At 37.9% G+C, this 100,988-nt stretch carries 97 protein-coding genes; 42 read left to right on the top strand and 55 right to left on the bottom strand.

The window, feature by feature from the left end:
* Positions 1-212 precede the first annotated feature (212 nt).
* The 5 genes from VIM94_RS10345 to VIM94_RS10325 all read left to right on the top strand — a co-directional run bounded on the left by VIM94_RS10345 (position 213) and on the right by VIM94_RS10325 (position 3,385).
* A complete protein-coding gene (locus VIM94_RS10345; RefSeq protein ID WP_081211162.1) occupies positions 213-374 on the top strand; it encodes a DUF1328 domain-containing protein in 162 nt (53 codons plus the stop codon).
* 90 nt (positions 375-464) lie between these two features.
* Positions 465-944 carry a lipocalin family protein gene (locus VIM94_RS10340; RefSeq protein WP_332039221.1) on the top strand — a complete coding sequence of 160 codons (480 nt, stop codon included), beginning with the start codon at positions 465-467 and terminating at the stop codon, positions 942-944.
* 16 nt (positions 945-960) lie between these two features.
* A complete protein-coding gene (locus VIM94_RS10335) occupies positions 961-1,659 on the top strand; it encodes an OmpA family protein (protein WP_081211166.1) in 699 nt (232 codons plus the stop codon).
* A 105-nt stretch (positions 1,660-1,764) separates the two neighbouring features.
* Complete coding sequence (locus tag VIM94_RS10330; protein ID WP_332039220.1) at positions 1,765-2,559, top strand: SDR family NAD(P)-dependent oxidoreductase; 795 nt, start codon at positions 1,765-1,767, stop codon at positions 2,557-2,559.
* Between the two features lie 106 nt (positions 2,560-2,665).
* Entirely contained in the window at positions 2,666-3,385 is a 720-nt protein-coding gene (locus tag VIM94_RS10325) for a hypothetical protein (RefSeq protein WP_332039219.1), read from the top strand.
* Between the two features lie 104 nt (positions 3,386-3,489).
* Here the strand turns inward: VIM94_RS10325 and VIM94_RS10320 are convergent, their stop codons facing one another.
* On the bottom strand, positions 3,490-4,026 hold the full coding sequence (locus VIM94_RS10320; protein WP_081211170.1) for a hypothetical protein: 537 nt from the start codon (positions 4,024-4,026) through the stop codon (positions 3,490-3,492).
* Between the two features lie 124 nt (positions 4,027-4,150).
* Between VIM94_RS10320 and VIM94_RS10315 the strand changes: the two genes are divergently transcribed.
* On the top strand, positions 4,151-6,175 hold the full coding sequence (locus tag VIM94_RS10315) for an aconitate hydratase (protein ID WP_081211172.1): 2,025 nt from the start codon (positions 4,151-4,153) through the stop codon (positions 6,173-6,175).
* Positions 6,176-6,236: 61 nt separating this feature from the next.
* On the opposite strand, the gene hpf is transcribed toward VIM94_RS10315, so the two are convergent.
* The 7 genes from hpf to VIM94_RS10280 form a co-directional block, all read right to left on the bottom strand.
* Positions 6,237-6,536 (bottom strand): ribosome hibernation-promoting factor, HPF/YfiA family, encoded by a 300-nt coding sequence (gene hpf / locus VIM94_RS10310; RefSeq protein ID WP_081211174.1) that lies wholly within the window; start codon positions 6,534-6,536, stop codon positions 6,237-6,239.
* 125 nt (positions 6,537-6,661) lie between these two features.
* Positions 6,662-7,576, bottom strand: coding sequence for a cation diffusion facilitator family transporter (locus tag VIM94_RS10305; protein ID WP_332039218.1), 915 nt, complete (start codon positions 7,574-7,576; stop codon positions 6,662-6,664).
* Between the two features lie 263 nt (positions 7,577-7,839).
* Entirely contained in the window at positions 7,840-8,301 is a 462-nt protein-coding gene (locus VIM94_RS10300; protein WP_332039217.1) for a cupin domain-containing protein, read from the bottom strand.
* 200 nt (positions 8,302-8,501) lie between these two features.
* Positions 8,502-8,717 (bottom strand): VF530 family protein, encoded by a 216-nt coding sequence (locus VIM94_RS10295; RefSeq protein ID WP_332039216.1) that lies wholly within the window; start codon positions 8,715-8,717, stop codon positions 8,502-8,504.
* Positions 8,718-8,749: 32 nt separating this feature from the next.
* A complete protein-coding gene (locus VIM94_RS10290; protein WP_332039215.1) occupies positions 8,750-10,072 on the bottom strand; it encodes a DEAD/DEAH box helicase in 1,323 nt (440 codons plus the stop codon).
* A 126-nt stretch (positions 10,073-10,198) separates the two neighbouring features.
* Positions 10,199-10,639 carry a cold shock domain-containing protein gene (locus tag VIM94_RS10285; RefSeq protein WP_332039214.1) on the bottom strand — a complete coding sequence of 147 codons (441 nt, stop codon included), beginning with the start codon at positions 10,637-10,639 and terminating at the stop codon, positions 10,199-10,201.
* Positions 10,640-10,921: 282 nt separating this feature from the next.
* Positions 10,922-11,380 carry a universal stress protein gene (locus VIM94_RS10280; protein ID WP_332039213.1) on the bottom strand — a complete coding sequence of 153 codons (459 nt, stop codon included), beginning with the start codon at positions 11,378-11,380 and terminating at the stop codon, positions 10,922-10,924.
* Between the two features lie 143 nt (positions 11,381-11,523).
* Here VIM94_RS10280 and VIM94_RS10275 point away from each other — a divergent pair, with 143 nt between their 5' ends.
* Positions 11,524-12,000 (top strand): PA2169 family four-helix-bundle protein, encoded by a 477-nt coding sequence (locus VIM94_RS10275; protein ID WP_332039212.1) that lies wholly within the window; start codon positions 11,524-11,526, stop codon positions 11,998-12,000.
* A 6-nt stretch (positions 12,001-12,006) separates the two neighbouring features.
* Here the strand turns inward: VIM94_RS10275 and VIM94_RS10270 are convergent, their stop codons facing one another.
* Positions 12,007-13,035, bottom strand: a complete 1,029-nt coding sequence (locus VIM94_RS10270) for a c-type cytochrome (protein WP_332039211.1) — start codon at positions 13,033-13,035, stop codon at positions 12,007-12,009.
* A 142-nt stretch (positions 13,036-13,177) separates the two neighbouring features.
* Complete coding sequence (locus VIM94_RS10265) at positions 13,178-13,795, bottom strand: hypothetical protein (protein WP_332039210.1); 618 nt, start codon at positions 13,793-13,795, stop codon at positions 13,178-13,180.
* A gap of 128 nt (positions 13,796-13,923) precedes the next feature.
* Here VIM94_RS10265 and upp point away from each other — a divergent pair, with 128 nt between their 5' ends.
* Positions 13,924-14,583: a uracil phosphoribosyltransferase gene (gene upp, locus VIM94_RS10260; RefSeq protein WP_332039209.1), complete on the top strand. Its 660-nt coding sequence runs from the start codon at positions 13,924-13,926 to the stop codon at positions 14,581-14,583.
* On the opposite strand, the gene VIM94_RS10255 is transcribed toward upp, so the two are convergent.
* Together VIM94_RS10255 and VIM94_RS10250 are read right to left on the bottom strand one after the other, a co-directional pair.
* Positions 14,580-16,862, bottom strand: a complete 2,283-nt coding sequence (locus VIM94_RS10255) for a BamA/TamA family outer membrane protein (protein ID WP_332039208.1) — start codon at positions 16,860-16,862, stop codon at positions 14,580-14,582. The two genes, upp and VIM94_RS10255, sit on opposite strands and share 4 nt — an antisense overlap.
* Positions 16,863-16,864: 2 nt before the next feature.
* A complete protein-coding gene (locus tag VIM94_RS10250) occupies positions 16,865-21,814 on the bottom strand; it encodes a translocation/assembly module TamB domain-containing protein (RefSeq protein WP_332039207.1) in 4,950 nt (1,649 codons plus the stop codon).
* A 424-nt stretch (positions 21,815-22,238) separates the two neighbouring features.
* Here VIM94_RS10250 and VIM94_RS10245 point away from each other — a divergent pair, with 424 nt between their 5' ends.
* A complete protein-coding gene (locus VIM94_RS10245; protein ID WP_332039206.1) occupies positions 22,239-23,069 on the top strand; it encodes an OmpA/MotB family protein in 831 nt (276 codons plus the stop codon).
* A 49-nt stretch (positions 23,070-23,118) separates the two neighbouring features.
* Here VIM94_RS10245 and VIM94_RS10240 read toward each other — a convergent pair whose 3' ends face one another.
* Both VIM94_RS10240 and VIM94_RS10235 read right to left on the bottom strand, forming a co-directional pair.
* Positions 23,119-23,541 (bottom strand): DoxX family protein, encoded by a 423-nt coding sequence (locus VIM94_RS10240; RefSeq protein WP_332039205.1) that lies wholly within the window; start codon positions 23,539-23,541, stop codon positions 23,119-23,121.
* A gap of 41 nt (positions 23,542-23,582) precedes the next feature.
* Entirely contained in the window at positions 23,583-24,083 is a 501-nt protein-coding gene (locus tag VIM94_RS10235) for a GreA/GreB family elongation factor (protein ID WP_332039204.1), read from the bottom strand.
* Positions 24,084-24,227: 144 nt separating this feature from the next.
* Here VIM94_RS10235 and VIM94_RS10230 point away from each other — a divergent pair, with 144 nt between their 5' ends.
* Complete coding sequence (locus VIM94_RS10230) at positions 24,228-26,033, top strand: SLC13 family permease (protein WP_332039203.1); 1,806 nt, start codon at positions 24,228-24,230, stop codon at positions 26,031-26,033.
* Positions 26,034-26,064: 31 nt separating this feature from the next.
* The gene (locus VIM94_RS10225) at positions 26,065-27,300 is read left to right on the top strand and encodes a glycosyltransferase (protein WP_332039202.1); all 1,236 of its coding nucleotides are present in this window, start codon (positions 26,065-26,067) and stop codon (positions 27,298-27,300) included.
* A 66-nt stretch (positions 27,301-27,366) separates the two neighbouring features.
* Here the strand turns inward: VIM94_RS10225 and VIM94_RS10220 are convergent, their stop codons facing one another.
* The gene (locus VIM94_RS10220) at positions 27,367-28,704 is read right to left on the bottom strand and encodes an aspartate kinase (protein ID WP_332039201.1); all 1,338 of its coding nucleotides are present in this window, start codon (positions 28,702-28,704) and stop codon (positions 27,367-27,369) included.
* A 100-nt stretch (positions 28,705-28,804) separates the two neighbouring features.
* Between VIM94_RS10220 and VIM94_RS10215 the strand changes: the two genes are divergently transcribed.
* On the top strand, positions 28,805-29,449 hold the full coding sequence (locus VIM94_RS10215) for a hypothetical protein (RefSeq protein WP_332039200.1): 645 nt from the start codon (positions 28,805-28,807) through the stop codon (positions 29,447-29,449).
* A 1-nt stretch (position 29,450) separates the two neighbouring features.
* On the opposite strand, the gene VIM94_RS10210 is transcribed toward VIM94_RS10215, so the two are convergent.
* Together VIM94_RS10210 and VIM94_RS10205 are read right to left on the bottom strand one after the other, a co-directional pair.
* Positions 29,451-29,603, bottom strand: a complete 153-nt coding sequence (locus tag VIM94_RS10210) for a hypothetical protein (protein WP_332039199.1) — start codon at positions 29,601-29,603, stop codon at positions 29,451-29,453.
* A gap of 16 nt (positions 29,604-29,619) precedes the next feature.
* Positions 29,620-30,459 (bottom strand): SMP-30/gluconolactonase/LRE family protein, encoded by an 840-nt coding sequence (locus tag VIM94_RS10205; protein ID WP_332039198.1) that lies wholly within the window; start codon positions 30,457-30,459, stop codon positions 29,620-29,622.
* 160 nt (positions 30,460-30,619) lie between these two features.
* Between VIM94_RS10205 and VIM94_RS10200 the strand changes: the two genes are divergently transcribed.
* Complete coding sequence (locus VIM94_RS10200; protein ID WP_332039197.1) at positions 30,620-30,778, top strand: hypothetical protein; 159 nt, start codon at positions 30,620-30,622, stop codon at positions 30,776-30,778.
* On the opposite strand, the gene VIM94_RS10195 is transcribed toward VIM94_RS10200, so the two are convergent.
* From VIM94_RS10195 to VIM94_RS10175, 5 genes are all read right to left on the bottom strand, one after another.
* The gene (locus VIM94_RS10195; RefSeq protein WP_332039196.1) at positions 30,758-31,390 is read right to left on the bottom strand and encodes a type II CAAX prenyl endopeptidase Rce1 family protein; all 633 of its coding nucleotides are present in this window, start codon (positions 31,388-31,390) and stop codon (positions 30,758-30,760) included. The genes VIM94_RS10200 and VIM94_RS10195 overlap by 21 nt on opposite strands.
* Before the next feature lie 84 nt (positions 31,391-31,474).
* Positions 31,475-32,230, bottom strand: a complete 756-nt coding sequence (locus VIM94_RS10190; protein WP_332039195.1) for a phosphatase PAP2 family protein — start codon at positions 32,228-32,230, stop codon at positions 31,475-31,477.
* A gap of 10 nt (positions 32,231-32,240) precedes the next feature.
* A complete protein-coding gene (locus VIM94_RS10185) occupies positions 32,241-32,639 on the bottom strand; it encodes a hypothetical protein (RefSeq protein WP_332039194.1) in 399 nt (132 codons plus the stop codon).
* A 109-nt stretch (positions 32,640-32,748) separates the two neighbouring features.
* Positions 32,749-33,177 carry a hypothetical protein gene (locus VIM94_RS10180; RefSeq protein WP_332039193.1) on the bottom strand — a complete coding sequence of 143 codons (429 nt, stop codon included), beginning with the start codon at positions 33,175-33,177 and terminating at the stop codon, positions 32,749-32,751.
* Positions 33,140-33,700, bottom strand: a complete 561-nt coding sequence (locus VIM94_RS10175; RefSeq protein WP_332039192.1) for a hypothetical protein — start codon at positions 33,698-33,700, stop codon at positions 33,140-33,142. Before VIM94_RS10175 ends, VIM94_RS10180 begins: the two co-directional genes overlap by 38 nt.
* Before the next feature lie 308 nt (positions 33,701-34,008).
* Here VIM94_RS10175 and VIM94_RS10170 point away from each other — a divergent pair, with 308 nt between their 5' ends.
* On the top strand, positions 34,009-34,440 hold the full coding sequence (locus VIM94_RS10170) for a peptidylprolyl isomerase (RefSeq protein WP_332039191.1): 432 nt from the start codon (positions 34,009-34,011) through the stop codon (positions 34,438-34,440).
* A gap of 66 nt (positions 34,441-34,506) precedes the next feature.
* Here the strand turns inward: VIM94_RS10170 and VIM94_RS10165 are convergent, their stop codons facing one another.
* The 4 genes from VIM94_RS10165 to VIM94_RS10150 all read right to left on the bottom strand — a co-directional run bounded on the left by VIM94_RS10165 (position 34,507) and on the right by VIM94_RS10150 (position 38,115).
* Positions 34,507-34,680, bottom strand: a complete 174-nt coding sequence (locus tag VIM94_RS10165) for a hypothetical protein (protein WP_332039190.1) — start codon at positions 34,678-34,680, stop codon at positions 34,507-34,509.
* Between the two features lie 80 nt (positions 34,681-34,760).
* Positions 34,761-35,441, bottom strand: coding sequence for an N-formylglutamate amidohydrolase (locus tag VIM94_RS10160; protein ID WP_332039222.1), 681 nt, complete (start codon positions 35,439-35,441; stop codon positions 34,761-34,763).
* Positions 35,441-36,661, bottom strand: a complete 1,221-nt coding sequence (locus tag VIM94_RS10155; protein WP_332039189.1) for a glutamate-cysteine ligase family protein — start codon at positions 36,659-36,661, stop codon at positions 35,441-35,443. Before VIM94_RS10155 ends, VIM94_RS10160 begins: the two co-directional genes overlap by 1 nt.
* A 2-nt stretch (positions 36,662-36,663) precedes the next feature.
* Complete coding sequence (locus VIM94_RS10150; RefSeq protein WP_332039188.1) at positions 36,664-38,115, bottom strand: RimK family protein; 1,452 nt, start codon at positions 38,113-38,115, stop codon at positions 36,664-36,666.
* 190 nt (positions 38,116-38,305) lie between these two features.
* Between VIM94_RS10150 and VIM94_RS10145 the strand changes: the two genes are divergently transcribed.
* The 4 genes from VIM94_RS10145 (at position 38,306) to VIM94_RS10130 (ending at position 43,532) form a co-directional block, all read left to right on the top strand.
* Positions 38,306-39,592: a dipeptidase gene (locus VIM94_RS10145; protein WP_332039187.1), complete on the top strand. Its 1,287-nt coding sequence runs from the start codon at positions 38,306-38,308 to the stop codon at positions 39,590-39,592.
* Positions 39,593-40,039: 447 nt separating this feature from the next.
* Complete coding sequence (locus VIM94_RS10140) at positions 40,040-40,183, top strand: hypothetical protein (protein ID WP_332039186.1); 144 nt, start codon at positions 40,040-40,042, stop codon at positions 40,181-40,183.
* Positions 40,184-40,335: 152 nt separating this feature from the next.
* Positions 40,336-42,651 (top strand): penicillin-binding protein 1A, encoded by a 2,316-nt coding sequence (locus VIM94_RS10135; RefSeq protein WP_332039185.1) that lies wholly within the window; start codon positions 40,336-40,338, stop codon positions 42,649-42,651.
* A 392-nt stretch (positions 42,652-43,043) separates the two neighbouring features.
* Positions 43,044-43,532 (top strand): hypothetical protein, encoded by a 489-nt coding sequence (locus VIM94_RS10130; RefSeq protein ID WP_332039184.1) that lies wholly within the window; start codon positions 43,044-43,046, stop codon positions 43,530-43,532.
* Positions 43,533-43,582: 50 nt separating this feature from the next.
* On the opposite strand, the gene VIM94_RS10125 is transcribed toward VIM94_RS10130, so the two are convergent.
* Positions 43,583-45,097, bottom strand: a complete 1,515-nt coding sequence (locus tag VIM94_RS10125) for a DEAD/DEAH box helicase (RefSeq protein ID WP_332039183.1) — start codon at positions 45,095-45,097, stop codon at positions 43,583-43,585.
* Positions 45,098-45,288: 191 nt separating this feature from the next.
* Between VIM94_RS10125 and VIM94_RS10120 the strand changes: the two genes are divergently transcribed.
* Both VIM94_RS10120 and VIM94_RS10115 read left to right on the top strand, forming a co-directional pair.
* Positions 45,289-45,987, top strand: a complete 699-nt coding sequence (locus VIM94_RS10120) for a Crp/Fnr family transcriptional regulator (RefSeq protein ID WP_332039182.1) — start codon at positions 45,289-45,291, stop codon at positions 45,985-45,987.
* Positions 45,988-46,094: 107 nt separating this feature from the next.
* On the top strand, positions 46,095-46,652 hold the full coding sequence (locus VIM94_RS10115) for a hypothetical protein (RefSeq protein ID WP_332039181.1): 558 nt from the start codon (positions 46,095-46,097) through the stop codon (positions 46,650-46,652).
* 48 nt (positions 46,653-46,700) lie between these two features.
* Here the strand turns inward: VIM94_RS10115 and cysM are convergent, their stop codons facing one another.
* The gene (gene cysM, locus VIM94_RS10110; RefSeq protein WP_332039180.1) at positions 46,701-47,588 is read right to left on the bottom strand and encodes a cysteine synthase CysM; all 888 of its coding nucleotides are present in this window, start codon (positions 47,586-47,588) and stop codon (positions 46,701-46,703) included.
* A 1-nt stretch (position 47,589) separates the two neighbouring features.
* Positions 47,590-48,378, bottom strand: coding sequence for a serine O-acetyltransferase EpsC (gene epsC / locus VIM94_RS10105; RefSeq protein WP_332039179.1), 789 nt, complete (start codon positions 48,376-48,378; stop codon positions 47,590-47,592).
* 180 nt (positions 48,379-48,558) lie between these two features.
* Here epsC and VIM94_RS10100 point away from each other — a divergent pair, with 180 nt between their 5' ends.
* Positions 48,559-49,758, top strand: a complete 1,200-nt coding sequence (locus tag VIM94_RS10100; RefSeq protein ID WP_332039178.1) for an MFS transporter — start codon at positions 48,559-48,561, stop codon at positions 49,756-49,758.
* Here the strand turns inward: VIM94_RS10100 and VIM94_RS10095 are convergent.
* Together VIM94_RS10095 and VIM94_RS10090 are read right to left on the bottom strand one after the other, a co-directional pair.
* Positions 49,748-51,607, bottom strand: coding sequence for a T9SS type B sorting domain-containing protein (locus VIM94_RS10095; RefSeq protein ID WP_332039177.1), 1,860 nt, complete (start codon positions 51,605-51,607; stop codon positions 49,748-49,750). The genes VIM94_RS10100 and VIM94_RS10095 overlap by 11 nt on opposite strands.
* 41 nt (positions 51,608-51,648) lie before the next feature.
* A complete protein-coding gene (locus VIM94_RS10090) occupies positions 51,649-53,892 on the bottom strand; it encodes an FUSC family membrane protein (protein WP_332039176.1) in 2,244 nt (747 codons plus the stop codon).
* A gap of 167 nt (positions 53,893-54,059) precedes the next feature.
* Between VIM94_RS10090 and VIM94_RS10085 the strand changes: the two genes are divergently transcribed.
* Positions 54,060-55,055 carry an NADP-dependent oxidoreductase gene (locus VIM94_RS10085; RefSeq protein WP_332039175.1) on the top strand — a complete coding sequence of 332 codons (996 nt, stop codon included), beginning with the start codon at positions 54,060-54,062 and terminating at the stop codon, positions 55,053-55,055.
* Here VIM94_RS10085 and VIM94_RS10080 read toward each other — a convergent pair.
* Entirely contained in the window at positions 55,052-55,459 is a 408-nt protein-coding gene (locus VIM94_RS10080) for a hypothetical protein (protein ID WP_332039174.1), read from the bottom strand. The two genes, VIM94_RS10085 and VIM94_RS10080, sit on opposite strands and share 4 nt — an antisense overlap.
* A 149-nt stretch (positions 55,460-55,608) precedes the next feature.
* Positions 55,609-56,322: an SDR family oxidoreductase gene (locus tag VIM94_RS10075; protein WP_332039173.1), complete on the bottom strand. Its 714-nt coding sequence runs from the start codon at positions 56,320-56,322 to the stop codon at positions 55,609-55,611.
* 212 nt (positions 56,323-56,534) lie between these two features.
* Between VIM94_RS10075 and VIM94_RS10070 the strand changes: the two genes are divergently transcribed.
* The 4 genes from VIM94_RS10070 to VIM94_RS10055 all read left to right on the top strand — a co-directional run bounded on the left by VIM94_RS10070 (position 56,535) and on the right by VIM94_RS10055 (position 58,776).
* Positions 56,535-56,912 (top strand): hypothetical protein, encoded by a 378-nt coding sequence (locus VIM94_RS10070; RefSeq protein ID WP_332039172.1) that lies wholly within the window; start codon positions 56,535-56,537, stop codon positions 56,910-56,912.
* An 89-nt stretch (positions 56,913-57,001) separates the two neighbouring features.
* Positions 57,002-57,622, top strand: coding sequence for a YqaA family protein (locus tag VIM94_RS10065; protein WP_332039171.1), 621 nt, complete (start codon positions 57,002-57,004; stop codon positions 57,620-57,622).
* A 104-nt stretch (positions 57,623-57,726) separates the two neighbouring features.
* Entirely contained in the window at positions 57,727-58,521 is a 795-nt protein-coding gene (locus VIM94_RS10060) for a DUF1206 domain-containing protein (RefSeq protein ID WP_332039170.1), read from the top strand.
* 96 nt (positions 58,522-58,617) lie between these two features.
* Positions 58,618-58,776 (top strand): YqaE/Pmp3 family membrane protein, encoded by a 159-nt coding sequence (locus tag VIM94_RS10055; RefSeq protein WP_332039169.1) that lies wholly within the window; start codon positions 58,618-58,620, stop codon positions 58,774-58,776.
* 75 nt (positions 58,777-58,851) lie between these two features.
* On the opposite strand, the gene galE is transcribed toward VIM94_RS10055, so the two are convergent.
* A complete protein-coding gene (galE, locus tag VIM94_RS10050) occupies positions 58,852-59,892 on the bottom strand; it encodes a UDP-glucose 4-epimerase GalE (protein ID WP_332039168.1) in 1,041 nt (346 codons plus the stop codon).
* A gap of 166 nt (positions 59,893-60,058) precedes the next feature.
* Here galE and VIM94_RS10045 point away from each other — a divergent pair, with 166 nt between their 5' ends.
* The 3 genes from VIM94_RS10045 to VIM94_RS10035 are packed head-to-tail and all read left to right on the top strand — an operon-like array spanning position 60,059 to position 62,766.
* Entirely contained in the window at positions 60,059-60,337 is a 279-nt protein-coding gene (locus VIM94_RS10045; RefSeq protein WP_332039167.1) for a DUF3817 domain-containing protein, read from the top strand.
* 2 nt (positions 60,338-60,339) lie between these two features.
* Entirely contained in the window at positions 60,340-61,635 is a 1,296-nt protein-coding gene (locus tag VIM94_RS10040; RefSeq protein WP_332039166.1) for a mechanosensitive ion channel family protein, read from the top strand.
* Between the two features lie 33 nt (positions 61,636-61,668).
* Positions 61,669-62,766 (top strand): endonuclease/exonuclease/phosphatase family protein, encoded by a 1,098-nt coding sequence (locus VIM94_RS10035; protein WP_332039165.1) that lies wholly within the window; start codon positions 61,669-61,671, stop codon positions 62,764-62,766.
* On the opposite strand, the gene VIM94_RS10030 is transcribed toward VIM94_RS10035, so the two are convergent.
* From VIM94_RS10030 to VIM94_RS10020, 3 genes are all read right to left on the bottom strand, one after another.
* Entirely contained in the window at positions 62,763-63,158 is a 396-nt protein-coding gene (locus VIM94_RS10030; protein ID WP_332039164.1) for an acyl-CoA thioesterase, read from the bottom strand. The two genes, VIM94_RS10035 and VIM94_RS10030, sit on opposite strands and share 4 nt — an antisense overlap.
* Before the next feature lie 129 nt (positions 63,159-63,287).
* Positions 63,288-63,698 carry an NUDIX hydrolase gene (locus tag VIM94_RS10025; RefSeq protein ID WP_332039163.1) on the bottom strand — a complete coding sequence of 137 codons (411 nt, stop codon included), beginning with the start codon at positions 63,696-63,698 and terminating at the stop codon, positions 63,288-63,290.
* Positions 63,699-63,703: 5 nt separating this feature from the next.
* Positions 63,704-65,056, bottom strand: a complete 1,353-nt coding sequence (locus tag VIM94_RS10020; protein WP_332039162.1) for an NAD-dependent succinate-semialdehyde dehydrogenase — start codon at positions 65,054-65,056, stop codon at positions 63,704-63,706.
* 180 nt (positions 65,057-65,236) lie between these two features.
* Between VIM94_RS10020 and VIM94_RS10015 the strand changes: the two genes are divergently transcribed.
* On the top strand, positions 65,237-65,644 hold the full coding sequence (locus tag VIM94_RS10015) for a glyoxalase (RefSeq protein WP_332039161.1): 408 nt from the start codon (positions 65,237-65,239) through the stop codon (positions 65,642-65,644).
* On the opposite strand, the gene VIM94_RS10010 is transcribed toward VIM94_RS10015, so the two are convergent.
* Together VIM94_RS10010 and VIM94_RS10005 are read right to left on the bottom strand one after the other, a co-directional pair.
* Entirely contained in the window at positions 65,621-66,352 is a 732-nt protein-coding gene (locus VIM94_RS10010; RefSeq protein ID WP_332039160.1) for a DUF3307 domain-containing protein, read from the bottom strand. The genes VIM94_RS10015 and VIM94_RS10010 overlap by 24 nt on opposite strands.
* Positions 66,352-66,999, bottom strand: a complete 648-nt coding sequence (locus tag VIM94_RS10005) for a hypothetical protein (RefSeq protein WP_332039159.1) — start codon at positions 66,997-66,999, stop codon at positions 66,352-66,354. The genes VIM94_RS10010 and VIM94_RS10005 overlap by 1 nt, the downstream gene beginning before the upstream one ends.
* 196 nt (positions 67,000-67,195) lie before the next feature.
* Here VIM94_RS10005 and VIM94_RS10000 point away from each other — a divergent pair, with 196 nt between their 5' ends.
* Positions 67,196-67,645 (top strand): transcription elongation factor, encoded by a 450-nt coding sequence (locus tag VIM94_RS10000; protein WP_332039158.1) that lies wholly within the window; start codon positions 67,196-67,198, stop codon positions 67,643-67,645.
* Between the two features lie 11 nt (positions 67,646-67,656).
* Here VIM94_RS10000 and VIM94_RS09995 read toward each other — a convergent pair whose 3' ends face one another.
* A complete protein-coding gene (locus tag VIM94_RS09995) occupies positions 67,657-69,702 on the bottom strand; it encodes an HDIG domain-containing metalloprotein (RefSeq protein WP_332039157.1) in 2,046 nt (681 codons plus the stop codon).
* Positions 69,703-69,821: 119 nt separating this feature from the next.
* On the opposite strand from VIM94_RS09995, the gene VIM94_RS09990 reads away from it, so the two are divergent.
* On the top strand, positions 69,822-71,000 hold the full coding sequence (locus VIM94_RS09990) for an acetyl-CoA C-acyltransferase (RefSeq protein WP_332039156.1): 1,179 nt from the start codon (positions 69,822-69,824) through the stop codon (positions 70,998-71,000).
* A gap of 20 nt (positions 71,001-71,020) precedes the next feature.
* Positions 71,021-71,770, top strand: a complete 750-nt coding sequence (locus VIM94_RS09985) for a C40 family peptidase (protein ID WP_332039155.1) — start codon at positions 71,021-71,023, stop codon at positions 71,768-71,770.
* A gap of 59 nt (positions 71,771-71,829) precedes the next feature.
* Here VIM94_RS09985 and VIM94_RS09980 read toward each other — a convergent pair whose 3' ends face one another.
* Together VIM94_RS09980 and gyrA are read right to left on the bottom strand one after the other, a co-directional pair.
* Positions 71,830-73,077: a tetratricopeptide repeat protein gene (locus VIM94_RS09980; RefSeq protein WP_332039154.1), complete on the bottom strand. Its 1,248-nt coding sequence runs from the start codon at positions 73,075-73,077 to the stop codon at positions 71,830-71,832.
* Positions 73,078-73,100: 23 nt separating this feature from the next.
* Positions 73,101-75,632: a DNA gyrase subunit A gene (gene gyrA, locus VIM94_RS09975; protein ID WP_332039153.1), complete on the bottom strand. Its 2,532-nt coding sequence runs from the start codon at positions 75,630-75,632 to the stop codon at positions 73,101-73,103.
* Between the two features lie 244 nt (positions 75,633-75,876).
* On the opposite strand from gyrA, the gene VIM94_RS09970 reads away from it, so the two are divergent.
* Positions 75,877-78,438 carry an ATP-dependent Clp protease ATP-binding subunit gene (locus VIM94_RS09970; protein WP_332039152.1) on the top strand — a complete coding sequence of 854 codons (2,562 nt, stop codon included), beginning with the start codon at positions 75,877-75,879 and terminating at the stop codon, positions 78,436-78,438.
* A gap of 82 nt (positions 78,439-78,520) precedes the next feature.
* Here the strand turns inward: VIM94_RS09970 and hutH are convergent, their stop codons facing one another.
* Together hutH and VIM94_RS09960 are read right to left on the bottom strand one after the other, a co-directional pair.
* Complete coding sequence (hutH, locus tag VIM94_RS09965) at positions 78,521-80,032, bottom strand: histidine ammonia-lyase (RefSeq protein ID WP_332039151.1); 1,512 nt, start codon at positions 80,030-80,032, stop codon at positions 78,521-78,523.
* Between the two features lie 122 nt (positions 80,033-80,154).
* Entirely contained in the window at positions 80,155-81,681 is a 1,527-nt protein-coding gene (locus tag VIM94_RS09960) for an NAD(P)H-hydrate dehydratase (RefSeq protein WP_332039150.1), read from the bottom strand.
* Positions 81,682-81,806: 125 nt separating this feature from the next.
* Here VIM94_RS09960 and gcvT point away from each other — a divergent pair, with 125 nt between their 5' ends.
* The 4 genes from gcvT to VIM94_RS09940 all read left to right on the top strand — a co-directional run bounded on the left by gcvT (position 81,807) and on the right by VIM94_RS09940 (position 84,889).
* Positions 81,807-82,889, top strand: coding sequence for a glycine cleavage system aminomethyltransferase GcvT (gene gcvT / locus VIM94_RS09955; protein WP_332039149.1), 1,083 nt, complete (start codon positions 81,807-81,809; stop codon positions 82,887-82,889).
* A gap of 3 nt (positions 82,890-82,892) precedes the next feature.
* Positions 82,893-83,708 (top strand): sugar nucleotide-binding protein, encoded by an 816-nt coding sequence (locus tag VIM94_RS09950; RefSeq protein WP_332039148.1) that lies wholly within the window; start codon positions 82,893-82,895, stop codon positions 83,706-83,708.
* A gap of 79 nt (positions 83,709-83,787) precedes the next feature.
* The gene (locus VIM94_RS09945) at positions 83,788-84,075 is read left to right on the top strand and encodes a 4a-hydroxytetrahydrobiopterin dehydratase (RefSeq protein WP_332039147.1); all 288 of its coding nucleotides are present in this window, start codon (positions 83,788-83,790) and stop codon (positions 84,073-84,075) included.
* 94 nt (positions 84,076-84,169) lie between these two features.
* Positions 84,170-84,889 carry a YebC/PmpR family DNA-binding transcriptional regulator gene (locus VIM94_RS09940; RefSeq protein WP_332039146.1) on the top strand — a complete coding sequence of 240 codons (720 nt, stop codon included), beginning with the start codon at positions 84,170-84,172 and terminating at the stop codon, positions 84,887-84,889.
* A 78-nt stretch (positions 84,890-84,967) separates the two neighbouring features.
* Here the strand turns inward: VIM94_RS09940 and VIM94_RS09935 are convergent, their stop codons facing one another.
* A complete protein-coding gene (locus VIM94_RS09935) occupies positions 84,968-86,170 on the bottom strand; it encodes a proline dehydrogenase family protein (RefSeq protein ID WP_332039145.1) in 1,203 nt (400 codons plus the stop codon).
* Positions 86,171-86,275: 105 nt separating this feature from the next.
* On the opposite strand from VIM94_RS09935, the gene aroB reads away from it, so the two are divergent.
* Together aroB and VIM94_RS09925 are read left to right on the top strand one after the other, a co-directional pair.
* Positions 86,276-87,343: a 3-dehydroquinate synthase gene (gene aroB / locus VIM94_RS09930; RefSeq protein ID WP_332039144.1), complete on the top strand. Its 1,068-nt coding sequence runs from the start codon at positions 86,276-86,278 to the stop codon at positions 87,341-87,343.
* Positions 87,344-87,422: 79 nt separating this feature from the next.
* Positions 87,423-87,734 carry a hypothetical protein gene (locus tag VIM94_RS09925; RefSeq protein WP_332039143.1) on the top strand — a complete coding sequence of 104 codons (312 nt, stop codon included), beginning with the start codon at positions 87,423-87,425 and terminating at the stop codon, positions 87,732-87,734.
* An 80-nt stretch (positions 87,735-87,814) separates the two neighbouring features.
* Here VIM94_RS09925 and VIM94_RS09920 read toward each other — a convergent pair whose 3' ends face one another.
* From VIM94_RS09920 to VIM94_RS09895, 6 genes are all read right to left on the bottom strand, one after another.
* A complete protein-coding gene (locus VIM94_RS09920) occupies positions 87,815-88,363 on the bottom strand; it encodes a type 1 glutamine amidotransferase domain-containing protein (RefSeq protein ID WP_332039142.1) in 549 nt (182 codons plus the stop codon).
* A gap of 113 nt (positions 88,364-88,476) precedes the next feature.
* Entirely contained in the window at positions 88,477-89,499 is a 1,023-nt protein-coding gene (locus VIM94_RS09915; protein ID WP_332039141.1) for a YihY/virulence factor BrkB family protein, read from the bottom strand.
* Complete coding sequence (locus VIM94_RS09910) at positions 89,496-90,017, bottom strand: DinB family protein (protein ID WP_332039140.1); 522 nt, start codon at positions 90,015-90,017, stop codon at positions 89,496-89,498. The genes VIM94_RS09915 and VIM94_RS09910 overlap by 4 nt, the downstream gene beginning before the upstream one ends.
* Positions 90,017-92,590 carry a phosphoenolpyruvate carboxylase gene (locus tag VIM94_RS09905; protein WP_332039139.1) on the bottom strand — a complete coding sequence of 858 codons (2,574 nt, stop codon included), beginning with the start codon at positions 92,588-92,590 and terminating at the stop codon, positions 90,017-90,019. Before VIM94_RS09905 ends, VIM94_RS09910 begins: the two co-directional genes overlap by 1 nt.
* Before the next feature lie 84 nt (positions 92,591-92,674).
* Positions 92,675-93,154 carry an Lrp/AsnC family transcriptional regulator gene (locus tag VIM94_RS09900; protein ID WP_081211670.1) on the bottom strand — a complete coding sequence of 160 codons (480 nt, stop codon included), beginning with the start codon at positions 93,152-93,154 and terminating at the stop codon, positions 92,675-92,677.
* A gap of 73 nt (positions 93,155-93,227) precedes the next feature.
* Positions 93,228-94,391 carry a M14 family zinc carboxypeptidase gene (locus tag VIM94_RS09895; protein WP_332039138.1) on the bottom strand — a complete coding sequence of 388 codons (1,164 nt, stop codon included), beginning with the start codon at positions 94,389-94,391 and terminating at the stop codon, positions 93,228-93,230.
* 278 nt (positions 94,392-94,669) lie between these two features.
* Between VIM94_RS09895 and VIM94_RS09890 the strand changes: the two genes are divergently transcribed.
* Positions 94,670-95,083 carry a helix-turn-helix transcriptional regulator gene (locus VIM94_RS09890; protein ID WP_332039137.1) on the top strand — a complete coding sequence of 138 codons (414 nt, stop codon included), beginning with the start codon at positions 94,670-94,672 and terminating at the stop codon, positions 95,081-95,083.
* 31 nt (positions 95,084-95,114) lie between these two features.
* Entirely contained in the window at positions 95,115-95,492 is a 378-nt protein-coding gene (locus VIM94_RS09885) for a DNA topoisomerase IV (RefSeq protein WP_332039136.1), read from the top strand.
* Here VIM94_RS09885 and mscL read toward each other — a convergent pair.
* From mscL to VIM94_RS09865, 4 genes are read right to left on the bottom strand one after another with little or no spacing between them, the layout of a single operon-like run.
* On the bottom strand, positions 95,489-95,938 hold the full coding sequence (gene mscL, locus VIM94_RS09880; protein ID WP_332039135.1) for a large-conductance mechanosensitive channel protein MscL: 450 nt from the start codon (positions 95,936-95,938) through the stop codon (positions 95,489-95,491). The two genes, VIM94_RS09885 and mscL, sit on opposite strands and share 4 nt — an antisense overlap.
* The gene (locus tag VIM94_RS09875; protein WP_332039134.1) at positions 95,938-98,589 is read right to left on the bottom strand and encodes a DNA gyrase/topoisomerase IV subunit A; all 2,652 of its coding nucleotides are present in this window, start codon (positions 98,587-98,589) and stop codon (positions 95,938-95,940) included. Before VIM94_RS09875 ends, mscL begins: the two co-directional genes overlap by 1 nt.
* Positions 98,589-99,071, bottom strand: a complete 483-nt coding sequence (locus tag VIM94_RS09870; RefSeq protein WP_332039133.1) for a hypothetical protein — start codon at positions 99,069-99,071, stop codon at positions 98,589-98,591. Before VIM94_RS09870 ends, VIM94_RS09875 begins: the two co-directional genes overlap by 1 nt.
* Positions 99,068-100,930: a DNA topoisomerase IV subunit B gene (locus VIM94_RS09865; protein WP_332039132.1), complete on the bottom strand. Its 1,863-nt coding sequence runs from the start codon at positions 100,928-100,930 to the stop codon at positions 99,068-99,070. Before VIM94_RS09865 ends, VIM94_RS09870 begins: the two co-directional genes overlap by 4 nt.
* Between the last annotated feature and the right edge of the window lie 58 nt (positions 100,931-100,988).

Raw genomic sequence — 100,988 nt, 5'->3', positions numbered from 1 at the left:
ACCCTTTGCTCCTCAACTGGAAAAACAATATCTCCCGAAGGAAAGACTAAAAGATAAGCTTCAGGAATTAATTGAATATTAGCATTAATTAAACAGTTTTTCAATCATATTAAGAAACCTTAACGGGCTTACTGTTAAATTAGTAATAATCTTTTGTGGACCTTAGGCTCCTACTGTAATTTAGACTTTAACTAATCAAAAAATCTAATATTATGGTACGTTTAATCGTTATTTTTTTAATCATTGCTTTGGTCGCTGCAATCTTTGGATTTGGTGGCATAGCAGAAGGTTTCGCTGATATTGCAAAGATCATTTTCTATATATTTCTAGTGCTACTGGTCATATCATTAATTAGTCGATTATTCAGAAGATAATTTAATCTATTATAGTCTTAAATCCAATGTGGTTTTTTGGTTTTTTCCAGGGCTTGCATTGGGTTTTTATATTTAATTAAATCCAAAACCATGAAAAAACTTTTAATATTATTATCTATAACATTACTGGTCGCGGCCTGTGGCCCCAGTAAAACTGCCAGAGAGGCCCGAAAAACTTTTAATGGAGACTGGACACTTAGCAGTGTAACCTATCCGAACAACGCCGGGGAGTTTAATGTAACCTTATTGAATGATGTCTCTGCCGATTGCTTTGAAGGAAGTACCTGGAATTTTATATCAAATAATAACCATGGAACCTACCGGGTACAGGGAATTAATTGCGACGGAGGTGAACGTCATTTTATGTGGTCTATAGATGAGGAAAATACCCCGGAAGGCCTGTATGATTTCCTGCTGAAACCAACCGATGAAAATTACAAATCTACTACCGGAAATCAAGGCTTCAGATTAAACCTTAGATCCTTAAGTGAAACACAAATGGTTTGGGAACAAACAGTTAGTCTGGATGGATCTCCATTTGTTATTCGAATGAACTTTTCTAAAAACTAATTTAAATTTTACTGATATGAAGATGCAATTGAATAAAATGTTCGCTTTACTTTTTGCCGCGACTATGTTGTTTGGCTGTGAAGCAACCAAGAATGCTAATAATAAACAAAAAGGTGCTGTAATCGGATCTGCCGGTGGTGCTGTTATTGGAGGTGTTATTGGTAACAATACCGGAGATGGAAACACCGCTCTTGGAGCTATTATTGGTGGAGTAGTAGGTGGAGCCGCTGGTGCCTATATTGGAGATCGTATGGATAAGCAGGCTCAAAGAATTGAAGAAGAGATCCCTGGAGCAGAAGTGGAAAGAGTAGGAGAAGGTATTAATGTTACTTTTGATGAATCCAGTGGGGTTTATTTTGATACCGACAAATACAATATCAACTCCAGATCTCGCGAAACACTTGATAAGCTTGCCGATATCTTTAGAGAATATCCCAATTCCAATATTCTTGTGGAGGGACATACCGATAATACAGGTAGCGAGAGTTATAATCTTACCCTTTCCAAGAACAGAGCACAAGCTGTTACAAATTATTTATTGGGAGAAGGTCTCGCCAGTGGAAGGTTTGAGACGAAATGGTATGGAGAACTCCAGCCAAAATATGATAACAGTACTGTGGAAGGCAGAGCCAAAAACCGTAGGGTAGAGCTGGCCATTGTAGCCAATGAAGAACTAAAAGAAGAAGCCAAAAGACAGGCAGAAGAACAGGAATAAATTAAACTATACTTATTAATATAAAATCCCGGCCAGAAGCCGGGATTTTTATTTTTAATCCATTGATTTTTGGTAACTTAGAAGAACTAATCAATCTACATTCGTATGGAAGCTGAATTTAAAGACTCTCATTACTGGGCATTAATTCTTGGAGGAAGCACCGGATTGGGCCTGGCTTCGGCCCGCAAACTTGCCAAACACGGAATGAACATAATTATTATCCACCGGGATATTGAAGGTGAAATTCCGGAAATTGAGGAAACCTTCGACGAAATAAGAGCCCATGGCGTAGAGCTAAAAAGCTTTAATGTAGATGCCACCGATGCCGATAAAAGGAGTCATCTTATTTCTGAAATTGTAAAAATTCTAAACGAAAAAGGGAAAATCAGAAGTTTGATTCACAGTATTTCCAAAGCCAGATTAAGGCCAATGACCGGAAAAGACCAAACTTTGAGTAATCAGGATTTTCAGCTAACCATAGATGCTATGGCTATTAGTCTTTATGATTGGACCAAAGACTGTTTTGAAAATAAACTTTTTGCCAAAGATGCGCGTATAATTTCCTTTACCAGTGAAGGCCATAAAAAAGCCTGGGCAAATTACGCAGCAGTTTCGGCGGCAAAAGCTGCCCTCGAAGCAATAACGCGCAATATCGCCCTCGAATTTGCGCCCCATGGGATAAGAGCAAACTGCATTCAGGCAGGAGTAACGGTAACCAGATCGCTTCAAATGATTCCCGGTAATGAAACCCTACGGGTTCACGCCCTAAAACATAATCCTTTTAAAAGACTCACTGTACCTGCCGATGTAGGCAATGTGGTTTACCTGATGAGCAAAGATGAGGCTGGCTGGATTAATGGAAGTATTATCCCGGTAAATGGCGGGGAGCATCTAAAATAATTTGTAGTTAATTAAGTCCTAAAACGCGTTAAACAGTCTAAAGGAGATTGTGAGGGCTCAAGTGAATTTGTATCTTAATACCACTAATATAAAATCCAAAGAATTTATGAAGACAGTTGATAAAATGGAGGTGCTTCACAGCCAGTCTGCCGAATTTATCGAAAAGGCCGAACCTGGGAAATTCCATAAGTTAATACCGGATACCTTTATTATTAAAGGAGATAAAAACAACGGAAGCCACAATCAGGGGTATGCTATAAGGCATATAAATCGCCAGGATATAATTCTGATCGATGTCGTTGAAAAATCTACAAAAGACGCAGTAAAAAAACTGGTTTCTGATGGCTATCGCATTAAAGGGATTCTCATCACCTGTGATGAAATAATGAAAAGCGCTTATGCCAATCTAAAAACAATTTCGGAAGACGCGGGTGGCGCTGCAATTTTTGCTCATCCCAGAAAAAATTTCAGAGATGACTTTAGAACAAAGGATATAACCGCCAAGGAAAATGTCCTGAAGGATTTTGGTCTAAAGGTATTTGATCTTCCCGGCAATGGGGGAGCATCTGTGATTCTTTATTCTGAAATAAACGACGGAATGTTATTTACCGGGGATGATGCCGAGGGTTCCCCTTACGATTCTGATCTTAATACTTTCAAGCGTCCTGAGATGAAGAAAAAGAATGACGATTTTGGACTTGCTGAAAGCTGGAGTGCATTCAGAGAAGAATTCAGTTATTTATTTCCGAGGAAAGGAAAACCAGGTTTTAACCTGGAAGAAGGCCAGCAAACCGATATTTTAAACGCATTAAGCCGAAGTCATTAAATTTAGTTTCCCGGGGCTGCTATAAAAATAAAACGATACCTTTCCCAATTTCTAACAGGATTCAGTCTGGTATTGGTTTTATTTTTCAGGCAGTCCCTTTTTCTTTATTCCTCACTTGTTTCCTCATCCTGATTATCTTCAACCAAAGGGTGATCGGTAACTCCCAGGCCAACGATTAAAATAATATTTGCTATTGTTCCATAAAGCATAGTCACAACAGCGATCAAACCACCTCCAAGCAAAGCTGCGACACCTAGGGTTATATAATAAATTGTGGTATACCAACTACCAGGTACTTCCTGGCTTTCTGTAATTGGAATATTCAGGAATAAAAAAGCTATCACTGCTGAAATAATCAGGATGGTATCATATTTAGCAATACTCAATACCTGCCGGTAATGTGCCTTATTTAAACTGGAATTGGCAGCCCGACTTAGGCTTAATAGGGTTAACATTAAAGCCAGAATGGTTGACGATCCCAAAATCACGGTATTACAAAGCATATTTATACCTGAAACCGAAGATTCCAATAAAGCCTTTGCCTCATAACCCGAAAGCCTGCCCAGCACAAATGTACCGGAAGCCATAACGAGAGTAGCCACAGCTCCTCCAAAAAGCGCCCGTTTAATAATTACACTCATAATCCAAAAATTAGTTAGCAATCGGAAAATAAAGGAATAAGACTAAATCATGCTATAAGATATTGTTAAATGCTAGGTAATTCAAATGAAAAAATGATATTTTAAAAAATAAAATTAACCAACTATGTCACAATTGAATGTAACCCAGAAACTTATTAAAGAGCATCTCCTCAAAGGGGAAATGAAACCAGGAACCGAAATCGGTTTGAAAATAGATCAGGCCCTGCTTCAGGATGCAACCGGAACCCTCGTGCAGTTAGAACTCGAAGCTATGGGACTTAAAAAAGCGCAAACCGAAGTAGCGGTACAATATGTAGATCATAACCTTTTACAAACCGATTTTAAAAATGCTGATGACCACGTTTTCCTCCAGTCAGCAGCGCAAAAATTCGGGCTTTGGTATAGCCGTCCCGGAAACGGCGTAAGTCATCCGGTACATATGGAGCGCTTTGGAAAACCCGGAAAGACCATGGTAGGTTCAGATAGCCATACCCCGGCTGCAGGTGCTCTGGGTATGCTTGCCATTGGTACAGGAGGCCTGGATGTAGCTGCTGCAATTGCAGGACAACCGTATTTTGTAAAAATGCCACAGGTTTGGGGGGTAAAGTTAACCGGTAAACTGCCAGATTGGGTTAGTGCAAAAGATATCATTCTTGAAATGCTGCGTCGTCACGATGTAAAAGGTGGAGTAGGAAAGATCGTGGAATATTATGGAGAAGGACTTAAAAACTTAAGTGCAATGGACCGCCACGTGATTGCCAATATGGGAGCCGAATTAGGTGCTACCACCACGGTATTCCCGAGCGATGAAGAAACCCGGAGGTTTTTAAAATCACAGAACAGAGAGGAAGACTGGAAAGAATTAATAGCCGATGAGGGATGTGAATATGACCTTCATGAAGAAATTATCCTGGATGAACTTGTTCCGCTAATAGCAAAACCTACAAGTCCGGGAAATGTGGTTCCGGTACGCGAAGTAGAAGGGAAGGAGATAAGCCAGGTGGTTATAGGCTCTTCGGCCAACCCGGGCTTAAGAGATTTCTGGATAGCAGGTGCTATTGTGGATGGGAAAACTGTTAGTGGCGATGTATCCTTCGATATCAACCCAACATCAAGACAGATAATTCAGAATATGATAGATAACCGGGCGTTTGCCAACCTCATTAAAGCGGGAGCAAGGTTTCACCAGTCTGGTTGTATGGGATGTATAGGGATGGGACAGGCCCCGGCATCTAAAACTATAAGTTTGAGAACTATGCCTAGAAATTTCCCTGACAGATCTGGAACAAAAGATGATCAGGTGTACCTATGTAGTCCTGAAACTGCTGCAGCTTCAGCCTTAACTGGAAAAATCACCGATCCAAGGGATTTGGAAAAGCTTTATAACATGAGCTATCCACAATTTAAATATCCCGATCTGGAGATCATTAATACTGAAATGCTCGTGGCACCGCCAGAAGACAGTTCTGATATTGAGCTTGAAAAGGGGCCCAATATTAAATCGCTTCCATATATTGAACCCATGCAGGATCATTATAGTGTGCCTGTTCTGTTAAAGATGGGTGATAATATTTCTACCGATGAGATTTTAAAAGCAGGAGCCGAGGTTTTACCCTTTAGGAGTAATCTTCCTGAGATCAGTAAATTTTCTTATACCGTCATTGATGAAACTTTTTATGACCGTGCCATGAAATCCAAAGACGAACACGGGGGGCACATTGTTGTTGCAAAAGATAATTATGCACAGGGTTCCAGTAGAGAACACGCCGCCATCGCACCAAAATATTTGGGACAAATAGCGGTGATAGCTAATTCTTACGCAAGAATCGCCTGGCAAAACCTGGTTAATTTTGGAATTCTACCTTTGGAGTTTTTAGATATTAATGATTACGATAAAATAGAGCAGGGGGATATCATAACCTTTCGAGATCTGCGTAATGATGTTATAAACAGAAATAATATCAGGGTAATTGTTCGTAAACCCAATGGGGATAAAGTAAGATTTGAAACAAAACATAGTATGAGTGATCGCCAGATAAACATCTTGCTGAAAGGCGGAATCATTAATGAATTTAAAGAAAGAATTGAAGAACAGGAACTGGGAGAAGACGAAGCTTTAGACCATACTTATAAGGACAAAATGGAATAAAATCTAATTAAAAAAGGGTCTGAATTTTCAGACCCTTTTTATTAGATTTAAACGACCACTCTTAATGAGTGCTCATTTTTGCTTTTCTTTTCTGAAGCTGACGATCGATATCTTTAATAGACTCTACCACAGCGGCTTCAAATGAAGTTTCGTTGGATTCTGCAAAGATTTTAGGGCCAGGCATACTGATATTTATATTGCAGATATATCCCTTAGGGTCTTCAACTTCATGTTTTTTAAAATGCACTTCAGCACTTATAATAAAATCATATTTTTCTTCTAACTTATCAAGCTTTTTCTGGCTGAATTCCTCCAAACCTTCGCTTTTATCCATCTTTACATATTGAAATCTTGCGTCCATAGTTCTATTTTTTATTTAGGTTCAAGAAAAATAAATTTCACTAACAATACAAGCATCACAAACACATTTGGCAAAGTTTTATGATTGGTAATTATCGCAAACTAATTATTTAGTTTGAAAACACATTATTCATCAATATCATTACTGGTTTGAATCACCACCTGGCGAATTTGCGGAATTTTATTTTTAATTTCCAAACGCAGACTTTCCATTGTTTGTTCTGCCTGAAGAAGTTTGAGATCATCTGCCAGGTCTATCTCGATAACTGCAAAAATGTTTTCGGGACCAAAATGCATAGTTTGGGGAACAGCCCAATCTTTTATATTAATATTTCTTTTGAGGATTTTTTCCAGAGAAACCATAACATCGGCGCTGGCACTTTCACCAAGGAGAAGACCTTTGCTTTCGCGGGCAAGAAAAGTGGCTACTAATAGGAGAATAAGTCCAATGAGAATGGAGGAGGCTCCGTCAAGATAAGGATTCTGAAGCTGTTGAGATAAAAATATACCAAACAAGGCTACAAGAAGTCCTGCCAGGGCGGCAGTGTCTTCAATGATTACCGCAAAAGTAGCAGAATCCTTACTTTTTACAATGCTATTGATAAGATTGGTTTTCTTAGTTCGTGATTTATTAAAAGTTTTAAGGGCAAGATACAGCGCCGTGCCTTCAAAAATAATTGCTGCGCCAAGGACCACATAATTCCAGGTAGGGTCTTCTATAACGTGAGGGTCCTGTAGCGCGTGGATACCTTCGTAAATGGCAAATCCACCACCAAGAGCAAAAATAAGGATGCTCACTACAAAACTCCAGAAATATACTTCCTTACCATAACCAAATGGATGCATTTCGTCTGGTTCCTGTTTAGAACGTTTTATACCCAGGAGAAGAAGAAGACCATTCCCGGTATCTACCAGGGAGTGAATTCCTTCGGCCATCATTGCAGAACTACCTGTGAAAAACGATGCTGTAAATTTGCTGATTGCTATAAGTGTATTGGCGCCAATGGCACCATAGATTGCGATTTTCGATCCGCCTGCCATAAAGATCAGATTTAATTTATTTGTGTATTAATTTCAGTGAAAAAAGGAAATTACAATAATTAAATAGCGCTTATAGGCATTAGGCTCAAATTTTAGAAAACTTTAGACTTATAGGAGAAGATCAAAAATTAAGAAGGAATACAAAAGTAGTGACTCTAATTATTCTATTTTACATAATATAAATTATAGGTCAATATGTCGATTATTCAATTTAAAAAAGAGGTATACAATTATTATCACCTGTCTTATGGAAATCTTTTTTCTTACCGATCACTGGCAAAGACATCAACTGCTTCTTCAAAGGCAATAAATAAAACACAGGGCGAATCCCCACATTTTGCCTTGTGAGCTTTTTGAGCCGGCCCGTAAGCATAAGTTCCTTCTTTTAAAATTCGTGATTCTTCAGCTTCATAAGTTACTTCCAATTCTCCGGAGACCAATACCATACGTTCGGCCGAAGTATGTGTATGCATAGGTATTTCAGCATTTGCCGGCACTTTAAAAAAGATATCAGCATTCTTTTTACCGGGATCTCCGTGTAAAACAGCCATTCCGCAGCCAGCAGGCATAAATTCAGGACAAGGCCTCCATTGTAGACTCTTATCGGTTTTAGTGATTACAACCGATTTTTCAAATGGTTCCTGAGCAAAAAGCGATGCCGTGGCAAGAAAAATTAAAGAGAAGAGTAAATTTTTAGTTTTAGGTACTCGCATTAATTTTTTCATGTTTACAGGTTTTTAGGAATTAAAATTATCAAAGTAACTTTTCTTAAGACACTACAAGTTAGCTCCATCCTAATTATTACTTTATACGTATTTCCCTGTATTTTAAGTTATTACTGTACACCTGGAATAAAATGATATTCCGGGTGATTTTCCTGCACCATGATTTAACCTAGGATTTTTATTGAATTTTCGTGATATATCTAATGTGAATCGAGAAATAATTTCTCCACTTTGGTTCTTGCCCAAGGCGTTTTTCGTAGAAATTTTAGACTGGATCTTATTGAAGGATCTTGTGTAAAGCATTTTATATTTATCCTTTTTCCCAGTTCTTCCCAGCCGTATTGGTTTACCAGAAATTCCATGATTTCAGCAAGCTTAAGCCCGTGAAGCGGATTATTTGGCTGGTGATTTTCCATAATTCAATTAAGAAAAATTTGAGATAAGTCTTTTAAACTTTACGTATTCTTACTTTTTTCTTTTTAAGTTTTGAGTTATTAAGAGAGGCAATAAGGGCTTCAGCCTTTTGCTCAGGTACAGCAACAAAAGCGCAATCCTGCTTTAGTTCAATAAGGCCAAGTTCATCTTTTTCAAGCAATCCCTGCTTCAGGAACAAACCAGCTATATCACCTTTTGAAATCTTATCTTTTCTCCCTCCGGAAATGAATAAGGTAGTTTGTTCTGAGAATGTTTTTATTGTACTTCCCACCAAAGTGCCGGTATCCCATTTATACTGGTTCGGTTGAATAAAATCCGGTAAATTTTCATTTTCCCCATGCATAACATACGCAATACCTTTGGAATTCATCCGGGCGGTTCTTCCATTTCGATGTGTAAACTCCTGATTTTTAATAGGTAATTGATAATGGATTATAAAATCGATCTCAGGCACATCAATTCCTCGTGCAGCCAGATCAGTGGCAATTATTATTCTATGACTTCCATTCCTAAATTTTATCAGGGCCCGTTCCCTATCTTTTTGTTCCATTCCCCCAAAGAAACAGGCATGAGAAATTTTATTTTTATTGAAAAAATCACTGACTTCTGCGATGCTATCTTTAAAATTACAGAAAACTATTCCGGTGGATTCAGGATTTTGATTAATAAGCTTTTTCAGTCCTGGGAGTTTGTTACGCCCTGGTACCGATACCGTTTTAATCTCCAGTTGTGGCCTCCCTCCTTCCAAAAAATTCAGTATCATAGGTTTCTTAACTCCGGTGAATTCCGGGATTTCAATCTCCTGAGTTGCAGAGGTTAGAATTCGATTTTTGAGACTGATCAAACTCCCAATAATCTCCCTCATCTCAGTCATAAACCCTACTTCCAGGGATTTATCAAATTCATCAAGAATTAGAGTTTTGATCTCTTCTAAGGAAAATGTATTTCTCCTTATATGATCGGCTACACGTCCCGGGGTTCCAATAAGAATTGCCGGAGGATGATTCAATTCTCCTTTATCTTTAGCAAATGCACGGCCTCCATAAACAGCATTGGTTTTAAAACCAGAGCCTATTTCCCGGGTTACCTGCTCAATTTGGATGGCTAGCTCCCTTGAGGGCACCAAAATAATGGCTTGCACCTGATCCAGGTCAGGATCCAACAGTTCTAATAAAGGTAAAAGAAACCCAAGGGTTTTACCGGTTCCGGTTGGAGAAAGAAGAACAGTATCTCTTTGTTCCAAAATTACCTTATGCGCTGTTTTTTGCATAGGGTTAAGTTCAGATATACCGAGCTTAGTCAGGATCTCCTGATGATTTTTTTTAGTTTTCTGCATGAGATGTAAAATGATAATTACCGGAAAGTGTGAATTCCGGCTTCTGAGAGTAATAGGCTATTTAATAACCTAAAATAAAGAAGCTTCGGTAAAAAGCTGTTTAATACCGAAGCCTTAGAATTGAAATTATATCTTTTTGACTTTTACGGCATTCATTCCTTTCATGCCTCTTTCAAGTTCAAAAGACACCTTGTCATTTTCATCGATATCTTCAAGAGTACCGCTTATATGTACAAAATACTTTTCCTGGGTTTGAGTATCCAGGATGAAACCAAAGCCTTTAGAATGATCGAAAAAGGAAACTTTTCCTTCCCTTTGTGGATCTTCTTCTGGCATATCCTCTTTTTTAGGAACACCTATTTCAATGCTCTCGGCATCTACTTCTACTTTTTGATCAGGATCTGGCGGTGTGTCGGTAAGATTTCCATACTGATCTACATACGCGAATTCAGGACTATCAGAATTAGAAGCTTTGCGCTCTTCCTTCTTCTTTCTTTTCTCTTCCCGCTTTTTTAAACGTTTTTTCTCTTTTTCTATTTTATTAAATGTTTGTTGCGATTTTGCCATTCGTTTTTAACTACCTATTGATTATTTAATTGTTTTGAAATTTATTTTCTTCCGTAAAGCCTTTTCCCAGGTAAGGTTTAACCCGAAAGCTGCTTTGCGATGTAATAAGGATATTATAATGTTTTATAATCGAAAATACAACTATTGCATTATATTTCTTAGTGTGCAAAATTAGTGCCTGGCTTCAGCTTATCCTAATTAAAATGTATTTTAAACTCATAAAATCAACTTTTTATGGGTTTAAAAGGAAAAATTTTCTTTAAAGAAAAAAAGAAAAGCAATTTATTTTTTCACAGGCACCATATAAACAGGAATTTTTGTCTTTTCCAGTACCTGTGCCGCCACTGTTCCCACAAAGAGTTTCTCCAGAAAAGAATGACTATGGGTTCCCATTACAATTAGATCTGCCGGCCATTTTTCGGCATAATCCAGGATTGCCCGAGCTGTATCTCCTTCAGCAAGATGTTTCCCTACTTTTTCATCATTTAAATGCGCTGCGGCTTTATCCAGATAATCTTCCGCTACCTCTCTCATTTCTGAAGCAACGTTTAGATCTATTGCTGTTTCATTATAGCCTTCATAACCCAAAAAAGGTTGATATTGCATGCCGTAATACGCCACATCGGCCAGTACGTGAATAAGACATACTTCTGCCCCCATTTTTTTAGCTAAATCATATCCGGCATTTACAACTTCTTCAGAAATGGGATGGTAGTCTATGGCAATAAGTACTTTTTTCATAGCTATAGTTGATTGTGGTTAGCGATATAAATTTAAGAAGAATATTTTAAATCAAATTCTGTTAAAACCCATTTAAAACCAATGGTTGTTAAATACCGAAGTCGTAAATTTAAAGGTATTAACCTTTTTAAAATGAACTAATTATGAAAACCACAAGAGAATCTGCCAAAGAAGAAAGCCAAAAGGAGCGAATCCATAGTTTGCAAGAACTTTTAGAGAAAAACTATGATGCTGAAAAAGGCTATAAAAAAGTTTTGGAAGAAGCAGACAGTGAGAATTTAAAAGAATTTCTAATGAAACAAGCGGTAAGGCGAAATAGGTTTGCGACCGAAATTCATAAGGCATTAAGAGCTCTCAATGCAGAACCAAAAGAAAAAGGTAGCGCAACGGCAGATTTACATCGTACCTGGATAGACCTTAAAACCCTATTCACCAAAGATGATGATGAAGCGGTTCTGGAAGAATGTCTTCGAGGGGAAAAAGCAAGCCTGAAGGAATATGAAAAAAAATTAGAGAAAACGGCCTTTTCTCCAGAAACCAAAGCAATGCTGGAAAAGCAATTACAGGAGATAAGGACAACAGTTTCGGAAATTCAACGCCTAGAGGACCTGGCTGATTAAGCCGCCTTACTTACTTTTTGTAATACCATATTTTTCCTTGTAATAATTAATGATTGGTGGGAAAGGTCCATATTTATGCTGTTCAGGAGAAAAATCATCCACCCAGGGGCCATAGGGTGTTGAAACCGGTTTAAATTTCTTATCAGGAAAATCCTCTTCGGTATTCGCTTTTTGAGGTCTATCGAAACTGTTTATATAGGCTGCAATATGATATGCCTCTTCGTCTGTTAATTTCGGGTTATCCCAGGTTGCCTGTTCGAAGGGCATATTGCTTTTTATAAATTCCGCTGCAGTAATCACCCGGTGCATACCTGCCCCGTGATTAAAAGTATCGTCACCCCAAAGTGGCGGGTACAAATAGCCTTTTTCAGCTTCGGCCAGCCTCTGCCCCTGCCCGTCTTCCCCATGACAAACCGCACACTCTTTAGCATATAAATCTTTACCTATTTCTGGATCGGCGGGAAAATTCGGAAGTTCAATAGGAGGATAACCTTTAAATTCAGCTTTTCTTTCTTCGGGTATACCTTCACTTATATAATCCATATAAGCAACTATGGCACTCATTTCTTTAGAGTCTATGGGGAGTTTTCTTCCATTCATACTGCGTTCCATACAACCGTTTATTCTGTCTTGAATTGTAGATTCTTTTCCATCCCTATTGGAGTAATAAGGAAACCTTTCCAAAACACCTACCCAGGATCCGGAGCCAGCCTGGGTACCATTTTTTAAATGGCAATTTACACAAGCCAGATTATTGCCGGCATAGCGCATTTCGGGTTGATCTGCACCAGGCCCCATGAATTTGGCAGATTCAGCTACTAAACGATACCCATATTCAACTTCACTATCTAAAATATTATATTTAAGATCTTCATCTACAGTTTTGGGCTCCCAATCGGCAGCAGCGATCTTATCCTTAATAAAGAGTTCTGGAGATTCAACAAAGAGAATAAGTCCTCCAAACAAGAGTACGATAAATACAATAAATCCAAGAAAAATCTTAGATATAGTCTTAAATATGTTTAATTTATCCATAATTTAATTGCAAGCCTGTTAATTTAGTGAAGCGCCCGAATATAAAATTATTGCACAACTCATAGTGTAACAAATGTTACCTAAGCTTCTGTACATCTATTAAAGTTAGTAAAAATACAGGTGATTCTGTTAAGACCAGTAGTTATTTTTTTACAACAATAAGGCTTGCTTTGGCGCCGGTAAGAAGATTCCAGACCTTGGTAGTCACAAGTTTACCATCTTCATCCAATACTTTAAGTTCAGCAGTATTAGGCCCAGATGTACCCTGGTTTAAGGCTTCAAATTCAATATTATTAAAGCCACTTTCAAGTTTCGCAAGGATGGGATAATAACCTGCACCAAGACTAATGCTGCGTATTTCAACGCCATTAATAATAACCCTTACTTTATCTCCATCAACATATTCGTGATCCCGGGCATACAATTCCACAAATTTTCCTCCAGTTGTAAAATCCCCCAGATATTGATTTTCTTTATACGCGTTTTTTATATCGCGGTCTTTTTCCCATTTCTTTTCAACCACTTCCCCGGCGGTAATTAACTCATCATTAGTTTGCCTGAAATCGATTGTTTTGGGTTTATCCTTGCGAAGATATTTACTCTCTTTAGGTTCCTCAGCCTTAATTATAGGAAAGCCAGTTTTTGCTTCGGGTTCGGCTTTTAATAGTCCTCCGGTATTTGTTGTCCTGGGAATCTCGATCTGGGCATAAGTTCCCAGTCCTGCCAATAACATAATAAAAAATAGTAGTCCCGATTTCATATAACTGAATTGAATTTGAGCGATATATATCAAAAATATAGCCAAATTAAGAGATTACGAAATTACGGGAATTAATTTTAATCTAAATTGGGTGTTGTATTTCTTATATTTGCTAAAATTCATAAAAAATGCAGGTTCAACACCTTTTGGAACAAAATTCCATCGCATCCAAATTTTTAGCCGAATTAAGGGACGTAAGCATTCAAAGGGATAGAATGCGGTTCAGAAGAAATATTCAAAGATTGGGAGAAATTCTAGGATACGAGTTAAGTAAATCCCTAAATTATAATAAGATTGACATCAATAGCCCTTTGGGCGCTGCATCAATGCATCTTCCCGAAAAAGATATTGTGATTTGCAGTATTTTGAGAGCGGGATTGCCATTGCATGAAGGATTACTTAACTATTTTGATGAGGCCGAAAACTCCTTTATTTCTGCTTATCGCCATCATCCTTTTGATGATGAAAGATTTGAAATAATAGTAGAATATCTCGCCTCCCCTTCTTTGGAAGGAAAAACCCTTATTCTCGCTGACCCGATGCTGGCTACAGGCCGGTCTTTTGTGAATGTTTTTAATGCTTTACAGGAAATGGGTACTCCAAAACAAATTCATCTTGTTTCTGTGATTGGCGCCGAGGAAGGAGTAGAATATATTTCTCAAAATTTTCCTGAAAATACAAAATTATGGATCGCGGCCATAGATAAAAAACTAAACGAGCATGGCTATATTGTTCCTGGCCTGGGCGATGCTGGAGATCTCTGCTATGGTGAAAAAGTGCAGCATTAGAAAGGATAACCAATCGCAAAATTAAGCACTGGTTCATCTATCGCAAAAGTCCAGCGCTCCCCTTTATCTAAGCCGGGATTATGAAAGGGAATAGCAAGATCAAAACGAATAACGAAATTTTGAATATCTACTCTTAGGCCAGCTCCTCCGCCAATTCCTAGCTCATTTAAAAAGTCTGAACCAAATTTTCCTCCCGGCAATTCCTCATTAGATTTACTGTTCCAAACATTTCCGGCATCTACAAAAACAGCACCTTTCAGAAATGATACTATAGGAAATCTGTATTCGGCATTTGCTTCCAGCCGGATGTTTCCTGCCTGGTCAAAGAAGGAACTTTCATCACTTTCTTCCGGATTATAAGTTCCGGGGCCTAAAGATCGTATCCTGAATGCTCTTACGCTATATGGACCTCCAGCAAAATATTGCTTGGTAAATGGTAAAACTTCAGAATTACCATACGGAATTCCATATCCGGCAAATATCCTGGTTGCTATTTTGCTTTCTCCCTTTATTAGAAAATGGTACCTAAAATCAATATCGGCTTTAGCATATTGTGCATATTCCAAACCTAAAAAATTGCGTGGCCTGGGATCGTCTTTATTGCTTAATAGATCTACACTGTTTCCCGCGACATCAAGAGTGGAATGCAGGAAAAACTGATGCTTTTTCCATGGGTCTATATGCCCGTTGTAAATAAAAGAATAGGTTAAGCCAGAAATAAATTCCTGATTAAAGCTATTGCGCAAATAAGGATTATCATCCAGAATATCTCTAAACTCTTGAGTAGTGTTAGCCAATCTCAGGTAATTTAGGGAGATAGGGTTAAATTCGTGACTAACATAACGATTGGCATCCCAATAATAACCAAACCTGGCCGAGGCAGAGAGCATACTAAAAAGCTTGCTTCGGTTTAAATAATCACCGCCTAAACTTACTTTGGTTTTAGGAATAGAATATCTAAACCAATGATGGTCTATTTTCACAGGAAATAATAAACGCGGAAATATCAGATCGGTTTCAAGGCCAAGTTGGGTACTGCTTAAACCGCGCTGATCTCCCCCGGAAACCTGTTTTTCATAATTGAATTTCCCTGTGATATTGAGAATCTCTCCCCCATGAAATAAATTTCGGTTGGTAAAAGTGATCGCAAGACCTGGACCAGCAAAATTATTGGATTTTGTTACAGCCTGTAATTCAGCTCTTATTGATCTTTTATTAAGGGGTGATAAATAAATATTGGCTTCCAGATTACCAAGACTATCTTTAGTTATGGTATCTGTTTCTTTATAACGAATATTCACGAATTTGTAAGCACCAATTGAACCAAGCCTTCTGCCGGTATTACGCGAATCATCCGGATTAAAATATTGCCCCTCCTCAATCAAAATATAGGGCTCAAGATATTTTGGTTTAAAAAATTCCGGCTCCTGAATAAAATTTTTGTTCCCATATCTTAGCGTATCCCGTGGAATACTATCGGCTCCTACTTCGTAATTAGCATAGATATTTACCTTTTCAATTCTATAAGGGATTATAGCTTGCTTCGGAACCTTTTTCTTGAGTTTCAAATAAAGATTGAATTTTTTGTTATCATATTGATTGGTATCTGCTTCAAAAATCAAAAAGGAGGGATTAAAGTTATAATAACCACGGCTTTTTAGATGTTTATCTATTCTTTCCCGTTCGGCTTTAAGGATAGTGAGGTCAAATCTCATTCCTGGTTCGATATAGGTATCGTTGAGACTTTTTTTAATTTCCGGATATATATCCAGGGAATCGGTATCCAGTTCAAAATTTTCCAGTCTATAGGGCCTGGATAAATTAACTTTATAGATCGCCTTAGCTTTTTTTGCTGTAGAATCCTCTTCAATTGAGGCACCAATGTCACTGTAGAAAAAACCACGATTTTCAAGGCGGTTATTAATTAAATCTGAAGTTTGGCTCAAATCTACATCTGAAGTGTAAACCGGCTCCTCTCCTATTTTATCATTCAGGAATTTATTGATGAATCCCGGTTTTTCCCGTTGTGCTTTATAATGGAAATACAATCCGGGACGGCTTCCCAAAATTTTTGTGTTTGGGTCTGGGGTTAGTACTGCTTCAATTTCGTCTTTTATCCTGTTCTGCGCTTTTATACTGTCTTCTGCCTCCAGCTTAATTTCTGCGCCGGTATAAAGGAGCTCATCTTCAGGAATGAAACGCTTTACATTACAGGCTTGCACAAGAATCCCGGCAATAACAAGCACTAAAGTTTTTAATATGATTTTTCTGTTAAGCATATTTATTTTTCTTCCTGAGTTTCTTGCAATTCTTTTTCAAACAATTCTTTGAATTTGTTGAACTCCCGGGTGAAAATAAGGGCGATTCCACTTATGATTATCTGTCCATCTATAACATTTTCATAAGTATTTCTTCGGAAGCCTTTAAGCCGGAAACGTCCATTTTCAGTTAACAAATATTCCAGGCTTACATTTCCTATCATTGGAGTGCTTTCTCCTGTAGGACTACTTCCCTGGACATCTACCTGGCTTCCTACACTAACGATCAATCTGTCATCCATAAGACGCTTGCGGGCGGTTATATCTACCTGAGTGCGCTCCTGCGGACTTTCTCCCTGGTAATCGGTAAAACTGTCTACTCCAAAGTTTAATTCTATTCCGGTGTCTCCAACCAACTGGTCTGAAAATCTGTTTAATTGATCTGATAAGGCCTGATTTAAATTATCTCGGGCAATATTTATAGTGCCACCACGACTACCATCACTTCCTCCTCCAGGGAAAAACCTGTTCAGAACAAGTAATGAAAATACTTGTTTGTTAAGTTCAGCTTCTTGCTGGTTAAGTTGTTGAATTCTGCCATAGACCTGTCCACCAATAGCGCCTTGCTGTGCTTCTGGCATATCAAGGTTAAAACTTAATTCGGGCTGCATAAGTTCTCCATCTACATTAAGATATACCTGAAATGGTAATTCCTGCCTGAAACGTCCACTAACATCAGTGGTCGCTCCACTAGTCATAAGAGAAGTTGCAGAGGTCTCCACCTCATAAAGTGCGCTAATATCCAACCTTGCTTCCATAGGGTCGCCAGACCAGGAAATACTACTTCCCGATACGATTTGAAAATCTCTTTTAACCAATTCATAAAGGCTCATTTCATAATGGCCACGGTTCATCACATAACGCCCGGAAAGACTGGTTCGGCCATTTGAAGCTATGTTAAAGGTTAGCTCGCCTTCCCCTGCAACTTTAAAATTATCTCCTGTATTATCGTCAATAATAATGGTGAACACCGCATCTTCATCTATTTCGATAAGCGTATTTACAACCATTCCCGATACAACTGCCGTTGCTTCTTCGGTATTTCCTGTTAAAATATCATCCGGGTCTTCACGATTAACAAACCGCACAATACCATCCCTTTCCACCATTTCCAGATCGGCATCAGGCATTATATAAGTAAGATCTGTATTAGAATTTACCCTAAGATTACCGTCTATCCTGGGAAGCTTAAGATCGCCCGTTATCCTGGCATCTACATCAAAATTTGCTTTCCCGTAGAAAAGATCATTGTCTTCTCTTGTAGAATTTAGGGCATCGAAATTATTTGCTTCCAGTCTCAGATCGAATTCCGGGTTTAAGTAAGTTTCTGTTAAAATATCCCCTGAAACCACGAATTCATTATCATTTCTATCTCTTATGGTGAAATCATCCAAATAGATTCCATCGTTATCAATATCTATTTTTTCCTGTCTAAGCTCAAAAGCTGCATTTAAACTTGCTACATTAAAACCTGCATTGTGAAAATTCAAGGTGCCGGAATACTCGGGCTCCAGGGTAGTACCTTTAATTTCTACATTTCCAGTAATACTTCCACTGGTCTCCTTAATCTCTCCCTGAGAAAAACGCTCCAGAACGCTTAACTGTAGGTCATTTATTTGAAGATTCAGGTTTAATTGAGCTGCCTTTTCATTTGCCGCATATTCCCCGGTTAGATCCATATCCAATTCTCCTCCCTTTGTTGAAAGATCCATAGCATAATTTCCTCCACCTTTGGCGCTTGCATCAAGAGTTAATACCCCGAGAGGTGCTTCCATTACTCTGAAATCTCTTACTTTTAAATCAGCCAGCATCGCGGTACTCCCAAAGGGGTCTTCCATAACCAAACTTCCATCCATCTTCCCTCCTGCCAGTTCCTGCTCAGGATTAAAATAGTTGAAAATAGTAGCCAGATTAAAGTTCTTAAAATTTAGGGAGATATTTTTCTTATTTGTTTTTACAGAAGCATTATCGATATTTATTTCCTGCTGATTTCTGCTAATTCTGAAATTGTTGAATTCAAGATTGTCCTGCGTATATACGATGCTGTTATTCTCCGGAACCTCCCATTTATTTTTATTCAGGATTAATTCAGAAGAATTTAAACTTACCATCACACTGTCTCCCTGCCTGCTGGTTTCTGTCATCACATGCACTAAAAGACTATCCTTATCATTAGCCACAAAGTCCAGATACAACTTCTGGTCTTGCATTTTTCCCTGAAGGAAAGTTTTTTTTACCAAAAGAGGGCCACCTTCCAGGGAATTAAAACCAAACTCAAAATCCAGGTCTTCCTTATCAGAATTCATTCTGAAAGCAAGACTATCTATTACATTGGACCCATATTGAAGTTTAGGAAAATTAACAGCTGTAGTCAATTTACGTTCCTTTTCCCTGAAATCCATATTCAGAGAGATGGTATCCATTTCTTCAATGCCTGAAATGAAAACATCGGTTAAGATGGGATCCTGACGTATTTCTCCTCTCATTTTGATATTTACGGGATTTTTAGCCGTATCAATTTCCTTATCGGTGTAATAACTCAAATAATGACGTTCAAGAGCTTCAGCAAAACCAATAGGGTCGGAATTTGATTCCAGACTAAGCTCCAAAATGCTGTTATTGATGTGTAAAGCAGTAGTATCTGGAGTTACGTGTGCATCCAGATTAAGATCTCCTGCAAAATAAGGTTCGTTATCATATACTGCAATTGCATCGGTAAGCTGAGCATCTACCTCATAATTCTCTGCATTACCTTTAAAATTCCCTTTTAATTTGAATCCTGTTTTAATATGCCTGGAAGTGAATCCCAGGGCCTGAAGGTCGGCTCCCTCCATATTAAGATCGATTTGGGCCTCGGGAGCTATTGAATCGAGTTGAACATAGGCGTCTAGTGTAGCATCAAGGTTTTCGTCGCGGTAAGAACTATTAAACATTCCCTGTCCATTTTCCAGTTCTCCTGTAATCGGCAGGTCATTTATTTCATAATCATTATAAGTAAAGGAATTGATCATTGCTTCTACTTCGGCATCCATATAATTCATATTATCCCCCGATCCCGAAGCAGTAAGGTCTAAATTCATTAAGCCCATACTTTTATTGCTGAGCAGATTTCCCAAATTGAGTCCTGTGGTCCTAAGGTCAGCTTTAAAAGCCATCTCTGCATCATTTCTGAAATTTCCTTCAAGATCGATCTTTCCGTCACTGGAATTCAGGATAACATCGGCCCTAATATTTGTTGGGGATCCACTTAGCTGTCCCTGAAGATCTACATCATTAGGAATTCTAAAGCCCAACTCAGTTTCATTCACGAAGCCTTGAAGATCTCGCCTATTTGAAACCAACTTTGCATTTGGGAAATTAAAACTGATTCTTTCAGGATCGCTGGCATTTTTAATACGCCCATTTGCATTGATATAAGTTTCTCCCCAATATATTTTTGCTGTTGAAACAGAAAGATCAGCAAGACTTCCCTGCGCCTGAATCTGGCCGTTTACCATATTCTTGCTGAGAGCCTGGATATATTCATTTTGTCTTAAATCAGGTTGTAATTTAAAAAGATCATTAATATCGAAATTGATCTGTGGTAGGTTTACGGAAAGTTTAGAGTTCTCCGGCTTTTGAATAAAATCGTTTAAAGAGGAGTATTGGGCAGAAAAATCCCCCCGAAGATTACTCTGATTTAGTTGAAGTTGTAGTTCATAAAACTTCATCTCCCTATCTGATAATAAGAACTCTCCGGAAAATTCATTGAGTTCATAACCAGTTGATTCATTAAAGCTTAGCTTTTCAAGGTTTAAGTGAGCGTTTTGCTCTTCAAAAAGAAAATCAGTCGCCTGTAGATATATATTTTCCAATGCAATAGCCGTTGGATCAAATATATTTTCCTGAGGATCTTTAGCATTTTGGGTAAAAGTAAAGCTGTTATTTTCCAGGTTTAATTCTTTCAGTTTTAAATAATATTCCGGCCAGGTAAAACCTTCCTGAGTTTTTGGCGAAGCATTAATTCTCTTCGGGTTGGTTTGAATATTAACTGCTATTTGTGAAGACTCCAGGTCGATTTGATCTACAGCCATTCGATTATTTGGAAGATCCAGGTTTGGATTTAAAGATAAAAATCTTCCAATATCGGCCCGGACTTTCAAAGAATCAGGAACCGAATTATACCTGGCTTCAATATTTTCCAGCCGCACAGAATTAGCTGAAAGCTTTGGCAAAGGTGGCGCTTCCTTATCAGATTCAGGAAAAGCTTTCCTCTGATGGTAATCGATTAAGCTGTTTTCTATTTCCAAATCGGCAATCTGAAAATTCATACTTTCAAGGTCGGTTTTATCCATTTCAAGAGTTAAACTACCTACCTTTATTTCAGAATCAATACCTGAAACTTTATCATGATAACTCAGATTAAAATTGTTTAGGGATACTTCCCCGATCTCGATTTGAATTGGAGCAGTTTGAGTAGTATCCTGGTTGTTAGTTGTTGTACCTGAACCTGCCAGGGCTTCCATCAAATAATCAAAATTGAAGCCTTCCAAAGAATCTTCCCGGTGAATATTGGCCGTCACTCCATTCCAATCAAGGTAATTTATGCTAATGCCTTGGCCTCGGATAATAGGCCAAAAAGGAACATCGGCCTCCAGACTTTTAGAATAAATAAGAGTATCACCTTTTTGATCCTCAAGATATAACCCATCTAAATTGATGTTTCCTGAAAAGGTTAGGAACAAGCGATCAATTTCTATTTTGGTATTGGTTTTTTTTGCAATGGAGGAAGTAAATTTATCTACGAGAAGGTTTTGGCCCCAGGGAGATCTTATGAATAATATAAGCAATAAGATAAAAACAAGAACCCCCGCAAAGATTTTTGCGAGGATTCTTAAAATTTTATATCCTGTTTTTCCTGACTTCTTATTCAATTTTTATAAGGCTTTCCTTCAAATTTAGCCCATAATAAGTGTTTTTGCAGAGAGATTTTCAATAAATTTCTGTTAAAGCCCGCTTGAAGTTGTTAGGTAGAAATCGCTAGATCTCCTCGAATTTATTTCCCGGGAACCTATCTCTTAGTTAACTGAGGTTGATTAGGAGAGGAATAGATTGGAGAATAAAACCACTAGCATCAACCATTGCCATTGCTTCCAGGGTTATTTATCAGCTTAATTAAGGCTAAAAAACCGCTCTGTCATTGAAAGTGTTTTCTTACAACGAAATGATAAATCTCCCTTAAAAAAACGTTAAACGGTAAAAATAAATACGATAAGGGAATCCGTCTCGTTTTCTTTGGTGCGTCCAAAAATCATATAAACTAACACTTAATTGGACTTAAAATAAAATAAACTAACTATGAGAAAAACAGTAGCAATTACCGTTTTATCAGCAGCTATGCTGACATCTTGTGTTTCAAAGAAAAAATATGTGGAACTGGAATCTGAATTAGACGATACCAGAAGTACTCTGCAAAAAACACAGGTAGAAAAGGAAGAAATTGAAGCAAAATACGCGAAAGTTGAAGCTCGTGTTGCCGAGTACAATGCTAAAATCAATTCCCTACGTGAGGAAAGTGATGAAAAAATGGAAATGAACGATCTTACCGTGATGTCTAATAATAATAAGGCGAAAATGCGGGCAACGATCGCCAAAATGGATCCGGAAAAAGTTGCAGAAGCCGAAACCCTGGAAGATTCTATTAACCTCGCAGTATCTCACAACTTAAAGCAATCTATTTCTGAAGGATCAGAAGAAGATGATGTGGATATTAGCGTAGACAAGACCGTGGTAATGATTAACGTATCTGACAAACTCCTCTTTGGTGATGGTAGTTATAGGGTTAGAAACGATGCAAACAAGCTATTGAAGAAGCTTGCCGAAGTTATTAACTCTGAACCAAGCATGGAAGTTATGGTTGAGGGCCATACCGACGATCGTACAATGGTAGAAGGTTCTTACCTAAAAGATAACTGGGATCTAAGTGTACGAAGAGCCACATCTATTGTAAGGTTATTACAGGATAAATATGATGTAGATCCTGCAAAACTTATTGCGGCAGGAAGAAGTAGTTATTCTCCACTTGTAGATAATGATTCTCCTGAGAATATGGCTAAGAACAGAAGAACCAGAATTGTGATTATTCCAAACCTGGATAAATTCTTCGCGATGCTGGATTCAGAACAATAAGTAGTACTGGCTAAATTATAAACGGCTTTCCTTCCCGGAAAGCCGTTTTTTATTTTCTTTTTTTCGCCAGAAAATAATGATCTAGAGAATATTTTCCTGCGCCCGTGAAAAACAATAAAATCCATCCCGATAAAAATAAAAGGGGTAGTTCCTGTTTATCAAAACCATCGGGAACGTGAACTATTAAAGCCGCCACGGCCATTGTAGCGATTAAAGGAATTACCGCGAACCTGGTACCCAATCCAATAATCACTAATAATGAACATACAAACTCTGCCAGAACAGCTAAGGTAAAAGTGGTAACCTCCCCTATTCCTATCGGATCTGCAAATTGTATGGGAGCATCACCAAAAAACCGAATTAGTTTTGGAATTCCGTGAGTTAACATTAGACCAGAGATAGCCAATCTGAAAACAAGAAGGCCTATATCAACCTGCTGAAGGTTTAAGGTGGTTAAGTAAGTTTTTTTCATTTGTAAATAATTAAATACCTAATAAATAACAAGCTACAACTTTAATAAGAAATTTCCAGAATTTCCAGATTACGGATTTCCGGACCTAAGCTGAATTTTACAAACTCTCCAACTTTTTTTCCGGTTACCGCCTTAGCAATGGGAGCAATAAAAGCAATTTTCTGTTTCTTTACATCGGCTTCATCCACACCTACTATCGTAAATTGTTGAATTTCCCCAGATTCTTTCTGTTTATATTTCACCCTGGCGCCAAACCTCACTTCATCTTTGGCCTGGGACTGAGGATCCAGAATTCGGGCTGTAGCGATACGGTCATTGAGCAATTTTAATTTTCCGTCTATAACCGATTTTGCTCTTCGGGATTCAGCTTCATTTTTAATTTTAATAGAAGTGCGTTGGTGCTCAAGTTCTTTTTTTTCTTCCTGCAACAAATTAAATCCGTGGGGAGTCACATAATTTGTGACCCCATCAGGCAAGGCTGCACGAGGTGGTATTAAGGGAGCTTCTTCCTGGTCTTCTTCTTTTACAAATCCTCTGCTCATAACTAATTCATTTTAATTCAAGTTACTAAATTTTTTCTGGGTAGGCTATATGGAGAATTTACCCTTAATGAATTAAGCCATAAATAATTCTAAAGAATTCTTACAGCTATTCCTTCTAGTTTAATTTTATGTTTAAATTTAGATATGACTACCGAGATTCTCCTTTTATTTATAATTCTGGGAATTGTTATTGTTCTCTTCGCCCTTGAATTATTTCCGGTAGATAAAATTGCCTTTTTTATCATGGTAAGTCTGCTGGTAACCAATATCATTAGTCCAGAAGAAGCTATATCCGGTTTTTCCAGTCCTGCCACTATTACGGTACTAGCACTTATGATAATGGCTATTGGTCTGGAAACCAACGGAGTAATAGATTGGCTGGCAAATGGGTTAAGGAAGTTGCGCGGTTTACCGGTTTATCTAATGGTTCCGGCTTTTATGTTTATTGCAGGTGGAATTTCGGCTTTTATAAATACCACTGCAGTAGTGATTGTTTTCATTAAAATCATTAATGAACTTTCCTTGCGTTACGATATACCAGCCTCAAAGTTACTCTTACCTGTTTCTTTTGCAGGAATTATTGGCGGAAGTTGCACGTTGATGGGAACTTCTACCAACCTTATTGTAAATGCTGTAGCTGTAGACCGGGGTATAGAGCGTTTTAGTTTTTTCGAATTCACCTGGTATGGTGTAATCTTTATGGCTATAACTATTGTCGTGGTTAGTTTAATGATCAAATTCCTGCCAAATAAAAAACCTTCTCATTACACCGATGTATATGACCTGGATGAATTTATCACCAAAATCATCATTCAAAAAGATTCAAACCTAATAGGGAAAAATATAGAAGATACCTTCTTTCAAAATAATCCTGAAGTTGAAGTTTTAAGATTAAAGAGAGAAAGTATAATAAATGACAAACCGGGGAAGGATATCAGCATTAAAGAAGCCGATGAATTTCTGTTACGCTGCAACCTTCAGTACCTAATGAAGCTAAAAAAAACAAAAGGAATATCAGTAATAAAAGATAAAAAACTCACCCAAAATGATGATGAAAAGGATACCGACCTGGATGAAAATGTTCAGGTAGTAGAATTATTAATCCTGCCTAATTCCCCCCTGGTGGGTAAAAGATTAAAACATGTGGGGAGGCATGAGTTATATGGAGCGGTGCCTCTTGCTATAAGAAAAAGAAGGAATTTTATGAATCCCCGACGTAGGATTTTTGATAAATCCCGCAGCCAGATAGAACTCAGAGTTGGAGACCGCTTGCTTGTAGAGGCAACAAAAAGTGTCCTGGAGGAACTTATAAAAATAGAAAATGTAACGATACTCCAGGAACACCCGGATATAAAAGTAAGCGATCGCAAAAAGAGATACTTAAGCCTGTTTATTCTTTTGTTGGTTATTGCTTTATCAGCCTTTGGGTTTTTTCCTATCCTTAAAAGCGCCCTGGTAGGTTGCTTTTTAATGATCTACTTTAAATGCATAGATCTGAGTAAAATTTATTCCCGGGTAAACTGGCAAATTATATTTCTTTTAGCAGGAATGATACCGCTGGGCGTTGCCATGAGTAATACCGGGGCTGATCAATGGCTTTCTAATCAATTACTGGAACTATTCACAGAACGAACCAATATTGTGACCATTGGGTTGTTATTTCTGGTCACCATGATTATGAGTGGATTTGTATCTAATAACGCTACCGCGATAATTATCACCCCTATTGCAATTACCATTGCTCTTGCTTTAAAAATGGACCCCAAACCCTTTATTCTTGCCGTGTTGTTTGCAGCAAATTTTAGTTTCTTTACTCCTGTGGGTTATCAAACCAATACTATTATCTATGGAATGGGAATTTACCGTTTCAAGCATTTCTTAATTATTGGAGGCGTAGTATCGCTAATATTATGGATTGTTGGTTCTATGCTATTAGCGGGAAGCATTTAAATTATCTTTGCACTGCAAATAAGATCTAACTATGAAAAAATTGCTCATTATAGGCTATGTATGGCCAGAACCTACCTCTACGGCCGCCGGCACCCGAATGATGCAGTTAATTGATTTTTTTCTGAAGGAAAACTATGAGGTGCATTTTTCCACCACTGCAACCCGAACTACCTTTGTTCCTCAACTGGAAAACCTGGGATTAATAACAAAAAACATTCAGCTGAACTCTTCTGGTTTTGATAGCTACATTGAAGACTTACAACCTGATATAGTGTTATTTGACAGGTTTATGACGGAGGAACAATTTAGCTGGAGGGTTGATAAATTTTGTCCCGGTGCCCTTAAGATTCTGGATACCGAAGACCTTCATTTTATTAGAAAAGGGCGACATCAGGCGTACAAAGAAAAAAGGAATCCCAAAGAGATCTATTTAACTTCAGATCTTACAAAAAGGGAGATAGCTTCAATTTATCGCAGTGATTTGAGCCTGATCATATCTGAAGTTGAAAACCAATTACTCATCAGTGAATTTAATATTCCTGAAAGCCTCCTGCTTTATTTACCTTTTATGCTAAAAAAAATCACCTCGGAAGAAGGTGATTCCCTGCCGGGTTTTAATGAAAGAAAAGATTTTATAAGCATTGGGAATTTTCTTCATGAGCCCAACAGAAATGCTGTATTTACCTTGAAGGAAAAGATCTGGCCATTAATAAGGAAACAACTTCCTGAAGCTAATTTGCATATTTATGGAGCCTATCCCTCTGAAAAGATCTTCAAATTAAACGATAAAAAAAATGGATTTTTAGTGCACGGAAGAGCTGATAATGCGGTAACAGAAATGAAAAAAGCCAGAATATGTCTCGCGCCACTACAATTTGGGGCCGGGTTAAAGGGTAAATTAATACAAGCAATGCAAAGCGGTACGCCCGCTATCACTACTCAAGTAGGAGCCGAAGGAATCCCGGGCGATTTTCCCTGGAATGGTTTTATTGAAAATGATCTCGAAAAATTTTCTGATGCTGCTGTTAAATTATATCGGGATGAATCAAAGTGGAACGCTACGCAGGCCTGTGGTTTTGATATAATTAACTCCCGTTTTTCAGTTGAAATTTTTCGAAAGAAATTTCAGCAAAAATTACAACTCATGGACGATCTGGTTAAACATCGTGAAAAGAATTTTATCGGTGCTATGTTAAAGCATCATCTTCATCGTAGCACTTATTTTATGTCCCGGTTTATTGAAGAAAAAAATAAAACCGCCGGCTAATTATTAGCAAACCGACGGTTTTCACTACACAAAAGGAACAGAAAAACTGTTCACTAACAGAAAGAATTAAACATATTCGTAAACAGGCTTCACCTCGAACACTTTTTGATGAAGTTTTTGAAGCACGTTTATTTTATTACTGGTAGCCACCAGTAAAGAAATATTATTGTTACTACCACCATAAGAGATCATTCTAATAGAAGTATCATGCAATAGTTCAAAGATCCTGCTGGCCTTTTTATCTTCAATCACCCCTTCTCCAACAAGACAAATAATAGAATGGTCCCGCTCCACGATAATCTCTCCGTAATCTCCAATCTCTTCAATAATCTTATCCAGATTTCGGTTATCATCTATAGTTAGTGAAATGGCAATCTCAGAAGTGGTGATCATGTCTATAGCCGTTTGATTACGGTCAAAAACCTCAAAAATTTTCCGCAAAAATCCGTGGGCCATCAGCATCCTGTTAGATTTTATTTTAATGGCTGTGATTCCGTCTTTTGCAGAAATTGCTTTTAAACCTTGTCCTGTTGATTCTCCGGAGATCCTGGTTCCCGGTAAATGCGGGGTAAATGTATTTTTAAGGTAAACCGGGATGTTTTTATTAATAACCGGTGATACAGTTTGGGGATGTAGAATTTTTGCTCCAAAATAGGCAAGTTCTGCTGCCTCTTCGAAGCTTAGTTCTGCAATGGGATGTGTTTTTTCCACATAACGAGGATCATTGTTATGAAAGCCGTCTATATCGGTCCAGATCTGCACCTCTTCTGCATTCAATGCCGCTCCAAGAATGGTAGCCGTATAATCGCTTCCTCCTCTTCTTAAGGTACTTATTTTAGTATGTTCATCACGTCGAACAAATCCCTGGGTGATATAAATATCGGTTTCAGGAAGGGAAGAAAGGGTATTCTCAAGAAGTGTACTTACAAGAGCTGTATCTGGATTTTCCAGGTTGTTCACCTGCATAAAATCACGAGCATCGAGTAAATTATTCTGGATCCCACAGGATTCAAGGTATTTTGAAAAAATACAGCTAAGCATTCTTTCCCCTGAAGTCACGATCCTGGAATTAACCTCTTCGGAATATTCGAGTTTTGTAACCGTCTCCAGTTCAGTAAGGATTAATGAGATTTCTTTTTTTGTTTCAAATTGAACTAACTCATCCTGAATAAGATTGTCAATCACCTCAAAATGCTTTGTTTCGAGATTCCCAATAAGCTTAGAAACTCCAGCTAGATTACCGGATGTAATATATTTAGTGATACTTACAAGTTGATTAGTGACTCCGCTCATTGCAGAAAGAACCAGTAACTTCTTATCCTTACCGGTACAACTTATCGATTTCACGTTTCTGATACTCGCTACCGACCCCACCGATGTTCCGCCAAATTTTAAAACCCTCATCATCATTTGTTTGAAAGTGCATAATTAGGCTTAAGGAGAAAAGAGACAAAAATTATATTTCATTTTATATACATTTGCACAAAATGTATAATAATTAACAATGAAAACCATCACAACCTGTGTTCATGATATAATACGGCATCAACCATTTCTGGATGATGCGATAGCGAGAGATATCGTCAATTTCAGTGGTCTTGCCGCCGATATCCAGGCTGAAGTGGAAGCTGAAATGAAAAAGCCGGTAAAACAGGGCTCAATCATTATGGCCCTACGCAGGTATGCACCCCGCAGAACCAAAATCAATATGCGACAACTACGGGAACTTGGGGATATTGTTGTACGGTCGGGAATAACAGAATATACTTTTCTTAATTCAAAAACAATTATTGCTAATAAGGCAAGGTTGCTGGAAGCGGTAAAAGACCAGACCGGGGTTTATCTTAACTATTCCAGTAATTACCAGGAAAGCAATATTCTGGTTTCATCCAGCCTAACCGATTTGGTACAAGACTGTTTTAAAAACGAAGTGAGGGTCTCTGTTAAGGAGGAACTTTCTTCCATAACTATTGCTTTACCCCAAAACAGTTCCCAATCTGTGGGACTTTATTTCTACCTGTTCAAACTCCTGGCATATGAAGGAATCCCGGTTTTTGAAATGATTTCTACCTCTAATTATTTTGCTATTTTCCTGGAGAAAGAATATGTAAACAAGGCATTTTTACTCCTCAATGAAATTAAACAATAGTTTACCAGAAATCAAAATAGAATCCTGTGATGGCCACCGCTGCAATTAAGATCGCCAGTATTATTATGATGAAAACTGTGCCAAACCTGGTTTTTTTATTATCCTGAAGAATATAGTCTTCAGAATCACTATCATCCCTGTCTCTTATTTGCATTTTAAAATTTATCTGATTATTCATTTATCTGATACCACCAAACCGAATTCTGCCGGTTCATGGGCAAAACCATTTTTCCGGAATCAACGTGATAAAGAATGTCTCCAGCACTTTTTTCTGAAGTTAGTATTTTGCTGTGCTTTCCTTTCAGATCAACCTTATAAACATTACCGGTTGCCCAATCTGAAATATAAAAATCATCATTATTGGTTAACTGAATCCCGTCCAGGTTACCAATTGGTTTTTCTGAAATTTTAATAATCTCTTTACTATCAAGAGCTACTTTTAAAAGATTCCCCCCATCTTCCTTACCCCATGCAGCAACATAAATATAATCACCCACTACCAGCACGCCATTGGGAAATTCAAGTTCTTCTGTAACAATCCATTGAGAAACCTTATCAGAATCTTTTTTTAATTTATAAATGCTACTGTTTCCTGTATCTGAAATATAGATATTACCTTCTTCATCTACTGCTATATCATTAAGAAATTCAGAACCTTCAACTTCAATACGGTTTATAATACTCCCGGTTTTTATATCCATAACTACTAGATCTGTATTATCACTTACATAAAGTAAATCCTCATGAATAAGCAATCCTTTGGGATCATTCAAATTTGTAATCCAGTTTAACTCGAGCACTTCTCCATCAAGATTTGTTTTGGAAATAAATCCATCTCCAGGATTTTTCTCCCCAATATTTGAAATATATACCAGTTCGCGATCTTCATCATAAACCACTGACTCAGGATGGCTAAAACCATCAATTTTTTTAATTAGTTCTGCGTCTTTTTGCTGGGCAAAAGTAAAAGCGCCAGAAAAAAGTATGGCAAAGAGTAATAAATTTTTCATAGAATTCAGTTTTATTTTAAGAACTATCAATATACGAAAAATCCTATGATTCTATTTTTTAGGAAAGTTTTCTGCTCGCTGCTTAAAGTTTTCCTAATCCGGATTTTCATAAAATTTAATCTCCATTTTTTTTAGAATTACTAACCAGTTATATAATGCTATGAAAAGTATAACAAGAGCTTTACTGGCCGGATGGGGAGCTAAAAAACTTTTGAGGAGATTGCGGGTATTAAGGAATGATCGTGGTTTTTATAATCCTTTGGTGGTTATTAGGAAACTTAGGAGTTTAGAAAGTTGGTTACGTGAAAAAATGCTCTAAACCTACCGTAAAAATTACAAACCCATAATAATAATGCTCCAGGCAGACATTCAGGAAACTTTTGGAATTAAAGTAGTTGATGATAAAAATCCAGGCGGCCATGAAGGTGGCTATGGGAGCAATCCAATTATCATAAATTAAATGGGTAAGGCCAAAAATAAGTGCATTGACAAACATCAAAAGATACTTTGAAGGAATAAGTTTCTTGTACCTTTCAAAAAAATAAACTCTGTAAATAAACTCCTGCGGTACTACTGAAGCTAAAGGATAGAAAACGAAGGTGATTAGATATTTCTTTAAATTTTCTGCGGGATACTCAAATAGCAGGTCGGGGAAAATCCATCCAGTAAAAAATATTATTACCAGGGTAATAAAAACCATCCGGGGAAGACTTTTTTTGAAATATGCCGAATCGAACCTAAAGAAGATCGCATTATTAAAATTGGTAAAGCGTTGAAGTAAAAGCAGGAAGAAGACAGCAATGATTATCAAGGGAATAACCTTTTGCCATCCTTCCACATAAATACCGGTAAGATATGGTGCTAACCCAAAAAAGATCAGAAGTTCTCCAATTTTAAATGGTGTAGAAAAATAAATTTTTTTAATGTTCATTAGATAGTCTAAAATTAAACGATACACAGTTTAAAAGCCATTTAAATTTCTCATTTTAAACTGCATTGAGGAAGAAGGATTGAGTTAGTTTTCCAGGTTTTCTTCCCGCTCATTGCTATTTCTTCTTCTTCTCAAAAGATCTATCAGGTTAAAAAGCACTATACAAAAAGTAACCCAAATAAAACCTCCAAGGTAACCGGCAATAACATCTGAAGGATAATGTACTCCAAGATAAATGCGGCTTAAGCCAATTCCCAGAATAACCAAGACAAAAAATACCACAAGAAAGCCTCTTAAAAACCGGGACATTTTAATTTGAAAAAGGAGGTAAATTATAAACCCATAAAAAGCCATTGCACTCATCGCATGACCACTTGGATAACTTAAGCTTTCTACCACCACCAGATGTTCTGCATCGGGCCGGGCACGATCTATAGCTTTTTTTAAACCTATATTTGAAAGAGAAGCCAGGATGATCACCCCTACCAGCTGAATGATAAATTTCCAATTCTTAAGTTTCCAAAACAGAAAAGTGGTAGCGAGAATTGTACTTATTAGATAGCCATAAAGATCTCCTATATCTGTAATAAATTTTATAAGACCATGATAATCAGGATCTCTAAAAGAACTAATAAAAGCAGTTAGCTGGTTATCAAAATTTAACAGTGCCTTGCTTGATAATTCCTCAGTTAATTCTACAAAAATATTTATACAGGCAATAAAGACTATAAACGAAATAAAAATTAAAAGGTAGTAAGGGAATTCATCATGTTTTTTAGACACATGCACCTTAAAAAAATAAATAATTTTTTCCAGTGCTATTCTCACATAATGTTTCATTATTTGAATTTTATCTAATGCTGTCTTCTTGTTTTTTTGGAAAATATATTTTCACTTTTCGTCTTCCCCATTCCCTGGCTTTTTGTACATCTTCATCCATATAAATGTCAATTTTATTTTTCCAACGGTAATGCATCTTGTCTTTTACAAGAAAAACCTCTTCAAAACCTTCAATCTTAACAGGAGTATTATGATCAAGCCCCCTTTTAATTAGATCCCTGGAAACAGCAATTGCTTTTAACCCTGTTTTTAAAGTATCTCCCCAGGCGGTGATCCTGGGGTCACCACTTGCAGTTTGCCAGCTTAAGGAGTTATATGCCGATGCCGTAACCACTAGACTATCCCACACAACTTCAGGTTCAGAAGAATTCCTGGTTTCAAAATTACAGCCTGACAAACCTGTAAGCATCGAGAAAAGCGTTAAAAAAATAAATATTTGCAGTAAACGCATTGTGATTATTAATATTAGATACTAAATTTATTTCTAAATGAAAACTTTTTAGAATTAATTAAAGATATTACCAATCAGTACGGTAGTCCCGTTTCACGATCTGGTTGACCTCATCCAGATTGGTCACCTTCATATTTTCTGCATCCCAAAGCATTTTCACATCTTTGCCGGGATATTCAAAGTATTTGTCGACATTTCCCCGTTTCTTCTCCTTACGCACATCAATACCTCTAATGGAAAGATTTGCGATGAGAAGGCTTTCGGTTAGTGGGCCTGAAATTTCGAAAGGCGCACTAAGTTCTTTTTTACCATCCCCGGCAATAGCGGCTTCAACACATTGACCATAATGACCATTGGAACCACCTTCTACCCTCTCATATTTTTTAGGAATACTAACTTCATTGGTTTTAGAAGTTGGCAGTAACTGCGGGTTCTCACCATGACTACCACACATCATTTTACCTTTGGTTCCTATAAAAAGTACCATTACCTGCATCGCCAAAAGTCTCGTTAGGTCCTAATTCTAGAGGACGCATCGGTTTTATACCACCATCCATCCAGTGTAGGGTGACATCAGAATCTGTTTTGTCGGTTTTTAGAAAGGTCATGGTAACATGACTGGAAGGCGGGCAACTTTCAGGAAAATAGCCGCGTTTAAATTCATCTACATAAACACTCTCTACGCTGCTTTGTACATCTTTGGGATAATTCAAATTAAGCACTCTGTAGGGGGCTTCAATTAAATGGCACCCCATATCGCCAAGGGCTCCGGTACCATAATCCCACCAGCCCCGCCAGTTAAAAGGAACAAGACCATCTACATAATCCTTATATGGCGCAGTTCCCAGCCACAAATTCCAATCGAGTTCTGAAGGTACTGTGGCATTTGACTGCTGCGGCCATGGTATACCCTGTGGCCAAACCGGACGAACATGTCGGGGAATAATTGTTATTCCGGCAGTAACAAGGTTGGTACTTTGAATGAAATTCCTTCTGGAATTAGATTGCCCTTTTTTCATAAAACAGATCAGGTTAAAGTTGGGTAAACCTCCGGGGTTAATTAAAGGAAATTCTAAATTTAAGTTAATAAATGTATCTTTTAATATTCAAAAATCCAATTAAACCGGTTTGTATACTGTGTATCAACCTCTTGCGGTTCGGGTGATTTACCGTGTTTTTGGTATTTCTTTGATTTAAATACATTGTTAATCTTTACATAAGATAAGGGATTATCTGGGGCATAATTTGGGTTTCACCTTAATAACTGTACCTTTGCAGCTTTAAAAGGCTGAAGATTAGCCTATTTTTAAACTCGAAAAATATTATTATGAGTCAAGTAAAGCAAAATGACACGGTTAAGGTACATTACACCGGAAAACTAACTGACGGACAGGTTTTTGATAGCTCTGTAGAACGTGGGGAACCAATTGAGTTCACTATGGGGCAAGGACAGTTAATTCCAGGTTTTGAAAAAGGCCTTATCGATATGGAAGTAAACGAGAAGAAAACCATAAATATCCCGAAAGAAGAAGCTTACGGAGAGCCAAGAGAAGAACTTATCCAGGAGGTGCCAAAATCTCAACTTCCGGAAGAGATAAAGCCAGAAGTTGGTATGGGACTTGTTTCTAAAACTCCTGATGGACAGGAAATGAATCTTGTAGTAAAGGAAGTAAAGGATGAATCTATCGTAGTTGATGGAAATCACCCATTAGCAGGTAAAGATCTGGTATTTGACCTTGAAGTGGTGGAGATCAAGTAATCTTATCTTTTGAATATTTTAAACCCCTGAAGTCTTTTTGGTTTCAGGGGTTTTTATTTGACTTAATCAATCGTCTATCAGGTCTTTTAAATCCTGGTAATTGGCATTGGTCTTAATTTGTAAGCCATTGCTTAGGCCAATATGACATCCTGAATCTTCCTGAAAGGCAACATACATGATATGTGATTTGTTAAGATAGAACGAATCATCGTTAAGGTCCTGGACTTCTATAAATTTCATCTTTTAAAAAATTTATTCAATTTATGAAATATTCGGCAATTCTCCGGTTACCTAATTGCGGGAAAATTTATACGCTTATATTATTTTAAAGTTTTTTGAAGGGCGTTAAAGACGGCTTCTTTCAAATTTTCGTTCATCCTGTTATGCTTAACAAAGCTCTGATTTATCTCCAATTCTATCCCAGCATAATCCTCCGGTAATTTCTTTCTCAAATAGCTTGTAAATCCATCAGCCTTTCCTAAGTAAGGATAATTAAACCTTATTTTTAAATCGGGATTTGCTTCTTTTAAGTTTGATCTTAAATCTTTACAAAATACTTTTTCCACTTTACTGGATGGGTCATAAAGCAGACCTATATCTGCATTCCGGGTTTCGCCGTTTAGAATTGGCGTAAAAGTATGAACTGAAAGATGCATCACCTTCTCCCCTTTATCAATGAACTTATTAATTCGGTCTTCCACTTCAGCCCTGTATGGCTTATACCAGGAGGCGATTATTTTATTTTTTTCTACTGAAGGAAGTCCTTTGGTAAATTCGGAAAATAAATGAGGATGAGGGATCGAACGGTTAACCTCCACCAGCAATCTGCTAATATTAAGATTACTATAAAAATCCCCTAAAACTTTAAGATACTCAAATAAGTCCTTGGCCCCGGGATCGTAACCGCGATGGCTGTTAAGAATATCCCGGTTTTGAGAAAATAAGTACTGATATTTTTTCGGGATTTCATTAGAGGCGTGTTCACAGCTTAAAATTAACATCACACTTTAAATAATTGATTCTTAGCCAGGCATACTCCAAGCTCAGCATATACCTTCTTTATCTTTTCTTCTGAAAAATTCCCTTCGAGTTTATGGAGAATCCGGGTTGAAAGGCTACCGTTCATTAATATATATTCAATGGTATGCTGATGTTTTGTTGAAATTTGGGATTGAACTCTTTCGTATAGTTTTTTCCAAATTTGCTTAACACTGGTGTCTTCTTTAATTCCGAAGATCGCTAAAAAATATCCATTCTTAATTTTGGTTTCTTCAGCATCCCGAATAACCGAATTAAAAATTTCGAAAAGATCATCCTCATGCCATTTCTTAAGTTCTTCCAGAGCGATCCACTCTCCACTTATCAGCAATTTCAGGCTTTCAATAATTATAACTGCTATGGCGATATCGGCCGCCGGGCACTCCTGAATATCTATTACACGAATTTCAACGGCACTTCTGTCAAATCGTGCAATGGCTCCCCTTGAATTGAGAAAGTGATGATCCAGGATATTTTCAGTATCGAAGGGTTTTATAGCGGCATTAATAGGTTTAAAGATTCGCTGATAATAATCGGTTTTACTGAACACCTGCTCCGGAATAACTTTTCCCGTCATTTGTGGGATCTCTTTCTGGTTGGTTTTATAAACTTCCAGGCGGGAATCCTTAAAACCTGTTGTTTTTCCTTCAAAAATTGGGGAACTCGCACTTAAGCCCGGAATAATAGGTAGCAGGATTCTAACGGCTGCATGTAGTCTTTCAAATTCAGCATCATTGTAAAATGGTAGATTAATATGCATGCTTTGCACATTGCTCCACCCGTGACCACTACAATCAAAAATACGGTTGTATAGGGCGTAGACCTTGCTATAACTATGTTTCCACAGTTGAGTTTCTCTTTCTGGCTGCATTAACGGGTGAGAAGCCGATGGCAGGAGCAGCGTATCAAACTCTTCGAGCAGGGAATTGATCTCCTGAATATTTTCAGCAAAAAGCTTATCCAGATCTTTCAGCTTTGCCGTTGGGCCATTGGTTTTTAATTCCAGCACATGCGCGACCAGCTCGTTGCTCCATTCAATTTGACCATTATCAATATCAGCGGTCAAACTCCCGTTTTTTTTAGTAAGCAGTTGATCTACGATCGGGTTTACCTTAAGACTGCGCTTTCGCACCAGCATATATTCCAACTCAATGCCAAAAACTTCAAAAAGATGATACTTCATGATTATTTTTTTTCAAGTCTGCTTTTCAAAGCACCCAGAATTTCAACATAAACCTGATCGCCATAATGGGCATCTTCCACTCCGGCATCTATATTCGGGTTGTCATTTATTTCTATAACCAAAGCCCGGCCATTAATCTCTTTCACGTCTATTCCGTATAATCCTTTTCCCATAATTCTAGCCGATTTCAAGGCAGCTTCCTTTACTTTTTTCGGAATATCTTCTATAGGTAAGCTATCTGCATTCCCGTCCTGATTGTCCTTCTCGGCAGCGTCCCAATTGTATATCTGCCAATGGTCTTTCGCCATATAATAGCGACAGGCAAAAAACACCTTATTATCTAAAACACCAATACGCCAGTCATATTCTGAAGGGAGAAACTCCTGTGCGATAACGAGGTCAGATTTTTTAAGCATTGCATTCACCATGTCCTGGTATTCTTTTTTCGTGCTTGCTTTTTTTACACCGAAAGAAAAAGTGGAATCCGGAGACTTCAAAACCACCGGAAGGCCTGTGATTTCAAGTACTGTGTTTTTATTTTCCTTGTGCACGATCACCGTTTTTGGTGTAGGAATGCCGGCATTTTGAAGCGCTTCGGCCATAAATACTTTATTACAGCATTTTAAGATCGCCTCAGGATAATCTATAATTGCGAGTTCTTCCTGTTGGGCTTTTCGGGCGAAAGCATAGGCATCGTTGTTGACCTCGGTACTTTGCCTTATGAATAATGCATCAAAAGCAGACAGGCGGGAAAGATCTTTTGGGAATACCACTTCAACATAAAAACCCATTTTCTCCCCAACCTCAATGAATTTCTTGATCGCCTTTGTATTGCTTGGGGGCGCAGGATCTTCCGGGTTAACCAGGATTGCCAGGTCATAATCGGCATTTGCCGGGCGCGGAGTATCATATCGTTTTTTAGAAAAATACTGCCCGGCAAAATCCCGCATATTTTCCTTATGTTCTGTGGGAATTTCAGCTTCAGAAATTGCTTTTATACTCTTTATATTCCATTTGGTAGTGTAATTGAATTTCACCCGTAGAAATGGTATTTGAAAATGGCGGTGAAACATTGCACTTAATTCCCGATATTTTTGAGCAACATTTTGACCAAAGTAAATACTGAGCGTGAATTCCTGATTTTTAATATTCTTCAGACTTTTTTGAATGAGGTCATCAAATTCTTCAGAAACGATTTTCACAAGTTTAGGCTCACGAAGGTCCACTAGATTTGTTACGGTAGGAATTGCCAAATGCCCACGGGCTTCAGCTAAAAGCGAAACATAATATCCCCGGGATTGATAAGAATAATCCTTACACAGATTAAATATTCGGGCCTTTTTAATTTTGGCATATTCGGGATTGGTTAGATAAGCCTGCGCTGAAATTATTTGAACATTCTTCAGTTCAAAATTCCAGGTTTCAGGTTGATCAACTACAATAAATTTTTCCATTAATTAGACTAAAAGAACACCAAATGTAGTTGAAAATCTTAATGAAAAAACAAAATTATTTACAGGCTATAAAAAATTAATTCCCACATAAAAAGCCCATAAATGCTTATTATTCATAATGAAGCAAGGTAGATATGATGCCTATTGAAAAAATATTCCTATTTTCAACAATTATTAATAAAATGCTATCATGAAAATTTTTAAAACCTCTTTAATACTGCTGTTAGGTGCCTTTAGTTTACAAGCTCAAAACTACAACCAGGAGACGCTGGATAAAGCCAAAACAATTCAGGATAAAATTATCACAATTGATACCCATGCCGATATCAACATCAATAATTTTACCGATGAAAGCAACTACAGCATGAACCTGGACACCCAGGTGAACCTTCCAAAAATGGAAGCCGGCGGCCTGGATGTTGCATGGCTTATTGTTTATACCGGCCAGGATGATATGAATGAAGAAGGCTTTAAGGCAGCCTATAATAATGCCATGCAAAAATTTATTGCTATCCATAAACTGGTAAATGAACTCGCTCCTGATAAGGTTGGGCTCGCAACTACATCAGATGAGGTTAGAAAAATACATGCCTCAGGTAAAAAAGTAGCGATGATTGGAGTTGAAAACGGATATCCAATTGGTAAAAATATTGGCAACGTTAAGAAATTCTATGATTTGGGTGCCCGCTATATGTCTCTTTCCCACCAGGGTCACAGCCAGCTTTGCGATTCTAATACAGGGGAAGAAAATGATGTTTGGCTTCACAACGGACTAAGCGATCTGGGAAAAGAGGTTATCGCTGAAATGAATAAATACGGAATGATGATAGACGTTTCTCATCCCTCAAAGGAATCTATTAAACAAATGTTCGAACTTTCCAAAGCACCTCTTATAGCTTCTCATTCCTCGGCCAGGGAATTATGTGACCACAGCAGGAATTTAGATGACGAATTATTATTATTGTTTAAAGAACATGGCGGAGTTGTTCAAACTGTTGCTTTCAGTGGATATGTAAATACCGAAAAACACAAAGCTTTTTCTGAAGCAAGAAACAAAGTATACGAGAAGAAAGCTGAAGAAATGAATTTTTCTATTTTGGAGCGGGACAGCATTAGAAACCTGCCCCAGGAAGACAGAGATATTTATTATGCCGAATTTCAAAAGATCAGAACTGCTGCTGAAGCTGAGGTGGCAAAGCTTAAAGAGGAGATACAACCGGTAGACGTTAGTGATTTTGTGGACCATATAGATTATATGGTAGATCTAATAGGTATAGACCATGTAGGCATTAGCTCCGATTTTGATGGTGGCGGAGGAATTGATGGCTGGCAGGATGCCTCTGAAACCCTTAATGTAACGGCAGAACTTGTTAAAAGAGGCTATACCGAAGAAGAAATCGCTAAGTTATGGGGTGAAAATCTGCTTAGAGTCTTGGATGAGGTACAAGCTGTCGCTGAAGATATTCAGAGTAGTTAAATCACAATTCTTTATTACTTATAGAAAAATGCGAACTCTTTGGTTCGCATTTTTTATTTAACACCACTCCCCCTCACTATCCTTTCCTGCTGAAAACCAGTATAATAGTTAATATCATGTTAATTTAGTACTATTTTATACATAGTACTGTAACAAATTAAAAAATAAAAAGTCTATTAGGTAAACAATAAAACTTAAACAGATGAAAACTTTTAAAACCACCAGAAGAGCATTTTTAAACACAGAGAAAACAAATAGCCGTAGCAACTGGGACAACCAAAGGCGTTATTTAAGTTAATAGTATAACCATTAAAATTTTAAATTATGAAACCTTCAAAAGTCAATCGCAGAGCATTTTTAAACACCGAGAAAACAAACAGCCGTAGCAGCTGGGACAACCAAAGACGTTATTTAAGTTAATAATTCAACCCTTTAAATTTTTAGATTATGAAAACCCTGGAGAACATGATGATGGAAATAGGACAACGCAAGGCAGGGTTCTTAAAACGCCGGAAACATTTCCGTGTAATTAAAAACAATCTATTTACATCAGCCTGGAAGCATCACAAAAGCTTTGTCATAGAACCATAAAAACCAAGCCTTATGAACTTTGCCTTTAATTAGCCGGCACAATTTAATTTGTGACCGGCTTTTTTACTATCCTAAAATAAACCTTAAAGTTGGCATAAATAGTGAACTACTTATTTCAAGTCTTCGTTAATTTGTAGCAGTTAATTTAACCTATGTCATTGTTATTAAAGATTAAAAAATCACCCAAACTTAAGTTGGGGTTAATTATAATAGGGAGTTTATTTGCACTTGGAATCCTGTTTTTGGCAAGTATCTATTTTGGTGCCTGGGGCAAACTTCCCTCCTCTAAAGAATTAAGTGAACTTCAACAAAGCCGTGCCACCCAAGTGCTTTCTTCGGAAGGTGAATTAATTGGGAAATTTTATATACACGACAGGCAACCGGTAAAATATAACGAATTTCCACAGCATCTAATAGATGCCCTTATCGCCACTGAAGATGTTCGTTTTTATAACCATAGTGGTATTGATTCCCGAAGCCTTATGCGGGTGTTTTTCAAATCTATTTTACTCCAGGATGAATCTGCGGGAGGTGGAAGCACCATCACGCTTCAGCTCGCCAAAAATATCTACGGCAGAAAAGATTATGGTTTCCTGGGAATTGTTGTGAATAAGTTCCAGGAGGTTGTGATTGCAAAAAGACTGGAAGAAACTTATAATAAAAAAGAAATTATCAGGCTTTATTTCAATACCGTTCCCTTTAGCGATAATACCTTCGGAATAGAGAGTGCCTCGATGAAGTTCTTCGGAAAACATACTTCAGAATTAAATATTGAAGAATCAGCAGTATTGGTGGGAATGCTTAAAGCTTCACATTATTACAATCCCCGTATCTTCCCTGAGCGCAGTAAAGAAAGGCGAAATGTAGTGCTTTCCCAGATGGAAAAGTATGGTTTTATTTCAGAAGAAAGAGAAAGAGAAGTCCAGGCTGCAGATTTGGTCCTGAATTATAAGAATTACGGCCACGACAAAGGCCTGGCCCCGTATTTTAGAGAACAGGTTCGTAAGGATGTAAGCAAGATCCTGGATACTTTAAAAAATAAAGATGGGAAAAAATATAATATTTACCGCGACGGACTTATTGTTCACACCACCTTAAATTACAGAATGCAGCAGTTGGCCGAGGAGGCTATGCAGGAACATATGGCAGCCCTACAGGAGCAACATGAAAAATCCTATGGTAAAGCTACTCCATGGAAACGGAATCCTAAAATTCTACAGGATGCCATAAAGAGCTCCAAACCATATAAAAACCTTAAGAACAGAGGTTTGTCTGAAGATCAAATTATGGATGAGTTGGATAAAACCCGGCCAATGGAGCTTTTTGAATACAATGGTACTGTTACCAAAACTGCTAGTGTAAAAGACAGTATTGAGCACTACCTGAAGTTTCTAAATTCGGGAATGCTGGCAGTAGAACCGAGCACCGGAGCTGTCCAGGCCTGGGTTGGAGGGATTGACTACCGTTATTTCCAATACGATCACGTTTCACAGAGTAGACGCCAGGTAGGCTCCACTTTTAAGCCGATAGTATATTCAGCTGCCCTGGAAAACGGCATAGAACCCTGCACCTACTTCTCTGCCCGGGAAGTAACTTATAAAGGTGGTTGGACACCCTCTAACTCCGGTAGTGTTGAGGACGATCCCCATATGAATTATAATATGAAGGAGGCCCTTAGCAAATCTATGAATACCATTGCCGTAAAGGTTTTAATGGAGGCCGGGATTGAAAATGTTATCAAGCAGGCCAGGAGAATGGGAATCGAGTCTGATATCCCATCGGTGCCTTCAATTGCCCTTGGCACGGCTTCACTAAGCCTGGCCGAACTTACAACTGCCTTCACGCCTTTCGCAAATGGAGGTAGGTACAGCGAGCCTTTCTATATCACCAAAATTGAAGATGGTAACGGAAATCTCCTGACCGAATTTAAACCAAAAAACGGCACCACTCCTGCTCTTTCAGAAACCAACCGACAGGTTATGGTAGAAATGATGAAAGCTACGGTTAATGAAGGCACTGCATACAGGCTTAGGAGCACGTATGGTTTAAGAAACGACATCGCGGGGAAAACCGGAACAACTCAAGACAATAAAGACGGTTGGTTTGTAGGGATGACCCCAAACCTGGTTACCGTAACCTGGGTAGGTAGCGACGATCATCGTATTGGATTCAGAAATACCTATATAGGCCAGGGCGCGAATTCTGCCCTGCCGGTTTTCGGAAAACTGATGCAAAAAATGAATGCTGAACCTCATTTTAAAGAGATAACCCAGGCGCGCTTCCCGGTTTCAGCTGATGTAATTGCAATGCTGGATTGTGAACCCGAAAAACGTGATGGTTTCTTTAAGCGACTCTTTGGTAAAAAGGATAGGAACGAGGAAGAAAAGAAGCGCACACAGAAACAAGAAGAAAAGAAAGAAAAAAAGGGATTCTTTAAAAGGCTGTTTGGTGGAAAAAAGAACAATTAAAGGTTTTTAAAAACCAAAACCCTTTCAACCCCAATCTTCCTGCTTCTTTCTATAACCCGTCGGAACTATTATATGGATTTCCGCTGATTTTTAAATATTTTTGACCTCAGGTTTTTGGCGCTTCTTTTAATGGGGACCGGCCTACTCTCCCGGAATTTTATGGATGATTTCTAATGGTTCCTGTTTTTAATTTTGAATTCCAAATCTCCCTGCATTCATTTTTCTCATCTGATTTATTTCTCTATAAAATCATTAGAATTCAAGTCTCACTAATTCCAAAGATAAAGTGTACATCGGAAAATTTGGCCTTGTTAAATTAATCTTATAATTAATTCCGAATATCAATAGGTTAAAATAATTTTTTCAACTTGTTATTCAGCTAAAAAGAAGAAATGGAAGTAGATAAATCACAGAAATTAGGAAAGATAGATTACCAGGTAACCAAATGGATGTATAAATACGGGAAACCTTTACTAAGGCTTTCTATCGCTATTGTTTTTATATGGTTTGGGGCACTAAAGATTTTTTTTGACAGCCCTGCCCAGGAACTCATTGCCGCAACGGTATTCTGGTTTGATCCCGAAATATTTATTCCTGCGCTTGGAATATGGGAGGTGCTTATAGGGCTACTAATGCTTTTTCGAAAGACATTAAGGATAGCCGTTATTTTATTGTTTTTACAGATCCCCGGCACATTTCTGCCTTTGATTGTTTTACCCGAAATTTGTTTTGAAGAATTTCCTTTTGTGCTTACCACAGAGGGGCAATACATCATTAAAAATCTCGTGATAATCGCGGCGGCTATAGTTGCCGGTGGCTCAGTCAGGGAAAGAGAATTCGTAGAACAAGACCTAAAATCGGCTGATGCTGAAAACGAATAAACAAAAAGCCGGAAAGATGGTCTTTCCGGCTCAGTATATTTTTTTCAGTATTAAAATTCTTTATTTATGGCCAGTCTTAATTTTCGGGAATAATCTTCCTGCAGCCAATCTCTGTAATTTTGAGTACTCTTACTTATACAGTAAGAATATTGTTTAATTCTGGACGAGATATCATCCTTTAATTCCTTTATAAGCAGCCTGGCATCAAATACATCTTCGCTGTTCTCTACACACATTTTCACGTGTTGTTCCATAGACCATTCCAACACTGCTTTAGATCTAAGCCCTTGTTTGATTACCTTATCATAGGCCGCTTCCACATCAAAATCTACAACTTCGGTTTTAGCAAATTTCTCCCTTATTTCTGGAGGCATTTCATATTTAAATTCTCTCTCAATCTCCTCATCACTAAGCAGGTTTTCAAAATAGAAGTCTGGAGCTCTAAAAATTTGGCGCCAGTCTACCGGGGCACTCCATTCCCCAAAACGGGAAAGATTATTTCCCAGATCTAAAACAGTAAATTCAGATTTTCCTGGTAACACCCGGGACCCTCTTCCTATCATTTGAAAATACAGCGTAAGCGATTTGGTAGCACGATTTAAAATAATAGTTTCCACAGTTGGTTCATCAAAACCTGTAGTTAAAATACTTACCGATGTAACAATAGCACCGGGGGTATGTTTAAACCATCTAAGAATATCTTTACGGTCTTGTTTCCCGGTGGTATTATCCAGGTGGCGAATAGGCAACCCGGCATTCTTAAAAGTCTCGTAGACCTCAATAGAGGTATTAATACCGTTATTGAAAATTAAGGTTTTCTTGCCTCTTGATTTATCGTAATAAGCATTCAGGAGTTTTTCCTGCATGCTGTAATTTGTATAAAGTTCTTCGGAAGATTTTACTGTGTAATCCCCGTTCATTCCTACCTTAAGACTGGTTAAGCCTACATTATAGCTGTAGGTATTTGCTTTGGCAAGAAAGCCTTTCTCAATAAGTGAGGCAATTGAATCCCCAACGATAAGTTCCCGGTAATTATCCTTCATAGGTAACTTGATGTTGGAGCTTAAGGGAGTAGCTGTAACACCAAGAATGAAACATTTTTCAAAAAATTTGAAAAGTTTTCTGAAAGAGTTGTAATGGGCCTCATCGATAATCACCATCCCGATATCCTCCATCTCCAGTTTTTCATCATTAAGACGATTATTTAGTGTTTCCACCATCGCTACAAAACACATATAATCTTCCTGGTCGGGTAGTTCTTTAACTTTGCTGTTAATTATCTTATTACGCACTCCAAAGTCGGTAAGCATTGTTGAGGTTTGCTTACACAATTCAATGCGGTGAGTAAGAATTAACACCTTCTTTTGGGTGCGCTGAATATATTCCCTCACCATTTGGGAAAAAATCACAGTCTTTCCTCCCCCAGTAGGTAACTGATAAAGCAAATTATAATGTTCAGGGTGTTTATCTATTACCTTGAAGATTTTTTCAATATCTTCCTGCTGATAATCATATAGTTGCTTATCTACTTTTTTGTCTTCAATTCCAAATGTTTCAACCTCCATAATATCTTTTAAGAACTCCAATTTTGCAAAAATAGCTGATTTCTTAAGTTTAGGAAAATATTTATGTAGGAAATAAGAATTTGAATTTTCCTTTTTTATATTTTTATAGAAATACCTTGGTTAACCACAAATTGAAAAATTCCTCATTTCCCCCTGGTTTTCTGAAATAACATACACATAAAACCTTTTTTATGATAGGGGAAAATTATATCGAATTATTAAGGGAAAATATACTTTTCCAGGACTTGGAGGAGGAAAAATATCCAGAGTTTTTAGCTGCATTTCAGGAAGAAGTCTGGCCAAAAAATACCTGTAATATTACGAAGACTCCTACATTATATAAATTCTACATTATCGCTCAAGGAAGAGTGAAAATTTACCGTGTAGACCCCGAAAGCGCCAGGGAATTCACTTTATTTCTCCTTAGCAAAAATGATGTATTTGATATTTTATGTCTTCTGGAAAACTGTGAACACCGGGTTTTTTATGAAACCCTGGATGAAGCGACCTTACTCTCTGTTCCCATTAAAACGATGCGGGAATGGATAGTAAAATTTCCGCAGATAAATAAATCACTTTTACCTTATATGGGCAGACAAATTCGCATACTCGAGGAGTACACTTCCAATGTGGTCCTGGCAGATATTTCCAGTAGGTTGGCCAAACTAATATTGACTCACATCAATAAGAAATCCAAAAAGCTTGAACTTATCAATGATCTTTCCCATGACGAACTGGCTAATCTTATTGGTTCCACACGGGCTGTGGTGAACAGGCATCTACAGCAATTTAAAAAAGATGGTATTCTAAAAATTAGCCGAAAAAAAGTTGAAATCAAAAACCTGGAATTACTTTTAAAGCAAGCCGAAAAAAATCACTTTCCGGGATAAGTACAACAAGAGTTAAATAATATACAATATTGATTAAGTGCTACTTACGTAGTATTAATTTTTCTGAGCCTGGGATATCTTTACCTCAATCTAAAAAATATACTGTCATGAAAAAGTTAATTTTCAGCATAGTATTGATGGGGATCGTATTCTCCAGCTATGCGCAAACGGTCATCCCTTTGGATGAAGTAACAATGGAGCTAAGCTCTGAAGCACTCAAATTGAATCCTGATTCACAAAGTTTAATTGTGAAACTGCCCGAAAAATACACCGGGCACTTTAGTGAAAACCCTTTAAGGTTTGTACGTGAAAATTTTGATATTCAAAAGTTTATCGTTGCTAACCGAGATTCAGATTACGACCACTTCGATGTCTACTTTAAAACCAACAAAGGAGATCTAAAAGTTAGGTTTAATAAGAAAGGAGATCTTTTATCCAGTTACCAGGTTTTTAAAAATGTAAAAATGCCTTATGCAACTGCTGTAAGTATTTTAAAACAAAACCCAAATTACTCTATAATAGGGAATAAGCATATCGCTTCCTCCAAAAACAGCTGGACTTTGAATAAAGAGTATTATAAAATTAAACTTAAAAACGGTTCTAAAAACAAAAATATCAAGATTAATCTGGATAGATCAGGAATGGGTAAGATTGCAGGAATGTAGTTTTAGTTTTTCAGTAGAAAACACGGCCTTGGTTAAGGCCGTGTTTTTTTATACATCAAATAGATCAGACGATAAATAGCGATCGCCCCTATCGCAAATTATACTTACCACCAAACCGCTTTCCAACTCTTCACATAAACGAACTGCAGCTGCCGCTGCCCCACCACTACTCATTCCAGCAAATATGCCTTCCTGACGGGCCAGTTTTATAGTTGTTAGTTTTGCCTCTTCTTCACTAACTTCCAGAATACGATCTACTTTTTCTTTTTTAAATATTTTAGGAAGGTATTCTTCTTTCCATTTTCTAATCCCGGGAATCCTGGAGTCATCAGTAGGCTGCACCCCAACAATTTGAATATCTTTATTTTTTTCTTTTAAATAGGTTGAAGTTCCCATAATTGTACCTGTGGTACCCATAGATGAAACAAAATGAGTTATCTTATGGTGAGTATCGTTCCAGATCTCTGGGCCTGTACTGTTATAATGTGCTTTCCAATTATCGTCGTTAGCAAATTGGTTGAACATATAGTGATCACCATCTTTTAACTTGGATTCAGCATAATCGCGGGCTCCCTCAATGCCCCCTTCGGCATCTGTTAAAGTTACGGTCGCTCCATAGGCTCTCATTGTTTGCACGCGTTCTATTGTGGAATTCTCTGGCATTACAAGTTCCAGGTTCAGGTGAAAAATACCAGCTATCATCGCCAGGGCAATTCCTGTATTTCCACTTGTAGGCTCAATTAACCTGGTCTCCTTATTAATTTCACCCCTCTCTAAAGCGTTTTTTATCATATGGTAAGCGGCCCGGTCCTTAACACTACCGCCTGGATTCTGGCCCTCAAGCTTAAAATAAAGTTGAACATTAGGATTTTTATTCAATCTATGGGCTTTTACAAGAGGAGTGTTTCCTATTAGATTTAATATAGAATCATTCATATTATTCCATGCTGTTTTTAATGTTAATCTGCGGATTATGGGTGACGATAGAATTCTCCGGAACCGATTTTGTTAACCATACATTCCCACCAATCATACTATTGGCCCCCACTATCGTCTTTCCACCAAGAATGGTGGCATTGGCGTATATGGTCACATTATCTTCAATCGTAGGATGTCTTTTGGTATCCCTTAAGTTCCTGTCTACATAAAGGGCTCCAAGGGTAACTCCCTGATAGATCTTCACATTGTTTTTTATTACGGCAGTTTCACCTATCACAACTCCAGTGGCGTGGTCTATAAAAAAGGGAACTCCAATTTCTGCCCCGGGGTTAATATCTGTTCCGGTTAGAGTGTGTGCACATTCGGTCATTAATCGTGGTACCAGGGGAAATCCAATTTTATAGAATTCATGGCTTAACCGGTAGATGGCAATGGCAAAAAATCCAGGGTATGATAAATATACCTCTTCAACAGAATTTGCAGCAGGATCATTCTGGGCTATAGCACTGGCATCCTTATTCAATTTGGTTAAGATTTCCGGAAGAAGTCTTAGATAACCACACCAAATTTCATGGCAGGATTTCTCTGGTTGCCAGCATACGAGTTCAGCCAATTCAGAAAAATCTTTTTCCAGTTGTTCAATATTATCCTCCACCCGGATATCGGCATCAAAAAGGGTGTAAAAGAGCTTATTAACAAAAGCTTCCGTTTTTTCTTTAATACTTAACTTTAAGTTGGGAAGACGCTTTTGCTTCTGAATATCGGCTATTACCTTTTTTTCTATCATCTACATAATAATTGATTGTTAGGTACTCATTCAAAAGTAATCAATAGAAAAACAAATTTTCTTGATATTTCCTTAAATACTTCCAGGAGCACAGAAATGATTTCGAAATTGCCGGAATTAATAATAAACTTTGAGTTATAGCTTCTACCTTTGTTAGCCTAACTTAAATTAAAATCGAATTTGAAGGAGTTTTATTATTTCGCAAAAGAACATTTTACAAAAGTAAGTTTTGGTTGGTTACTGACCTTTCTTTCCAGTTTTGGACAAACCTTTCTTATATCGCTTTACGTTCCCGAGATCATTAGAGACTTTAGTCTAACTGAAGGTTCTTTTGGAGCCCTTTATGCCGGATGCACTGTGGGGGCTTCCATAATAATGCTCACCGTGGGACACAACGTAGATCATAAACCGGCGAAAAAAGTCACTGCTTACACGGTCCTGGGCCTGGCTTTATCGGCTATTCTTTTAGGTTTTTCTTTCAATATCTTTTTACTCTTTATCGCATTGATGGGACTAAGACTTATGGGGCAAGGATTACTAAGTCATATTAGTATGACAATAATCTCGAAATATTTCGATAAGAATCGAGGTAAAGCCCTGAGTATCTCCTCTCTTGGTTATTCAATTGGAGAAGCTATCTTTCCGGTGATTATCGCGTTACTGATTTCCTGGTTTGACTGGCGAATAGCTATTATCGCTAGTGGAATAGGCTTATTACTTTATCTTATTAGGTTACGTTTCACCGATTTAAGCGAATTTGACAAACAGCTTTCCACGCAAAAAAGAGCATCAACCTGGACCCTGCTTAAAGATTATAAGACTGTGGTTTTAGAAAAACGATTTGGCATAATGATGCCTGCAAGTTTTATCCTGAGTTTTTCTATTACTGCAATCTTCTTCTATCAATATGTTTTTGTTGAAAATAAAGGTTGGTCGGTGCAGTTGTACGCCAGCTTCTTTACGGTTTATGCAATAACCAGACTGCTGTTTTCTATTTTCGGAGGAATGTGGGTAGATAGATTCACCGCAAAAAAAATGTTCCGCTGGTTTTTAATTCCTATGATAATTGGCCTTGTTCCTTTTGCGTTAATGGAAAGTATAATAGGGGCACTTATTTTTCTCATTCTTGCCGGAATAACGGTAGGTATGTCTGGAACTGTACAAACTTCCCTTATAGCAGAAATGTATGGAACAGAGAGAATGGGAGCTATAAGGAGTGTCTTCACAATGTTTATGGTTATTAGTACCGCCCTGGGCCCTCTTCTGGTAGGGTTCCTAATGGATTTAAATATAGACTTCACCTATATTATGCTGATGATTTTCGGAATAATGGCTATGGTGGCACTTAATAATCAGCGCATTAAATCTATTAACGTATGAGGCTGAAATGGCCTTTTTGCACCGGGAAGTTTTCAATCTTTATCGTGTACCAGTAATCGGTAGACGGTAGCTCACGACCATCAAGTTTTCCTTCCCAACTAAAGTTTTGTCCCTTACCTGATTTTAACAATTTTCCATATTGATCGTAGATACTTATCCTTGATCTACTAAAAAACTCAAGTCCTTTAACTCTAAAAACATCATTATAACCATCGCCATTCGGCGTTATAAACCTCGGAAATACAAGATGAGGGAATTCCTGCGAAATTGTACTACAACCCGATTTATCTCTCATATAAATAGTATAAACCCCTCCTGGAAGATCGAACTCCCTGGAATCCTGAAAACTATCTCCGTCAATGGAATATTCAAATTCGCCATTTTCCAGAGGATTAATAATTAACTTTCTTTCTTCTGAAATTATCTTCTCTATTCCTACTAAATCTACCGTCGTAACCTCAATATTCTTTATGGCCGAACACCCATTGGAATTAATAAGGGCAACCTTGTAATTTCCAGGCGTACTCACACTTATCTTTCTGGTGGTCTCCCCCGTACTCCATTCATAAGCCGAAACATCAAGTCCGGCATCAAGTTCCAGTACTCCCTGTGCACAAATCTGAAGCTCTTCTTCTTCGGCTTCCGGTAATTCATAGATTTCCAATTTTAGCGGAGTTCGTTTGCTGGCGGCGCACTCAAAACCAGTTTTAATTGCTTCAGCGTAATAAACTCCCTCCTCTGGCGGAATGAAACTTCTGGAATTTTCTTGCAAGAGATCTGAACCGGTTTCTGAAGCATACCAATTCACGGTTTCATCATCCTCGATTTCTACGCTAAGCGAGGGGATTTCTTCGTCTCTGCAAATTGATTTATCTCCGAGACTAACCGGGGCTTTGGGCGTTTCAACGATATTTATTAAGAAAGGTTCAGAAACCGTGCTGCACAAATTATTAACCAGATTCACCGGATCTTCAGCAACCTTTACCCTGTAAAATCTGGAGCTACTGAGTTGGGGAGTTGTATATTCATTTGTAATTTCCCCAGGAATATCGTCCCAATCTTCCTTATTGGTGCTCTCCTGCCACTGAAAATAATGATCATCGTAAGCTGAGAAATCCGGAGTTGCAGTTAAATCAAGACTTATAGGTGCATTTTCTTCACAAAGGAATAATTCTGAAGTATCTGACATGGAAGTTGAGACTTCAGTTAGATCTCCACAAGACCTGAAAATAATATCGTCTATGGCCAGGTCATTTCCGCAGCCTCCATCAGAATTATTATACATTCTTAAAATAACCGAAGCCTGTCCCGGTTCACTCTTAAAGGTTAGGGCATATTCTTCCCATTGAGGGACACTCTTAGATTGAATATCACCAGTACTTCCTTCAGCCAGTATTTCTGTATCTGTTTGATCCCAAATTTGAAACTTTACATTTATTGGAATGCCTCCATCCTCACAGATACTGGTGGGACTCAAAATATTGATAAGGAAGGCAGAAAATTCATAACTGGTATTTTCACACAGCCCGGAAACCTTGTATTCATAAAATTGGCCTGCAGTATACTCAGCATTTATGATGAGTGCATTTCCATTGGAGATCGTAGTGTTTGGGAGATAAGAAAACCACCCCCCTATTTCTTTACCAATTTCATTAGAAATAGTATACTCACCATCGTAGGGATCATGACCATCTACAAAATTATAATTTGTGGTTCCGGGTAGCAATGGTCCTCCACCGGTGAAATCTTCGTGAAAGATAGGCTCACCTTTGCTTCCCTTACACGATCCTAATTGGGAAAAAGCCGAATATGTGGTTATAAAAAATGCAAAAAGGAATAGATATTTCATTCGGTGCAAAGTTATTAATACTCCTTTCAGCGAAAAAACATTTAGTAAAGTCTTGTTTTTGTAATGTTTTTCTGCAGTTTTTCTGAAAGTTCCAAAAGCCAGTTTAGTTGATTAATAACCAAGTGCGCTTCCCTGAGTTGCTCCTGGAGATTTTCACCTGCCTGGGAATTTCCCTCTTCTATCCTGGTTTCACTTCGCTGAAGTAAATCTTCGAAATTTTGGTTAAGGGCCTTCTCAGCTTTAAGAGTGATTTCCTGATTTGGTAACCTCTTTATTTTCTGTTCAGAAAGAATATTTTCGGTATTTCTTAGATTTTGAATTATATGTTGCACCAAAATATCAAAGTGCTCAGAAGCACTGGTAGTTTTATGGTTTCTAATGTATGTCCCCAGGGAGGCCAGAGCTCCAAGAAAAGTTTGATTAATCCCTATGATTTCGTAAACTCCACTTATTTCTTTCTGTTTCGACCTGGGCTCCTGGGTCATTCGTTGAAAAGCTGTATTAAGGTTTCCGGTTTCAAGAAAAGCATTCTTTCTGGCAAGTTTATAAGAAATCGGTAAGCTTCCCTTTTCCTTATAAAACCGGGCAATTTCTTCCAGATAAATTTTATTTGCCTCGATGCTTTTCAGCATAACATTTTTAATCCCTTTAACTTCCCAGGCCGGCCATAAGACAAGGTTTCCAAATGCGGCCAGGCTTGCTCCTACCAGGGTATCGATAATTCTATACTGAATTACATTGTATACATCTGGCTGCAATAAGGAGTAGATAAAAACTATACTTAGTGTAATAAATACCGCCGCCGTTTTATAATTTCTCTGGACCAATGAAAAAGCCAGGGTTAAGGAAAGCAGGCCTAAAATCGCATATACGACCTGGTTCTTTACAAAAAAGACGATCCCAATAGCGATAACCCCACCTATAAGTGTACCTATTATTCTTTGTTTCGAGCGTTCTTTTGTAAGCCCGTAATTGGGTCTCATAATCACAATAATGGTTAACAGAATCCAATAGGCATTGTCCAGCGAAAAATAAGCTCCAATTGAAAAACCTACCAGAACCACCACTGCCAGACGCAAGGAATGTCTGAAAATAGTAGAATCCAAATTTAGGTTTTCAAGTAATATCTTTGGGTCATAATCCTGAGGCGTTATAAACCTGAGCACCTCTTTTTTCTTCGGAAAAACCCTTTTCCTGTCTTCAAGATTATACAGAATTCTTATAATCGTATTTATTTTTTGAGCTTGCCTATTCAGATAGTCGAAAAGATTCTGAAGCAGGAACATATGTTCCTTATTATCATTGAAGTCAAGGTTTTTTCTAAAGTTATTAAAGCCGGTTTGAATTTTCTCCAGATTTTCCCGAATTTCCTTTTGGGTATAATTAGAATTCTTCTGAAGTGAGATAGAGATTTCGTCTAACTGCAGCGCCAGGCTTTCTACAAGTGAACTAAGTTTTTGAGGCACTGCAGATTTAGCTCCAAAAACTTCATCCATTTTATCGTAATCCACCGGGTTAGCTATAGCCAATTCCAAAACATCGACGAGTTCAATAAAAATGAGCAATCTTTTTCGGGCATAATTAGAATTCCCGAAATTTAATCTTGACCTTATAAGCGTATCTCTTAAACTTTCATGTTTCTCATTTAATTCCCCTTGTATCCTGAAAAGATCCTTCTTCAGGCTTTCCCTTTTTTCCGTCTCGGTTAATAATTCTGCACGGGTTTTTAAATACAAAGCGGTAAGCTCCATCGCTTGCGCCAGAAGCTGTTCTGTAGCCCTTTTCGGATTTAAATAATGCCAGAAAACACTTAATAGTAAATACCATAATCCTCCTAAAACTATTAATAGGGCACGTTCCCAAATTTCAAGGGCTGTGGAAATATTGGCAAAACTCAATACAATAGCAAACAAACCCGAAAAAGCAACCAGGGAAGCCCTGAACCCAAAGACGGCCAGGTATGCAATCCCGAAAACCAAAAGAGCCAAAACCGGCAGCAGTATCCAAAGTTCCACTGAAGCATAACCGAAAATTAGCGAAACCAATCCAGCGAGAACAGCAGCCAGGAAAACTCCAATAATCTTATGGCTAAAACTTCCTTGAATATCGCTGGGAGAACTAAGCAAACACCCTATAGCCAGCGCCGCACCTATCTCATAATTCCCCAAATAACTAAAGACAGCAATAGGTACACTAATCGCAATACTAAGTATTACAGCCTTGGAAAAATCCGGACTGCGGAAAAACTTAAGAAGGTCCTCAAAATAGTTTTTTATTCTATCCAAACTGGTGTTGATTAACAGTACAAAAGTACAAGCAATTTAAATCTTAGAAGGTATGATTCTACAGGTTTTAACCAAAGGATTTTTTTAAGGATAAATTAGCAGTAAAAGCTTGTTCACATTTGTTATAGGTAGTAAATTAAAGCTTCACCGCTTAATGAAATAAACCTATGAATAAAATTATACTTCTTAATTCCAGACCAAAAGGGACCCCCAGTCTTAAAAATTTTAAAATTACTGAAGAGCAGAAGCCCGAACCGGGAGAAGGGGAATTATTACTTGAATCAAAGTATATCTCCGTAGACCCTTATTTGCGTGGAAGAATGCGAGATGAGGAATCATATATTCCACCTTTTGAGGTAGGAATGCCATTGGAATCAATGATAATTGCTGAAGTAATAAAATCCAATAATTCCAATTTCAAGAAAGGTGATTTTGTAAGCGGAATGCTTCAATGGAAAGAATTTCAAATTTCCCAGGGAAAAGGACTTAATAAAATAAATAAGGACAAGGCACCGCTTTCTGCATATTTAGGCATTCTCGGTCTTACTGGTCTAACGGCCTATATAGCCCTGGATAAAATTGCCGATCTTAAGGAAGGAGAGACCATGGTAGTTTCCGGGGCTGCGGGAGCCGTTGGGAGCGTGGCAGGACAGATCGGAAAAATAAAAGGCTGTAAAGTGATAGGGATAGCTGGCAGCGATGAAAAAATCGAGGAAATTACAGACAAGTTTGGTTTTGATTCAGGGATAAATTATAAAACAACATCAAATATGAAGAAGGCACTCGCCGAAAAATGCCCTAACGGTATTGATGTTTATTACGATAATGTAGGTGGGGAAATCCTGGATGCGGTAATGCAGAATATAAATGACTTTGCACGTATAATCAATTGTGGGGCGATCTCACTTTACAATAAAGAAGAAATGCCCACCGGCCCTCGTGTAGAAGGTATTTTAATAAAGAAAAGTGCCTTAATGCAGGGATTTCTGGTGAGGAATCACGTCAAAGATTTTGGTCCGGCTATTAATCAACTTGCAACCTGGTTGGGAGAAGGAAAATTAGAATATGAGGAAACAATAAAAAAAGGATTTGAAAATACACCCCAGGCCTTCCTGGATCTTTTTGAAGGAAAGAACAAGGGTAAAATGATCGTAGAGGTTTAATTCCAGATAGAATTCCCCTTCATTTTCCTCCATTCTGTCTTATCATCGGTTTTAATAAGAAGAGTGTTATTTTTCACCTCAAAAATCACCTCCCCCGAAGGGATTTCAAAATTGGGTTCCATTGAAAGAATGATCTTTTTATTTATCACTTCATAGGTTCCCCTCCAAATAATATCAGAAACCATAATTTCTGCATCATTATTTTTTAGGAAATCGACCTGTTGATGGCAATTGATGAAAAAGTCCGGGGGTTGGGCATCCAAACATTCTTCTTCAGAATTAAAAAATAACCTAACATAGGATTTGCCCTCAAATTGCTTCTCTTGTCCCGGACCCGAAAGTTTATTACAGGCAGTAAGTGATAACAATATTATTAATACGATATAAATAATTTTCTCCTTCATAAGCCCACTGACATTAGATGTATAAGTTAATGAATTTGAAGGAGATATATTATTTTCTAATTATAATTTAATGTAAAATTTTTTTCTATATCCATAAAAAAAGCAGTTCGAATCACGAACTGCTTTAGATAATTTTTTTAGGGTATTCCTTATTTTTTGGGTGGTTGCGAAGGTCGCACTTCAATTTTACTTGGCAACGTCCGGGGGTTAATTTTTAAAAGATCTACCACTAATTCTCCAATATCCTGGGGTTGGATTTTCCAGGCATCTTCTTCAGTTGGGGTATGATCATTAAAATAAGTTGCTACCGAACCGGGCATAATTGTACTTACTTTTATTCCTTTATCTCTAAGATCCAGCATAACCGCTTGAGTAAACCCTGTTACCCCAAATTTACTCGCATTATAAGCTGCCCCTCCAGAGAAGAAATTTGTTCCTGCAAGACTGGATATGGTGATTACATAACCTTTAGACTTTTTTAAAGCTTCCAGGGAAGATTTAATACTGTAAAATACCCCACTTAAATTAGTATCTAAAGTTTCCTGCCATTGTTTGACGGAAAGCTCATCGATATTTCCAAAGTGGCCAATTCCTGCGTTAGCGATTAGTACATCCAACTGCCCCCATTCCCGGACTAACGAATCTACCGCCTTTTGTTGACTTTCGTAATCACGTACATCGGCTTCAAGGCCCATAACTTTATCCTTGCTGCCTAATTTGGAAGCAGCATTTTTAGCATTTTCTAAAGAGCGGCTTGTTATAGCTACTCTCATTCCCAAATCCAAAAGGGATTTTGCCACACCAAAACCTATTCCTTTGCTCCCACCGGTAATAAATGCTACTTTGTTTTCTAATGATTTCATTTTCAAATTTTTATTAATTTTTCAATCTAAAACTACTAAAGATTGAAGCTTCATTAAAATTTAGGAGACTAAGATATTGTTAATTTTAAGCCTGAAAAGCGACAATAATTCTGTGTTAAAATGTTTCAGAAAAGACTGAAAGAAGTAACTTTGCAAAAATTAATAGCCGCAGAAGGGTATTAGAAAAGTTTAATCAGAATAAAATCTTTCTTTTGAAAAATATAAAGGCACAGCAGTTACTCAATAAAATCCAACGTGATCTTATGCGCAATGGTATTATCATTAATACTTTGGTTAAGGATCTGAAAGAGCTAAGAACTATTATTGTTGACGAAGAGGGCAACCCTTTGCTTGCAAAAGCTTTAAGGTTAACCTATGAACATATTGAGAATTTTGAAGGCTTTGAAATTGCTGTTCCCGATGATGAACCGATGGAAGAAGGGGAAGAAATACCTGAAAACACCGCTGAAACCGGGCAAGAAAGTCTTGATTATCTTTTGTCTTTAATGGCAGACCCTGAGAACAAGGTCAATAAAATAGAATTAAGAGAGTATGTAAATGCTCTGAATACTTATGCAGAAGAAAATTAATTCTGTAAAATTCTCTTTAGGTCCGGAATTTGAAATAGCTGCGCTTTTTTTGGTGCCCTACCACCAAAACACTAAAACACTTTTTTTAAATGAAAAAAGAAGCGAAATCTAAAAGAAAGAAGTCGCGCATACGTTTATTGCACCAGTATTATAGTTATACAGGTTTCTACAAATTTGTATGGCGAAGCGTAAAAAAGGCGATAATACCCATTGTGCTATTCCTCGCTGCCATATTTGCATTAGACAGATACTTTCTGGATATCGACCAGATGTTAATCACGGTTACTGAAACTTATTCCCCACCTGGAATCCTGGGAGTATTTTTTCTCTCTGAATCTTTATTGGGCCTAATACCACCGGAACTCTTTATAGCCTGGTCTGGAAAATCCTCCAGCCCTATTCTTTACCTTTCACTGCTTGCCCTCGCCTCTTATTTAGGAGGAATTATCTCCTACTACATAGGAAGGGCTATTACCAAAATTCCAGCAGTCCATGAAGACATTGAGATAAAAATGGCTGATCATATTAAAAACACCCGTAAATGGGGTGGATTCTTAATTATTGTAGGTGCCTTATTACCTATTCCCTTTGCAATGACCAGTATTGCTGCAGGAATAATTAAATTTCCTTTCCCTAGCTTTTTGATGTTTGGCTTGCTGCGTTTTGTGCGCTTTTACCTTTATGCCCTGGTCATTTTTGAAATGGTATAAATCTGCTTTTCTCTATTTCTAAAATTCTAAAATTTTCCCAACAGCCCTTTCTTTTCGCTATAATTGAGTTAGTTTTAATAAAAACCAATCAAAAACTCAATTTTATGAATTCTAAATTAAAGAAGGTGGCGCGTACTGGTTATGCCGCTAAGGCAGTTGTATATGGATTAATTGGAATCCTTACTTTGATGGCTGCTTTTAATATGGGTGGTCAAACTGCGGGCCAAATGCAGGTAATCGATTTTTTGGAAAAACAGGCTTTTGGTAATGTTCTACTGGTTTTAATCGCTCTTGGCTTACTTTGCTATTCAGGCTGGAGATTCTATCAAGCGATAAAAGATCCAGAGAATATAGGACAGGATAAGAAAGGTAAAGCTAAGAGATTTGGTTTTTTTATTAGTGCCTTAATTTACTTAAGCATCGCAGGTTATGCGGTTATGAAACTTTTAAATACAGGAACTTCATCCCAATCAGGTTCTGGACAAAAGGGAATGTTGTCTTCGTTTTTAACCGGTGATGCCGGGGTTTATGTTTTCGCTGCGATAGGAATAGGTCTAGTAGCCACTAGTTTTTTTCAGTTTAAAAAGGCTGTTAATAAAGATTTTCTGGAGAAATTTGATTACAAATCTATTTCAGAAGAAAAACGCAGAAGGACAATAAAAAATACGGGGTATCTTGGCTTAATTGCTCGTGGAATTATCTTCGCTATTCTTGCTTATTTCTTTATTCGGGCAGCAATAGCCCATAACACCTCCGATATAAAGAGTACTACAGATGCGTTTGCATTTTTACATGAATCGCCCATGGGTTCCTGGTTGATGGGAATTGTAGCCGCAGGAATGATTTGCTATTCCATCTATATCTTTATGATGGTTAAATACAGGAAGTTCAGAACTTAAGTCGCTGTTAAACTATCTCAAATCCATCTTAAAGGAGAAATTTAATTCTTTGAGATTATATATCTTCAGGTTTACTAATCAATTAAAACTTCTATTATGTCCTTATTAACTATAATTCTGAATATTCTTTTACCTCCTCTGGCGGTTTTCTTAAAACACGGTTTAAGTGGAACATTTGTTATAAGTTTGATACTTACTGCCCTGGGATGGATTCCAGGTGTAATTCATGCTTTTCTTGTGAATGGAACTAGATAAAGGTAAAACCATCAGAAAACAAAGCGTCCCGGTACAAAAGACCGAGGCGCTTTTTTTATACTATTATAACAACACTTAATTTTCGCTCTCGGCTCTTCTTTTCACCTCATTTTGCCAATCCCAGGCACTTTTTAAAGCTTCGTCAAGGCTAAGCTTCGCTTTCCAGTTAAGTACATTATTTGCTTTGGTGGTATTGGCATAGGCAGCGGTTATATCACCTTCCCGCCTATTGGTAATTGTATATGGTAGCTTCTCGCCACTAACTTTCTCGAAACTTTCAATCACCTCCAGAACAGAATTTCCTTGTCCGGTTCCTAGATTGAAAACTTCGTAGTTAGCTTCTTCCTTATTTTCTATAAGGCGCTCTAATGCCACAACATGTGCCCGGGCGAGATCCATTACGTGAATATAATCCCTAATGCAGGTTCCATCTGGTGTTGGATAATCATCTCCAAAAACCGATAATTCCTCTCTTTCGCCAATAGCGGTTTGTGTGATATACGGAATAAGATTCTGGGGAGTACCTATTGGCAGTTCTCCAATCTCTGCACTGGGATGCGCTCCAATTGGATTAAAATAACGTAGGGAAATTGCCCTGAATCCAGGGTTTGCTTTACAAGTATCTGCAATAATCTCCTCTCCTATTTGTTTGGTATTTCCGTATGGGGATTCAGCTTTCTTAACCGGAGCATCCTCGGTAATTGGCAGTTCATCGGCCTGCCCGTAAACGGTACAGGAGGAACTAAAAATAAATCCGGGGTTTTCTTTCTTATTGAGTTCTTTCATCAAATAGATCAGGCTGGCCAGGTTATTTTCATAATATAGTAAAGGGTTTATAACACTCTCGCCTACTGCTTTTGATGCAGCAAAATGTATCACTCCATCTATGTCGGGATATTTCTCAAAAAATTCCATCACTTTCCCCTTATCCCTGAGATCAAAATTTTCAAAAACCGGAGTCTTCTGACTGATTTTTGTAATCCCTCCCAATACGTCAATGCTCGTATTAGAAAGATTATCTATAATTACTACATCAAAACCTTTTTCCTGCAGGGCCACCACTGTATGCGATCCTATAAACCCGAGACCCCCGGTGACCAATATTTTAGAGTTCATTTAATATTTTTTGTTAGTGATGCAAATTAAGAAAAATGTTAAACAAGCAGCCGTTAACGAAACGCTAATTTGATTTTGGTTATACCTCTAATTTTCAAAAATAGAGGGCTACTCTCTGTATAAATCTCGCATAAAAACTATCTTTGCGCTGTTTAAATTATTTACTGTGGAAAAGAAAAAGAAAATTTTTAAATGGGTGAGTTTTTTAGAAGGACTTTCCTTTCTATTATTGTTATTTATCGCCATGCCTTTAAAATATATGTTGGATAAACCTGCAATGGTTGAAAATATTGGGATGGCGCACGGACTGCTATTTATTGCCTATGTTTTAGGGGCTATTTATCTTTTTAAACCAATGAATTGGAACTTCAAGGAACTTTCTGTTATTCTGGTATGCTCACTGGTTCCTTTTGGACCCTTTTATGTTGAAAGAAAATATTTATAATTATGGAATTTGATGGCTGGTTAAAAAACCTGGTTTGTCTTGTTGAAGATTTACTAATAGAATATGGTTTAGATCCCACAGCAGCCCAGTACATCAATTTAACGATTAATATCCTTGTCCTGATCCTCCTTATTATAGGGGTAAATCATCTCATTAAGACCTTTGTAATAGAGGCTTTTAAGACCTTTACTAATAAAACCAAGACTACCTTTGATGATTTTCTAATCAAAACCAAATTCCCAAAATATATTGGGCGGATAGTTCCGTTATTTATCCTTTATTATCTTGTACCATTTATATTTATTGACTTTCCTCTGGTAATTAAAGTATTTGATTTCGTTTTCAATATTTATGTCATTATCCTGGTAGTTTGGATCTTCCGAAGCTTCATGCGAACTCTGAAGGCTTATTTGAAAACCCAGGAGTCATTTAGGGATAAACCTGTAGAAAGCTATATTCAGGTGGTGATGATCGTAATTTGGACCATCGCCCTGCTCTTTATTTTTGCTGAAATCACCGGGGAATCAGTAGTGAAATTTATAATTTCTCTTGGTGCAGCTTCAGCTATTTTACTACTGGTATTTAAAGACACTATTTTAGGATTTGTAGCTTCTATTCAGGTAACTGTAAATGATATTGTTAGAATTGGCGACTGGATCACATTCAGCAAATATGGTGCTGATGGAACTGTTACCGAAATCAACCTTTCAACTGTGAGGGTGCAGAACTTTGACAATACTTTCACAACAATTCCAACTTATAGCCTGATCTCGGATTCCTTTCAGAACTGGCGGGGAATGCAGGAATCTCCAGGAAGAAGAATTAAGAGAGCCGTATTTATTAAGCAGAATTCAGTAAAATTCATGACCAATGCTGATCTGGAAAAACTCAAAAAAATCCAGCTCATAGAGTCATATCTGGAGACCCGCCAAAATGAAATCAATTCCTATAACGAATCTCAAAAAATTGATCGCTCCTTACCTATCAATGGACGGAACCAAACCAACCTGGGAATCTTTAGGAAATATGTGGACACCTATCTCCAAAACCATTCGGCAGTACATAAAGAGCTCTATATTATTGTGAGACATCTTGCACCTACTCCACAAGGAATTCCGGTGGAAATACTTTGTTTTAGTCGTGATAAACGCTGGGAAAACTTTGAATATATCTCCGCCGATATCTTCGATCACATCATTGCTGCAATCCCCTATTTTGGGCTCCAGCTTTTCGAATCCCCATCTGGAGACGATATCACAAAATATTTTCAGCATCTTTCTGAACCTGCGAAAGACTAAATCTGCTATATTTAGTCCGTATAAACCTAACCAATGAAATTAAAAACTTTTCTTCAGATATTTGGGGCCATCGCCGTGCTCCTAACCTTAATTCCTTTAATCGCAGCCGATTTCTGGTGGATTCGGGTATTCGACTTTCCGCATATACAATTAAGCCTTTTAACCTTAACAGCCATTGCCGCCTATTTCATTCGCTTCGATATAAAATTGCGACAGGATTATATTTTTATGATAATACTTCTGGCGTGTTTTATCTTTCAGTTTGGAAAAATTTATCCATACACCCCTTTTTCAGCTTATGAAATTGGAGAAAGCACAAAGGCTGAGGCTCCTCAATTAAAAATCTTAACTGCTAATGTTCTTCAAGAGAATAAAAAATACGAAAAATTAATAAGCGAAATAGATCGAATAAATCCTGACGTTATGGTTTTTACTGAAACCAATACAAAATGGAAAAATGAAATTTCTGAAAATCTGGAGGAGTCTTATCGTTATAATGTAGAAGTTCCTTTACAAAACACCTACGGGATGCTGTTGTATTCAAAGTTTGAACTGATCGACCCACAGGTACGATATCTTGTACACGATAGTATTCCTTCAATCCACACCCGAATAAAATTGCCCGAAGGGAATTTGGTACAACTCTATGCCATTCATCCTACTCCACCAATGCCACAACATAATCCAAGTTCCTCCGATCGCGATGCTGAAATGATGAAAATCGCAAAAATGAGCCTGGAACGAGAACTTCCGGTAATTGTAATTGGAGATTTTAACGATGTCGCCTGGTCTGAAACCACCTCCCTTTTCCAGAGTGTAGGAAGACTTCTGGATGTTAGGGTTGGCCGCGGATTTTACAACACTTTTAATGCTAACAACCTTCTTCTTAGGTGGCCACTAGACCATATTTTAACTTCGGAAGAATTTAGATTAAAAGATATTAATACCGGGGAAAACACCGGCTCTGATCATTTTCCTTTTTATGTGAGCCTAAGTCTTGAACCGGACAGGGCTAAAGAACAAGAAGCTGAGGCCCCTAATGAAAATCAATTAAAAAGGGCGAAAGAGCAAATAAAGGAAGAGGAAGAAGAAAATGTTGAAAAAGCCAAAGAAGCTAAAGAAGAAAACTAATCATTTTGATTAAGCCTGTCTTTTACAAATTCAATCTTTGTTTTTCCATGTTTCATTGGTTTGCCATCTTTACCAAGAGTGACCATAATTATTTTTTCAATGGTAATAATAACTGCGCGGGTCATTTTATTCCTAACCTCGCATCGTAAACTCAAAGAAGTACTCCCAAATTTCAAGACATCAATTCCTATTTCAACAATATCGCCCTGATGAGCAGAATTTTGAAAATTGATCTCGCTAATATATTTGGTTACTGTTCTCGGATTTTCCAACTGAATGATGCTGTAAAGAGCACATTCTTCATCGATCCATTCTAAAACCCTACCCCCAAACAGGGTTCCATTTGGATTTAAATCCTGAGGTTTTACCCATTTCCTGGTATGAAATCTCATTTTTTATTTTAAAGGTAAAAAACATAATCCTGACTGAAAGAACCTTCTTTCATTTTTACGAAATTCCATATTATGTCTCAGGAAAATAAAGAAAAATAAATTTTAGCACCAATTAATTTTGGATTCGTACTACAAATAAATCTCAGCTGCATTAATAATTTCGGCATGGTCAAAGGCCAGATCAGGAAGCTGGTCAAGGGTAAACCATTTAGCCTCTGCGGCATCATCTCCGGCTAAAGGATTTTCGTCACAATTTATCCAACTTAAAAAAGCGATGGAAATGATGCGCCCCCGCGGGTCTCGTCCTGGGGCTCCAAAAGCCCTTACCTGCTCTATAGTTTTCACTTTTATACCGGTTTCTTCAGTGAATTCCCGTTTAGCGGCATCTTCTAGATCTTCATCTTCATCAACAAAACCACCGGGAATGGCCCATTGCCCCTTAAAAGGTTCATTTTTTCGTTTGATCAATAATACATTTATTTTATTATTCGAATTGCAAAATGCAACTATATCTACTGTTACAGCTATCTCTTGTTCCATAATTTCTATTTAAAATATACTGTTTTACGATTAACAAATTCTCTAATTCCGTGTTCAGATAATTCTCTTCCATAACCAGAACTTTTGGTACCTCCAAAGGGTAAACGAGGATCACTCTTTACAAGATCATTAATAAAAACCGCCCCATCCTCAAACCGAGGAATTATTTTTTTAGCAAGGGCCAGATTACCGGTAAAAACCGAAACACCCAACCCAAATTTAGAAAGATTAACCAGCTCTACAGCTTCGTTTTCGTCTTTAAAGGTTGTCACTCCTATTACCGGTCCAAAGGTTTCTTCATCAAAAACGGGCATCCCGGGCTTCACATTTATTAAAATACTGGGTTCATAATAAGCCGAATCCCGATTTCCCCCCAGGATAATCTCTGCCCCCATATCCAATGATTTCTGAACCTGCTCTTCTATATCTTCGGCCAGATCCTCTCGTGCAAGAACCCCAATAAAAGTTTCTTCATCCATTGGGTCTCCACTTTTAAGTTCCCGTACCTGCCTGGTAAATTCTTCCAGGAAATCTTCAGCTATATTTTTTTGGAGCAGAAGACGTTTCCCGGCAATACAGCTTTGCCCTGTATTTTGAAATCTCGCCATTACACAGGTTTTTACCGTTTCTTCAAGATTAGCATCCTCAAATACAACCAGGGCATTACTCCCACCCAATTCCAAAACTGTTTTTTTGATCTCTTCTCCCGCAACAGAAGCTACAGCGCTTCCTGCAGGATTACTACCGGTAAGGGTAACAGCTTTTACTCTCGGGTCCCTGATTATAGCTTCTACTTTATCACTACCAATAGATAAATTCTGAAAACAACCTCCTGGAAAACCTGCTCTTTCAAAAGCCTTTTGAATATTCGCAGCAGATTTCATCACATTGCTGGCATGTTTGAGAACAGCAATATTTCCGGCCATTAATGCCGGGGCAGCAAACCTGAATACTTGCCAAAAGGGATAATTCCAAGGCATTATGGCCAGAATTACGCCAAGGGGTTCAAAACTTACATAAGATTCTGAGGCATCTGTTTTTATAACCTCATTTGACAGCTGGTTTTCGGCATTTTCGGCATAATACTCACAAACCCAGGCGCATTTTTCGATCTCGGCAATACTCTGTGAAATGGGTTTCCCCATTTCAAGGCTCATATCTGTAGCATACTCCCTGGAATTCCTTTTAAGTTCTTTAGCCAGGTTTTGTAAAAGCTCTGCTCTTTCGCCAAAACTTATGGATTTCCAGGAATTAAATCTCTCTTCAGCATTAGCCAGGGCATTATCTATATCTTTTTTAGTAAATTCCTTTATTTTGAAGATCTCTTCTCCGTTGTAAGGATTTTTGGAAATTATCATTTTTAGTTAGTTCAATTTAATGGGTGGATAGAAATAAAGATAAAAAGAAGTTAGCGCCCCACTGGGGCGATTAAGAGGATTTTAACGGAAATGCTCTTGTTTATAAGTGGTTTACAAGTCTTTCAAAGTTATATAAAAATCCTACTCTTAATTACTTAAATTTAAGAAACTCTATTAGTTATGAACCTACGAGATCTACAAGTGGTTGAAATGAGACCCGAAATTGCTTCGGCTAAAGTTTCAGAGAAAATGAGTTCGGATGAATGCTTTCAAAACCAAACTCTACGCCCCATTACTAAACTCCAGGAAGACCTTATCCTGGAAGTTTTTAGAAATTACATCGTAAAACATAAAAATTCGTTTTATGAACTAAATCTGGAGAAGAGGCTCGATTACATCGAGAATGCAATTCATAAAGACATTAAGTTCCGCAATAGTTTAAAAGGGATTATTATAGGTCAATTTAGCCTTGAAGAATACCGGAAGTATATTTTAAACTCATCTGCGCTGAACAAGCGGATGATGAATATCGTAAAACAGAATCTCCAGGGAAGAATTCAGTTATTAGAGCGCGAACTGGCGTATTAGCAAGCCTATAAGAATAGTTATCGCGAAACTCATTAAAGTACCTATTAGAACGTATTCGGTTTGTTTACGGGCGCCTGTCTCGCTTTTATCGCTGAAACGGAGAATCGATTTTGCAGCGATTAAAAAGCCTATGGCCGAAAAGTTATCAGTAAGAATAAAGGTAAGCACCAAAATTCTTTCAAAAATACCTATGTAGCGCCCGGCAGCTTCAAGGCTATTATTTTTGTGAGCTACTTCTATTTCCTCCTGCCAGCGCTGAGTGGCTTTCCCAATAAGAAATCCTGCAGGGAAAATTATTAGAAGATAGCCTATTAATACCGCAAGGAAATAGGTGTTCGTGAGTAAGTTTTGTAAGGTCGGAAAAATTTCAACAAAACCATTTACAATGTATAACCAGGCCAGAAATATTACCACTAAATGAAGAAACTGGTCGAAAAGAAAAATTTTAAAATTATCTTTTTTCTGCTTAAGCTTCCAGTAATCAATGAAAAAATGGGTAACTCCAATAAATACCGCAATGTGCCACAGTTCTGGATCCTGGAGAAATAGCAAACTTAGGAAACCGGCCAAAAATGCGTGTACATACAAAAACCAGGATCTCAGAACTAAGCCTTGCTTATGTTTAATAAACCTGGTAGGCTGTAGTACGAAATCTGTCAATACGTGAGCCAGCAACAGCTGAAGTAAAATGATTATTTCCTGGTGCATTAAGTAAAGGTTTTGGAAATTATATGATGGTAACGTACTAAAAGTGCATTTACAGCTTCCCAACCGGCTGCTTTTTTGCGCTGATTCACTGCCGATTGGCTGATGCCTAATGCCGTGGCAATTTCCTTTTCCTTTAAGCCTTTCAGAAGAAAATAAATGACCTCCGCAGAAGCTGTACTCCATCTATCGGTAATTTCATCGAAAAGAAAAAGACTCGCATCAAACTCCCCGTTTATATGCTCATTTGGAGTTTTTAAACGGGTTTTACGGCTCTCATATTTCATTTTATCCAAAGATCTCCCTGAAAATTGAAAAGCCTGGCCATTCGATTCTTCGATGGTATTGCCCCGGTAATCCAGGCTCCCAATCCCAATAGCTATTCTAAGATCGGCTTCCCTTAATTTTCCCTTTTTGGTTGTAGAGATTCTTAAGATAGCTGTTTTAAGTTGCAGCATGACAACAAGGGCCTCTGCGGGATCTTTTAATACTCCCTGAAAACTATCGCCCCTATAGATATTAAAGTCTGAGGAAGGCTGAGTTTTTTCAATATCGATAAACTCCTCTTTTAAGACAGTCATTACCCTGCTCATCAGCGGTTCCGAATAATGTGTAGAATCTATAAGATCTGCTGTTAGTACTGCTATCATAATTCAAATATACAAAATATTAGTATAAAAACTTATAATATGCAAATATTAGTCTATTAGCTTATATTAAATTATTTTAAGCTACTAAGCTTATATAACTTAAATTGGATGTGTTTTCTGATATTAAATTTTTGCTAAATATTCTTTTAGGGAAATTCCGATACTTAATTTTAAACAAACACCAAAAAAGTAAAAAATGGCGATTAATAAAAAAGAAATTTACTACAATAGCCTTGAAGCTGTAGACCGGAGAATTGAAAAATATGAAAAGGAAATGGATATGATTAAAGAGTCCATGGATGCGAATGATGTAAAAACCGATTACGACGAGGATAATAAAGGTCAGTTACTGGGAGATTTTGAAAAATACGCCAAATACCTGAGCCAAGCCCAGGAAATGAAAGAAAAACTGGCTAATTTAGATCTGGAGCATTACAGTGAAACCGTAAATTTTGGTAGTGTAGTAGAAACAAATACAGATTTATATTTTGTAGCTGTACCGGTTGGAGAGCTTCTGCTTAAGGACGGTAGCAAGGTTTATTCAATTTCAACTGAAGCTCCTATTTATCAGGAAATGAAAGACAAAAAAGCCGGAGACAGCTTCAGTTTCAACGACAAGAAGATGGAAATAAAAAAGGTGCATTAAATGCACCTTTTTTATTCAGGATATTCCACCCTTAGATGGTATATATTTTTAAGTTTTCGTTTAAGAATTTTCTTGATAAGTTGAATTTCCTTAAAGGTGATATTTGCATTTAGAAATTGTCCTTCTTCCATTTGTTTATTTACAATCTTCTCTACAAAATTATCTATAAGGCCGGCAGTAGGTTCTCTAAGGCTCTTACTGGCTGCTTCTACCCCATCGCACATCATTAAAATTGCAGTTTCTTTACTAAAGGGGATGGGCCCGGGATAACTAAAAGCATCTGTAGGAACATTTTCGTCTTTTTCCTTTGCTTTTTTATAGAAGAAATAAACTGTACTGGTACCATGATGTGTTCTAATAAAGTCGATTACCCGGTCTGGTAAATTATTCTTCTTGCCAATTTCGATTCCCTTAATCACATGTTCAATAATAATCTGGGCACTCTCTTGCGGATCCAAATCATCGTGCGTATTCACATTACTGGTTTGATTTTCAGAAAAATAAGTAGGATTATCCATTTTTCCAATATCGTGATAAAGTGCCCCAACCCTCACAAGCATTGCATTTGCACCTATTTCATTAGCTGCTGCCTCAGCGAGGTTTGCAACATTGAGGGAATGATGAAAAGTCCCCGGTGCCTTTTCGGCCATTTCTTTCAATAATTTTGAATTGGTATCTGAAAGTTCCAGTAGAGACATATCAGAAACCAAACCGAAGATTTTTTCATAAATATAAATAAGTGGCTGGACAAAAAGCGTTGCCAGGCCACCCAGTAAAAAAGTGAGAAAAACTTCGGCTTCAATTTCTGCAATACTTCCTTCCTGAATTATCGTAAAAGCAAAATAACTAATAATATAGACCAGGGTAATCTCTCCAACCGAGATAAATAAATTTGCTCGTTTATACAATTCAGAAACCGTGAGAATGGTAACGATTCCCGCAATAATTTGAAGGAACATGTATTCATAACTATTGGGGACTATAAAGCCCAGAAGAAGTACTGTTACCACATGAGTAAAAAGTCCCAGGCGCGAATCGAAGAAAGCCTTTAAGGTAAGCGGTAGAACCGCCAGAGGCACAACGTATACGTAATCTATATTGAACCTAACCACCAAAGTGGTGAGCATAACCATAAACAGGATATTGAAGAAAATAAAAGTAACTTTCACATTATTTTCAAAAATATCATATCTGTACTTTCTTATAAAAAGCAGTAGCATTAGTAAGGCAAGAGCCACGAGAGTACTGTATCCAACCAAAACCCAAACATAATTGCTACCGGTCCATACCTGGGATTCATATTCGGTTCTAAGGGACCTTAGAATATCGTACTTATTACCTTCTACCACCTCTCCTTTAGCGATCACGCGGCTACCCTGCTCCACATTTCCGCGGGTGTAGGAAATATTGTTCAGTTTGCTCTCAAGTTCCCGCTGCGTGAGCTCATTGTCAAATTCCACATTGGGTTCTACTGAATTAAAGAAAACCTCCAGTAGACCATCTTTTAGAAATGTGAGATTAGAATTTTCGATTTTCCCGGCAAGGAAATCCCTAACTTGGTTTAACTTTAGAATTCTATTATATGGAACTTCAAAGGCTTCGTTACCGCGGCGCAGATATACCAGCTGATCTGGATCAAGACGATTGCTTTCCTGCAAAATACCATTCTCATACAAATCATTGAGATTCTCGTCTACAAAATTCCTGATTTGTTGCTCATGAATATTTAAGATACTATCAGTAAAGATAAGCCCGATTTCTGACTGAGCCTGTTCTTTTATTTCAGGAAATTTGGACTCATCCAGCTGAAAATAAGGGGTATGATTTCGCGTGATTTCCTGGCGTTCGGCTTTGATCTCCTCTTCAGTCTTCAGAATAGCAAAATCGAAGGGAGCATAGAGATTTTCATATTGCCAGGGCTTACCTTTAGGAATCTCATATTTAAATTTCCCGCCTTTGGGTAAGAGATACACAATTAAAATCGCGGTAAGTGCAAATAAAAATACTTTGTAAAATAAAGCCTGATTTTTATAAAGGCCATTTACGAATCTTGTCATACAAAAAGTACTATAGTTCAAATGTACTAAAAAATAGGCGTGAATGCTTAGCAGTTGGTCAAGTTCCTATTAAAATCACTAAATTCGCATAGAAGGAAAAACTAAAAACAAAACAAAATATGAAAGAAGTTGTTATTGTAAGTGCCGCACGTACACCTATAGGTAGTTTTCTTGGCAGCCTATCTACGGTTCCGGCCACAAAATTAGGATCTATTGCCATAAAAGGTGCTATGGATAAGATTAAGCTTAAGCCAGAGCTGGTTGAAGAAGTACTAATGGGAAATGTGGTACAGGCCAATGTTGGCCAGGCTCCCGCAAGACAGGCTGCACTTGGCGCCGGAATTCCCGATACCGTACCCTGCACTACTGTTAATAAAGTATGTGCCAGCGGAATGAAAGCTGTCATGCAGGCAGCACAATCTATTATGCTTGGAGATAGTTCTATTATTGTTGCCGGTGGAATGGAAAATATGAGTTTAATTCCGCATTATGTACCTATGCGCAAAGGTCAAAAATTTGGCCCTGTTACTATGATCGACGGTTTGCAACGCGATGGTCTGGTAGATGCCTACGATCAAAATGCAATGGGAGTTTGTGGTGACCTTTGTGCTAGAGAATATGATTTCTCCAGAGAAGACCAGGATGATTTCGCTCGAGAATCTTACGAGCGCTCAGCAAAAGCATGGGCCGAAGGAAAATTTGACAATGAAGTAGTTCCTGTAGAAGTACCACAACGCAAAGGAGACCCTGTAATAGTAAAAGAAGATGAGGAGTTTAAGAATGTAAGAATGGATAAAATTTCTTCTCTTAGACCTGCCTTTAGTAAAGATGGTACTGTAACTGCTGCAAACGCTTCTACCATAAACGATGGTGCTGGAGCAATGATTCTAATGAGTCGTGAAAAAGCTGAAGAGTTAGGGTTAAAAGTATTGGCTACAATAAAATCCTTTGCGGATGCTGCACAGGAACCAAAATGGTTTACTACTGCACCGGCTAAGGCGTTACCTTTAGCCCTTGATAAAGCAGGAATTACTAAAAATGACGTAGATTATTTTGAATTTAACGAAGCTTTCGCGGTTGTAGGTCTTGCTAATATGAAAATTTTAGATATAAGTGCAGATAAAACCAATGTTAATGGTGGAGCCGTTTCACTTGGACATCCATTAGGTTGTAGTGGTGTGAGAATTCTAATTACATTACTCAATGTCCTGGAGCAGAATAATGCGAAAATTGGTGCAGCAGCCATTTGTAACGGTGGCGGTGGTGCCTCTGCAATGGTAATCGAAAGAAACGCTTAAGATTTAGAAAAAAATATTGGATGCAATACGGAGTTTGCCACCTAAGCATAGTACCGCTTCGCAGTTCAGCTTCAGATGAAAGTGAAATGGTAACTCAAATTCTTTATGGAGAATATTTTAAAATTTTAGAAGAACGTGCCCAATGGAGCAGAATTCGTGTTGCATTCGATAATTATGAGGCTTGGATTAGTAATAAACAATTTCTTAAAATCCAGGAGGAACAATACCTCAATCTAAAGAGCGCTAAACCTAAGCTTTCTTCAGATGTGATTAATTATATTACCGATGAAAAAGGCTATTTAATGCCAATCCCTTTGGGATCGGTTTTAAATTCTCTTGAATTATTTCAACACGTTTATGATGGGCATAGCGAAACTGGTGAAAAACCAAAATCACATCTTATAGACACTGCGCTTCTCTATTTAAACAGCCCATTTACCCGGGGTGGAAAATCCCCATTAGGAATAGACTCCAGCGGCTTTACGCAAATGGTTTACAGATTGAATGGCTATAAGCTTTTCCGGAATGCTGCTGAGCAGGCTCGCCAAGGGGAAGCATTAAGCTTTATCGAAGAAAGTGAAGTTGGAGATCTTGCCTTTTTTGATGACAAGGAAGGAGTTATAAATCATGTGGGCATTATCATGAACGACAATTACATAATTCATTCAGATGGCAAAGTAAGAATAGACCGCCTGGATCATTCTGGTATTTTTAATTCAGAGCTTCGCCGGCACACCCATCAATTAAGGGTCATAAAAAAGATTATATAAAAGAAGGCCACTGTTCCCAGCGGCCTTTTTATATTTTATTCTCTTTAAAAAGAATTGAATTACTGTTGTAATTCTTCAAGTCTGTCTTTCATAACCTGAGCTTTATCTTCTTCATCCAGGGCATAAAATATATTCATTGCAGTCCTGATAATTTCGACATTTGAAGGATCATGCTCAATAGCATCTTCCAGATAAGGAATGGCTTCCTGGTAAACTTCCAAACGCTCTTCTTCAAGTTCCTTATAACGCTTGTTATCTTCTTTACTCATTCCCAATTTATTCATCTGGTCAATGATTTCTCTTTCCTTTGCAAGAATTGCTACCACTATATTCATTCTAGCTTCTGACATATCAGGATCAAGTTCCAGAGCTTTCTCGTAGTATTCAATAGCTCCTTCAGTATCCCCTAATTCTGCAGTAGTTACACCGAGATTATAATAGATGGTAGGATCGTCAGGGCTTTTCTCGAGAACCTGTTTCATTAGCTCATTATATTTTTCTTTATCACCCATTCGGTAATACATATCAGCTTCAGCCTGTATTAACATTACATTATCAGGATTCTCGCGTTTAGCATCTTCCATGGCTTCAACAGCTTCATCCATTTTCTCCTGGTTGATATAAATAAGAGCAATGTTTTTAGCGATCTCACCTTTTTTAGATGGAGATTTTCTGTCTTCAGGATCTGTATACTCACTGGTTTTTACCAAAAGATCACGTTGTTCTTTAGACATGGCTTCCTGCTCACCGGTTTCAACATTTGTAGCAAGATATTCCATTTCTGATCCGTCAAATCCAAGGTCTCTTAGTTCTTTATAGTACTCCAGGGCAGTATTGTAATCCTGAGCATTAAGGGAATTTGCAGCTGCATAATAAAGATACAGTGTATCCTTTGGGTTTATTTTATAACTGGTAAGAAGTTTTTCTGAGGCACTTTTGTAATCCTCAGCATTTTGATCTTCCACAGCACTTTCCACCAGGCTGTTTCTAACATTTAATAAACCATCCTGAGCTTCAGAACTCCCCATCTCAGCAGCCTTTTTGAAAGCCTCTGATGCGATGAGCATATCATCCACTTTTACATTTTTACCATCCCCAAGATAGGCCTGACCTTTATAAAGGTAAAATCTTTCCTTCCATTTATCATTAGCATCCGATAACATGGATTCTGCCTTTTTGATTTCAGCTTTGGCTTCGGTGTAATTCCCATCATCCACCGCGTCTCCGGCGTTTCTAATTTCACTTTTTTGAGCAACCGCTACCAGTGTAAATAATGACAGGGCTACTGTTAAAATATTAACTTTCATTTTGATTTGGTTTTATATTTAATTTATTCTTCACTATCCTCAGCAATAGTTGTGCCATGAGCATCCGGCTTAGTAGGTTCGGGTGTTATGGCGTCTTCCATGTTTTCAACATCATCCTCATCATGCAGTACTTTTGCAACCGCGGCAATAGAATCATCACCTTTTAGATTGATAAGTCTAACTCCTTGAGTTGCACGTCCCATTACCCGCAAATTAGCCACTTCCATTCGTATCACAATTCCAGATTTATTGATGATCATGATATCATCTTTATCAGAAACATTTTTAATGGCAACCAGGCTTCCGGTCTTTTCGGTAATAGAAATGGTCTTTACTCCTTTACCTCCACGATTTGTAATTCTATAATCATCCAGACTGGAGCGTTTTCCATAACCGTTTTCTGAAACTACAAGGATATCTGAATTAAAGTCTTCTACAGAAATCATTCCTACAACTTCATCATTCTTATCAGCAAGAGTGATACCTCTTACCCCTGAAGCATTCCTACCCATAGGACGGGTTTTGCCTTCTTCAAACCTGATGGCTTTCCCGCTTTTTATTGCGAGCATAACCTGGCTTTCACCATTGGTAAGTTTAGCTTCAAGTAATTCGTCGTCTTCTTTAATGGTGATGGCATTAATTCCATTTGTTCTTGGTCGGGAATATTGCTCAAGGGAAGTTTTTTTCACCTGCCCTTTTTTGGTAGCCATAATTACATAATGACTGTTTACATATTCCTCATCTTTAAGGTCCTGGGTATTGATGAAGGCTTTAACCCTGTCATCTGGATCTATATTGATTAAATTCTGAATCGCTCTTCCCTTTGAAGCTTTGCTTCCTTCAGGAATTTCGTAAACACGCATCCAGTAACATTTCCCTTTTTGAGTAAAGAAGAGCATATACTGGTGATTGGTCCCGGAAAAAAGATATTCAAGGAAATCTTCATTTCGCGTAGTAGAACCTTTTTGACCTACTCCTCCCCTGTTTTGGGTTTTATATTCATTAAGAGAAGTTCTTTTAATGTACCCGGCATGCGAAATGGTAATTACAACCTGCTCATCCGGAATCATATCTTCAATACTAAGGTCTCCCCCTGAATATTCTATTACAGAACGACGTTCATCTCCATATTTCTCTTTTACCTCCAGAAGTTCATCCTTAATAACCTGCATTCTGCGTTCTTTACGTGCCAAAATGTCTCTCAGATCTTCTATGGTTTTAAGGATATCTTCATATTCAGCACGAAGTTTGTCCTGCTCCAGGCCGGTAAGTTGTCTTAATCGCATTTCTACGATAGCTTTTGCCTGAACTTCGGTTAATTCAAACTTGTTCATCAACTTTTCCCTTGCCTCTTCCGCATTTCCGGAAGACCTGATAAGGGCGATAACTTCATCAATATTATCTGAAGCTATAATAAGACCTTCAAGGATGTGTGCACGATCTTCGGCCTTTTTAAGTTCAAATTCAGTCCTTCTCACCACCACTACATGACGGTGCTCGACGAAATGATAAATAATGTCCTTTAAATTAAGTAGCTCAGGTCGGCCATTGACAAGGGCAATATTATTTACGCTGAAAGAGGATTGAAGGGCAGTGTGCTTATATAAGGTATTCAAAACTATATTTGGAATGGCATCTCTTTTTAACTGATAAACAATGCGCATTCCGTTTCTATCAGATTCATCTCTAATAAGGGAAATACCTTCTATTTTCTTTTCATTTACCAGGTCAGCCGTTTTCTTTATCATATCGGCCTTATTGACCTGATAAGGAATTTCAGTGACCACAATATATTCTTTACCGTTAATTTCTTCTAATGTTGATTTGGCACGAAGTACAACCCTGCCCTTCCCGGTCTTAAAAGCCTCCCGAACTCCATCATAACCATATATGGTACCTCCAGTTGGAAAATCCGGAGCCTTGATATGTTCTATAAGCTCATCGATTTCGATATCATGATTGTCGATGTAGGCTATGGTACCATCAATGACTTCAGCTAGATTATGGGGAGCCATATTTGTCGCCATTCCCACTGCAATTCCACTTGCTCCATTGACTAAAAGATTCGGGATTCTGGTAGGAAGCACAACAGGCTCTGAAAGAGAATCATCAAAATTCAATTGGGTATCAACGGTATTTTTATCAATATCGATTAGCATATCTTCACTAATCTTCCGCATACGGGCTTCGGTATAACGCATCGCAGCAGGACTATCGCCATCTACCGAACCAAAGTTACCCTGGCCATCTACCAACATATAGCGCATGCTCCAGTGTTGAGCCATCCTAACCATAGTATCATACACCGAGGAATCGCCGTGAGGGTGATACTTACCTAAAACTTCCCCAACGATCCTTGCCGATTTTTTATAGGCACGATTGGAGAGAACACCAAGTTCATGCATCCCGAATAAAACCCGGCGATGTACCGGTTTTAAACCATCACGTACATCGGGAAGAGCACGTGACACAATGACCGACATTGAATAATCAATGTAAGCCGACTTCATTTCGTCTTCAATGTTGATAGGAATTAACTTTTCTCCTTCAGCCATATTCTTAGTTTATTTTAGTTCTAAAATCTAACGAGCCAATTTACATATTTTATCTCTGTTGGACGGCTCTTTCAGCTTGATAATACCTATATTTTATTAACAAATTTTTAGTGGAGTTTCGTTAATAAGTTCCTTAATTTCCATTTTGAAAAGTAAACTTAATTTTGTCAATTAGCTTAAGACTCTCCAAAAGGTATGATTTTTGAAAGTTTGAGTTGAATAACAGAGAGAAAGGAAGATAAAGATGGATGATAATTTTTCACCAAGAGTAAAAGACGTAATCGCCTACAGCAAAGAGGAAGCTCTTAGATTGGGGCATGATTTTATAGGAACCGAGCATCTAATGCTGGGTTTACTGCGTGATGGAGACGGTAAGGCAATAGATATATTAAATGCAATGGATATAGATCTTAGCCACCTAAGAAGAAAGGTAGAGATCCTGAGTCCGGCCAATCCTAACATAGGAAATGTGTCTAATGACAAACGAAATTTGCATTTAACGAGACAAGCCGAGAGGGCATTAAAAACTACATTTCTGGAAGCAAAACTATTCCAGAGTTCTTCAATAAATACAGCCCACCTGCTTCTTTGCATTTTAAGAAACGAAAATGATCCCACCACCAAGCTTTTAAATAAGCTTAAGATAGATTATGACGGGGTTAAAGACCAGTTTAAATATATGATCGCCAGCGACGAGAATGACTTTACCGATACCCCCTCAAGTGCATTTTCTGATGAAGACAGTGGCACCGATGATCCAACCAAAGATAATCCATTTAGTGGCGGTGGTTCTGGTGGTCCCGGAAAAACCTCAAAAAAATCCAAAACGCCGGTTTTAGATAACTTCGGAAGAGATCTTACGGCACTTGGTGAAGCCGATAAATTAGATCCTGTTGTTGGACGTGAAAAAGAAATTGAAAGGGTTTCCCAAATTCTAAGTAGACGTAAGAAAAACAACCCTCTTTTAATAGGTGAACCCGGTGTAGGTAAATCGGCTATTGCCGAAGGGCTTGCTTTGCGGATCATTCAAAGAAAAGTATCAAGGATTCTTTTCGACAAAAGAGTAGTAACTCTCGATCTTGCCAGCCTGGTAGCAGGAACAAAATATCGCGGCCAGTTTGAAGAACGTATGAAAGCAGTAATGAATGAGCTGGAGAAAAACGATGACATCATTCTCTTTATAGATGAAATTCACACTATTGTTGGTGCTGGTGGTGCCACCGGAAGTTTAGATGCCAGTAATATGTTCAAACCAGCCTTGGCTCGTGGTGAAATTCAATGTATAGGTGCCACCACTCTGGACGAATACAGGCAATATATTGAAAAGGACGGGGCTCTTGAACGTCGATTTCAAAAGGTAATCGTAGAACCTACTACGGTTGAAGAAACCATAGAGATCCTCAATAACATCAAAGATAAATACGAAGATCATCATAATGTGGTTTACACCCCCGAAGCTATTGATGCCTGCGTGACCCTGACTAACAGGTATATGACAGACAGGTTTTTACCAGACAAAGCCATTGATGCCCTGGATGAAGCTGGATCACGGGTACATATAACCAATATAGATGTGCCAAAACAGGTGCTTGATCTGGAGCGAAAATTGGATGAAGTGAGAGAGAAAAAAAATTCTGTTGTAAAAAAACAGAAATATGAGGAAGCTGCCAAATTAAGAGATGATGAGAAGACCCTGGAAAGAGAGCTTCAATTAGCTCAGGAGCGTTGGGAAGAAGAATCCAGAAAACATAAAGAAACAGTTAGCGAAGATGACGTTGCAGACGTAGTTTCTATGATAACCGGAGTACCGGTGAACAGAATAGCGCAAACCGAGAGTAATAAACTGGTGGAGTTGCCTAAAAAAATAAAAGGAAAAGTTATAGGGCAGGATGAAGCCGTTGCCAAGGTCGTAAAGGCCATCCAACGTAATCGTGCAGGGCTTAAGGACCCAAATAAACCCATAGGGTCGTTCATATTTCTGGGGCAAACCGGTGTAGGTAAAACTCAATTAGCTAAAGTGCTTGCCCGGGAACTTTTTGATAGTGATGATGCCCTTATACGTATAGATATGAGCGAATACATGGAAAAATTCGCTGTATCCCGTTTAATTGGTGCACCACCGGGATATGTTGGTTATGAGGAAGGCGGGCAGCTAACTGAAAAAGTTCGTCGAAAACCTTATGCTGTAATATTGCTGGACGAAGTTGAAAAAGCTCACCCTGATGTCTTTAATATGTTATTACAGGTCCTTGATGATGGATATCTAACCGATAGTTTAGGAAGAAAAATAGACTTCAGGAATACCATAATTATTATGACCTCTAATATAGGAGCAAGAAAATTGAAGGATTTCGGTCAGGGAGTCGGTTTCGGAACAGCAGCCCAGCGTTCCCAGGCAGATGACAACACCAGAAGTGTTATCGAGAACGCTCTCAAGAAAGCTTTCGCACCAGAATTCCTGAATAGGATTGATGATGTTGTTATCTTTAATTCTCTTGAGAGAGAAGACATACATAAGATTATAGACATTGAACTTACTAAGCTATATGAAAGAATTGGAGGATTAGGTTACACTCTCCAGCTAAGCGAAAAAGCCAAAGACTTTATTGCAGAGAAAGGCTTCGATAAACAATATGGGGCCCGACCACTTAACAGAGCAATTCAAAAGTATATAGAAGATGCGCTTGCTGAAGAGATTATTACCTCCAAAATTTCAGAAAATGACATCATTTATATGGATCTCGATGAAAAGAAAAACGAGCTTACCATAAAGGTTGATAAGCCAATTAAAGAAACTAAATCATAGATTTCTTTTAGAAAACAGTTTAAAAATAAAAAAGCCGCCTGATCACTCAAGCGGCTTTTTTATTTTTAAACTCCCGGGCTGGCTAGTCAAAAAGCTCCACTTCAGTAATAATATAGGTATTTAAGAATTCCTTTGCTTTTTTGATATGTGGAGCCATAGTGACATCTTCTTTCAATATGGGCACCTCTTTTCTGAATTCTGAAACGAACTTCTGAAGAATTTCCGAAGTCCGACCTGGCTCCCTGAAATGAAGTGCCTGGGAAGCATTAAAAAGTTCTATGGCCAAAACCGTGTTTACATTTTGAATAATCTTAATCATCTTCGTGGCACTGTTAGCTCCCATACTCACATGATCCTCCTGCCCATTGGATGAAACAATAGAATCTACCGACGCCGGTGTAGCAAGTTGCTTATTCTGGCTCACAATACTAGCAGCGGTATACTGGGGTATCATAAAACCACTATTAAGCCCTGGGTTTTCCACAAGAAACTGAGGTAGCCCACGTGTACCAGACACCAGCTGATATATTCTTCTTTCGGAAATATTGGCTAACTCAGCCATGGCAATAGCTAAATAATCCAGGCCAAGTGCCAGGGGTTGCCCGTGAAAATTACCACCAGAGATTATTTTATCCTCCTCAATAAAAATATTGGGATTATCGGTTACTGAATTAATTTCAGTTTTAACGACCTTTCTTACAAAGCCAAGCGTATCTTTTGTTGCACCATGTACCTGAGGTACGCATCTGAATGAATAAGGATCCTGAACATTTTTCTTTTCTTTACGTGCTATTTCACTTCCTTCCAGGAAATACCTTATCCTTTCTGCTGTTTTTACCTGCCCTCTATGAGGCCTAACCAGATGCACCAACTCATCAAAAGGCGACAAATTACAGTCGAAACCGTCCATTGAAACTGCACTAATCTTATCTGCCAGATAGGACAGTTTAAAAGCCTGAAGTAAACCAAAAACTGCATGGGCACTCATAAACTGGGTGCCATTCAAAAGTGCGAGCCCCTCTTTGGATTGCAGTTTCAAAGGACTCCATTCCATTTCCTGCAACATTTCTGAAGCAGAGATTTCTTTCCCCTTATAATAAACTTCACCTTCGCCTATTAATGGCAGGGCAAGATGTGCCAGGGGTGCCAAATCACCTGATGCTCCCAGAGATCCTTGCTCAAAAATTACCGGAAGAATATCTTCATTATAAAAATCAACAAGGCGCTCAACAGTTCCCAAGGCTACCCCAGAATGACCATAACTTAAAGACTGGATCTTGAGAAGCAACATTAGTTTTATTATGGGCTTCTCGACTCTGTTTCCTGTACCACAAGCGTGAGATTTTACCAGGTTTTCCTGTAGTTCAGTAAGTTTTTCAGAAGTAATCTTTACATTACATAAAGCTCCAAACCCTGTATTAATTCCATAAATGGGAGTATCGCTTTCCTTAATTTTTTTATCGAGATAAGCTCTGGACTTTTTGATATTTAAGACAGACTCATCGCTTAAAACCAATTTCTTATTAGTCTCCAGTATATCCTGAATCGTGTTAAGATCTAATACGGCAGAACTAATATAATGATGAGTTTGCATGAATTTTTAAATTTATAATTGAGAGTTCAAAAATCAAACATCTCTTAAAGTATTCCAAACAATCTTACCAGAATTTTATCATTTAATGACTTGATTTATTATTTAAGCAGGAATTTTTAAAATCAATTATAGCCATCTTCTTCTCGTAATAATTCCAGAAAGGCACTTCCCAAATTATTGTTGATTTCACCTGCTGTTATTGCTTCATATCCCATTTTTTTTGCAGCGACATCTCCCGCTAAGCCGTGCATATACATCCCAAAAACCGCAGCAATCACCGGATCGTATTTTTGGGAAATCAGGCCTGAAATTATCCCCGAAAGAACATCCCCTGCCCCGGCAGTAGACATCCCAGCATTCCCGGAGTTATTAATGAAAATCTCTTCTTTACTAAAACAAAAACTATGAGCCCCCTTTAACACTAGAATCACATTATATTTTTTTATAAATTTTTGTACCTTTTTTATTTTATGGTTATCATCATCCCACTTTCCGATAAGGCGTTCGAGTTCCTTGGGATGTGGAGTGAGTACCGATCGCTCTGGCAGCAAATCCAACAACTCTTTCCTTTTGGACAGCATATTTAAACCATCGGCATCAATTAGCATAGGCTGTGTGGTTTCTTTTAGCAATTTTTCAAATGCGTTAAGCGAAGCATCACCCGTTCCTGCCCCCATTCCAAAGCAAATAACATCTGGTTCAAAATCTATTTTTATTTCGCTTAAATGTTTCTTTTGTTTATCGGTAATAACCATTGCCTCCGGCAAGGCTGTTTGAATTATTTCATAACCGCATTCAGGACTAAAAACGCTGCAAAGTCCGGCTCCGGATTTAAGCGCTGCTGTTGCAGAAAGTACAATACTCCCAATCTTACCATAGCTGCCACCAATTATTAGCGTATGACCATAATCCCCTTTATGGGAATTTTTTCTTCTGTACTTATATAATAGGCGGGCCTCTTCTTTTCCAATTAACCTGGCATTAGTATGGGTTTGCACTAAAAAATCCCGGTCTAAACCTATATCCAGAACCTGGAAATCACCTATATAATCCATAGTTTGAGGGAGGAAAAAAGTAAACTTTGGACTCTGAAAAGTAAGTGTAAAATCAGCTTTTATAATTCCCGTATGGCTTTCAGGAACCTGTTCAGCATAGAGTCCCGAAGGCATATCTATAGCCAGAATAAAGGCTTCAGATTTATTAATATGGTCTACCAAAGCAGCTACCCATCCCTCTATAGGTCGGTTAAGGCCAATCCCGAACATCGCATCAATCACAAAATCACCTTCTTCAATCTTTGGGAAGTCATTTTGATTTTTAATCAGCTCCGGCCAGTCCCTGGTAATATTTTTAAATCTATCATAATTAATCAGGAAGTCTCTCGAACGCTTATCGCTATAATTCACTACGAAGACTTTCACTTTATAACCGTGTTCTACCAACATCCGGGCTACTACAAGACCATCGCCTCCATTATTCCCAATACCACAAAATATTTTGATCCCAATATCACTGCCTTCTAACCGGGAATGAATTTGATTAAAGACCAATCCGGCAGCACGTTCCATTAACTCTGTGCTGGAAATATTCTGATTTTTAATACTTAAGCTATCAGCTTTTTGTAATTGTTCGGCACTATATATCTTCATAGAAGTAAACTTAGGTTACACTAAAATACATATATTATGAGGGAGAATTTTAGATAATTAATAAAAAAACACATTTCATCTTTATTTCAGTGAGAATTCAATAAATTTGCCCAAATTTTAAGAATATGAAAGAAATCGCCCTTGATGCCATCCATAAATCATTAAATGCTAAAATGGTTCCTTTTGCCGGTTATAATATGCCGGTCTCCTATGAAGGAGTGAATATAGAACATCAAACCGTACGTGAAAAACTTGGAGTTTTTGATGTTTCACATATGGGAGAATTTTTAATCTCCGGTGATAAAGCCCTCGACCTTATTCAAAAGGTTACTTCTAATGACGCCTCCAAACTTAAAGACGGAAAAGCACAGTACACCTGTATGCCTAACGAATCGGGAGGGATTGTAGACGATCTTATTATATACCGTATCAATGAAGAGAAATACCTGCTTGTGGTAAATGCTTCCAATATTGAAAAAGACTGGAACTGGATCTCTCACCACAATACCATGGATGCAACTATGCGTGATATGAGTGATGAACTCTCGCTTCTCGCTATCCAGGGCCCTAAAGCTGCTGAAGCAATGCAGTCGCTTACCGATATAGATCTTCAGAATATGAAATTTTACACCTTTGAGGTAGCCGAGTTTGCCGGTGTGGAAAAAGTAATCATCTCGGCTACAGGTTACACAGGAAGTGGCGGATTTGAAATATATTTCAAAAATGAAGATGCCGCAGAGATATGGGAAAAAGTGATGGCCGCAGGAAAAGATTTTGGAATAAAACCAATAGGTCTTGCTGCCCGTGATACTTTACGCCTGGAAATGGGCTTCTGTCTCTACGGAAATGATATTGACGACACTACCTCTCCTATTGAAGCCGGCCTGGGCTGGATTACGAAATTCACCAAAGATTTCGTTAATTCAGAAAATCTTAAAAAGGAAAAGGAAGAAGGTCCAAAACGAAAGCTAATCGCTTTTGAACTTGATGAGCGTGGGATCCCAAGACAGGGCTACGATATTGTAGATGATAATGGCAAGGTTATTGGCCAGGTAACTTCGGGTACAATGTCACCGTCGTTGGAAAAAGGAATTGGCTTAGGCTACGTCCCCACCGATGTAGCTGGAATTGGAAATAAGATTCAAATTCAAATAAGAAAAAAAGCCGTTCCAGCCACCCAGGTGAAATTACCCTTTTATAAAGGATAATTTTTGGAAAAAATATTGATTTTAGGAGCAAGCGGCTTTATAGGCAGTGCCTTATATAAAGAGCTATGCTCCTATTTTGATACTTACGGCACGTACTTCACCCATAATCCAAACCTGGAAAAAAATCAGCATTTTTACCAGTACGACCTGGAAACGGAGAATATTGAAACCCTTCTTGAAAACCTCAAGCCAACAATTATTATTTCTGCGCTTCGCGGAAATTTTAATGCTCAGATAGCAGCACATTTCTCTATCATTAATTACCTGCAACATCATAAATCAAGGCTAATATTTATTTCTTCGGCAAATGTATTTGATGCCTTCACTAATTTTCCTTCTTACGAATACGATAAAACCTTATCCCAAAGTATCTATGGAAGGTTTAAAATAAAGATTGAAAATGCCCTGTTAAGGCTACCGAACCAGAAATATAATATTCTAAGGCTTCCTATGGTTTTCGGACAGGATTCCCCACGAATAAAAGACCTTAAAAATATACTCTACCTTGGCGAGGCCATAGAAGTTTTTCCAAATGTGGTTATAAACGTTACCGAAGCAGACCATATCGCGAGGCAGGTACACTACATTATAAACCGAAAGAAAAACGGCGTTTTTCATCTGGGAAGTAGTGATCTCATTCACCAAAAGGACTTTATTGAAGAAGTTTGTCATACCATAGGTTATCCAAATCCTCTTTTTAAAAATGTCTATGACTCCAATAACGACAGGTTTCTTGCCGTCCTTCCGAAAGACAACTTACTTCCAAAAAATCTGGAACTAAGCGTGCAACAGGTCGTAAATGCCTCAATAAAAGTTTGATTGCAAATAATAGCGAAAATATAGGGATGTTCCCGTTGTGATGCTTAATTTTAGACATATAACCATAAAATATTCCAAAATGGAAAAATTAAGTAACGAAGAAATTAACAAGAGACTGGAGCATTTAAATGGCTGGACCTATGAGAAAGATGCAATTCACACCTCTTTTCAGTTTGATAATTTTAAAGATGCTTTTACAGTGATGACCCGTATAGCTTTTGAAGCCGAAGCCCTACAACACCACCCTAATTGGGGAAATGTATACAACGAATTAGAGATATCACTCTCCACCCACGATTCAAAAGGAGTGACCGAAAAGGATTTTAAACTCGCCAGAGCGATAGAAGATATTGTAGAATCGGCCTAAAGAATTAAAGGCCTCAATGGGGAACTTGAGAATATTCCTGATTTTTATTGGAAGCTTTTTTATATTTTTGCCCCGATTTTTATTCAGTTAATAAATGGGAAGAGCATTCGAATTTAGAAAAGCAAGAAAGATGAAGCGGTGGTCAGCAATGGCCAAGGCTTTCACTCGCATTGGAAAAGATATTGTCATGGCTGTAAAAGAAGGCGGCCCGGATCCAGATACCAATGCAAAACTGCGGGCAGTTATCCAAAACGCGAAGAGCGTTAATATGCCCAAGGATAATATTGAACGTGCTATTAAAAGAGCCAGCGACAAAAACCAGGGCGACTATAAAATTGTACTTTTTGAAGGTTATGCTCCTCACGGAATTGCCGTACTGGTAGAAACAGCTACTGATAATAATAATCGTACCGTAGCCAATGTACGTTCTCACTTCAATAAATGTGATGGAAATCTTGGAACTTCAGGTTCGGTTGAATTTATGTTTGACCATACTTGTAATTTCCGGGTGGATGCTGAAGGTCTTGATGTAGAGGAGATGGAACTTGAGTTTATTGATTTTGGCGCTGAAGAGGTTTTCCAGGATGAGGATGGAATTCATATTTACGCACCTTTTGAACAATTTGGCGCTATACAAAAGGAACTGGAAAAACGTGAAATTGATATTCTTTCTTCAGGTTTTGAGCGTATCCCGCAGGTTACCAAAAAACTTACTCCTGAAGAGGCACAGGATGTTGAGAAACTCCTGGAAAAACTAGAGGAAGATGAAGATGTTCAAAATGTTTATCATACCATGGAGGAAAACGAGGAATAAACTCAAACCCGAATTTTGCGAAAATAACAAGGGCTGTTCTATAAAAAACAGCCCTTGTTTATACCGATCTTAAGAAACCTAAAATTCCTTACGATCGTGTTTTGTTGGATGTCCTTTTCTTCTGCGTTTTTCTTCCCGTAATAAAGATAATTCCCTACCGGTTTGACCTTTCACAGAAGTGTTTTCCTGAGCTCTACGCAAAAGGTAGGGCACCACTTCCCTTACTGGTCCAAAAGGCAATAGCTTAGCTGCATTATACCCCTTCTTTGACAGATTATAACTAATATGGTCACTCATCCCATATAATTGACTAAACCAGATACGATCGTCATCTAATGGAAGGTTTTTATCTTCTATCACCTGAAGAGCCAGGTAATTACTTACCTCGTTATGGGTACCAATAAACAGTTCAATTTCGTCAAGGTGAGCCAGGCAGTAAGACATGATGCTATTAAAGTTTACATCGGTGGCCTCTTTATTCTCACAAATAGGAGTGATATAGCCATGTTTCTTGGCTCTGGCATTCTCTTTTTCCATATACGCACCACGCACAATTTTAGCGCCGATCTTAAAACCTTCTGCTTTTCCTTTTTCGTGAAGGTCTTTAAGGTATTCCATTCTATCCCAACGGTAGCATTGAAGCGTATTGAAGATAATTACCTTTTCCTTATTATACTTTCGCATCATCTCTTCCATAAGCTCATCGACAGAGGTTTGCATCCAGCTTTCTTCAGCATCGGCATAAAGACGAACATTATGATCATAGGCAGTTTGGCAGAGGATATTAACCCGTTCTTTAACACGTTCCCATTCCTCCTGCTCTGCTTCACTTAAATTTATTCGCTCACTGGTTTTTTCCCAAATCGCAAAACGGCCTATACCGGTAGGCTTAAATAAAGCAAATGGTAATTCTTTACGTTCTGCAGCATCTTTAATTAACTCTAATTTTTTGTTTAGAGCCGCATCAAATTGCTCTTCGGTCTCTTTCCCTTCAACGGAATAATCGAGAATACTATAAAGTTTTTTCTCGTACATTTTATTGGTTAAGGGCTTACAGTCTTCTACGGTAATCCCACCACAAAATTGTTCAAAAATGGTTTTTTTTATCAAGCCTTCGATAGGTAAGTGTAGTTTTAACGAAAGGTTGGTAAGAAAAATCCCTGTGTTCACCAAAGTTTGCCGATTCATCATACTAAAAAGGAAAACGGCACGGTCCAGCTCTAAATCAGATTTTAATTTAAAAGCTGTTTTGGTATCATTAAATATTTTTCTTCTTATCATGTTATTAAAATTCTTATAACAAATATAAAACAGAAGGTTTGATTTTTTTGAATATTTCTGCTTAATTTCGAGGCTTCTTTATAGATGTTTAAAACCTTATAAATTATGGCAAATATGGCAAGTGGCATCCCTGTTTATTACAGGGAAAATGCTTACGAAAAACTCAACACTTATTTAGCCGAAAACAAGGCATCAAAAATTTTTATTCTGGTTGATTCCAATACCCATAATTTTTGCCTTACTCCCTTTCTTACAAAACTCACCACAGAAATTCCTTTAGAAGTAATCGAAATGGAAGCCGGCGAAAGCAATAAAAACCTGGAAACCTGCAGCCAGATTTGGAATGTACTCTCTGAACTGGGAGCCGACAGAAAAAGCCTGATTTTAAATCTTGGCGGTGGCGTGGTTACAGATCTGGGTGGCTTCGTGGCTTCATGTTTTAAACGCGGAATTCCCTACATAAATATTCCTACAACGCTTTTGGGTATGGTAGACGCTTCAGTAGGAGGAAAAACCGGCGTAGACCTGGGTAATCTTAAAAATCAGATTGGCGTAATCAATAATTCCCAGATGGTTTTAGTAGATTCCGTTTTTCTAAAAAGTCTTCCTGCCAATGAAATGCGTAGCGGCCTTGCTGAAATTTTGAAGCATGGTCTTATTCAGGATGAAAAATACTGGAATAAATTATCAGCCCTGTCAACACTTAATCTGGAAGATCTGGATGAAATAATTGAAGAATCTGTAAACATTAAAGCTGAAATTGTATCCCGGGACCCCGAAGAAAAAAATCTCAGAAAAACCCTTAATTATGGTCATACCCTGGGTCATGCAATTGAATCTTATTTCCTTACTCACCCTTCTAAAAGCAAGCTGCTTCACGGGGAAGCCGTAGCTATTGGAATGATTCTGGCAACCTTTATTTCTTCAGAATTAAAGGAATTTCCCAGAAAAAAAATGCAGCAAATTACCCAAACCATACTCGATATGTATGGAAAAGTAGAATTTGAGGTTCAGGATGTCAAAGAAATAATGGATTTAATGAAATATGATAAGAAAAATGAGTTCGGCAAAATAAATTTCGTACTGCTGAAAGATATTGGAAAGCCGCTAATTGACTGTCTTGTGCCCAATGAAGTAATTCATAAGGCATTCGATTTTTACGGCAAAGCTTGACTTTTAAAAAATTAATAGTTTTATTTAATAATATAAATCAGATATTTTTTTTGTTATTATTGCAGAAATCATTCGCTATATGAAAAGAATAATTGTTGATTACAAAAAGCTTACGCCAGAAATACTTAGTCTCCTTGTAGATAAGTATCCCGATGGCTATGACGACGATCAGGTTATCTCGTTTAAAAATGCTAAGAATGAAACGGTTGATGCCGTTGAAGTTAAAACCGATGACACCGTTTACCTGGTGAAAGTGAGCACTCGCCTGGAAAGTACTATGGCAAATTTCGATGAAGATGATTATGACGATTCAGATTTTAACGAGCCTATTGTTGAAATTCCTGAAAAAACCACCGAAGTTGAAGAAGACGATAATGAAGATGATCATTAAATCGTGAATATTATAAATGAGGAGGCCATCTAAAATCACTTTTAGACGGCCTCTTTTCTTTTTCATAGCAACCTTAATCCCTAGGCGTGTTGCATATCGTGTTTACCTTCTTTTATCTCTTCAATAATCTTGCCATTAAAAGCTGGCAGATCATTAGGATTTCTGCTGGTCACAAAACCTTGATCAACCACAACTTCTTTGTCTACCCAATTGGCACCAGCATTTTTCAAATCGGTTTTAATGGAATTGTAAGAGGTCATAGTTCGCCCTTTAACAACATCGGCTTCTATCAAAGTCCATCCTGCATGACAAATTGCTCCAACCGGTTTTTTCTGTTCAAAGAAATCCCGCACAAATGATACAACATCTTCATCTCTTCTCAGAGTATCGGGGTTCATCACCCCGCCTGGAAGCACAAGTCCGTTGTAATCTTTTGCATTCACATCTTTAACAGCATGGTCTACTTCTACTTCACCACTCCAGCCACCATCGGCCCAACCTTTTATTTTTCCTTTTTCAATGCTGATGATATCAACCTTAAAACCTTCTTTCTCCATTGCTTCCTTTGGAGATTTCAATTCAGATTCTTCAAATCCATTTGTAGCTAAAATTGCAACTTTCTTTTCCATAATTTTATCTTTTTTGATTTAACTCAAAGATAAAAATCACAAGTCATAATGGATATTAAGGCCTTTATAAAAAAAGAAAGGTTTAAAGTTAAACTTTATTAATATGGGCGGGTTTAACCTCTCATTTTTCCGGATGTTTCTTCTTTATCCGATTTCTTTTTTTCTTCCTCCAGGTCCAAATTGCTTTTAAGAGTATCGATTATCTTTTTTTCTTCCTGAATCTGCACACGTTTCTGTTCGAGTTTTTCCATTTCCTGATAGATCGCGGGCTCCCCGTATTTATTCGGAACAACCTTTTCATTCTTGTGTAAGGCATACTGGACAGTGAACTCTGCTCCATAAAAAAGTATTAAACAGGTATAATAAACCCATAAAAGAATCAATACTACTGAAGAAGCTCCCCCGTAAACAGAAGCCGGCTCACTATTTCCAAAATAAAATCCAAGTAATTTTTCTCCTATAAGAAACAAAATAGTGGTTAAAGCTGCCCCCAGATAGGTGATGCGCCACCTTATTTTTATATCAGGAAGTAACTTAAAGACGGCTGCAAAAAGAGTAGTTACAATTAAAAATGAAATAAGAAAATTAACAAGGTCTACCATAAACCCGGTTATCGCTGGTGCAAACTGGTCTATATGATCGCTTAAGATAGCCAGCAGGGCAGATATTACCATAGAAATCAGCAATAGCAGGCCAATTACCAGCACCATTCCAAAGGAAATAATCCTGTCCAGGATTAATTGCATAAAATTGGACTTTTTCGCTGCCACATTCCAAATATTATTCATTGCTATCTTTAGTTGAAAAAATACTCCTGTAGCACCAAATAGCAACAAACCAATCCCAAAAATAATTGCCCAGGTAGAGTCTCCCGAAAGGGACGCATTGGTAACGATAGCTTCGATAGCCTGTGCTGAATCCTGACCAATAAACTCTCCTATTTCCTCGGTAATTCGGCCCTGAACATCCTCGCGCTTAAAAAAGTAACTCGCAAGGGTTACCACAATGATAAGTAAGGATGGTAAAGAAAATAAGGTATAATAAGCAATGGTTGCACTTCGGGCGTAAGGTTCATTACGATTCCAGCTTTTATAAGCCTTTTTGAGTAAACTAAAGAAAGTCTTTAGGAACCTCATATCAGATACTTTTTCTTCAAAAGCTCCAGATGATGAATGGTATGTCCTATGGTTATAAAACCTATAGCTCCGGCACTGGTAATATTATTATCAACCCGTCCTTTACGTTTAAGCATCTCTTCAGTAAAACTCTCATAAAGATTTATACCCGAGTTTCTTATATTATTAAATTCTGTTTTAAAACTTTCCAGTCCCCGACGGTTTGCTCCAGATTCAGGGACGTATGCATCGTGATCAAAGCCCGGAAGAGAAGTTTTATCATTTCTGGCTATTGAAAGGGCACGATACTGGAAAATACGCTCCACATCAATCATATGCTGAAGTACTTCTGCCAAAGTCCACTTTCCTTCGGCATAGCTAAAACTTAACTTTTCAGGAGTAATAATACTAAGTATCTCCCGAAGATCTTTCTGGTTCTCCTTAAGTAAACCTCCCAGCGTCTTATCGCCGGGAAGTTTATCTATATAGGTTTGATAAAATTCGTGATAGTCCTCTTTATTTAATTCTGAAACTTTCATTATGCTGAGTTTCTGCTGGCATTAATATTACCGTATAAAGATCGGGTAACCATTTTTTCATAGATAGCAAGCAAATCTTCAGAAGCTTCCCCTTGATCCTGCAATTCCTGAACTTTTCGTAAAGCATGTTGCTGAATAGTCAATAAAGGTAGCACGATGCGTTCCCGGGCCTGAACTGAGGCTTTTCCTGCCGGTTGATTTTCCATCAACTCCTTATAACCGGTTACCTTAAGAAGCATCCTTTTCGTGCGTTCATATTCTTCAAAAATCAACTTCCAGAATTCTCCGAATTGCTTATCATCCTCCATATAAGAGGTTAAAGAAAAGAATGACTTAGTAAGGCTCATCATGCTGTTTTCCAGTAAAGTCTTAAAAAATATTGAATTATCATAGAGCTGTTTCACCTTATCAAAATCACCTTCTTTTTCGTAATACTCCATCGCCGTGCCAACGCCAAAAAATCCCGGTACATTTTGTTTTAACTGGCTCCAGCTTCCAACAAATGGGATGGCTCTTAGATCAGACAAGTTTAATTCTGAAGATTTATTCCTTTTTGATGGGCGACTACCTATATTGGTTTTAGCATAATATTTAAGCGTGCTCATTTGTTCCAGGTAAGGAATAAATTTTGGATGCTGTTTGAAATCGGTATACGTTTTATAACTAATTTCTGCAAGATTGTCCATGGTTTTCCTGTCCTCTTCTGAAAGAAGGTTTTTTCCTTCGCTTAAAATTTCATTGGAAACCCCAGAACTAAGCAACTGTTCCAGGTTATAGCGGCAACTGTCCTGGGTACCAAAATTAGAACTTATTGTTTGCCCCTGGACGGTGAGCTGAATTTCTTCGTTTTCTATGCCTGAACCCAAAGAAGCATAAAACTGGTGAGTTTTTCCTCCTCCCCGGGCAGGTGGTCCTCCACGACCATCAAAGAAAACTACTTTTATATCATATTTTCTTGAAATTTCGGTAATCTTTTCTTTTGCTTTATAAATACTCCAGTTAGCCATTAAATAACCACCATCCTTAGTTCCATCGCTAAAACCAAGCATAATTGTTTGCTTGTTACCGCGCCGCTTAAGGTGCTCTTTATAAACCGGATTAGTGTAGAGCACTTCCATTACTTCATGTGCCTTTCTAAGATCGGGAACGGTTTCAAATAAAGGAATAACGTCTACCGTGGGCTTTTCCCAACCACATAACCTCATAAACGCAAAGGGTTGTAAAACTCCCTGTACGCTTCCGCAGTTACTAATAATATATCTGTTAGCTCCATTCTCACCATTAGTTTTTTGAATGCTTTGCATGGCATAAATGGAAGACAGGGTGGCTTTAGCCATCCCTTCTTCGAGATTCTCCGGATCAATATTGCCCTGAACCCTGGTTAAGGCATCAATTTGTTCTTCCTCAGTTAAATCGAAATAATTTTTCCCAAAGATATCCGGTTGAAATTCCTGAAGCTCCTCCAGAACTTCAATGTGTTTACCCGAATCCTGACGGATATCCAAAGTACCAAAATGGTATCCGAAGAGATTGATCTTATTGAGAAGATCATCTACTTCTTCTAAAAATAAAGACTGATGCTTACCTATTACAATCCCTCTGATCTTTTGCAACTTAGACCTAAGATCTTCAAGTGATATTTTAATCTTTCCGGTTTTTGAAATAGCGCTGGCATATAGCTTAGGTTCGATTTCAGAAATGATCTCATCCACCTCGCTAAAGGTTAGGCGGCGTTTCAATTGTCTTAGATCCCGGTAATAATTAAGAAGTATCGTAGAGCGTAGCCTTTTAGCAACTTTCAGGGTGATTTCAGTGGTAACAAAAGGATTCCCATCCCGGTCGCCTCCTGGCCAGAAACCAAGATTGATAACCTGGTTGTTGGGATCTTCTCCATCAAAAATATTTTGCTGAAGATAACTGTAAATCTGACTTACACTCTGGTAAAATACATTCTCAAAGTACCAGATAAGGCTTACCGCTTCATCGTATGGCGTTGGCTTCTCTTTTTTGAAAAAGGGAGTCTTACCTAACTGTGCCAGCAAGTTTTTTATAGTTGTAAGGTCATTTTTTTGCACTGCTTTATCCAAATCGGTGATTATCCCAAGCACTGCGCCAGGATAAAACTGTGTTGGGTGCGCTGTAAGCGTAGGTCGCACTTTAAAGCGCTTTAAGTAATCCCTGAGCTCAGAGGTTTTGTTGGCTGCCTCTGCCTCCTCTTTAACGTTTCTAAGAGTACCATGGCCATCCATGTTATTTACAACGGGAAAAGCCGCATCTTCTATTGCATCAAACAAAACTACTTGCCGTTCTATATACTGAATAAACCTGAAAAGCAGGCTTATTTTCTCATCTTCTGAAGGATCTTCCTGGTATTTATCAAAAAAGGTTTCTATTATCTCTGAAGGATTTTGGTTCCTGGCAAAGCCAACTTCACAAATCTCCTGAAATAAAGGCAACAAAGCACCTGTTTTCTTAATATCATCGAAGGGCAAGGTTAGAAAAATACTATTATAAACCTGGTATTTTGCCAGTACACTTTCATTAAATCTTTCCAGTTTTGGCTCTCTATGCATAGTCTTATTCGTGTTTATTTAAATTTATAAAAAAACCCTTTAAACAAAGAAGCCTAAAGGGTTTTTAGTAAAAGTTTAGGAACTCTACAAGTTCTGAAAAATAGAGTGCATTAAACGTTTTTTATCGTTTAGACTCTCTTCCAAAGAGATCATAGTCTCGGTTCTGTAAACCCCCTCGATATCATCTAACTGAAAGATAATCTCTTTAGCGTGTTGTGTGTTTCGAGCTCTAATTTTACAAAAAACATTGAATTTCCCGGTAGTCACGTGAGCGACAGTCACAAAAGGGATTTCGTTTATTCTTTCTAAAACAAATTTTGTTTGAGAAGTGTTTTTAAGGAATACACCTACGTAAGCGATAAAGGCGTAACCCAGCTTTTTATAGTCTAGTGTAAGGGAGGAACCTGTTATAATTCCTGCTTCTTCCATTTTTTTCACTCTTACGTGAACGGTTCCGGCCGATATTAAAAGTTTCTTTGCAATATCGGTAAATGGAGTCCGTGTATTCTCGATAAGCATATCAAGAATCTGGTGGTCTGTTTCGTCTAATTTAAACTTAGCCATTTTTCAAATCTCTTTTTTAATGAAGTTCAAAATTAATACAAAATCATTGAATAATTACTAAGTATTTTGAGAATTATTCACATTTAAGACCTATAATCTCCCCATTTAAGACTATTTTATTAACTATAACGTTTTCGCCCACTTCAGCTACTTCCGGAAATTCAATGATTTTATCTTTTCCATCAATTATTCGATGGGCATAATTTGTAATCTCAGGAGCTATTTTTTCAATTATCGGCACAAATTCTATATTTCCTGACTCTAATTTCTCTTTATATTGAATAGAAATATCTCTTAACTGATTATTTATTAATACATTTTTCAGGATTATATCATTAAACAACTTCTCATTTTGAGGGATACGGGTATAGGTTAAATAGTTAAAATCATGGAAATTTCCAGAGGCGATGGCGTACAAAGCAGAAACCATAGCCGCATACACATACTCCCTTACCTTTTCACGCTTATAATCCCCGGGAGCGTGACCGGCTTCAAATAAAATGGTAGGCACCCCGGCTGTCTGGAAAGTATCTCCAGTACAATTGATATTATAAGCGTCATCATACCTCCCTATATTTCCTGGCAAGACTTCTTGTAGATTTTTATAAATCCCCGCAATAATCTGCATACTTTTCTTTCTTTCAGGCCGTAAAGCCCGTGCTTTATCCATAGCCGGAGTCAGGAATGATAGCGTTGCCGGTTTTGCCACCTTGCCAGCACTGAAAATAGTACGCTGATCGTGAAGATTTAAACAAAAATCTGGCTTAAAGTCATCAAATTCACTTCGCAATAATATACTTTCAGGTTCCTTAAGCTCCTGAGCATCGCGGTTTAAATCAACCTGCTTGGCATTGACCCTGGTGTATGCCTTGGCTCCATCAGGATTCAGCATGGGAATTATGCGAATTTTACACCTGGATAGAATGGTCGACAACACAAAATCATTTTTTAAAAGGCATGCAGCATTTAAAAGATCAAAGACAGCCTTTGTGGTCGTCGTTTCATTTCCATGCATTTGTGACCAGACCAACACCTTTATTTCACCCGTACCGAATTCAACCCTATGAATGGGCTTGCCCAAAACCGACCTTCCGATTTCTTTTGTTCTGAAAACTTTTGAATGTTTTTCAAGCAATGGGCGGATATGGTCTAAATGTAAATACCTACCCTCAATCGTATTTTCCTTTACAGTAGAGTAAGACTCCATTACCTGTTGAAGTGTTCCTGAATAATTCATGTTCACAAAAGTAAACAATCAAATTTTTACAATTGTAAACAAGCTTTTAGTATAAGTTTGTTTACAAGTGTAATCATTGAATTCACGAGCTTAAACTTTAATTCGGAATATATCCGATATCACACAAAATGGATTGTATTAAATTGTATTTTAGTTGTTTACAATATATCACCTATACTCATGGTTCAGTTAAATAACATCTGTTTACATTTGTAATTTTTTTCTTGGGATTCTTTTATTTACATTTGTAAATCAATTTTCGAAGAAACTAATTCACAATGGTAAACACTGAAAAATTTGCTGCAAGGTTGGAAAAGATCATAGATTATTACGATCTATCGGCTGCTGCTTTTGCCGATCAGATTGAAGTTGGCCGTTCCTCTATTTCCCATATTCTATCAGGAAGAAACAAACCCAGCCTGGATTTTGTGATGAAAGTAATCTCACACTTTCCTGAAGTGGAACTCTACTGGCTTTTAAACGGCAAGGGGAAATTTCCAAAAGAGAAGTCTGTTTCTACTCCGGGAACCGAGGTTCCCCCTAAATCAATCTCCCCTGCTCCTACAATGGAACGCTCTTCTCAAAAATTGCAACAGCAAATAATACCTGAGGAATCTGCACCGAAGGGAAAACAAATAAAAAAAATTGTTATTTTTTATACAGACGGGTCTTTTGAAGCTTTCGAAAATTGACTTTCAGCTTAAAATACGCTTATTTTGCAGTATGAGAAAAAGCCTTATCCTTATGGCGGTTTTTTTTAGTTTTTACAGTTGCTTTCAACCCGAGCGCAATTGCTCCGACTTCAAAACCGGCACCTATGAATTTGAAACTTATTTAAGTGGTGAATTGGTTACCTCACGCTTCGTAAGAAACGATAGTATTGAAATTGACTACTTCCAGGGGAATACAGATACCTCTTCGGTACGCTGGCTGAATGATTGCGAATACATTTTGAAAAATCTCAACCCGAAGAACATGGCTGAAGAGAAGCCAATTCATATGAAAATCCTCACCACCAGTAAAGATGGCTATACCTTTGAATATGGCGTAGTAGGAGAATCAAGAAAAGAACGAGGCTCGGTAAAACGAGTGGAAAATTAATTCCTGTTTTCCTTTTTAAGCAATTTATTCTGCTCCTCCATTAATTCAGTTAGTTTAGATAGTAACTCGATGTCCTTTGGTGTTGTTTCCCGGGGATCTTTGGGGTCTTCCGCTTTCCGGCGAAAACGGTTAATAACTTTTATTACCAGGAAGATTGTAAAACCAATTATAAGAAAATCAAGCAAGGTTTCGATCAAAGCACCATAACCAATGGCAACCTCCTGAATCACTTCTACTCCCCCGGCATCAGCTAGACCTTCTTTTAGAACGATCTTTTTTTCAGAGAAACTAATACCATCGGTCATTAAACTGAGTGGTGGCATCACCACTTCTTTAACCAAAGTATTTACCACCGCATTGAATGCAGTACCAATAATGATACCTACGGCCATATCTACCATATTGCCTTTGATGGCAAACTCCTTAAATTCCTTGATTAATCCCATTACTCGTCAAATAATTTGGTTTGACTTTCTGAATTCTCCGAAGCTTTCCCATTAATGGCTTTTCCTGCATCAGCCCTGTTCTTATCTTCAGTAAGATTTTCTTCATCCACAACCTCTATTTCTTCCGTAGGGGTTTCCTCTTCTTCTTCATACGGCAATGGATCCAGTAAATTGATTTGTTTTACCTTATCTGGAGTTAACTGGTTACCCTGAGCTTTAATTCCTTTTACTGAAATAAATTCTTCCAGGTTTACCTCATCATTTGGAGGTTGTTCCTTGCCTCTGGGTTTTGCATATACTACCTCTGCCATAGGGTAATAATCTGTGGAAACTATTTCCAGATAAGCATTATCATGCTCACTTATAAATTTTTCTTCCCTGTCTGGGTGTTCAATCAGGAAGCGTTTTACATAAAAACGTTCTTTTTCAGGTTCCCAGTAAATCGCTGAAATAGGTTTTTTCGGAACCCATTTTTCCAATACCAGCATTTCATCATCGAAACGCGTAGTAAGCTCTGGTTTTATGGTCTTAGCAATACCATCGGCCGTAACGATAAGAATACGATCATCTCCTTTAAATTCACCTAACAACTCACCGCGTTCATCTACATTGAGTCTTTTTACGGTTTCATCGAACCAGATCCTACGGGGTTTTAAAGTAGAAACCCCTTCCTCTTTTAATTCAATACGTTTTACAGCATATTTAGTGACTATGTTTCCTTTTACGTTACGTCCTTTTATAAGTATATCGGCGAAATCCACATCAAACTTCAACTTTTTAATGCTTCCAACCTGGCGTAATAATACCAATACAACCTCTGCTTCCCCATTTGGGTTCGCTGAAAAATAATGTACTTTCGAATCTTTTTTCCCCTGGGTAAGGTCGTACTCCCTATCCCGGGTTACAGAAGTAACCGAAAATCGTTTTATATAAGATGCGCCATTCTTACCATCTCTATAAATCATATTATAAATGGTGCGTTTGTCTTTTTTCTTAAAAATGGCCACATGGATTATATCTTTTCCGATAAAGGTTTTAGTGTCTACCTTAGTAACCATCATTTTCCCATCGGCGGTAAAGACAATTACATCATCGATATCAGAACAATCGGTAACATATTCATCTTTTTTAAGGGCAGTACCAACAAAACCTTCCTTACGATTTACATAAAGTTTGGTATTTCTAATCACCACTTTTGTGGCTTCAATATCATCAAAGATTCGTAGCTCAGTTTTACGGTTTTGTTCCTGGCCATAATCTTTCTTTAGCTTTTTAAAATAATCTATTGCAAATTCTACCAGATTATCCAGATAGTGTTTTATCTGGGCAATTTCCCCTTCCAGGGCTTCGATCTTTTGCTGAGCTTTATCTATATCAAATTTCGAAATACGCTTGATCCTAATCTCTGTAAGCCGAACAATATCCTCTTCGGTTACTTCCCTTTTCAAATGTTTTGTAAAAGGTTTCAGGCCTTTATCTATAGCCTCTATAACCCCGGGCCAGGTTTCTTCCTCTTCAATATCGCGATAGATCCTGTTTTCAATGAAAATACGCTCTAAAGATGCAAAATGCCACTGCTCCTCGAATTCCTCGAGTTTTATTTCAAGCTCTCGTTTTAGCAGGTAAAGTGTATGATCTGTAGACCTACGCAAAATCTCTGATACCCCTAAAAATTCGGGTTTATTATCAATAATAACACATCCCAGCGGTGCCAGAGAATTTTCACATTGCGTGAAGGCATACAGGGCATCTATGGTTTTATCAGGCGAAATATTGTTTGGTAAATGAATGAGAATCTCCACCTCAGCAGCGGTGTTATCTTCAATCTTTTTAATCTTTATTTTCCCTTTATCATTAGCTTTTAAAATAGAATCAATAAGCGTTGAAGTGGTTGTCCCATATGGAATCTCGGTAATGGAAAGGGTGTTTTTATCAATGTTGTTAATTTTTGCCCTAACCCGAACTCTTCCTCCTCGTTTTCCGTCGTTATAATTAGAAATATCAGCCACTCCACCTGTTGGGAAATCCGGGAAAAGAGTAAAATTCTTTCCTTTTAAATGTTTGATAGAGGCATCAATAAGTTCATTAAAGTTATGCGGAAGGATACGTGTACTTAGACCTACCGCAATTCCTTCGGCTCCCTGTGCCAAAAGCATTGGAAATTTAACCGGGAGATTAACGGGTTCGCTTTTTCTTCCGTCGTAAGAAAGTTGCCATTCGGTTAACTTCGGGTTGAATAAAACCTCGAGGGCAAATTTAGAAAGTCTGGCCTCAATATAACGCGGAGCCGCTGCCCGATCACCGGTTAGGACATTTCCCCAGTTCCCCTGGGTATCTATAAGCAATTCCTTTTGCCCAATCTGCACCATAGCATCTCCTATACTGGCATCCCCGTGAGGATGGTATTGCATAGTATGCCCTACAATGTTTGCTACTTTATTATAGCGCCCATCGTCCAGGTCTTTCATAGAATGCATAATACGACGTTGCACAGGTTTAAACCCATCTTCAATAGCCGGAACAGCTCGCTCCAAAATCACGTAAGAAGCATAATCCAGAAACCAGTCTTTATACATCCCGGTTACCTTGATCAATTCTTCCCTGGGTTGTTCAAATTCTTCCTGTGGGTTTCCTTCGTGGTTATCTTCCATTAGGCTGTTGCTTTAGACTTCTCGAGAATTTTATCAAGGGAACTCAGCATTCCCTTTTTCTTTTTTCTGGTTAAAAAAGTAGTGTTAAATGTATATTTTTTATAGCCGCGTCTTCTGCGGGAACTTATGTAAATTGTTAATGCTGAATAGAAAAAATAATCGCTAAACCTGTATTTTCCCAGTTTGCGTTTAGGGAATTCGGCTTTTTTTACACGGTATTCCATAAATTTTGAGAAGAAGACCCCGTTATTCTTTAGATTAAGAGTTTCCCCATCGCTATCAAAATCAAAGGCCTGCCCAACTCTATGCACATAAAAAGCCAAAACCACCACTACAATATTAGGCACGTAATGACTAAAGTTTATAGGTTCATCTGACCCCATCAATTCAAGATTCACAAAGATATTGGTTACAAAAATAGCTACCAATACGGTATAAATGGAAGGGATTATTTTTATTTCGTTTTTATTGGTAAACCTCATATGCCAAGTTCTTCTACCAAATCGAGTTCGACCTTGAGGTTATCAATTATGAATTCCTGCCTGTCTGGCGTGTTTTTCCCCATATAGAAACCAAGCATTTCTTCTATAGATTTCTCTTTATCCAACATTACAGGGTCCAGGCGAATATCTTCCCCAATAAAATATTTAAATTCATCTGGTGAGATCTCTCCTAATCCCTTAAACCTGGTGATCTCCACCTTGCCTTTTAGCTTTTCAATGGCTTGTTTCCTTTCTGTCTCACTGTAACAATAAATTGTTTCTTTTTTATTTCTAACTCTGAAAAGCGGAGTTTGAAGAATATATAAGTGATTCTCCTTTATCAATTCAGGAAAAAACTGAAGGAAGAACGTAATAAGCAGCAACCTGATATGCATCCCATCTACATCGGCATCGGTAGCGATTACAATGTTGTTGTAACGAAGGTCAGACAGAGATTCTTCGATATTTAAGGCTGCCTGTAGAAGATTAAATTCTTCGTTCTCGTAAACTATTTTTTTACTCAGCCCGTAGCTATTAAGCGGTTTCCCTTTAAGGCTGAAAACGGCCTGGGTTTCCACATTTCGGGATTTAGTAATTGAACCACTTGCCGAATCTCCCTCGGTAATAAACAAAGTGGTTTCCAGGTAGCGTTCTTTTTTACTATCTCCTAAATGAATTCGGCAGTCTCTTAATTTTTTGTTGTGAAGGCTGGCCTTTTTCGCACGGTCCCTAGCCAATTTCCTTATCCCTGAAAGATCTTTCCGTTCTCTTTCTGCCTGTAATATTTTTCGTTGAAGTTTTTCAGCCGTTTCCGGATTTTTATGAAGGTAGTTATCTAATTGTGTCTTTATGAAATCATTGATATAGGTTCGAACGGTTGGCAATTTACCTCCCATATCTGTAGAACCCAGTTTGGTTTTAGTCTGGCTTTCAAAAACCGGCTCCATGACTTTAATACTTATCGCCGAAACTACTGATTTTCGAATATCACTGGCTTCATAGTTTTTTCCGTAGTACTCACGAATAGTTTTCACAATTGCCTCTCTGAATGCACTAAGGTGTGTTCCCCCCTGCGAAGTGTTCTGGCCATTCACAAAAGAGTGGTATTCTTCACTGTATTGAGTTCGGCTGTGAGTTAAGGCCACTTCAATATCATTACCTCTCAGGTGAATGATTGGGTATAAACGATCGTCCTCATTTATACTATCGCTTAACAGGTCCTTCAACCCGTTTTCAGAATAAAACTTCTCCCCGTTAAAAATTATGGTTAGTCCCGGATTGAGATATACATAATTTTTAAGCATCTTTTCAATATACTCGTTGCGGTATTTAAAGTGCTTAAAGATAACCTCATCCGGATTAAAGGTTACTTTGGTTCCGCGGCGACGGGAAGTTTCATCCAGTAATTCTTCGTTTACCAGGTTACCCTGCTCAAATTCGGCTGTTTTAGATTTACCATCGCGGGTAGATTCTACTCTAAAATAAGAAGAAAGGGCATTGACCGCTTTGGTACCTACCCCATTTAATCCAACCGACTTTTTGAAGGCCCGGGTATCGTATTTACCACCGGTATTCATTTTAGAAACCACGTCTACTACCTTGCCCAAGGGAATTCCCCTGCCATAATCGCGAACAATAACACGTTGGTTCTGAACCGAGATCTCAATGGTTTTCCCGGCTCCCATTACAAATTCGTCTATACAGTTGTCAATAACTTCTTTTAGCAGAATGTAAATACCATCGTCGGCACTGGAACCATCACCCAGTTTCCCGATATACATCCCGGGACGCATCCTGATGTGTTCTTTCCAGTCTAACGACCGTATATTATCTTCGGTATATCTGGTTTCCTCACTCATAAGTAGAATTGGAGTTTGTGGCTAATATAAGATATACCTTAAAAAGTTGAAACCCTTG

The sequence above is a fragment of the Salegentibacter sp. genome (genome assembly GCF_036568425.1).
Lineage (GTDB): Bacteria > Bacteroidota > Bacteroidia > Flavobacteriales > Flavobacteriaceae > Salegentibacter.
The sequence above is the reverse complement of the archived record's forward strand: the minus strand, read 5'-3'. Positions and strand labels throughout refer to the sequence as shown.

Bases quoted from the DNA above. Each gene is read 5' to 3' on its own strand.
- VIM94_RS10295 (WP_332039216.1), bottom strand. From the start codon at position 8,717: ATGGAAAATCACCAGCCAAATAATCCGCTTCACGGGCTTAAGCTTGCT.
- VIM94_RS10255 (WP_332039208.1), bottom strand. From the start codon at position 16,862: ATGCTTAACAGAAAAATCATATTAAAAACTTTAGTGCTTGTTATTGCC.
- VIM94_RS09890 (WP_332039137.1), top strand. From the start codon at position 94,670: ATGGTAAACACTGAAAAATTTGCTGCAAGGTTGGAAAAGATCATAGAT.
- galE (WP_332039168.1), bottom strand. From the start codon at position 59,892: ATGAACTCTAAAATATTGGTCACCGGGGGTCTCGGGTTTATAGGATCG.
- VIM94_RS10060 (WP_332039170.1), top strand. From the start codon at position 57,727: ATGAATTCTAAATTAAAGAAGGTGGCGCGTACTGGTTATGCCGCTAAG.
- VIM94_RS10345 (WP_081211162.1), top strand. From the start codon at position 213: ATGGTACGTTTAATCGTTATTTTTTTAATCATTGCTTTGGTCGCTGCA.
- VIM94_RS09940 (WP_332039146.1), top strand. From the start codon at position 84,170: ATGGGAAGAGCATTCGAATTTAGAAAAGCAAGAAAGATGAAGCGGTGG.
- VIM94_RS10165 (WP_332039190.1), bottom strand. From the start codon at position 34,680: ATGAAATTTATAGAAGTCCAGGACCTTAACGATGATTCGTTCTATCTT.
- mscL (WP_332039135.1), bottom strand. From the start codon at position 95,938: ATGGGATTAATCAAGGAATTTAAGGAGTTTGCCATCAAAGGCAATATG.
- VIM94_RS10275 (WP_332039212.1), top strand. From the start codon at position 11,524: ATGAAAACCACAAGAGAATCTGCCAAAGAAGAAAGCCAAAAGGAGCGA.
- VIM94_RS09870 (WP_332039133.1), bottom strand. From the start codon at position 99,071: ATGAGGTTTACCAATAAAAACGAAATAAAAATAATCCCTTCCATTTAT.
- VIM94_RS10290 (WP_332039215.1), bottom strand. From the start codon at position 10,072: ATGCAGAAAACTAAAAAAAATCATCAGGAGATCCTGACTAAGCTCGGT.
- VIM94_RS10195 (WP_332039196.1), bottom strand. From the start codon at position 31,390: ATGAACATTAAAAAAATTTATTTTTCTACACCATTTAAAATTGGAGAA.
- VIM94_RS10205 (WP_332039198.1), bottom strand. From the start codon at position 30,459: ATGAAAAATTTATTACTCTTTGCCATACTTTTTTCTGGCGCTTTTACT.
- VIM94_RS10305 (WP_332039218.1), bottom strand. From the start codon at position 7,576: ATGGCAGGCGGATCGAAAATCGCAATCTATGGTGCCATTGGCGCCAAT.
- VIM94_RS09970 (WP_332039152.1), top strand. From the start codon at position 75,877: ATGGATGATAATTTTTCACCAAGAGTAAAAGACGTAATCGCCTACAGC.
- VIM94_RS09900 (WP_081211670.1), bottom strand. From the start codon at position 93,154: ATGGCTAAGTTTAAATTAGACGAAACAGACCACCAGATTCTTGATATG.
- VIM94_RS10225 (WP_332039202.1), top strand. From the start codon at position 26,065: ATGAAAAAATTGCTCATTATAGGCTATGTATGGCCAGAACCTACCTCT.
- VIM94_RS10005 (WP_332039159.1), bottom strand. From the start codon at position 66,999: ATGATAGCAGTACTAACAGCAGATCTTATAGATTCTACACATTATTCG.
- VIM94_RS10025 (WP_332039163.1), bottom strand. From the start codon at position 63,698: ATGGAACAAGAGATAGCTGTAACAGTAGATATAGTTGCATTTTGCAAT.
- VIM94_RS09875 (WP_332039134.1), bottom strand. From the start codon at position 98,589: ATGGAAGATAACCACGAAGGAAACCCACAGGAAGAATTTGAACAACCC.
- VIM94_RS10235 (WP_332039204.1), bottom strand. From the start codon at position 24,083: ATGAGCAGAGGATTTGTAAAAGAAGAAGACCAGGAAGAAGCTCCCTTA.
- hutH (WP_332039151.1), bottom strand. From the start codon at position 80,032: ATGCAAACTCATCATTATATTAGTTCTGCCGTATTAGATCTTAACACG.
- VIM94_RS09915 (WP_332039141.1), bottom strand. From the start codon at position 89,499: ATGAGGTTCCTAAAGACTTTCTTTAGTTTACTCAAAAAGGCTTATAAA.
- VIM94_RS10115 (WP_332039181.1), top strand. From the start codon at position 46,095: ATGAAAAAGTTAATTTTCAGCATAGTATTGATGGGGATCGTATTCTCC.
- VIM94_RS10085 (WP_332039175.1), top strand. From the start codon at position 54,060: ATGAATAAAATTATACTTCTTAATTCCAGACCAAAAGGGACCCCCAGT.
- VIM94_RS09905 (WP_332039139.1), bottom strand. From the start codon at position 92,590: ATGCATAGAGAGCCAAAACTGGAAAGATTTAATGAAAGTGTACTGGCA.
- VIM94_RS09935 (WP_332039145.1), bottom strand. From the start codon at position 86,170: ATGATAAGAAGAAAAATATTTAATGATACCAAAACAGCTTTTAAATTA.
- VIM94_RS10170 (WP_332039191.1), top strand. From the start codon at position 34,009: ATGAGTCAAGTAAAGCAAAATGACACGGTTAAGGTACATTACACCGGA.
- VIM94_RS10300 (WP_332039217.1), bottom strand. From the start codon at position 8,301: ATGAAAAAATTAATGCGAGTACCTAAAACTAAAAATTTACTCTTCTCT.
- VIM94_RS10160 (WP_332039222.1), bottom strand. From the start codon at position 35,441: ATGTTAATTTTAAGCTGTGAACACGCCTCTAATGAAATCCCGAAAAAA.
- VIM94_RS10175 (WP_332039192.1), bottom strand. From the start codon at position 33,700: ATGAAAAAAGGGCAATCTAATTCCAGAAGGAATTTCATTCAAAGTACC.
- VIM94_RS10330 (WP_332039220.1), top strand. From the start codon at position 1,765: ATGGAAGCTGAATTTAAAGACTCTCATTACTGGGCATTAATTCTTGGA.
- gyrA (WP_332039153.1), bottom strand. From the start codon at position 75,632: ATGGCTGAAGGAGAAAAGTTAATTCCTATCAACATTGAAGACGAAATG.
- VIM94_RS10140 (WP_332039186.1), top strand. From the start codon at position 40,040: ATGAAAACCCTGGAGAACATGATGATGGAAATAGGACAACGCAAGGCA.
- VIM94_RS09960 (WP_332039150.1), bottom strand. From the start codon at position 81,681: ATGAAGATATATAGTGCCGAACAATTACAAAAAGCTGATAGCTTAAGT.
- hpf (WP_081211174.1), bottom strand. From the start codon at position 6,536: ATGGACGCAAGATTTCAATATGTAAAGATGGATAAAAGCGAAGGTTTG.
- VIM94_RS10040 (WP_332039166.1), top strand. From the start codon at position 60,340: ATGGAATTTGATGGCTGGTTAAAAAACCTGGTTTGTCTTGTTGAAGAT.
- VIM94_RS09985 (WP_332039155.1), top strand. From the start codon at position 71,021: ATGCAATACGGAGTTTGCCACCTAAGCATAGTACCGCTTCGCAGTTCA.
- VIM94_RS09945 (WP_332039147.1), top strand. From the start codon at position 83,788: ATGGAAAAATTAAGTAACGAAGAAATTAACAAGAGACTGGAGCATTTA.
- VIM94_RS10180 (WP_332039193.1), bottom strand. From the start codon at position 33,177: ATGCAGGTAATGGTACTTTTTATAGGAACCAAAGGTAAAATGATGTGT.
- VIM94_RS10135 (WP_332039185.1), top strand. From the start codon at position 40,336: ATGTCATTGTTATTAAAGATTAAAAAATCACCCAAACTTAAGTTGGGG.
- VIM94_RS10325 (WP_332039219.1), top strand. From the start codon at position 2,666: ATGAAGACAGTTGATAAAATGGAGGTGCTTCACAGCCAGTCTGCCGAA.
- VIM94_RS10185 (WP_332039194.1), bottom strand. From the start codon at position 32,639: ATGCTTACAGGTTTGTCAGGCTGTAATTTTGAAACCAGGAATTCTTCT.
- VIM94_RS09895 (WP_332039138.1), bottom strand. From the start codon at position 94,391: ATGAATTATTCAGGAACACTTCAACAGGTAATGGAGTCTTACTCTACT.
- VIM94_RS10015 (WP_332039161.1), top strand. From the start codon at position 65,237: ATGAACCTACGAGATCTACAAGTGGTTGAAATGAGACCCGAAATTGCT.
- VIM94_RS09995 (WP_332039157.1), bottom strand. From the start codon at position 69,702: ATGACAAGATTCGTAAATGGCCTTTATAAAAATCAGGCTTTATTTTAC.
- VIM94_RS10055 (WP_332039169.1), top strand. From the start codon at position 58,618: ATGTCCTTATTAACTATAATTCTGAATATTCTTTTACCTCCTCTGGCG.
- VIM94_RS10190 (WP_332039195.1), bottom strand. From the start codon at position 32,230: ATGAAACATTATGTGAGAATAGCACTGGAAAAAATTATTTATTTTTTT.
- VIM94_RS10010 (WP_332039160.1), bottom strand. From the start codon at position 66,352: ATGCACCAGGAAATAATCATTTTACTTCAGCTGTTGCTGGCTCACGTA.
- VIM94_RS10155 (WP_332039189.1), bottom strand. From the start codon at position 36,661: ATGAAGTATCATCTTTTTGAAGTTTTTGGCATTGAGTTGGAATATATG.
- VIM94_RS10130 (WP_332039184.1), top strand. From the start codon at position 43,044: ATGGAAGTAGATAAATCACAGAAATTAGGAAAGATAGATTACCAGGTA.
- VIM94_RS09980 (WP_332039154.1), bottom strand. From the start codon at position 73,077: ATGAAAGTTAATATTTTAACAGTAGCCCTGTCATTATTTACACTGGTA.
- VIM94_RS10120 (WP_332039182.1), top strand. From the start codon at position 45,289: ATGATAGGGGAAAATTATATCGAATTATTAAGGGAAAATATACTTTTC.
- upp (WP_332039209.1), top strand. From the start codon at position 13,924: ATGCAGGTTCAACACCTTTTGGAACAAAATTCCATCGCATCCAAATTT.
- VIM94_RS10000 (WP_332039158.1), top strand. From the start codon at position 67,196: ATGGCGATTAATAAAAAAGAAATTTACTACAATAGCCTTGAAGCTGTA.
- VIM94_RS10215 (WP_332039200.1), top strand. From the start codon at position 28,805: ATGAAAACCATCACAACCTGTGTTCATGATATAATACGGCATCAACCA.
- VIM94_RS09920 (WP_332039142.1), bottom strand. From the start codon at position 88,363: ATGGAAAAGAAAGTTGCAATTTTAGCTACAAATGGATTTGAAGAATCT.
- VIM94_RS10020 (WP_332039162.1), bottom strand. From the start codon at position 65,056: ATGATAATTTCCAAAAATCCTTACAACGGAGAAGAGATCTTCAAAATA.
- VIM94_RS10220 (WP_332039201.1), bottom strand. From the start codon at position 28,704: ATGAGGGTTTTAAAATTTGGCGGAACATCGGTGGGGTCGGTAGCGAGT.
- VIM94_RS10080 (WP_332039174.1), bottom strand. From the start codon at position 55,459: ATGAAGGAGAAAATTATTTATATCGTATTAATAATATTGTTATCACTT.
- VIM94_RS09925 (WP_332039143.1), top strand. From the start codon at position 87,423: ATGAAAAGAATAATTGTTGATTACAAAAAGCTTACGCCAGAAATACTT.
- VIM94_RS09910 (WP_332039140.1), bottom strand. From the start codon at position 90,017: ATGAAAGTTTCAGAATTAAATAAAGAGGACTATCACGAATTTTATCAA.
- gcvT (WP_332039149.1), top strand. From the start codon at position 81,807: ATGAAAGAAATCGCCCTTGATGCCATCCATAAATCATTAAATGCTAAA.
- VIM94_RS10285 (WP_332039214.1), bottom strand. From the start codon at position 10,639: ATGGCAAAATCGCAACAAACATTTAATAAAATAGAAAAAGAGAAAAAA.
- VIM94_RS10230 (WP_332039203.1), top strand. From the start codon at position 24,228: ATGACTACCGAGATTCTCCTTTTATTTATAATTCTGGGAATTGTTATT.
- VIM94_RS10320 (WP_081211170.1), bottom strand. From the start codon at position 4,026: ATGAGTGTAATTATTAAACGGGCGCTTTTTGGAGGAGCTGTGGCTACT.
- cysM (WP_332039180.1), bottom strand. From the start codon at position 47,588: ATGAATGATTCTATATTAAATCTAATAGGAAACACTCCTCTTGTAAAA.
- VIM94_RS09865 (WP_332039132.1), bottom strand. From the start codon at position 100,930: ATGAGTGAGGAAACCAGATATACCGAAGATAATATACGGTCGTTAGAC.
- VIM94_RS10245 (WP_332039206.1), top strand. From the start codon at position 22,239: ATGAGAAAAACAGTAGCAATTACCGTTTTATCAGCAGCTATGCTGACA.
- VIM94_RS10145 (WP_332039187.1), top strand. From the start codon at position 38,306: ATGAAAATTTTTAAAACCTCTTTAATACTGCTGTTAGGTGCCTTTAGT.
- VIM94_RS10270 (WP_332039211.1), bottom strand. From the start codon at position 13,035: ATGGATAAATTAAACATATTTAAGACTATATCTAAGATTTTTCTTGGA.
- VIM94_RS10340 (WP_332039221.1), top strand. From the start codon at position 465: ATGAAAAAACTTTTAATATTATTATCTATAACATTACTGGTCGCGGCC.
- VIM94_RS10200 (WP_332039197.1), top strand. From the start codon at position 30,620: ATGAAAAGTATAACAAGAGCTTTACTGGCCGGATGGGGAGCTAAAAAA.
- VIM94_RS10335 (WP_081211166.1), top strand. From the start codon at position 961: ATGAAGATGCAATTGAATAAAATGTTCGCTTTACTTTTTGCCGCGACT.
- aroB (WP_332039144.1), top strand. From the start codon at position 86,276: ATGGCAAATATGGCAAGTGGCATCCCTGTTTATTACAGGGAAAATGCT.
- VIM94_RS10075 (WP_332039173.1), bottom strand. From the start codon at position 56,322: ATGAAATCATTAGAAAACAAAGTAGCATTTATTACCGGTGGGAGCAAA.
- epsC (WP_332039179.1), bottom strand. From the start codon at position 48,378: ATGATAGAAAAAAAGGTAATAGCCGATATTCAGAAGCAAAAGCGTCTT.
- VIM94_RS10125 (WP_332039183.1), bottom strand. From the start codon at position 45,097: ATGGAGGTTGAAACATTTGGAATTGAAGACAAAAAAGTAGATAAGCAA.
- VIM94_RS10240 (WP_332039205.1), bottom strand. From the start codon at position 23,541: ATGAAAAAAACTTACTTAACCACCTTAAACCTTCAGCAGGTTGATATA.
- VIM94_RS10265 (WP_332039210.1), bottom strand. From the start codon at position 13,795: ATGAAATCGGGACTACTATTTTTTATTATGTTATTGGCAGGACTGGGA.
- VIM94_RS09990 (WP_332039156.1), top strand. From the start codon at position 69,822: ATGAAAGAAGTTGTTATTGTAAGTGCCGCACGTACACCTATAGGTAGT.
- VIM94_RS10150 (WP_332039188.1), bottom strand. From the start codon at position 38,115: ATGGAAAAATTTATTGTAGTTGATCAACCTGAAACCTGGAATTTTGAA.
- VIM94_RS10315 (WP_081211172.1), top strand. From the start codon at position 4,151: ATGTCACAATTGAATGTAACCCAGAAACTTATTAAAGAGCATCTCCTC.
- VIM94_RS10095 (WP_332039177.1), bottom strand. From the start codon at position 51,607: ATGAAATATCTATTCCTTTTTGCATTTTTTATAACCACATATTCGGCT.
- VIM94_RS10210 (WP_332039199.1), bottom strand. From the start codon at position 29,603: ATGCAAATAAGAGACAGGGATGATAGTGATTCTGAAGACTATATTCTT.
- VIM94_RS10280 (WP_332039213.1), bottom strand. From the start codon at position 11,380: ATGAAAAAAGTACTTATTGCCATAGACTACCATCCCATTTCTGAAGAA.
- VIM94_RS10035 (WP_332039165.1), top strand. From the start codon at position 61,669: ATGAAATTAAAAACTTTTCTTCAGATATTTGGGGCCATCGCCGTGCTC.
- VIM94_RS10030 (WP_332039164.1), bottom strand. From the start codon at position 63,158: ATGAGATTTCATACCAGGAAATGGGTAAAACCTCAGGATTTAAATCCA.
- VIM94_RS10065 (WP_332039171.1), top strand. From the start codon at position 57,002: ATGAAAAAAGAAGCGAAATCTAAAAGAAAGAAGTCGCGCATACGTTTA.
- VIM94_RS09885 (WP_332039136.1), top strand. From the start codon at position 95,115: ATGAGAAAAAGCCTTATCCTTATGGCGGTTTTTTTTAGTTTTTACAGT.